Consider the following 115,343-nt stretch of genomic DNA (forward strand, 5'->3'; position numbering starts at 1 on the left):
TTTAAATTGTTCTATTAAAGTGTTTTTTTCTTCTTTATTTTTTTGTATATATTGTTCTTTTGAAATTTTATTTTTTGCTAAAAAATCCTTAAACTCTTTTTTAACATAATTAAGTATTTCGGTCGCATTTTCTTCTTCAGTTTTATACGCACTAAGTTTAACACCAAATTGTTTAAAAGCATATTCTGAAGCTTGCTTCTCTCTTTCTGTACTCGACAATGCATTTTTTTCAATTTTACTTTTATAAATATTAACAGCTTTTTCTACATTTTGAATTTGTTGTTCAAAAATTGCTGCATTAACTTCATTTTCTACTAGATTTCTTTGAACAGAATTTAAAGCTTTAACTTCTATATTTAATTCTTCTATAATGTTTTCTAAGGAAAATTCCTTTTTAATTTTTTCAGCTCTTTCCTTTAAAAGTTTTTTGATTACAACTTCAGCTCCTAAATCTTCAACATCTTTTTGAATTTGAGGGTTTTTAAGAGCATTTTCATGTAATTTATAATTTTTTATTTCTTTACCATCACCCTTATGTTCAGTATTATCAAGAGTGATTATTCTTTCTTTAATAAGTAATCTACGGGCTCCTTCCGCAAAATCTAAAAATTTATTATTTTCATCTAATAAACAAAATTCTCCGTTAACTTTATTACTATTCTTAATTACATTATCAACAATGTCATTTAGTAATTTTGACCTATTATCTTTTAAAACCCCGTCATATAAATATTTTAACGAAGAATTTTGGATTTTATTTTCAATATGTATCTTTAATGCTTCTCTAGCTGAAGAAGCTTGTATAGTTTCCGGAAATAGTAAAAAATCCAAGGAAAAGGTTATTTTACCTTCCTTAACTAATTTTTTTGCGGCTTTTTGCCTTTCTTGATCAGTGTTACTATTTTTAGCCATGGTAATAATACTATATAAATTTATATCTATATAATAATATTACAACACAAAAGTTAAAAAATAAACTATTTTTAAAACTTATTATTAATTGTTGATAAATAAGCTTATAATATTCGCTAAAAGTTATAAAAAAGTTAATTATTAATTAAAGCACTTCTATTGTTTTTTTATAATATTAACATCTTTGATATACAATTCATTATCAACAATTGATCTGTAACCTTCACTCTTTTCTGCCTCAAATATATTAGGTTCAGAATTACGCATGTATTTCTCCATAATATCAATTACATCGTAGAGTTCCATTTGTTTAGCCAGTCCATAAGGAGATGCTCCATATACATTTTCTAATTCGCAATTTGCCCCTAATTCCATTAAACATTCTATTAGCTTTAAATCATACGAACAATAACCTACTGCAAAATGTAACGGTGTATTACCTTCATAATCTAATCCATTAATATTTAATCCTGATTTAAATAAGGTTTTTATATTATTGATATGAGCATTTTCTACCATTGATAAAAATAAAAACGTCCCTTCCTTAAACACTTCTTTAATATTAAGTCCTTTTTCAAGAAATTTATTAAACATATTCTCACTACTTAATGAAAGACTAAGAGGATTTTTTAAATCTTTAGTCACGTATTGAGTTTCAGCATCAAGGTTAAGCATCAATTCTACCATTTCTTCATGATTAACATAGATTGCTCGATAAAAGGCAGTCATTCCATAAATATCTTTTAAATTAGGATCAGCGCCATAATTCAACAACGTTTTTATAGTTTCTTCCCTTGCCGGAAATCTTTTTTCTCGACTAGACATAGGATTAGAAGTTGTACCAGGAAGCACGATCATATACTCATCAGACCAATTACCAAATGCTTTATGAAAAAAATTATAAAGGTTATGATAATAGGCATTTGGATTAGCGCCTTTTATAAGCAAGTTTTCAATTATTGTAGGTTCATTAATTTCCGTTTGCAAAAGTTTGTAATTTAACCAATCCTGGACACTTGATAAGATAAGAAATTTTTTAATAAGATCAATTTCAATTCCCTGCTTGTTTAAATTTTCCACATATTCAATGACAGGAATGACTAAATTTAACCTAGTAATAATTATCGATAAGTTTTCATAATCATAATTTGGTTCCAATTGATAATTATAGTCAATAAATTTAAATTTTCCTTCACGTTTTAAACCATATAAAGGTACTGTATAATATCGTAATGAAATAAAAATTATTAAGTGTATTAATTCTTTATCTTCATTTTCAAAAAAAGTTGATAATTTCTCACGCTCAGTTTCAGATAAATTTTTTACAAATCTGCTATTTGCTAAATTGCGAATTTCTAAAAGTAATTTTGGATATTTATAAAATAACTCATTATATGAAAAATCAGATTTATTTAAATTATAAAAATATTTTTCTGATGATAAAAATAATTCAGCGGTATTAATAATGCTTTTATCCATGTCATAATGCACTTTACCATCATAAGTTGTTACCATTTCATTCATTTTATCACTCTCAAGCATTAAACTTGAGACAAAATGAAAAGCTGAAAGTCTTGCGGGATAATTTGATTTAATTGAAAAATCACCCTCAACTTCACCTAAATGTATTGAATCATCTTTTAACCACTTAAAGACCAGAAAGCTTGCAGCTTGAGGTTCATTCTTAAAGTATTTCCTTAACACTACTCTTTCTTTTAAATTTAAATTTTCATTATCGAATAAATTTAAAATCTCATTAGGAATATAGTAATCCTTTTTAAAATTCTGATTTGTAACGCTTAACATATTTCTCTCCTAAATTCTCATTATAAATAAATTTGATCATAAATTACTTTATAAACTACTGAAAATTATTTATTTCTTAATAATTTTTATCTTTACTTATTTGTAAAATGGCATGAAAATTGCTTATTATTTAAAATACCTTTAAATGGTAACAATTATGAAAAAGCCGGTACTGACATTAATAATAAGAATAATTTTAATAACTTGCATAAATGCAAAAATTTCCTATGCATCGGAAGCAAGAATTAAAGATATTGTTAATGTTGAAGGGATTAGAGAAAACCTGCTTATTGGTTATGGATTAGTAGTAGGACTTAATGGCACAGGTGATAATTTAAACAATTCAGCATTTACGCAAAAAGGGCTTGTGGATTTCCTTGAAAGATTAGGCATCAATACGCGTGGTGCTAATTTAAAAACTAAAAACATAGCTGCTGTTACAGTAACCGCGGTACTACCACCTTTTGCAAGGCAAGGGAGTAGAATTGATGTTCAAGTAAGTACTCTTGGCGATGCTAAAAGTTTACAAGATGGTACATTACTTGCAACTCCTCTCTTAGGAGCTGATGGTCAAGTATATGCGGTATCACAAGGACAAGTCTCTATTGGTGGTTTCGATGGAAAAGATAAAGAGGGAGCTAAAATTACAAGAAGCGTTACAACGAACGCAACGATTATTAATGGCGCAATTATTGAAAGAGAAATACCTTTTAGATTAGAGAGCTTAGATTCAATTAAGCTTGCTTTACATAATCCAGATCTTACAACCGCTTTACAAATTGCTGAAGCTGTAAACATTGCAAATAGAGAAGATATCGCAAAAGCAATTGATCCAGGTACTGTAGAAGTATTTATACCTGTAAATCACAAAAAAGAGATCGTTAGATTTTTAGCTGACATTGAACAACTCGTAGTTTATCCAGACCAAGCTGCAAAAATTGTGATTGATGAAGCTTCTGGAACCGTAGTTATGGGGCAAACTGTAAGAATTAGCCCAATTGCGATTTCACAAGGTAATTTAACAGTAATTATTAAATCGCAAAAAAACATTGAAAACCCGGAAGTTGATCTTAGAGGCGAGAACATTGCGGAAGACAAGCCAGTTGCTGATAATGCAAAAAAAGGTAATCAAATGGTTGTTTTACCTGAAGGTACAACATTAGGTGAGCTTGTTGACGCTCTAAATTCATTAGGTGTTGGACCACGTGACTTAATAACAATTCTTCAAACAATTAAATCTGCAGGAGCTTTGCAGTCTAATATTGAGTTAAGATAGGGGAAAGATATGATACCAAATAGCGAAATCGTAACAATAGACGCAGTTACAAAATATCATAATTCAGTGAAAGAAATAAACCTTGCTCAAAAAGAAAATTCAACTTTAGAAGCAGCAGAAAATTTCTCACAATTACTCATTAAACAATATTTAGAGCTTGCATTAAAAAATAATATTGATGAAGAAAATATTTTTAATCCAGGTGGAGCTGCAAATCATTACCAAGGATTTCTAATTGATGAATATGCCAAAGTTTTAAGTGCTCCAGGTAATGCTGGAATAACTGAAATGGTTTACGCCGAACTTATAAAATTACAGGAGGTTGGCAATGGAAACCAATTTAAATGAAAATTCTATCGAAAATGAAGGTATTGAAAATATAACTAATATTGATCGTGTTATAGTAATATTTGAAAAATTCATAACACTTTTAAATAAAGAAAGCGAATTATTAAAACAAATGAAAATTGCCGAAATTGACGCATTATTGCCAGATAAGGTTAAAATGATGCAATGGCATAATATTTTTGAGCAATTCCTTTCACGCGAACCTAATTGGCTTAAGTCTCAAGAAGAAACTAAAAAACAGAATTTAGTACAAATTTACGAAAAGTTTAAGCAGACAATGGAAGATCTCCATGGAAACTTAGAAAAAGCTGTAGTTGTAAACCAATATATTATGAAAATGATTTATGAAGAAGTAGCCTCACAACATCAAAATGAAACATATAATTCAACAGGTCAAAAGAAAATTGGCACATTTGTTGCTTGTAATCAGAAACAGGGAATACCTATTAAAATTGATGAAAAAATTTAAAGGAGGCAAACATGGGCCTTGGGATTGCAGAAAACGCCGCACTAAGTAGCATTAAAGCTCATAAAAAGGCTTTTGACACTGTTTCAGTTAATATTGCAAACGCTAATAATGATGAATATACAGCTAAAGTTACAAATTTTAGCTCTGATATAGCACTAGGACAAGGTGTAGGTGTTAGAGTTGATGGAATATCTCGTAAAGTTGATGAAATTCTTCTTTCGGAATATAGAAATCAAGCCTCGTCTTTAGTAAGAGTTGATACACTTAAAAATTATAATGAACAAATTCAAATATTATTTGGTGAACCTGGTAATACAGGTACCTTAAACTATGTTATCGATGATTTTTTTGCAACCTTAAAACTAACAAATAGTACCCCTGAACTTAAAATGCAAGCAGTACAGAAAGCTCAAATTCTTTCTCAGAAAATTGCAGACATCTCAAGAGGTTTACAAGATTTAAGGTATAAAGCTGACCTAGAAATCGCTAACACATTTGAACAAATGAATTCTGATCTTAATAGATTATTTGACCTTCAAAAAAGTATTTCTTCAGTTTCTAGCTCACGTGGTAACACAGCCGATTTATTAGATCAAAGAGATACAATTATAAATCAATTATCAAAAAATATTAATTTAAAAGCGTATTTCAATGAATTTAATCAACCTTTTTTAAGTACTACTCGTGGTATTGCTGTTTATTCTGATCAACCTTACCAATTTAATTATGTTCCAACTCAAGGACCACAAGATTTTATAAATAATGCAGTATTAAATCATGCAACTATTACACCTCTTTATAATCCAAATGCACGTTCAGTGGCAGAAACAGTTATTACAGGCGGTAAAGAAGGAAATATCACTACACAATTTACTAATGGTAAAATTTTAGCTCTTCACGAAATAAGAGATACGGATATACCAAATATTATAAATGAGCTTGATAATTTAGCTTCAGTTTTAAGAGATAGCATCAACAATCTACATAATTCAGCGAGTGGTATGCCTGCTGCTCATACTCTACAAGGTACTACAATTATAAATGATTCTGATTATCATCAATGGTACGGTGAAATTCGTATGGGTATTATTGATGAACAAGGTAAACCTGTTTTAAGAAATGATGGAAAAGCTCTAAACCCACTTGTTCTTGATTTAAGTAGATTAAATAGTGGGAACGGCGCAGGAAGCCCTACTAACCAAACAGTTATTGATGAAATAAACCAATATTTTTATTACGATCAACTTCTATATAAAACTAAATTAGGAAATTTAGAAGATATTAGAATAGCTTCAACTACTTCAAATATGCTTGCAAATGGTGTTTTTAAATTCCAAATGGAAGTTGTAAATAATGATATTTATGACTCAAAATTTGATGTACTTGATGTTCAAGTGTATGATAATACATCCACATTAGTTCCTGGTTCTCTAATTACCCCGCTTGCAAATAGTCTTTTAACTAATCCAGGGGATAGAGTTAGAGGAGAGGAAATGCAAGTAGATTTTGGTGCAGGTGCAGGTGGTCCATATACAATTCAAGTAACAGTAAAAGTTACTGAACCAGATGGTAACATTTCAACTTCAGTTTTAGAATTCACTATTGACGATACTCCAACTAGTACTGATATTATGAATGACAGATATGTAGCAACATCAGTTATTGCAGGATCTGCAGAACTTGTTGCACCAACTGCTAATAGAACTTTTGCTTTAGCAGAAATAGTAGATGAAGATGGAGATGTTCTTCCTAATGGAAAATTAGGATATTTACGTCTTAAAACTTTAAGAGATACATATGGAATTTCAATTGATCAATTAACTAGTAAAGAATTTGGTTATACCTATCCTAATGGTTTTACAGTAGATGCAACTCAACGTGGTTTCTCTCATTATTTTGGATTAAACAATTTATTTTATGATAATGGTAGTGTTAGAAATTCAGCTTATACTATGGCTGTAAATGAAAGCATTTCTGATAATCCAAGTTTATTAAGTATAGGTCAATTAAAACCTTCTGCAAGTTACATCTCACAAGAAACAATAGGTGATACAAGAGCGCACGGCGAAATAGTATTTTCCGCAAATCCTGGAATTGGTTCTACTATTACATTAGGTGGAAGAACGTTTACATTCGTTGCTGCTGCAGGCGCACCAGATGAAATAACTATAGGTGCAACACTTGCCCAAACTTTAACTAATACTCTAACTGTAATTAATGCTATTAATGCCACAACTAGTGGTACCGCTGACAAAGCAACTTATACCGATAACGGTTTAGACACTTTATATATTGATTATGGAGCTGCAGGTACAGTGGGTAATACCTTTACAGTTAGTTACAATTTGCTTGGTGGTGCTTCTGCAAGTTTTAATGGTGGCACTTCTATAATTAGTAATACTCAAAACATCTCAGGTGGTACTAACAAAAATATTAATATTACGGTTAATCCAAATACATACGAAGTAAGTGCTGCTTCAAATGAAATAGGCTTACAAATAGTAGATTTAGCTTTACAAAGTTTTACCTTCCCTGCCGCAGGTATTCTTTCTAGTTTAACTACCACCCTTGGCAGTTATACTGCAACTTTAATTTCCCATGCGGCAAATAATGCGAAAGACGCAAAAGATGGTTTTAAAAAACAAGAAGTGTTAACCAACGCTTTTTATGAGCGCTTAAAAGATGGTAGCGGAGTTAATATTGATGAAGAAATGGCTAACACTGTTATTTATCAAAATACTTATGTTGCTTCAGCTACAATTTTTGCAACTACTAAAAAATTGTACGACGTACTTTTAGATACAATGAGAGGATAAGTTTAATATAGAAATATGTTAAAATAGAGAGGAAAATATGACTGCAACTGCGATTAGTAATTTAGTTATGCATAAATCTCTTATGGATCACATGAGAGAAACACGCAAAAATGTAGCACGAACTCAAGAACAAATATCAAGTGGTCGAGCTGTAGAGACATATGAGGAACTTGCAAGTACAGGTCGTACAGAAGGTATTATTAATATGGAGTCAAAACTTTCTCAAATTAATAGTTATCTTGATAATAACCAAATCATTACAGGTAGGTTACAAGCAACAGATACTTCTTTAGAAAATATTATAAATAGCCTTTTTGAATTTAGATCTGTGCTTGTAAAAAGAAGAAGTGCTTTAGGTAGTTCACCTGAAATTGTAACCACAATTAATCAAGTTGGTAAAACTACATTATCAATAATGCGTGATAATTTAAATTTAAGATATGACGGCCAATATATGTTTGCTGGTGCTAAGGTTGATGTTCAGCCAGTTAATAATATTGTTGATCAAACAAATATCTTAAACGGTGAAGTTACCTCAAATTATTATAATGGTGATGGCGTAACTAGGAGCACTAAAGTTAGTGATTCGCTTACAGTTAATTACGGAGTTAGAGCTAACGAAGCAGGATTTCAAAAAGCTATTGGTGCCATAAATTTAACATTAAAGGCCGTTGACGACAATAATTTATCAGATGCTTATGAATTATTAGATGATGCAATAAAAGACATTGTGAACGTTAGAAATAACGTTAGAAATTCAATGAGTCAAATAGAAAATGTAAGCGAAATTTTTGAATCAACAAGAGTATATTTTACACAATCAATTGGTGAAGTAATTAATACTAATATTCCAGAAGCTTCAGTGACCCTTGCAAATGATATGGCAAGGCTAATGGGTACGTATCAAACATTTTCGCAAGTTTCAAGGTTAAATTTAATGGATTATTTAAAATAATTAAGGGAGTCTGACATGGGTAACAATGTAAGTTTAGAAGCTACAAATAAAAGTATAGCTATAGAAGAAGTAAAATTTGAATCGATAACTACTAGATTTGGCGCTATTCAAATTAATAAAGAAAAGAATATTACTTTTCCATTAGGGATTTTAGGAATTGAAGGAGTACGTAGCTATTGTTTAGCTGATTACCCTGAAAATAAATTTCCTAATTTTAAAGTACTGCAATCATTAGATGATTTAAATATATCATTTCTTGTAAATCCAGTTACTGATTTCAAAATTTTTGATAAAAAAGATTTAGAAGAATGTTTGAATGATCTAAATATTGCTCAGGAAGAATTAGCGATCGTTTTAATCACTTCTATACATAAAAATGTTGGTGAAGAAAAAGCTCGTATTACAGTTAATATGCGCGCACCAATCATGATAGATACAAAAAATTATGTAGCTTATCAATACGTATTTAAAAACGATAATTATAGCTTACAACATGAAATTAACTAGTAATCCAGATTTAAATTGTATGGTAAAAGATTCAGAAGATTATGAAGTATATCAAGATGGTTTTTTAAGTGATTTTAAATGTATTGGGGACAAATGCCCTGATACATGTTGCAAAGGCTGGGATATGCAGTTAGATCGCACAACCAAATCTATGTACGAATTCATGATGCCTGAACTTAAAGATATAATTGATAACAATGGTGATCATTTCATTATAAAGCGTGATTCCAAAACAGATACTTGTATAAAATTAGAAAAAGGTTTTTGCTCAATACAAAAGAAACATGGCGAAAACACGCTTTCAGATGCATGTTTTTTCTATCCTCGCACAATGCATAAGGTCGGACAAAGATATCATGCTTCTGCCGGGTTTTCTTGTCCTGAAACCACAAGGTTAACATTATTTGGAGAAAATCCTTTTTTAATGGTTTCAACTCATTATCCACGAATTCCGTATATTTTAAAGGACTATTCAAATTTAGTTATTCCTGTTGAAAAGATTGATGAAATTCACCAATTTTTTAAAAATTTAAATGATAGTGAAGTAACTAATAAAACATTAGCTAAAATGTTAATGTTAACTAGATCACTTTCAAACCTTCCGCAAGAAAAATGGTTTGATGCTATTAATCATTTAGATAAGGTTGCGCTAAATCTTTCTCCAGAGATAGCTTCTCAAAAACTTAATCCTCTTTATTTACTTCAAAGTTTTATAATTATAATAAAATCTTGCCGTAAGAAAATTACAAACAGATTGCAAGAAGTTCTTAATAAAGCGCAACAAGAACTCGAGGTAAAAATTGATTTTGAAACTACAGATTTAATTTATGACGTAGATAAATTTGATTTTAATAATGTTACTAAAAAATGTTTAGATAATAAGCTATTTGTTCAACATATTATGAAAAGATGGCTTAAAGGTGAAATTTCTTGTTTCTTTTATCCATTTTCTGGTATTGGCCGTAATACAGTACAACGTACGCAGATTTTAATAGTTAAATATGCACTTAATTATATGTTATTAAGTCTTAATTTAATTAATTGTGAAGATGTTCAAAATACTACTATCCAAACTATTCAATCCGTTTCAAGATTTATTGATCATTTATCTGACGAAAAATTATTTTTAAAAATTATTGAAAGTTATGGTTGGCTTGAAGATAGCAAACTTTTAGGGTTACTGGAGGATATTGATGTTAAATAATTCAATCGATCAAGTAGTAATTACTACTAAAATTGAGGCCTTTGGACTTTTAGCTAAACAAAAATTTATTGAAGCTGAAAAATTACTTATGGATTTACTTAGCTATAACCCATTAGATGATGAAGCAATTTATTTACTTTCAATGGTGAAACATGCTAAAGGTGAAACTGAAGTTTCTAAATTTCTTTTAAATAAAGCTATTGAGAAAAATCCTCATGATGCTAGATACTGGACAGAGCTTGGAGCTATTGCTATTGAGCAAAATTACTTACAAGAAGCTTTAAACCTTTTTGCTCAAGCTTTAAAAATAAAAAGCGATTACCCTCATGCCTTAAGAGGGATTGCAACTGCATATTATTTACTTAGAGATTTTGAATTATCTAAGGAATATTACGAACAACTTGTTAAAATAGTACCTAATGATCAGACCTCTATCCATATGTTGAAATCGCTTAAAGGTGAAACAACAGAAGCTGCGCCAGAAGCATATGTGAAAAACTTATTTAATAAATACGCAGATAAGTTTGAAAACCATTTAAAAGAAAAACTTGATTATAAAACTCCTGAAGAAATCGCGAGGCTGGTATCAACACTTAAATTTAATGATAACAAACTTGAACTTAAAGCATTAGATTTAGGTTGCGGTACAGGACTTGCTGCCGAAGAAATTTTAAAATTTAATGATAAGTTTGCTTTTACAGGGCTTGATTTATCAGAGAAAATGGTTGAAATTTCTAAAGCTAAAAATATATATAAAAAATTACATGTCGGTGAAATATTAGAATATCTTAAATCGAATAAGAAAAATTTTGATTTAATAGTCGCCGCTGACGTGTTTGTTTATATTGGGGAATTATCAGAAATAATGCAGGAAGTTAACCGTTCACTTATATCGCCTGGTTATATGGTGTTTTCAGTAGAAAAAAATGATGACGTTGACACTTTCAGTTTAATTCCAACAAGTGCAAGATACGCTCATTCGAAAAAATATATTGAAAAATTAGCTAAAGATAATGGTTTTAATATAGAAATAATGGAAGAAATTGACCTAAGAAAAGAAGGCTTAGATATCATTAAAGGTTACTTAGTTATTTTTTGTAAAGCGTAAGCCATTCATAATTAAGTACAAACTACTATAAGCTTTTAACAAGTCTATAGTAATTCAAGTATAAATTGACAAATGGTTAATTAAATTATATCTTGTTAATCAAATTTAACAAGGTAACTAACCATGAGTCTTTCTAGTCAATCTACTCCTAATAAAGAGCCTTTTAAAGAGTTCTTTGAAAAATTAGAAAAGGGTGAACTGAAAATTGCCCAACAAATTATTTTTGATACTGACAGTAAAATTGCTATGCCTGATGAAGTTAGTAAAGATTGGTCATTATTCTTTTTAATTAAGTGGTTAATGGACAGAAAGGTTCTAGAAAATAAAGATGAAACTGAAATATATACTACTGAGACAACTTATGAAGAAAACGTTGCTTTTATTAATAGGGTAATTGAAAATAGTAATATTAATAAAAAATTCCCTTTTGCCTATTCTAACATTAATGTTTCAAACTTTTCAGCAGACGTTTCAAATGATAGTAATCTCAATTATTTAGAAATTGCAATCAAAGAAAATTTAAGTGTAAAGCTTATCGCAAGAATTTTAAAGCATAATGGTTTGGACAATTCTATATTTGATGAAAAACACCTAACTTTAGATTCTAATGAAAAAAAGAAATATTCTTTACTTGAATATGCTCTTAAACAAGAAAACTATGAATTAGCTAAACTAATACTTGCATATCAAGTTCACTTCCTCGGAAAAGATATTGATGGAATTCAAAAAAACTTAAAAGGTTCGAAATTTAAAGCGGCTATAAATACAGCTATAAAAAAATCAAAATCTAAATCTCTCGCAAGACTTTATGAAGGCAATAATAAATTTGAAGATATAAAAGAACAATTAATAGAAGAATTAAAAACAATTTATGAAAAAAAATTGTTTGATCCTAATATTAAAAAATTTGCTGAAAGAGAAAAAGAAGTTAAAAAAGCAAATAGTCCGGTAATGATTTCATCTACGAAGAACACTAATTCAAAAGTTTCTAAGGAAGAAAGGGAAAGAGTTGGTGGAGAATTATATTCAGCATTTTATGAAGCTTTAAATTCATTAGCTCCTAACGAAATTAAAGAAAAGGCTCACCTTAATAAAGATGGTAACGGCTTATATATTGAAAATGATACCAGAGTAAAAGATACAAACAATAATCCAATTTGTTCTAATCTTCCTGATCTTGGTTTAAGAAGTTCTGATAATTCTGTAACAGTAAAAAAAGTATTTTTAAAGGAAGAATATTTCAATTCATTTAATGAAATAAATAAAAATGAAACTAAGAAATCTATTTTTGCTAATGTATTTGCAGGTATTTTAAGTAAAAGAATAAATAGTGAAACAAATGTAGGTAAAATTGTTCAGTTAGATTACGAGCTTGAAGCAATAATGCAAACCGCTTTAAAAATTGTAGATGAGCACTTTGATCCATTAGTTCCTCTTTTTCCTGATCAATTATTTACATTAGGACAAGAAGTAGGGAATCCTGAGTTAGTAGGTTATTGTGAAAAAGCGATACCTTCTGTACCTAATACAAACATTACTTTAACAGCAGACCAAATAAAAGAATTAACTCTTCAAGCAGTTGATAAGGTTGTAAAAGATAAAGTAAACCTTATGATTGCACTAATCTCTCAAGATATAGAGATAATTAATCAACTGGAAAATTCTTCAAACGATATAAGTAATGAAGATATAAAAACTATGGTTGAAAAAGAAAGCACTGAAGAACAAAAGGGTGATAACCATGAATCTGCTGAAAAGTTGGAAGAACCTTATACCTCACCTACAATATTTGAAGACGATAAAATAACAAGTAAAAAAGTAGGTTTTCGTGGCACTGTAAAAGTAAAAAGTGTTGGTGGTACTGAAAGAGATTCTAAATTAAATGACAATAAAACCGAAGTGAAAAAAGTAAGTGAACCACAGCTTTCTGTAAGTGACACTCCATCTTTACAAAGTAATAATAATAATAATCAAGCATACTCGCCAGCTTCTAGTCAAAGGCAACCAGCAACACAACCTTCTACTGCTAGTGGTAAAATGCCAGCTTCTCATAAAAGGCAAGCAACAGGAATACCTTCGCCTGCGAGTATAAAAGAACCTAATGCATCTATTCCTAAACAACCTCATAAAATTCCCTCACTTGCTCCGAAAAAGGGTACTAAGAAAGGAGCAGGAAGAGATGATGATAGAAGAAGACAGGTTCAAAATCCTGATGCTGATTTAAATGAAAGAAATAAACAAAAATCTTCTTCATCTTTTCGTAAATATATTTTTGGTGCTTTAGGTTTAATTGCAATCACTGCCCTTCTATTCCCTGGTGCTTATAAAAAATTATTCCAGGAAGTAACAAAAGGTGTAAATAGAATGAATTATAACCCTTGGGTTGCGTACGGTAATAGCTTAGTTATTAGAGCTCGTGCTAAAGTTAATGAGCTTGCATCGAAAGTAACTGGAAGAAACGTATAATATTGTTATAAATATACTTTTTTTGATCCCTAAGTCATTTAGGGATCAAATTCTGTTTTAACCTTGTCTTACCGCTTATTTTGTGTTATAAGCTTAAGCAAATTAACCAGTTTTTAAACCAAATGATTAAAATCGATAATATTACTATTGATGATCCGGTAATTCTTGCTCCTATGTCGGGGGTAACTGATCTTCCATTTCGCAATTTAGTTAAAAGATTCGGTGCAGGCCTTGTGGTTTCAGAAATGATTGCAAGCCGCGCTATGATTCTTGAAACTAAACAAAGTTTACAAAAATCAAGCGGATCTGATGAAAAAACCTCAATTCAACTTGCAGGTTGTGAGCCTGAAGTTATGGCCGAAGCTGCAAAGCTTAATGAAGATAGAGGTGCTAGAATTATTGATATTAACTTTGGTTGTCCAGTTAAAAAAGTAGTTAATGGTTTTGCAGGTTCTGCATTAATGAAAGATGAACCATTAGCAACTAAAATTTTAGAAGCAACTGTAAAAGCTGTTAAAGTACCTGTTACTTTAAAAATGCGCATGGGTTGGGATAGTAATAATTTAAATGCCCCTCGCCTTGCAAAAATTGCTGAAGACGTTGGCATTAAAATGATAACAATTCATGGCAGAACACGCGCACAAATGTATGATGGTAAGGCTAACTGGGAATTTATTCAATCTGTAAAAGACGCTGTAAAAATCCCTGTTATTGCAAATGGTGACATTAAAACTATTGATGATGCTGTAATCGCTTTAGAAAAATCAAAAGCTGATGGTATTATGATAGGTCGAGGCGCTTATGGTAAACCTTGGTTTGTTAATCAAGTAGCTCATTACCTTAGAACAAAAGAAATTTTATCTGAACCCACTTTAGAAGAACAACTTAAAATTATTCTTGAACATTATGACGCTATGCTTGAACTTTATGGGAGTGAGGGTGGCGTTAGAATGGCTAGAAAACACATTGGGTGGTATAGTTCTGGGCTTTACAATTCTGCAATTTTCCGTGGTCAAATTAACCGCATGAATAATCCAAATGATGTTAAAGAATTAACTATAGAATTCTATTCCAAATGTTTAGAAGATGCTTTGGTTAATTAATAGTTTCAAAATTAACATATATGTTATTGACAATTTATTAGCGCTTCATATATTACATAATAACTTTTTCTTAAAAAATAGTCAGTTAGGTAAAATATGCGTTGTAAAAATAAAGTTTATAACAAAACTAATGAAAATAATGTTAAGAAAAGTATAGTTAAACTTAGTTTTTTAAAGCTAAATGCCATTAAATTAGATACTATTCAACAACGTTTCACAAGGCTTACTTCTCCTGATAACCAGCATTTAACTCAAAATGAAAGCCTTATTGATATTACAGAAAACGATAGTTTTATTTTTCCATTCACTTTAAAAATATTTTATCTACAATCAGAAAAAAATAAATATATTCATTTAAAAGGGATTACAGAAATTGTAGAAATATTTAATAGAAATGATATTAGAAATATAAGCACTGAGCAGTATTATTACACAATCCAACTAACTTTATTAAAAAATATTATATATTATAGACCTGATTTAAAAATAGAAATTTCAAAAGAACTTTTAAAAGCTACTTTTCCTACCATTTATCAAAAAATCAAAATTGATAATGAAATAAATGAAATAAAAAATAATCTGTTAAATCTAACCAGAATAGTACAAGCGCGAAATGCTATTACAAATGCTCAATTCTCTTTTTATTCACCTCCAATAATTATTTATTCTAATGAAGAGGAACCTATGGAAATTGAGCTTGAAAACACTTCTTTTTCTCATAACATTCCTTATAGTATCGACGAAAAATTTAATATGATTGATTCTCCTGATTTATCAAATGATAGTGAATTAATAGAGGATTTAGTTTATGAAACATCTTCAAACTATTCTTTCAATTCTTCAAATGAAGAAAGCTTTGATTCCACATCAAGTGATAATATAATATCTTCAAGTAACATAAATTATATTCCTGTAACTATAACATTGGCTTAGTAATAGTAAAGTTCAACAGAATAACCCTAATGATTTTTCAAATGATCACTTTCAAGTGCACCATCAGGAAATAATAAAGCCAGGTAATCAAAATTTTTGTGAAATTGCTGAAAGTAGTAAAAGAGGAAGTTTTTATAATATTCAACCAAGTGAATCGCATAGATCAATTGCTGAAGGCTATAGTTTTTTAGATAATTTATCAAACAGACAATCTGATAATTCTTGTACACAAGTAGATAATTTAACAAGCAATAATAAAAACTTTTCTTTTTTAAAATATAAATAATAAACTTTTTTATAATATTATTTCATAAATCAAATAAATATTTTATTCTTTAAATATAATTCCTTGAGAGAATGAAATATGATTTTTCTAAATATTCTAATTAATTATGCGGCTAATAAAATCATTAAAGGTTTGGAAAAAATTTTTAAAATTGATTTAGATGAATCTAACGAAGTTAATTATAATAGTGATAATGATGATTTTACACCGTTTTTATTTGACCGAAAATTTAGAGATGAAAAACCATGTAATAAGGCTGAAATATTAAGATAAAATTAGTTACACAAAAGGATTTATTGCAAAAATACAATTATAGCACAACACCGCTTGATAACGCTAAAGTATTTATTTACTTAAAGCAATGGGTGGTTTATTTTTAACAATACGAACCCACCCACACATTCAATAAAACTTACGTTTATCAAAATATTATTTAGTCAAATAAGTTGCTTGTTGCTTTTTCTCTTCTGCTAATCTTTGCTGATAAGTTTGTATAGCATTATATCCTGAAGAAAAATAGGAAATGACTTCTGTAATTTCATTAAGTATTTTCACTTTACCAAAAGACGCGCCTTTTAAACCATTTTTTGATATTAAATTACATTCACGATAAGCTCTTTTTATGGTATCAAAATCTTTAACTTGATGGAGTCTAGAGAAAAAATCTAAATCTTTTTCAATATGTTTAATTATAGATTCTAAAACCAATGCGTTAAAACCCTCAATCATTCTATTGTCACATTTTCTCAAATAAAAACTTTCAAACCCACGTGCAAAAATACTAAAAATAATTGGATCAATTTTAGAAATACTATCTTTATGTTGTTCAATAACTTCTATTGCCTTAATACTTGCATCATATACAGAAATAATATTTCTACCCATTTGTTCTCTACTATACTTTAAACATACCTTATAAATTAAAAGATCAATGTTGGTTATATGTGAATGTATGAAAATTGCAGTAAAACCTTTATAATTTTCTCCCAAAGAATTTAAAAATTTAACTTTTGCATCAAAATCATTTTCAAAATAAAATTTTAAAATATCAGTTACACCTAGGAAATCTTGTTCATTGTCTATAATACTCATTACTACTTTTTTTGCTTTTGTATCAAAAAATTCTTTTCTTTTTTCAGGTGAAGAATGCATTAATAAGATCGAAATAATTTTTCCGGTATTTTCACTAGTGGATATATATCTAGACATGTCATCTAAAGCATTATGTATGGTCTTTTGATTAATACCTAACTTAATAAAAATATTAAATATTTTTATATATCTATTTCTAGCAACTAATATAAAATCTTCATCATTATATTTGGCGCCATGTTCAAGTAGAATTTTAAATACTTTAGTTCTTCCAAATTTACACGCAGTGCTAATAGCATCACTCGTATCTACATTTTTTTCTTTTATTAAAAAACTAACTATATTCGGTGTCCCTTTGATAATAGAACTGTACAATAAAGAATTGTCATTTTCATCTTTTAAATTACAGTCAATATCTTGTGTATTGATAAAGTTAATAAAATTTTCTTCAGTAAACTCCATTTTTTCGAATATTTCGAGTTGTTGCGTCAACCCATTATGTTTCAATAAACGTTGAATATCATTTTTAAATTCTTTTATTCGCCACGAATTTTTCATAATTAAATCCCTCTACCATAAAATTTTTATTTAAAATACATAAAGTACATACACCTGTATTAATGTAATATTAATACACTAAATAAAACAATTAGTTTTTTGATTATTTTGATAAAATTTATAAAACATTATGATTTTTATTATTAAAATCCTATAATAACTCTTTAAACATTTGCCTTGCTAAATTTGCCATATTTTTTTGAGCTACGACATAATTCTTGGACAAACCTATTTCTTTTTATAATGTTTTTTCTTTTAATAATATCAGTGCTTTTTTTATTACCTCAAGCGGTGTAGCGATGTTTAATCTTATAAACCCTTTTCCGTTTTCACCAAATTTTGAACCTGGGGAAAATATAACATCTTTTTCAAGCTTACTAATTAATTGATCTTCAGAAATTTTTAAATTCTCATAATTCATCCACACTAAATATGTGGCTTCTAATGGCGTGAGCTTTATTTGTGGTAAGTTTTTATTTATAAAATCTTGAATATATAAATAATTATTTTTTAGGTAATTATTTAGGGAAGTAAGCCAAGGAGCTGCTTGAGAATAAGCAATCTCAGTTGCTTTAATATAAAAAGTATTAAGTTTATTTGCACCATGTAAATTTAAGCGTTTTTTAAAACGAGCCCTTATTTCTTCATTAAATATAAAAGCATTTCCACCTCTTAAGCCTGCTAAATTAAAAGTTTTTGTAGGTGAATTTAGAATAATAATATTATTCAACATTTCTTTAGAGAAAGAACCTAATGAATGAAACTTAAAACCTGGCGCTATTAAATCACAATGAATTTCATCTGCTATTAGTAAAATACCATTTTTATTACAATAATTAATTATTTTCACTAATTCTTCCTTTTGCCAAATTCTCCCAACTGGATTATGAGGCGAACATAGAATAAAAATTTTAGGTTTATATTTTAAAAGCTCATTTAGATGATGAAAATTTATATTATAGCTACCATCTTCATTATAGATTAAAGGGTTATATAATACCTTCCTATCACTATCTTTAATTATTTCTTCAAACATATAATAAACTGGCGTTTGAATAATTATATTATCGTCTTTAAAAGTAAATTCTTCGACTATAGTTCTTAAGGAAGGTAATACACCTGTAGTAGGAATTATATTATTAATTTCAAGCTGCATATTATGATTATTACTAAACCAGTTGCGTACAGATTTATAATAATTATCGCTTATAAGAGGATATCCTAAGATCCCATGCGAGATAACTTTAGTTAATTCATCGAAAATTACTTGCGGACACTTAAAATCCATATCAGCGACCCACATAGGAATAGCATTATTTTGATGTAAATCCCATTTCATTGAATCAGTATTTTTTCTATTATTTATTATATCAAATTCATTCATTACTAATTAACTGCCTTTTTACTAAAAAATATAAAAAATAACTTATAAAGAAAAGCTGTAATTAATAATAAAACAGCATCTAATATTATAGGTAAATTATTCGAGATGTTACCTAAAATAGGAGCTAGAGCAAATCCTATGGCTTGCCCTGCAAATATAAAACTTCCCATAAAACCATAAAATATTGCAATTTCTTTTTGTGGTACAATTGTAGAAACAAGTGAGTGAAAACTTGAAAAATACATAGTTGCTCCAATTCCACCAGCTATGAAACTTAGCCATAATATAATTTCATAATTTTTAAAAATAACTACATTTAATGACTGTAAAGCTAAGAGAATTAAACCAAAAATCATCTTTTTTCTATATTCATTTTTTAAAATATAAGATAGAAAAGGTGTAACTAAAACCCCTGAAATAGCTATTATTGAAAATGAGAGCCCTATTTTATTAAAAGCCCAATTTAAACTTTCTTTAGCATATACAGACCATCCACCTAGCCATAAACCGAGTCCGATAAATTCAAGTGAATGAATAATTATTATAGATAAATATGGATATATACTTTTATAAAAGCTCCCTGAAAATTCTTTAGCATTCTTATTATTTTCAGAAACTTTTGGTAATTTAAATGTAATGAAATTTGCAAGTGTATAAATGATTGTTGAAATCCAAAATATAGATTTTATCCCTATTTTTTCAACATAAAACCCTGCAAGACTTGGTGCTATAAAACTTCCAAAATTTTGAGCTCCTGAATAATAATTATTAATTAAAGCAGTCTTTTTAATATCAAACCTATTAATGAGAACTCTAATAGAAATTATAAAAGAAGCTATAGCTGCACCTTCAATGATTCTTATAAAAGTTAGTAGATAAAAATTGTCAAAAAATAGATAAGCAGCACTACTTAAAAGCAAGCAAGTAAAAGATAAATTAATTATTAACCTTTCATTTTTTTTAGAAATAAATATCCCTAAAATTGGTTGAAATACAACTCTTGATAAGCTTGCAACACTTAAAAATAATGAAATCTCATAAGGTGAAAAGCTTATTTTTTGTGAATAAAGTGGAAGAAAAGGCGTAATGGTACTAAAGCCTAGCCAAAACAAAAATATTAAAATTATTATACAAAATATCTCAGAATGAAAAATTGATTTAAGTGGATATTTCATAATTACACTCTTTTATATTTTTATATATTTTATCCAAAAACTTTATAGTGTCTTCATGTGATTCTAAGCGTGAATTACCATCCCCACCATTTAAAAAATCAATTAATTGCCATTGCCTTGATTTTTTATTCATCTTTTCTTTTAATGAAAGTTCAGGAAATATATTTGAAAAATCAGATCTTTTAAGTTGAATTAAAGCATCTTTATTAAGTAAATCCTGATTATTCATAATATCGATTGTAAAATCCTCATCTAAATCTTTAGTATTTGTAAGCTTTGAATAAGGGTGGCTTTTAACATGGATCGAAGATAAAGGGCCTAAATGAATAATTACATTTTCTTGACGAATTCTACCATTCTTTAAGTAAGTATTTTCTGGTAATATATGCCAACTCCTTTTTGTAACCGAACGCTCAACGAGTTTTAAGGAATAATTAGTAATTACTTCCTTACCAATCTTAAATTGCCCCATTATCATTGCGTCATTTTCTCCATAAAACTTCATTTTATTAATATTTTCCTTTTCAAAACATTGGTTAAATCTATTAGTTTTAAGAAGTTTAGAATATACATTATTATTTATTACATTCATTGAAGTATAGGGATTAGTTATAAAGGTTTTTAAATTTGATTCCTCTACTGAAAGTGGGAATATAGATTTATTTAAAGAAATTAGGTTTATTAGTAAATCAACATAATGGTATCCTGAATGTAATAAAATTCCATAACCATATTTGTGAGGATGATTTTCTCTAAAAAAATATTCATCCGGCATGTTCCATAACCCTCCACCAAAGTGAATATCGAGGAAGGTTATTGGTACGTTTGTTTCTTTAATAATTTCACTAATATAATTTTTAAGATATTTATAACCTAAATGGCCCCTTCTTTCACATGATACAACGAAGTTAACTTTTGTTTTTTTTAAATAAGAATTAAGCTCCTGAAAATCATCATAGAGTGAATCCATATTTTCATATGAATTGAAAGCGGTTATAGGTTTATCAGTAAAGACATTTAAATTATATTCCATTGCCCAAATAGCAAAAGCTTTATGGGCCTTTGGTTCTGTACAAATTATTATATTATCAATTTCTTTTAGATTAACGTTTTTAGGAATAAACTGGTTTATAATTTCTGGAGTTATATTATTACGATATTGTTCAGGTAGAAAAACATATGAAGAAGGTTGAAAGCTTTTATCAAAGAAAAATTTTTCTATTTTTTCTTTCTCACTAACTAAATCAATAATTAAAGAAATATTAATCTTATCTTTTAATTTTTCTAATACTTCATAATAACGTTCCTTAAAATGAAGCCCGCATCCTGCAACTATCACATTTTTTAACTGATGCATAAATATACCTCATTTTGAAATTTGACGAGGTCTGATTATTGGTTGGTTATCATTTATATGCTCATAATAATGGGCAATCCATCCAGCAATTCTACTTAGAGAAAGAATCACCGTATTCATAGTAGATGGAAAACCTAATAGTTTGAAAAAAATACAATTAAGTAAGTCAGGATTTGGGTAAATACTTCTAGACTTAAAATACTCATCATTATCCACCCTTTTAACTAATGAAAGCATGATCTCTTTATAATTATTTACAGACACGAAACTTTCATTATCTGATTTTAAAAGGTTAAACATGATTTTCGCTCTAGGGTCCCAACAATTATAAACTCTGTGACCAAATCCCATCAATCTAGCTTTGTTTTGAATTTTCTGGTTTACATAATCTTCTGCTTTAATGTTACTAACTATTATTTCTTCATACATTTCTGCAACGTACTGACTAGCGCCTCCATGAAGTTTTCCTTTAAAAGCTGAAATACCGCACGCTATAGCATTATAGATATCACCACCACTACTTGCGATATTTCTAACTGTGGTAGTAGAACAATTAAGCTCATGTTCTGCATGTAATATAAGTAAGGTACTTAAAATCTCGCTAAATTCGTTTAAAGGATATTCTTTGTTATTATGAAACATATGAGAAAGTATTTGATATGAAAGAGGCTCATCTGAACCAATATCTACCCAATTTTCATTATTTGATTTTAAGAAATAATAAGTGGCTATGACGGAAGTTTGAGCTATTAGATAAGCTACTTTATCAATTGTATTATTGTTTTCTTTAATCTCATTCGGTTCCAATGCTGATAAAGATATAACCCCCATCGATAAAAAATCCATAGGATGCAGTGAAATTGGGAAATTATCTAAAACTTGTTTTAAATCCTTGCTTAAGTAAAAATAACGTGCCGCCTTATTTTTAAAATTAGTTTTATCCTGTAGACTTATTTCTTTATCAAAAATTAATTCAAAGGCTATATCTTCAAAACTATTATTCTCAATAACTTTTTCTATTTCTATTCCTCTATAAAATAACTTACCATTTTCACCATCTATTTTACTTATATTACTTTTACAAAGAGCGGTATGTTGAAGTCCTTGATCAAGTACAAGAACATTATTAATTTCCTTCTTAAAAGAAAGAATTTTATAGTTATCCTCATTTGATATCTCAAAAACATCTGAAACTGCTTGAAGTGATTTAATAGGTTGCATATTCCCTCCTAAATTAAGTAATCTTAATTCATTGGTTTATAATATTGTTGCTTCAAAATATATTTCTGTATTTTGCCAGTACTTGTTTTAGGTATAGTTGTAAAAGTTACAATTTTAGGACACTTAAAATGAGACAGATTATCTCTACAATGTTTTATTATTTCTTCTTCAGTTAAAATATGACCATTTTTAAGTTCAATTATTGCATGAGGAACTTCACCCCAAACTTCATCATATTTAGGTATTACGGCAACTATAGAAACTGATGGATGTTGATAAATTATATTTTCAATTTCAATAGAAGAGATATTTTCACCACCACTTATAATAATGTCTTTAATTCTATCTCTAATTTCAATATAACCATTAGGTTTAATAACTGCTGCATCTCCTGAATGAAACCAACCATCCTGAAAAGCTTTTTCGGTATTTTCTTTATCTTTATAATAACCAAGCATTACATTATTTCCTCGCATTATTACTTCACCTACTGTCTTTCCATCATGCGGAACGTCTTGCATATTTTTATCAACCACTCTAATAAATAGCGAATGGATTCCAGGTAAACCTTGCGAACATTTAAGGTATGAAACTTCATCTTTAGATGCAGTACTCCAAGATTCTTGCTCAAGACATATTGCATGCGGGCCATAGGTTTCAGTCAACCCATAAACATGAAGTATATTAATATTACTTTCCTCATATTTTTTGATTAATGTAGGAGAAGGAGAAGAACCAGCAGTAATTATTTTTAAATTACTTACATCTTTTAATGAATTAAAATTAGGCGATTCGAGTAATTTAATCAAAATTGTAGGCACTGCACAAAAATGCGTAACATTATTTTTAATGATTAGGTTTATTAAATGCTCAATATCACAAGTTTTATCTAAACATACATGCGTTCCACCTGCTGCTGTTACTGCCCAAGTGAAACACCAACCATTACAGTGAAACATTGGAAGAACCCAGAGGTAAGTTGATTTACTATTTAGTCCTACTTCTAAGCACTCACCTAATGAATTAAGATATGTACCTCTATGTGTGTACATTACTCCTTTAGGAAGACCAGTAGTACCGCTTGTATAATTAATAGTGATCAAATCATTTTCATTAATTAAATCACATTCAAAACTTTCTAAAGATTCACCTAATTTAATAAATTCAGAGTATTTTAAGCAATTTTGGTAATTATTATTAGATATAACAATTACTTTTTCTACAATTTTCAAATAATCTTCTTTAAATAAATCTTCTTCAACAATTAGAATTTTTGCTTCAGAATGTTTTAAAATATAAATTATATCTGAGTCATTTAATCTAATATTTATAGGTATTACTACCCCTCCGATCATAGGAATAGAATAATAAGCTTCTAACATATAATGGTTGTTACGACATAAATATGCAACTTTATTATTCTTCGTAACACCTATTTGCTTAAAGCTTTTAGCTGATAAAACACAATCATTATAGAATTCTTCATAGGTTTTTCTAACATTTTTATCAATAATAGCTATTTTATCTTTATAAACTCTTTTCGCTCTTTCTAAAAATAACAAAGGTGATAGAGGCTCATAATTTACTTGTTTCATAATTATTACCTTCCATTTTCAATTTTTTTACTTTTGAATAAAAATCTTTGGCGAATGAAATTAACAATTGATAGTTTTCTGTAATAAGCGAATTATTTCCATTTAATAAAGAAGCTTTAATTTTATCTGCTTCATCATTAATATTAATAACAAAGTCTATGACCTTATTTGCAAGTAATTCTTCTTTAAAAAACGCTTTTACTTCTTCTTTATTTTGTGGAAATTCTTTTTTATAATAATTAATAAGAAGTCTCATACACCCATGATCAGCAAGTTTCATCATAAGCTTAAGCAAATGAATAGCTCTTGGCCCAAAATTTTCCCCGATTAAATAGGCTCTAGAAATTTGGATAATAATAAAGAGGTTATTAATCATACCATTTATAATATCATCTAAAGAATTGGCAGGTTTAAATGATATATTACCGTATATCTTTTTTGACCCTAGATTTTGAGTATAATATTTAAAAGATGGATAAATGATTAAATCGTTTATACTGAGTGAATATATAGAGAGGTTTGGATGATTAACTTTTATTTCTCTTAAGACTGCTAATGTATCATCATCTAATTTATCAAATACAACTATGCTATCCACATCTGAAGTTTTATGCTGCTCCCCTCTAGCTGCACTTCCATATAAATAAAATGTTCTTAGATTATCATTAAATTTTTGTTTTAAATCATTTGTTATTAAAGAGATAAAATGAAATTTACTTTCATCATATTCATTAGAAGAATCTTCAATAAAATTTGAGTTGGTTATATTTGTCGCTAATTTTTCGGAATAATATTGTACTATCCTATTTAAAATCAAAGAAGCTTTTTTATATTCTTCTATATTTTGCAATAACTCATATTCAAACTTTTCCCAAAAGTTATTGATAGTAATTAACCATTCTATTTCTCCAGTAATATTTAAATCTGTATTACTATTAGAATACTCTCCTATCTGAATATAATTCCATAAATTAACTATGCCCTTTTCAGCATAACGCAATGCCCAACCTAATTGTCTAACTGCCCAAGTATGGGATTTATCATCTAAATCACTTAAATAATAAAGACGAGCAATGTGACCAACATTGATAATAGCATTAGCAATAGAATCAACATAATCTTGAGTATTTAAATGCTCTATTAAAACATTATATTTATTATAAATTATTGGTGAGAAAATAAATTGCCATTTACTGTGCGAAGGATAATTTTCTAATTCTTCATATGACAAACAATTTAATATAAATTCAGGAAATTCACCTTGCAAATATTTTAGAGCGTTGAGTTGTTGATTATCTAATTTTTCTAGAATTAAATAATAATAGTTTCTTGCTTTTGATGAATAACAAGGTTGTCTTAAATATGAATCAGTATTTATTATATAAATTAAATTATCATCAAATGTGTCTTTACAAAGTTTTATAAAATATTTCTCGCTAATATTTCCCATATTTGAAATCTCCTAAATTATTGAAGTTTATATTCATAATTAATTGGAATTTCTATTAATAGAGGCCTTTTAGCTTCAAATGCATCATTCATAATAGTTTCTAGATAATCAACATTATCTAAATGCAAGGCTTTCATACCATTAGCCTCAGCTAATTTTACAAAATCAACATTTCCAAATTCGACTGAAGGATTATAAATTTCTTCTCTACTTAAATGTTGATAATACTTAATAAGACCAAAAGCATTGTCTTTTAATAATACAATAACTATAGGAAGATTATATCTTACAGCAGTTTCCAAATCTTGACTTGTTGAATGAAATCCCCCATCACCGCAAATAAGCGCTACTCTTTCATTAGGTTTAGCAAGCTTTGCTCCTAAAGCTGCTGGTAATCCGAATCCAAATGATCCGCATACGTTAGAACATAAAAATGTGTTTGGTGTATAAGTTTTACTTAGAAGTCCTGCATATTGTTTATGTAAACCTATATCGCTACATAATATTCCTGTTTTACCTATGGAATTTCTAATTGAACTTATAATAGAGGTTATTTTTTTAAATGATTCATTATCGTTACATACTTCTCTTTTATCAAAAATTTCTTTAACTTGTTTTAATTCGGTAGGGAAAGTTTTGACATTAATATTAGAATTTATAATCTTGTTTAAAGATTTTTTCATGTCTCCTATATATAATAAACCTGGTTGGAATACTTTTCCCATATCTTCGTAGAAAGAGTTTATAACAATAGTTTTTTTATCATTTTTCCATAAAGATGGTTTTAAATCTTCACCAAAATCATAACCTATAAGTAGCATTAAATCTGTTGATTTAAAAATATCTGCAATTAATGGCTTTTGGTATATTTCATCGATATATTTATTACCTGGAGTAATAAAAAGATGATGATCTTCAGGAATAACTCCTTTAGAAGCAAGGGTTGAAATAACAGGAATATTAAATTTATTAGCGAGTTCAATTATTTCATTACAACAATCTTCTCTAATAACCTGATTTCCTACAACTATAATAGGATTATTTGAGTTTTTAATTTCCTCAATAATTCCATTAAGCTTCTCATCATTAACTTGGTTCGGAAGTTTTTTATTAATTGGAGTTAGTTCATTAAGTAATTTTTCTGCTAAATTTTCATCAATTTTTTCTTTCATTAAATCTAATGGAAAACTTAAATATACAGGACCTGGAATTCCATTAATTGCAATCTCCAAAGCTTCTTTTACGATTTTTGGTATATCAATTAAATTTTCTAATTGAGCAGAATATTTTGTTAAAGGTTTCATAAACTCAACATTATCTATACATTGATGAGTTTGATTATAACAAATTTCTTCTCGTGGTATTTGAGCTGAAACTACTAAAATAGGTGATCTATCTAACATGGCTGAACAAACACCTGTGGATAAATTTGTTAATCCTGGACCAAATGTTGAATAGCACATTTGCGGAGTTCCGCTAATTCTTGAATATACATCCGCCATTATCCCTGCAGTAAATTCATGACGGGTTAAATAAAAATTTATATCTTTCTCTTCATCAAACTGAATTGCTTGCGCTTCTCCACCGACAATACCGAATATATTATTTACGCCTAATTTTGCTAATGTTTTTAGAAAAAATGCTGAGCCTTTCATAAATCCCTCTATTCTTAAGTTAAACAAATTAATTTTAAAATATGATTTATAAATGATTTATAAGATATATAATCTTAATCTTATTTATACATAATTTACAATAACTTATTTAAAATAAATTGATAAAAATATTTTAATCATAATATATGGGCTAAAAGTTGTTTATGAAGGTATTTATAATTATTACCTAACATCATGTTTATTAATTAACTATTTTTTTACTTGCGTAAATTTCTTATAGTCATTAATTTTATTATTATAAGTTTTGTTTAACTTTAATGAGAGGAATTCAAATGAATACAGAAACAATATATAGTTCGCAAGTAATTGACTGCTTAAAGGAGTATAAAATTGATGAAGCGAAAGCTAATCATGATTACAACAAGCAAATATCAAATGGTAAGTTAGATTTAAATTATTACACTGATTTAATGCGTGCAATTGCAGAAACTCAAGCAGATGCATTTTTTGAATACATAAAAAACGAATTGTCTACTCAAGATCTTTTTAAAATAGTTTATACTATAATCGAAACAGAAGATAAGTTTAAAGAAAACGAAATTGATGATAAAATATTTTACTATTTAGCTAACAAACTCCCTAGTAGATTGAAAGATTCGGATGAACATGATTTTTATTCTCAGCATAGAATAAATTATTGTTTAGCAGTGGGAAACATTACTCGAGCAATAGAATTGCATGATAAGAATAAAGAGAAAAATAATGGGCAACCTAGATTAAAAGGTTATAATTTAAATTATTATCTAGAAACTATTTCTAATGCAGTAACCCTTCAAGCTTATGAATTTCTCTCTCATGTTTTAAAGCCCCTTAATTCAGAAAGCATTGGAAAATTAATTTTTTTTAATTACAGTGATAACCTTGACGACCATAACCTTAAAATAATCCAAATACTATCAACAGCTCATCTTCATAAGATTACAACTGAAAGAAGAGAATTAAATAATATAAATGTTAAATCTAACGATTCGTGGCGCGAAAACTCGGATGAGAAAGCTTTAAACAAAAAGGTTGCAGATTTAGCTATTTAATCTGATTAATGGAGTATATGTATAAAATATATACATATACTCCATTAATTCATTAATAATACAAATTATTCTTATACCTTAAAAATAATAAAATTTTCATAGTTTTCCTAAAAAAATTTGACTTATCCATAAAAGTTTATATCATTCTCGTGTTTCCAAAATTAGAAAAGGTTTTTAAATGACACAAGCTGTTATCGATCTTCTTGAAAAAAAACGCCAAGGCGCTCTAATAGGTGGAGGCGATAAAAGAATTAAGGCTCAGCATGAAAAAGGTAAACTTACAGCTCGTGAAAGAATTGAAGTATTAGTTGATCCTGGTTCGTTTGAAGAAACAGGCATGCTTGTTGAACACCGCTGTACCAATTTTGGTATGGAAAATAATAAAACTCCCGGTGACGGATGTGTTACAGGACATGGTACAATTAATGGTAGATTAGTATTCATATATAGCCAAGATTTTACAGTACTCGGCGGCTCTTTAAGTGAAACTAACGCTAAGAAAATTTGCCAAATTATGGATATGGCTCTAAAACTTGGCGCTCCAGTAATTGGAATATGTGACTCAGGCGGAGCACGTATTCAAGAAGGAGTTAACTCGCTTGCAGGATATGGTGAAATATTTCAACGTAACGTTATAGCTTCTGGTGTTATACCTCAAATTTCTGTGATTATGGGCCCATGTGCAGGTGGTGCTGTTTATTCCCCTGCTCTTACTGACTTTACATTTATGGTTAGAGGTTCTTCATATATGTTTGTAACCGGACCTGATGTAGTTAAAACCGTTACAAATGAAGTTGTAAGCCAAGAAAAGCTTGGTGGTGCCGATATCCACACTTTAAAAACCGGTGTTGCTGATCGTGCATTTGATAATGATATCGAAGCTCTTTTACAAGTAAGACGTTTATTTAACTTCTTACCCCTTTCAAACACTACTCCTGCTCCAGCTCGCGTTACACAAGACCCAGCTGATAGACTTGAAATGTCATTAAAAACATTAATACCCGGTAATAATAATAGAGCTTATGACATGAAAGAGCTCATTTTTAGGGTAGTTGATGAAAGTGACTTTTATGAAATAAAACCTGATTACGCTAAAAACGTTATTGTAGGGTTTGCGAGACTTGAAGGAAGAACAGTTGGTATTGTTGCAAATCAACCTATGTATTTAGCAGGATGCTTGGATATTGACGCTTCTACAAAAGCTGCTAGATTCATCAGATTCTGCGATGCATTTAATATTCCGCTAATTTCATTTATTGATGTTCCAGGCTTCTTACCAGGTGTTTCACAGGAACATAATGGTATTATTAAACATGGTGCAAAATTACTTTACGCTTATGCCGAAGCAACCGTTCCAAAAATTAGCATTATTACACGTAAAGCCTATGGTGGAGCTTATATTGTAATGAGTTCTAAACATTTAAGAGGCGATTTCAATTACTCATGGGCAAATGCAGAAATTGCTGTTATGGGTGCACAAGGTGCTGTAGAAATTTTATATAAAGATCTTAAAACAGATGAAGAAAAACAAGCTAAAATAAAAGAATATCAAGAAACAATTACTAACCCGTTTGTAGCTGCATCTAGCGGTTACATTGATAATGTAATTGATCCAGAAAATACTCGATGGATAATTTGTAGAGCATTAAATCTACTAGCTTCAAAAACTGAAGATCGTCCATGGAAAAAACATGATAATTTACCACTTTAATAAAAATAGGTACGTATAAAAATGCCTTACACTCAACACCAAGGTTTGTTTGATAAAGTTTTAATTGCTAACCGCGGTGAAATCGCTGTTAGAATTATAAAAACCCTTCGTAAAATGGGTATTAAATCTGTTGCTGTATATTCAGAAGCTGATACAAATTCACTTCATGCAAGAATGGCTGATGAAGCTTACTACATTGGACATTCTTCTGCTGTAGATAGTTATCTTTCAATAAATAATTTAATGAATGCGGTAAGAATTTCAGGTGCACAAGCTGTACACCCTGGTTATGGTTTTTTATCAGAAAACCCATTATTTGCAAAAGCTTTGAAAAAAGAAGGTATTAAATTAATTGGCCCAAGCGTTAAAGCTATCGAACAAATGGGTGATAAAATTGAGGCTAAAAAAATTGCAGAAGCTGCAGGCGTAAATACCGTTCCAGGTTATATGGGTGTTATCAAAGATGCGACCGAAGCAGTAGAAATCGCTACAAAAATTGGTTTCCCTGTAATGATTAAAGCAGCTGCTGGCGGCGGCGGACGTGGAATGAGAGTAATTTATTCAGCTGAAGAAGTAGCTGAAGCTTTTCGATCTGCTACTAATGAAGCAAAAAATAGTTTTAGCGATGACAGAGTGTTTATTGAAAAATTTATTGAGAATCCTCGTCATATTGAAATTCAAGTTATAGCGGATCAACATGGTAATATAGTTTGTTTAGGTGAGAGAGAATGTTCAATTCAGCGCCATCATCAAAAAGTAATTGAAGAGGCTCCAAGCCCATTTATTGATGAAGAAACTAGACAAGAAATGTATAGGCAAGTTGAATCTCTTGCAAAAAAAGTAGGATATTATTCAGCAGGAACAGTAGAATTCATTGTTGATCAAGAGAAAAATTTCTATTTCCTTGAGATGAACACAAGACTACAAGTTGAACATTGCGTAACTGAACTTATTACTGGTATTGACCTTGTCGAACAAATGATAAGAGTAGCTAGTAATGAAAAACTAAGTTTTACTCAACAAGATGTGAAACTTAATGGTTGGGCAATAGAATCACGTATATATGCAGAAGATCCAACTCGTGGTTTCTTACCTTCAAGTGGTCGTATTACGAAATATAGTATGCCTGACTTAAAACCAGGAATCAGAATTGATTCAGGAGTATATGAAGGTGGTGAAGTAAGTATGTTTTACGATCCTATGATTGCAAAGCTTTGTACATACGCACCTACTCGTGAAGAAACAATACATTTAATGCAGCAAGCTCTTGGTGATTGCTTAATTGAAGGCATTTCTCATAATATTAGCTTCCTTGAAGCTATATTTAGCCACGATAGATTCAAATCCGGGGATTTAACTACTAAATTCATTGAACAAGAATATCCTGATGGTTTTTCAGGGGCAACTTTAACTTCTGAACATACTCAAGTATTTTTAGCAGTAGTTCTTCATATTTACTTAACCGATGCTAAAAGAGCTGCAGTTATCACTGGGCAACTTAAAGGACGTGAAAGACAAATAGGAAACCGTTGGGTAGTAAGAATTGATGACCAGGAATACCCTGTTATTACTAAACATATTCCGGATGGTTATCATATAAGATATACTAGGACTCGTATAGATGTTGAAAGTAATTGGATACTTGGCACTAAACTTTTCAGAGGATTAGTTAACGGTAAACCTGTTAGTGTTAAAATTGATATATATGATGGTGGTTATTATTTAACTTATTCAGGAAGAACTGTAAGAACTGCTGTTAGAAGCCCAAGGGTAGCAGAGCTTGGAAGATATATGCCAGTTAAAAAACAAAAAGACTTTATAACTGAACTTACATCTCCTATTGCAGGGTCAATTGTTGCAATCAAAGTTAAACCTGGTGATGAAATTACACCGGGCAAAGAGATAATGGTTGTTGAAGCAATGAAAATGGAAAACTCTATTGTTTCCGAATATACATGTAAGGTAAAAAACATATTAATTAAAGAAAAAGATAGCGTAGTAAGCGGACAAGTTTTAATTGAATTTGAATAAAGGTTTTAGAGAGAGGATACTCTCTCTTCTCTTTCTTTAATCCCTTTCTCTAAAATGTTTAAAAGAATATATTTTTTATGCTAGTTTAAATTTTTGTTATTTTTAAATTATCAAATTATTTACTAAATTCTTTATCACTATCAGTTACCTATCTTACGTCTATAAGGTCAAAATAGCTTAGAATCTAAATTATAATATGTAACTTTCCTTGGGGATGAAAATAAATATTTTAAGGCATTAAGCGATAATTTAAATCCCTTTACCCATTTAAATATAATGTTACTTAAAATATTTTCCAATAATCCTTTAAAACAACTGCTATTATATAACAATATAAAATATATTTTAATATTAACGTAATAACAGGATAAATTTCTATATTTTTCAACAAAATAAATTTTTTACATATCTTTTAACATTAATTTCATGCGATTATCTATTATAAAACCTCAAATTTTAAATTATCAATGTATCAATAACTTAGCTTTACGTAACCTAAATATTAATTGACATTTTCTTATTTAATATTATATTAACTAATTGTTAATATTTTAGAGGAAATAATGAAATACATTAATGTTGTTATAGCGTACTTCAATGACACTTCGGGTGATGATTTATCAGCAGCAATAAAAAATGATGATTTTAATAAGGTTAAAGATCTTTTAAATAAGGGAGTAAGCCCTGATGCTACTGATTCATTGGGTAGACCTGCACTATTTACAGCTGTATTACATGAGAATATTGATATTGCAGAATATTTATTACAAAAAGGTGCGAATGCTAATTGTGTAAATTACCTTTATAAAAGCGTTCTTAGCCAAGCAGTACAAATGGATAGTTTAGAAATTTCTTACGATCTAGCAGAGCTATTACTTTCATATGGCGCTGATCCAAACGATACAGATTCAGGTAAACCCTTACATATACATGCTTATATTAATCAAAAAGATGAAGTAGCAAAACTCTTAATTAAACATGGCGCTTATATTAATGCTGAGGATAACTCAGGTAATACTTTATTATCTTATGCAATTGCAGAAAATGATGTTGAAATGGTAGACTTCGCTCTTAAAAACGGCGCATGTACCGATAATATTTATGTAAATGGAAGTAAAATTAAAGACCTTCAAACCATAGAAAAAGATATTGCTGAATTAATCGAATACTACAGCAAAAACAAATATAAAAACCATTCATCCGTTGTTAATGCGGAGAATAATTTAGACAGCCACGATAACTCTTTTAATAATGACAAATATTTTGAAAATACAAAGGAGCACATAGAATGGTACGCAACTACATAAAAGACGCATATAATTTTTTAATAAGTTCTTACAATAAATTGTTTGGTTATGAACATAATAAAAGCAATCCGGAACAAAAAGAAATTTTTAAAGAAGCTAGTGAAAAATTTAAAAGTGAAGATATAGAATCAGCACTTAAGAATGCTAAAGTTATTTTACCATATAGAAATTTAACAGAACCTACACCTGAGACAAATATTAGGTTATTTAAAGCTGTTGAAAGTAATGACTTTGAAGAAGTTAAAAATATTATTGAAAATTCTTCTAAAAAAAATGAATTAGTAAATGCTAAAAATTTTATAAAAATACCCCTTATTCATGTAGCTGCTGAAAAAAGCAATTCAGAAATTATTGATTATTTATGCAAAAATGGCGCTGATGTTAATGCAACTAACTTAACTTATTTAACAGCACTTGCAATAGTTGTTCAAAAAAATGATATCCCATCAATTGAATCTTTATTAAAACATGGAGCAGAAGTAAATACATATATTTACGGTGATTTAATTAAAAATAAACTTACCGAGTTAAATATAAACCCAGAAGACTACAAAAAAACTACTCCTCAAGAAATTATACAGATTTCAAACTTAGAAACACCTTCCCCTACCCACAATGAAGAAGTGGATTATCATAACGAAAATTATAATGAAATTCTATTTGAACATGTTTTAACAGACATTGTTGTATCAGAGATAATGAAAGATTATTAGAAAATAGGACTCAAATGAAAACAAGACTTAGTAAAATAAAATTACCAGAAGATTTAGAGCAAAAAAAAGAAATTCAAGCAATTTTAAATATTCTAGATGCGCTTGAATATATAAACCCTACTATTGAGGCTGGTAAAGAAAAATTTAGTAGTGATATTAACTCAAAAGCAACTACCGTACTTGCCTTGCAAATTATTGGGGAAAATATTAAAATATTACCTCATAATTGGGTCAAATATACTGACAAATCTTGGTATAAAGACTTTAGAAACCGTTCTGCCCATACAATTAATATGTCTGAATTATTAAGTAATTCTGATAATTTATGGAATACAATAACTTCTGCTCATGCTGACCTTTCAATACTCATTAAAAGCCTTTGTAAAGAATTAAAAACTACAGGAATTTTACCGGAAGATACGTATAAATCTATTTATCCTGTTCAAACTGTACCTGAACCAGAAGTTTCTAAGAGTTCTACCCTGCAACCGGAAGAAAATACTGAATGTAAAACAGAAGGTGTAATTGTAAAAACGAATCTTAAGAATAGTAAACAATCTTCCCAAAATTCTAATCGTGATAAAAAAACTTTAAAAGCTAAAAGGAAGAGTGAAAATCAATCTATAAATCTAAAAGAACTTACAGAAGATGAATTATTAAAGGTATGCCAAGAAGAAGTTAAACAACAAACTATATCACTGAATATAAATAAAAACTTTTATAATTTACTATTTAACGCAATTATTGAAGGAAAATTAAAAAATCTTGAATTTCTTGTGAAAAAAAATCCAGATCTTTTTAACACTATTTATACATTTAATGGAAAAATTGTAAAAGATGATAATTCTTTAAAACTTGTTGTTAAACATTCTCAACACCAATCATCAATTTTATATTTTCCAAGTGAAAGATTTACTTATGAAAAGGAATTCATAATAAACTTTAGTATACTTGAATTAGCCATAAGTGTAAGTAACCCTTCATTAGAAATAATCAATTTTTTATTAGATAAAAAAGTTAGTTTATCTATTCAAAATAGTTATTTATACACACTTTTACACCTTGTAAACAATGTGGATGTTTTAAATCTGCTACTGACTCATCCTTATTCTAAAGATGTTTTACTTCCTAAAATTAGTGATGAAAACAATATAATGTATTCATCACCATTAAGGCTTGCAGTAGAAAAAAACAATATTGTTTTATTTAATGCTTTTTTAAACCATGGTGCAAAATTATCGTTTCAATCTAAAATAATAGATGAAGTAATTTTTTACTCTGACGTTCTAAAAGTAATGACAAAAAACGTTAAATTAACTATTGAGATGCTTAAACACATTGTTAGCTATAACAATATAGATAACTTACTAAAAATGCAGTTTGTAGTACCAAAAAAAGCTTTAACTTATTCTAACAATACAGGAATTACACATACTAAAAATTCTATTATTACATTAGAAGATCTAATGAATGAACCTGAAAAAGTACCTACCTATATTTCTGGTGAATTGAATGAAAAAATGGTTTTTACTCAAGGTTTATTAATATGTAAAAGTTTCTATATATTATATAAAGCTAACTTCTTTTCATATTTTGAACAAAGTAATTTTGAAGGTTTAAAACTTAACTTAATTAATCCAAATGCTAATTTAACTGAAAAACAAACTCATGATTTTCTTAGCAGGATGAAAAGTTTTACTATTAGAAAACCATGGGAAAAACTAACAAAAGAAATTTATTCAGATGCAAATTATGAAGCACTTTTAAGTATATTTAGCCTTAAATCACAAATAAAATATTCAATATTTAATGCACTTTTACTTATGAATCCTGATAAAAAATTTATACAACGATTTTTAGGAAGGCTTATTAGCGATTTATTGAATATAAAACGTGATGATAACACCGCAAAAGAAATAGCAGATTTACTTATATTAGGAGGTAAATATAAATGTTTACCCCTTATAAACTTTAACTCTGAGGAACTCGATGTAATACCTTATTTAAAAAAAACTAATGAAAATAAATTAATCGATGAAATCTCAATAATTTTTGAGCAAAAAGGCCTTGGTGAAAGATTCAAATTTGTTAAGCCTAGTTCTTCTGATGCAACCTTTCACAATTTAGAATGGAGAATGTATCATAAGGAAAAACATGATACTTATAAAGAAAGATAAATTAATTTAAAGTAAGCCTATTGCTTATAGTAGACTTACTTTAAAACTTATTTTTTAACAACAATCGCTCCTGTAACTTGACCTGATATTTGAGCGTCGCCATAAACTTCAATTACACCAGTACCTGATTCAAAAATAATATTATTTATTTTAGTTTTGCCTTTTATAATAACTTTTTGATCTTTCTTATTATTATTTTTAAGTACTTTAAGATTTTCAATTTTAGAATCATTGATGGTAGTTTCTTCAGATACAACTTCTAAGTCTTTTCCCTCAGAAGAATTCATAACTAGTAAACCAATTATTTTAGTTTTACCCTTTGAAGTAACGTTGTTGAATTTTGCGGTCCCAATAATTGAGGTATCTGTATATTTAACATCTTTAAAAATAGATGGACCTACAATTTCAATAATTTCAAAATTGCTACTATAAATTTCACTATTACCAGTAATGTTTGTAAAACCAATAGCGGTAACGTTTTTAATTGTAGAAGGACCCATAATTGAAATATTATTATATTTCCCACTTTTAACAGTTGCAGGTCCCATTATATTTAAATCTTCTTCTGCAAAAGCTAAAGAACTAATAAATATTGATAATAATAAATAAATAAACTTCATAATTTCCTCTTTAGATTATAAATGATTATTATGAATATCTTCAGTTCACAATATATTTGTTAATGACAATTTAAGCATAATATATAATATTACCATTTTATTTACTAGAGATTTTTAAAATTCTTTTGTGATAATTAAATATATTTCAAATGCAATAAGTTATTTTTAAACAACTAAATTAGCTCATAATTACATTGCATATTTTTTATATATTGATTTAATACTAAATATAGCAACCAATATTTAAATACACCTTTATGAATAAAATAATCTTAAAATTACCTTTATTTTTTTCTTTCTCATGGCTTATTTTATTCTTTATATTTCCATTTATAATAATATTTGCAGTTGCATTGAGTTTACCTATTGAAGCAATTCCTCCCTTTGAACCTTTCATAAGATACGCAAAGGAAATTGGGATTATTATTAATCCTACACTTGAAAATTTTAGCCTTTTATTTACGGATAAAGCATATCTAAACGCATATTTACTCTCGTTAAGGCTTGCCGTTGAGACAACTATAATTACTCTTATCCTAGGCTATCCTATTGCATTATACATTGCTTCAAAGAAAGAAAAGACTAGAAAAACTTTACTTATGCTTATTTTAATTCCCTTTTTTACCTCGTTATTAATTCGTATTTACGCATGGATGATTTTGTTAAAAAAAACTGGCCTTATTAATAAAACCCTCCTTAAAATCGGTTTAATTTCTAAACCAATAATTTTCCTTAATAACGAATATGCAGTTTTAATAGGTATGGTTTATAGTTACTTACCTTTTATGATTTTGCCAATTTATTCTGTCATTGAAAAAATTAGTCCTGAAATAGTTGAAGCAAGCCATGATTTAGGGGCAAGAAATTTTACTACCCTCTTCAAAATAGTGATACCTATGTCGGTGAAAGGTATCATTTCTGGCTCATTACTAGTATTTATTCCTGCTGTTGGTGAATTCGTTATTCCCGAACTGCTCGGTGGTTCAGAAGTTATGACAATAGGTAAACTCATATGGACCGAATTCTTTATTATAAGAAATTGGCCAGTAGCAGCTTCTATGGCTGTAAGTTTATCGATATTACTTATATTACCAATATTTATATTAAGAAAATTAGATAAGGAAGAAAGGTAGTCAGTCTGGCTAGCTAGTAAGTATATAATACTTTATAAACATCCCTAGTTCACCAAACCCCAGGTATTTTACAGCTACATTTACTAATGCAGCGTAATTTCATCACTTAAGTATCCGTATAATTTATCATTATTAATTTCAGATGCAGAAATAGTAACAGAATTGATTTGGGCTTCAATATTTTGACTCCAAAAATCTAAAAATTTATTTAATTCAGGATAATTGGGGTGTAAATCAAGCTTTTGTAGGACGAAAGTTTGTAAAATACTTGGGTAATCTGGTAAATAATATAATATTTCAATTGTTAGTAATTTATATGTATCGTTTGCGATTGTTTTCGATGTTAAATCAAAATTATAAACAATATTATCTTTTATTGAGTTATACATATACACCTCCTACTTGGCGGTTTATCTTGAAGGGAATACCTTTCCCTATAATTTAATTATCTCATAAATATATTAAGAAGTCATTAATTTTTTTACCTATAATATTAAAACTTTATTTTTATAAGTTTAATTAAAACTATTAAAATAAATATTAAATTAGATGTCTAATTATTGATTTAAATGAAAAAAACCTTAAAAATAACGTCGCAAATATATTATTTTAGTATATAATTGAGCGTAATAAAGATTAACAAATATTCTTTATAAATTTATAATTCTATATATTAGTTTTATAAAAAAAGATTGTTAATTTTAAGTCTATTTTGCTTGTAAATCATTAACCTATTAAAAAAAGGAGAAATTTATGAAAAATGAATTAGAAGCTCAATGCATACCTTGTAATATAGCAATTCCACCTTTAAACGAGGAGCAAATCATTGAATTATTAAAAACCATCGATTCTAATTGGAAATTAAATGAGAAAGGATATTTAGAAAAAGAATTCTCTTTCAAAAATTTTAAAGAAACTATGGATTTTGCTAATAAAGTTACAGTAATTGCCGAGCAAGAAGGACATCATCCCGATTTTTATATAACTTGGGGCAAATGTATAACTACTATTTGGACGCATAAAATTAATAGCTTAACAAAAAACGACTTTATTTTAGCCGCAAAAATTGATAGTTTAACGTGGAGTTAAAAATTAATTAATTATACTTGTATGAATACCTTTAATATAAAAGAAAAAATTTACGTTATACTTTGCGTATTATTTTGCCTTTCAATTGTAGTTGGAAATTTACTTTTCCAAAAATATATTATTATTGATTTTCCTTTACTTATAAAAATGGAAATTTCAGTTGGAACAATAATTTACCCTTTAACTTTTCTTCTTACAGATTTAATTGCAGAATTTTTTGGTAAAGAAAGATCAGAATTTACTATTAAAATTGGTGTTTTAGCATGTTTATTCACAGGTTTACTCGTTCTAATTGGAAATAAACTACCAGCAACTTATTGGTCGGTTTTATCAGATTCTGAATTTAATAAAATTTTTGGATTATACAATTTTGCTTTTATCTCATCAATTATCGCTAATTTTTTAGCTCAAATGATTGATATTAGAATTTATTTGTTTATAAAAAAAATTACAAAAGACAAATTTTTATGGCTTAGAAATAATTTAAGTACTATTTTTTCTCAAATCGTTGATACAATAACTGTATATGGAGTTATGTATTATTTAAAAATTATACCTTCCGATAGATTAATAGAGGTATTTATAAGCGCTTTAAGCTTTAAATGCTTATTTACTATAAGCTTTACTCCAATATTTTATATGTGTGTGAATATAATTAATAAAATTATAAATTCAAAAAAATTATCAAACATTCAAACAAATAAAAATATTAATCCATAACATTCAAACCTTTACAGTTTTACCATTAATGTAACACTTGTTTTCACTTGTAACGTATTAACAAATTGTTTATATGTTTGCAATATGTAAACAGGAGGCTATTATGGCAAGAAATCCGGCAAATCTTCAAACTCTCTATTATAACAGCATTAATTCCTTATTTAATAAGGTAACAAATTATAATTTAATTAAAAGTACTATTAAATTTGTCTTTTATAAACCTATGGAATTTTACAATAAACTTTCTAAAACTAGATCTTCCAACCAGATAGAAGATACTTTGGGTTTTGCAAAAAACTTTCTATTTTCCGGTTTAGAACTTGGTTTAAATTTAATTTTGCCAGGACATATTGAATTTATTTTTGCTAAAAAAAGTTATGCAAACGCATTTACTGGAATGGTTGCTCATAGTTTTAATAGGGAATCTATTACTGTAAGTAAATCTATAATTCAAGGAAGTATAAGCGGTTTATTACTTCCAAAATTATTCAGTTTCGTTAAAAATGCTCTTCCTAGAGTTTTTGGGAATACTGGCGCAAGTGTACTTGCCTTTATTATATGTAATGTAACCAATATGATAATGAATAAATATGAAGATACTGCTTACGATGTGGTAAGTGAAAAAGTCTCAAATGTTTGTGGTAAACTTACTAAGCGTTTGGATTATGATAAAACAATAAGTCCTGTATCAACATCAGAATCAACCATACGTGTAGGTAGAATATAAAATTATTAGTTACTTATAAGATACAAAAATCTATTTTATAAGTAACTAAAACTTTTTTTATAACAACTCTATTCAATTTAAAGTTACTGCCGAATTTAGTTAAAAAATGTTTTTTTGAGTTAGATTAATAAAAATGGTTAATTTTTAATAGTTAAATTAACCATTTTTACTCTAAATTAGTTAATTTAATATTCAATTACTTAAACATATTAACTATACTTTAAGAATAATCCTTAAAATATTGATTTTTTCGCTCCTTATCGTAATTTTTACTTGTCAAACAATTCAATCTTGTATTAACCTAATATTTATATCGTTTGTTGTTTTTTAGTCACAAGGGTTAATAATGATAAGATTTAATGTAGCAACATTAAGAACAAAATTTTGGCTCGTATACTTTGCAGTATCTGTAACGGTGACTTTAACCCTGCTTTCTATTTCTGAAACTTCAAACTTTCGTACAGATATATTAGTAAAAGATTTCTCATTTGCCGACACTTTCTCATTACCTAAAATTCTTGATTCAGCTGAAAACCCTGTTAGTTTTACTATACAGAATGGTGATACATTATCTTCAATACTTAAAAATGCTCAATTAAATGATGTGGAAGTTAGTGAAATTATTAGAGAAATGCGTAAGACTTATGACCCTTCAAAAATAAGTATTGGTCAAAATATTTCAGTATTTTATGACGATTATAACCCTTCTAAAGTTTCTGCTATTAAGCTTTCTGTAAGCCCTGAAAAAACTATTGAAATTAGTAGACAGGCAGATGCATCTTTTAATGTAAAAGAAATAACAATACCTTTAGTTAAACATTACGTTCATATTAAAGGAAAAATTGACGGCAGTCTTTTTGGTACCGCTGCTAATAATGCTATCCCACAAGTTGTTATTAGCGATATTGTAAAAGTGTTTAGTTATGACATCGATTTCCAGCGTGATATTCATGAAGGTGATTCTTTTGAATTAGTATTTGAAAGATTCTATGACACATTCGGTAATTTCGCTCGTGATGGCAAACCTGTTTATATGGGACTAACTCTTGCAGGTGAAGATTATAAGCTTTATTACTATGAAGGTAAAAATTCATCAGATTATTATAATGAAGATGGTTCTAGCGTTAGAAAAGAACTTTTAAAAACTCCAGTGAATGCTGCTCGTATTTCTTCTGGCTTTGGTGTACGTAAACATCCAATTCATGGTTATTCAAAAATGCATAAGGGTGTAGACTTCGCAGCTCCAATTGGCACTCCTATTTATGCTGCAGGTGATGGTGTTATTGAAGAAATTGGCCGTAAAGGGACTTATGGTAACTATATTAGAGTTAGACATAATGGTGGCTTTTCAACAGCCTATGCTCATTGCAGTAGATTTAATAAAGGTTTAAGAAATGGTGCTCGTGTAAAGCAAGGTGATGTAATCGCTTTTGTTGGTACAACCGGACATTCAACAGGACCGCACTTACATTTTGAAGTATTAAAAAACAATCATCACATTAACCCGCTTAAGGTTAAATTTAATTCTAATTATAAAATGTCAGGTAATGACTTAAAAGATTATAAGAAATATATAAATAAAATTTCTCGTAAACTTCTTTCTATGCCAAGCCATTCAGAAATCGCTGCAGATAGTATCAAAGATTTATAAACTATCATATTTTTTCAATTAAAATTTCAGTCTCATAATATTTTTTTTATAGTTAATAATGTCCATTTTAATCTAACTAATAAAAAATTTAGTAAATAAATTTATAATTTTCAGTAACTTAAAGCATTATTTTTTGGGTTTAGAAAGTCCTTCCCAATTAAACGAGTGATTAATATAAGATTTGACATTTTCAAGATATTAACCCATAATTAACACAATTTTTAATACGTAACTAGGTTAGTAATATGTCTAAAAGACAAAATGATACACCTGAAAAAAAACAAGCGCCTTCTCAAGATAGTATCCCTATAGGTTTTGGTCAGGTTCTTATGCAAGGCTTTTATTCTGTAGTTAAAAGAGCATCAGTATTTTTTAGTAATCCAACTGAAGAACCAGAAGATGTTGAAAAAGATTCGGATTGGAACAAACCAGTTAGGAAAAGTGTATATTACAGTACTCCTATAGATTTACCTTCTGCTCCGGTAACTTATGCGCCACCTACGGAATTAACGGAAGAACAAAAAAAAGCTAAGAGAGAAAAATTCGCTACAGTTAATAGGCGAGTTTTATTAAGGCGTAAATATATTGAATCTTCTGATAGAGAATCTTATGATAGTTGGAGCAACAGTCAAGATTTTGATAACTTAGCTTCCAAAAGAACTAGTTTAAAGCATTTTAGCTCTAAATTTACAAGCGAAGACTTACAAGCAGCGTTAGAAGATTTAGAGAAATTTGGCGAGCCAGAACCAAGTATAGTTCGTACTTTTTTTAACAAAACAGTTAAAGGTGCTTTTAACACTATTAAATGGTTAGGTGGTAAAAAAGTAGCTGTTAAAACTAATATTGACTTAACTGAAGAAAAGAACACTTCTAAAGATTACTTACATCAAACTATAGAAAGTAAAAATAATAATTTGCGGATAGAGGAAGGAAATGAAGAATTTGATCTTAACTCTATTAACGGCCCAGGATCACATGGGAAAGAAAAAAAACGTGGAGCACTTACTAAAAGTATATTTATAAATCCTAAAGATGAAAATGTAGAAAATACCGATAAAGCAAGCGCACCAACTTCGCCAAGAGAAAATTTAACGAACAAATCTATTAGATCTCTACCAGCAATTCCAAAAAATAAAAAACCTTTTGATGTTAGTGCAGCTGCAAGTGTAAAAAAAGACTCTTCTAATCCTACCGCTACGAAAGGTGTACAATCTAAAAATGTTAGAGTAACTAAAACTTCTACTCGAGGTCAAGAAGTTAGAAAGACCTTAGTGGAAGCTAGCAAGGTGAGAAAAAGTCAATATTTGAATAGTAACAAAAAGGCTTTAGCCGTTGTTTCTTCAATTTTAAGTTTTACTTTGTTAACAGTAGCTTATGTATATTTTGGTAATAAGTATAAGAAAGATCCGCTTAAAGTTATTTCTTTATTTAATAAGACTAAAGAATATTTATTTAAAAATGCTAACATTCAAGGAAAAACTCAAGTAACTGTAACTAAAGGCAATTTACCACAAGTTGTTCATAGGGCTAACCCTAACCTTCCAACAAATAAACCTATAGTAGTTAACGCACAAATTAAAAAAGCTTAAAGGGTTACCCTTTAAGCTTTTTTAAGCTTTTACTCTTTAAATTACATTAGTTGTTACTCATATGTAATTCTTAATCCACTGAAATTCTTTCACTTTTAATTACAAATTCCACTTTATTAATTTATTAATTTTACTCTTGATAATTATATTAAATTAACTTATAATTAACCAAATTTTAAAATAGTAGGAGAAATTGTATGACTGGTATAAATGGAAGTACTGAGAAAAAAGAAGATAAGGGTAGCAATGATTTAGGGAATGCATTCAGCCCTTTAGAAGTGGTTAGACATAATCACATTTATCAAAATCCACTTGATGCAGGATTAACTAGAGGATTTAATAACGTTACCGCTCATTTAGAAACACCAACTGATTCAAGTCAAGAAAGCGAAGAAGAATTTCCTGCTGCCCCACCAATGACAGTAAGTGAATTTAATAAACATGAAGGTAAGGCAACTCTTTCTAATACAAATAAAGTAGAAGAAAAGAAAGAAGTAAAAGAAGAGGAGCTAAAAGAAAAACCCGCTGCTTTAGTAAAACCAGAAACTACGAAAGAAAAAATACCATTAGCTGATCTTTTTAAAGCTCATTTAGTTAATAGAAAGCAACAATTAGACGGATCAACACTTAGTAATGGAAGCAGCCTTTTTAATTCAGTTATTGCATCACTTCAAATCAAAGAAGATAAAAATATTTCCAAAATACAAGAATTATTGGATGTTAATAAAGATTTTAAAGAAGAAGATATTTCAGCCTTAATAACCTCTATTAAAGAAATTGAAAAATTTGATTTAGAACGCTCTGCTTCTTCATTAAATCCTGAACAATTCACTTATTCTGAAGGAAATCAATTGTTAGCTTCTAGTGAAGGATTAAATAAAAGTAAAAATTCTAGATCAAAACGCGGTCGCCCCGAATCATTTTTTGATAGCGTAATAGGTAAATCTTTAGAAGAGATTCAAACACTACCGATAACTGATATTACTTATATTAACCAAAGTGCAACTTCAACGGATGTAATTATTGAGATATCTGAGAAAGATCCAGCTTCAATTATAGTAACCAATCCATTATTTTTAAATGATAAACCGGACACAATTATAAATATACCAACTGAAACTGTGAAGCCATCTTTATCAATTCCATCTCCAATTTCACCATCACCACAAAAATACAAACCAGATGTTATCATTAATATACCTTCTGATGATACACCTGAATCATCTCCACGTAATACAGATGCCCAACAACCTGCAAATGGAGATAGAAATAGTATAAAAGAAAGGGCTAGAACATTAGAAGCTCTTTTGTATAAACCAACGGAAAACTCGCAACCTTCAGCACCAATGCAACCAATTAAAAAAGATGCCTATAACCCTACCCCAGGTAATCCTGATGAATCTAAGAATTGGTCATTAGCTTCAAAATTATTTTTTGGTTTAGCTTTAACAACTTTTGCAATAGCCGCTTACTATTTTGGCGCTAAAAGATTTAGTAAAGACCCACTTAAACTTTTACCTTCATTTGATAAAGCGAAAGATTATACTTATGAAACTTGTAATTCATTAAGCAGAATTGAATATCGTAAAAATGCAGTTGAACTTGCTAACCGCGTTAAAAACAAAGTTGTTCAAGTTTTAGGAAACTAATCTAATAAGATGATAAAAATCATTTAAGCGATTTTTATCATCTTTTCTATATTCTTCTAAATTTTTTTACTGGAATAAATTGCAACATAAATATAGTTGATGAAATTGCAATTATGGTTGGGCTAAGTGGCTGGTTATAAATAAAAGCTATTCTAATCCCTAAACAAATAAAAATAGCTCCAAAAATAGAAGCTATAATTGCCATCGATTCAGGGTTATTGGAAAACCTTCTTGCAAGAGAAGCTGGAATTATAAGAATACTTGTAATAAGCATTACTCCAACCATTTTAATCGCAATAGATATAAAAAGCGCTAAAATTATAATAAATTCAAGTCTTATTAAGTTAATTCTTTCGTTCATGCTTATAGCAATTTCATCACTTAACATAATTCTAATAAGCTTTTTCCAACGAAAAATAAGCCAGAGAAAAGTGATTACACTAATGATGCTTATAAAAATAAGATCATGTTTACTAACTAGTAAAATATCACCAAATAGGTAATTCATAAGATCGACTGAAGTTTTCTTGTTGTAAATAATAAGCGTAGAAAGGGCTAAACAAAAAGGTGACAATATACTTATAGCAACATCGAAATTAAGCTTTGAATTATGCCTAATAATTACAATTAAAATTGAAAATAAAACGGCATTTGCAACAATTCCTATTTCAGGCAAAATGTTGAATATTAAACTAAAAGCTACTCCTAAAAGGGAGGCATGAGCAAGAGAATCACCAAAATATGCTATTCTCTTCCAAAGTATAATGCAGCCTAAAGGACCTGACGTAAGAGCAATTATAAGCCCAATAAAATAAATTTGAATTATAAGATCATTCATAAAAAACTTTAAAAGTTTGGTGCCCTCGGCCGGACTCGAACCGGCACACTTTGTGGGTGGTTGATTTTGAGTCAACTGCGTCTACCAATTCCGCCACGAAGGCTTACCAGAGTTTTTTATAGCCTAAAGGTAAGATTTGCAAGAGATTTATAATATTCTAGAAATCCTATAAATCTCTATAAATTATTTAGCTCTAAAAAACATATCTTTAACATGAGAACGGTTAAATTCAAATTTTTGAATTCCCCTACCTTCTAAATTTGGCATATCGCGTGCGCAACTATCTGTGACTATATCCAAATTATTATCATCTCTTTTAGAGGTACCTAAAACAATGGCGGTATGTCCTCCTGCCCCATCGGAAAGTTTGGTTGGGTCATTTCTGAAGTTCCTAAACACATATAACATACCAGGTCTTATATCTTTTTGAGGATCTTTAACTGATATTGCTTCAAAATTATTTGTAGATTCTAAAACGTAAGGATCAGTTTCTAAACCTTTATTACCTTCTTCGTTCAATTGATTTCTAAAAGAATATAAATAATGAAATGTTGAAGGTAATTTATCTGGTTTACATCCTGTTAATTTACCGACCATACTAGAACAATCTTCAGGACCATGTTTTTTACCATTTATCCCATAACGTGGCTCGCCTCTTTGCCCACCAAAGGAATAAAAACTGTGATGAATTACTAAACCATCTGGTGTTTTATCATCACTGTAAGAAAATGTACATTCGTCAAATCCTTCTACTCTATATTTTTCAGGAATTGGTATAATATGGGCAATAGCAGAACTATCAATTGCACTCCATAATTTTACAACATTAGTAACTGTAGCTTTTTTTAAATAAGTCAAAGCAGCTTTTAGAAAGGTATTTTTAGAATTACCATAGACAGTAACACCATCATCTTTTCCAATTTCAGGCATGGAATCAATATTATATTCATATCCTTCAGGTAATTTTTGCTCTGCTATTAATTCACTTAAATATTCAGGGGATTTTTGTGTATGAAGTTTATTAACTAATTCTTTCACACCATTTAATATTATTTCCATTTTATTGGTTGAAAGAGAATAGGTCATTTCTCCTTTTGAAAAATCAGGATAGTCTTTAACTATTACTTGTTTTTTAGCTTCAGCTTCTTCTTCTGCCTTTTTAATTGTACTATTAAGACGCTTAATAAGTTCTTGATCTTTTTCAATAGCTTCTAATATTAATTGATCAATTTCACTATAATTATAACCTTCAGTGTTTTGACTAAAATCGCTTATATTTTCACTAATTTCTTGAATAGATGCATTTCTAAGGTCAGCCTCCCAAGCTAATGAAGCTTTTAAAACTTTATCAGGGGAATTATAAGCGTTTTCAAGAATTGACTTTAATTCATTATCATATTTAATTAATGCTTTCTTCATGACACCTTACATTTTTAAGTTATTATTAACTAGTTTAAATAGGTAATCAATTAAATCAATAGTTTATTACTTAAACCAGTTCTTGATTACATTAATCTGCTCACTATTCATAAGCGCAGGTGCATGTCCTACATTTGAAAATTCATAACCTTCAACGTTTGGTTTTTCTAACATTTTCTCGAAACATGTTTTAGGCAAAATGTCTGAATTCTCTCCTCTTAAAACTAAAGTTTCCATATTAACGGGTTCCCATAAAGGCCAGAGTTCTATGTCATTTGTAATTTCATCAAAATTTACAAATGACATTGATATATTAGGGTCATACGCAAGAGTTAAGTTTCCATCAGATAATTTTCTATAACTATGTTTTGCTAGATACTGCCAATGTTCGTCTTGTGTTATTCCAAAAGGCGCTAATGTTTTTCTTAAATGTTTTTCCAACTCTTCAACAGTTTTAAAAAGTGGAACATTATTTATATATTTTGATATGCGTTTAAGTGAATCAATCGGTAAAATAGGTCCTACATCATTTATAACAAGCTTTTGAATTATATTAGGATTAGCATAATTCAAATGAAGAGCAATAAGGCCTCCCATTGATGTACCAATCCAATAAACCTTTGTAATTCCTAATTTATCTAGAAAATTTTTAACAACTTTTACATAAGTATCATAATTATAATGCATCGGATTATTTAAAAAGGCACTTTCTCCTCTACCAGGTATATCAATAGAAATAACTCTATATTTTTCCTTTAATTCAGTAGCTAAATAATCAAAATCATGGCTATTTCTTGTTAAACCATGCGTACAAATTATAACTTCTTTATTAATATAACCTAAATCAAGATAAGCTACCTCAGTAACACATTGATTTTCATCTTTATCTTTATATTCTATTGCAATTTTCTTCGAGTTATAAAGGTATTCCATAAATTTGCCTTAAAAAAATTCAGTTGTTTGCGCATATAATACTTTTTATTCTGTTTATTGTCAAAATTAAGAAGTAAATCATTCCTTAATTGTTTATAAATTTAATTTTAATCAAAATAACAGTTATTTAAGTCTAAATCATTTTATTGACATTTCATTTACTAGTTAGTAATATCAAAACATAAACCGTTTGATGTTAACTTTAAAAAAGGAGTAGAGAAATGGATTTATATAAAGCTACTATAAGTTTTGGTAATGCACTTACTATTAATTTAAGTGAAGTAAATAACCCAAGTGCTACTGCGACAATTACAATTGCACCAGTTAACGATCTTACTGTGCCATACGTAGGCGATGAAAGAGCAGGTTTCAGAGAGTTTGAATATGTAAAAAATAATGGCTTTGCACCTCATCGTTATATTGACGGTAACAATAACGTTGCTACTGTAAGATACGATTTTAACAATAATTTCAATGCTCAACAATTTAAAGATCATGTTGATTCTTTCAGTTCAGAATTTGGTAAAGCTATCAGCAGCCATTCAAAAACATTCACAGTTAGTGATGTTAATGTTGCTCATGCTATTAAAGAAGCTGCAACAGATGTTAAAGATGCAGTAGCTGAAAAAGCTCATGAATTTGCTGATAACGTTAAACAAAAAGCACATGATGCTAAAGAATCTGTTAAAGAAACAGCTCACGATGTGAAAGAAGCAGTAAAAGATGCTGCACACAATGTGAAAGATGCTTTAACTCCTGATCATACAGTTGAAGTTCAACCTGCTACAATTTCTGTTGATACAGATGGTAATAAATTAATTGTTACACATACTCCAGGTCAATACATTGATCCTAATACAGGTGAAATTGTTGTAGATGCAGACACTACACATGCTGATTACGTTCATATTGGTTAATTTAAATTAACTAACATGATTTTAAAAGTGGTTAAGGTTATCCTTAACCACTTTTTTACTAATAATACCTATCTCTAATAAATAATTATTAGAGTATAATTTTTATTATTAATAAAAGTTAAAATGACGAAAGAAACATATTCAGTAGAAATTAATTTAAAAGAATTTTGGAATAGTAAAGTTTTTGACGCAACTATTAAAGATTCAAATGAAAATGTATTTGAATTTCGCATTGAAAATAAAACTGGAAATGCAATTAATTTACTTAGTTATTGGTTCTCTTCACCAGCACCACTAACAATTACAGATGAAAATAAAGTAGTTACTAATATAAAACCTTTTTATGATCCTGTATGGGAAAGATTAGGAACAGTAAAACTAACTTGTAATTTTGATGATTTTAATGATAAACCTAAATTACAAAATGTAATTAAAGTTTGCAATAAAAGTATGATCGATCTAGATATAGACCCAAATACTACAAAAGAATGGGGCTTTTTTGAATCAGATTATTATTTGCAAAAAACCTATGAATTTGATAATGCAGATACGAGATATGATTTGTATCATCCGATGGTTGGTTATAATTGTCATATTATAGATCCAAATGAATATATAAACTCTTAATTTAATAAAGGCTAAAAACAAATGACAAAAGAATTATGTGAAATTGACACTACAGTTAAAAAATCTATTTTTGGAAGCTTAAATATTAAGCATCTTATAAAAGATCAACATAACCATTCTTATAAGATTAGCATTAATGTAAAAGATGCTACTTCAGGTAGTAATAATGCAAAAATGCATATAAAAAATCAAGATAATCAGTTTTATAAATTTGAAACCTCAACAAATGAGAATTTTTTTACAAAATATTTTTATAATAGTTCTCCAACTGTTAAAGTTGAATTTAGTAAAGATTATAGCTTTTCAGATAATAATTTAGCTAACATTTTAAATGTAATTAAAAAAAGTGAGCATGATATAAGTAATAATGCAGAAGGTGTTGAGCACAGCAACGGTATTTTTACAACTTGTGAACATTTACACAAAACTTATGAAATTGAATGTAATGAAAATTTTGCAGACTCTAATATGATTACTGAAGTTCAAATTCCTTTATTACATTCACATTATATTCACGCATAATATAATATTATAAATAAGTTACTTTCGTTTAGGAAGTAACTTATTTAATCCCATTTCTCTTATATTTATATATAAACCTTTGAAATATAAACAATCATAAAGATTGTTAATTTATTAATATTATGTTAATATTATATTGTAAGTTAAAAAATATATTAATTTAATTTTTTTGGGATAAAATTATTATGGCTCAAGTTAAATGTAATGTTAAACTTCAAAGAGTTGAAAATGTTAAAACAGACGATGTAGTTGGTGGAAAAATTACTATAACATATGATCAATCTCAGGAGTTTACTATAATAATGAGAGAAGGTAGAGATCCTAATTTACCTTTTGCTGGTGATGAAAGAGCAGATTTTGACGATACAATTTATATTGTTCAAGGTAATTTTAAAGATCATAGTTATATTAATGAAGATGGAAAAGAAGTTAGTGAATATTTTACGTTACCAATTGATTTTAAAAAAGATTTAGTAGCAAAGGCTTTAACCCAGTTAGATGCGGATTTAAAGAGTGATGACCCTATATTCACAACTTATATTGTTTCGGCTCACCCCGCTTCACCTGATTTAGCAGAAGTTATAGTATCTAAAGATTATATATTTGAGGTTTAAATAATATAAGCTATTTTTAGTATGATTTTAAAAATAGTTTTACAAATTTATTAAATATTTAAATTTAAAAAATATTATAGCTTGACTGATAGTTAATAAAATATTAATATTAAAATATAAATTAACTATTAATCGAGCTATAAAATATCATGATGCGAATTCAAGATAAGGTTAAAATAGAGGCTAAATCACAATTATTGTCAAAAAACTTAGCTGAAGATTCAAACTTCTCACTTACCTATAATCAATCAAAGGATTTAATTACAATATTAAGAGATGGAAAAGATTTTTATTTACCTTATTCTGGTAAGGAAAGAACAAGTTTTAATGATATTGAGAATATAAAAAGTAGCTTTAAAAACTACTATTATATTAATAAAAACAGAGAAGAGGTTAGTGAATATTACCCACTTTCAAATGATATGAGTAAAGATTCAGTAGAAATAATGAAACATTTAACTAAATCATGGATAAAATTAGATGATAATTTTTTTACTAGCGAAAATTTTATAAACTACTTGGATTACTTAAATTCTCAAAATGACACATATAACATTTTAGATGAAGGTTTCTTAATTTAAGAATAAGATAGCTTTATTGTAATATTCTTATTCTATCTTATTTTAAGAGTACTCATTCCAATTATTGCAAAAATAATACTTATAATCCAAAATCTAATAACAACAGTTGATTCGCTCCAACCTTTTTTCTCAAAATGATGATGAAGTGGTGCCATTAAGAAAATTCTTTTACCTTTAGTCAGTTTATAATAATAAACTTGCATTATTACTGAAGCTGCTTCAATTACAAATAACCCGCCTATTATTGAAAGAACGATTTCGTGTTTAGTTATTACACTTATTATTCCTAAGCTTCCACCACAAGCAAGGCTTCCTGTATCACCCATAAATATTTTAGCAGGTGGCGCGTTATACCATAAGAACCCTAAACCTGCTCCTACTAAACTTGCACAAAAAACTGCAATTTCTCCACAATTTGGCACATGATGAAGTTTTAAATAATCCGAAAATACTGAATGGCCTACTACATAGGCTATTATACCAAAACATAAAGCAGCTATCATAACCGGAACAATGGCAAGACCATCTAACCCATCAGTAAGATTTACTGCGTTCGAAGCCCCTACTGTTACTACAATAATAAATGGAATATAAAAATATCCTATATCAATCACAAATTGTTTAAGCATTGGAAAAGCAAGTTTAGTAGCAAGGTTATCAGGCATTAATTTTTGTAACCAAACATATGCTATTAAACTAACAACTGATTGAATAATTAGCTTATGTTTTCCTCTAACACCTTTAGTATTTTTTTTGGTCACTTTAAGAAAATCATCAATAAATCCTAATGCACCAAAACTAAATGTAACAAATAAAACAAGCCACAGGTATTGATTAGTTAAATCTCCCCAAAGAAAAACTGAAGCAAATACACTAAGAAGCATAACAAGACCGCCCATTGTAGGCGTACCTTTTTTTGTAACTAAATGAGAAGCAGGTCCATCTTCACGAATTGGTTGCCCCCCATTTTGAATTTCTTTAAAAAGATTTATAAAATAATTCATTGTTGAAAACATAATAATTAAAGAGGTCAATGCTGCACATAAACCTCTAAAAGTAATATATGTAAATACATTTAAAATCGTGAAGTGATCAATATATTTAATGGCTAGATAATACAACATTTTCTTTCCCGTTCTTTGCTAAAAAATATGCTACAATTTTTGACATTTTCATTGAATTAGAACCTTTAATTAATAAAACATCATTATTTTCTAACATTTCAAATAACGTACTTTCTAATAAATTTTCTACTGTCTTATAGTGAGAGAGCTTTAAATTTTCTGGTAATACATTAAATAAATGTTCAATTACTTCGCCAACAAGTCCAACTTTATCTACACAACTTTCTAAATTTGGAAGCAGGTCTTTATGAAGTTCAATAGTGGTTGACCCTAATTCTTTCATATCAGCAAGTAAAGCTATTTTTCTACGATGTGGATATTTCATTTTCATTACCTTTAATGCAGCTTTAACCGCAGCAGGATTTGAATTATATGATTCATCAATAATAGTTATTTTTTTACCACTGTAATTTAATTCATGAAGCTGCCCTCTTCCTACTACGGCTTCAATATTTGTAAGTTTATTAGCTGCTTTTTCAATATCAAGATTCAAAGCATGTACAGCAAGTAATACAGGTAAAGTATTCATAGCGTGATGTTCGCCTGGAATATTAATACTGTAGCTAATTTCTTTATTATCAATATTAGCTTTTATATAAGTTGTATTATCTTTTACTTGCGCTTCTAAAAGTTTAGCATTACCACTATTATCTCGTGCAAACGTAAGAAGATTTTCTACTTCATATTTTTTTGCATTACTTTTCATCCGCTCGAATTCTGCATTATCAGCATTTATTATACCAACACGATGAGATTTAGTACCGTGAAATATTTCAGATTTCGCATCAGTAATTCCACTTATAGATTCAAAATGCTCGAGGTGAACTGGTTCAATAGTGGTTATAATTGCAACATCTGGTTCAACAATTTTCGTTAAATATAAAATTTCATTTTTAGCGCTCATTCCCATTTCAATAATGGCATATTCAGCATCATCTGGCATTTGAGAAAGAGTTATTGGAACACCGATATCATTATTAAAATTAACTCTATTTTTATGAACTTTTCCAAAAGCTTCAAAAGCAAGCGCTGCCATTTCTTTAGTTGTGGTTTTACCAACACTTCCAGTAATTCCTATAAATTTAGCTCTTGAATTATTTCTTTTAAAATTTGCTAATGTAAGTAAGGCCTCTTTCGTATCTTTTACAAGAATACATTTTTCCCTATTTCTTTCAGGAAGTTTATGAACTATAGCTGCAACCGCCCCATTTTCAAATGCGCTATTAATATAATCATGACCGTCACCATTTTCGCCTTTTAAAGCTATAAAAATAAAACCTGGCTTAATATCCTTACTATTAAATTCAAAACCTGTAGCATTAAAATTAAATGGTACTTCAATATTTAAAGCTTTCTTAATCGAGCTTTCATCCCAAATCTTCATTTTCTATACCTCTTCTGCTATTCTTACATCATCGAAATCAAGAATTTGATCACCAATAATTTGATATTTTTCATGCCCTTTACCAGCAATTAATACTATATCTTCTTTTTTACTTATTTGTATAGCTTTTGCAATTGCATCTTTTCTGTCAGCAATTTCTATAGCATTTTCCTTACAAGCAGATAAAATTTCCTTTCTAATTTCACTTGGAATTTCATTTCTAGGGTTATCATCAGTAATAATAACTGTATTAGCAAATTCACAGGCAATTTTACCCATTTCTGACCTTTTACCTTTATCTCTATTTCCTCCACACCCAAAAACAACTATAATTTCACCTTTACAATGTTTTCTGGTCATTTTAATTGTTTTTTCTAAAGCATCTGGTGTATGAGCATAATCTACATATACGTTTTCTTTATTTTTTACTTTTTCCATCCTGCCTGGAACAGAAAGTACATTTTCTACTATATTAAAATTATTTTCATCCAGTTCTTCGGCCAATAACCCTATACTTGTCATTAAATTAAAGGCTTGAAATTCACCAATTAAATTAACATGAGTTTTAAATTCTTTTCCAAATAAAGAACATTCAAGTTCAAGACCTGTAGGTAAAGCTTTTAAATTTTTTAATTTAATATCTTTTCCTGAATAACCAAAACTTATTATTCTATTTTCATTTTTTGTACATATGTTATTTAACTGTTCATATTCATCAATATCTGCATTTAAAACAGCCAGCTTACCTTTAGGGAGCAATTCCCTAAAAAGCCTTGCTTTTGCATCAAAATAACTTTCCATTGTGGTATGATAATCAAGATGATCACGTGTAAAATTTGTAAAAGCTGCAGCTTTTAATTTTACCCCATCTAGCCTAAATTGATCTAATCCATGACTTGAAGCTTCCATCGCCATATAATCAATATTGTCATTATATAATTTATTCAATAACTTATGTAATTCAATGGCACCTGGAGTAGTAAGGCTTACATTATCCTTCGATAAATTATATTCATTAAAACCATAAGCGAGTCCTAAGGTACCAATACTTGCAGCTTTCTTATTTAATAATGATAAAATTTGTCTTGTAAAATGTACTGTAGAAGTTTTACCATTTGTACCAGTTACCGCATAAATATTATTAGGTTGACCTTGATAAAATAAACTTGCAAGTTTTGATTTTACCACCCTCTCGTTATCAACTTTTAAGAATATAACATCCTTATTTAACTCAATGTTTTGACTTGTTATAATGACCTTACAGCCTTTACTTACAGCATCTTGAATGTATTTAGTGAGTTCTTCAATTTTATTACTAGTTCCTATATATATAGTATTAGACCTAGCTTTCCTTGAGTCCTCTATTAAATCATTTATCTCTAAATCAAATGGTAAATTAACGCTTAAATTTAATAATTGTACAATTTTAGAAAGGAGCATTTAATTTCTCATCATCATAATATTGCACCCATAATTTTTTCGCGATTTTTGGGTCATTTTCGTCAATTGGAGATATACCTAAAACTGAGCCGATACGACTAATTACCCTACCGGCTACCGGAGTTGCTGTCCAGCCTCCCGTCGAATAACCAAATGTCGATTTGTTACCTTTAGGTTCATCAAGTAAAATAAAAACTGAATACTTTGGTTCATTAATTGGAAAAGCTGCTATAAATGAGGAAAGATTTGCGGTTTTACTATATCCTCCTCTAATACTTTTTTCCGCGCTACCAGTTTTTCCACCTACCAAATAACCATCTGCATTTGCTTTTTTACCACTTCCATCTGTTACAGATAGCCTAAGTAATCTTTTTAAATTATCAGCTGTTTCTTTTGAGACTATCGTTTTTGGTTTAACGTCTTTATTCCCATCTTTAACAATTGTAAGAGGGTACATTTGTCCATCATTAACAAGCCCTGTAAAAGTTCTTAAAAAGTGAATTGGTGTAGTCATTATACCATGTCCATATGAAATGGTCATAGTGCTTAAAATACTCCATTTACTATCCGAAGGGTAGATCGCCTGTCCTTTTTCTGGCAATTCTAAATTAATATTATCAATTAACCCAAATTTTTTAATATATTCCTTCTGTGTCTCAATTCCTAAATCTACGGCAATTTTTGCTGTACCAATATTAGAGGAATTCATGAAAATTTCTGTTACAGTTTGAATCCCACCTTTTCCGTGATAATCTTTTAATTTATATCTAGCAAATTTTATAGGCTCATTTACATCGTAGCTACTAGCAAGAGTTATTTTTTTGCTATCAAGCGCCATCGCCATTGTTATTGTTTTAAACACAGACCCAAGTTCTTGCGATGCAAGAGTTGCTCTATTAAATAACTGATCATTATTTGCTTTCCCAGGATTATGCGGATCAAAATCAGGTAAACTTACTAATGCTAATATTTCACCGGTTTTAATATCAGTTACAATTCCCGCAGCTCCTAGCGGTTTAAATTCTTGAACAGCTTTATTTAACTCTTCATGTAAAATATATTGTATTCTCAAATCTACAGAAAGGCTCAAACCATTTTGATCCTGCTCTTTATTTTTAGGATTAATTATGAGCTTATTATCAAAATATTTTTCTACACCTGAAAGGCCCATACCATCAATTCCTGTATACCCAACAATATGGCTTAAAAGATTACCATAAGGATAAAATCTTCTATGACCACTTTCATATTGAATACCCGGTAAACCTAACCTATTAACTGCATACAATTCTTTTGGGGTAGCATTTCTTTTTATCCAAACAAAACTTTTATGAGAATTAAATTCTTTTAATAAATTTTTGGTATTTAAATCAGGAAAAATATGTTTAAGCTTTTGGACCGTTTCTTTCACATCAAATATCTTTTTAGGATTTGCATATACCGAAGCTACAGATAGATCAACTGCTAAGAGCTTTCCATTTCTATCGTAAATATTTGCTCTATGGAAAGATGAAGAATCTTGAGCAAGTTTATCAAAATTAATATCCTCATCTAGTGAATTATAAACAACATTATAAGCACGCGTTATAATAGTTAAAAAACCTATTATAAAGAACAGTATTAAGATGCCTATTCTAAGATTAGTAGTTTTATAATTTGGTAGGAGAAGTGGTTTTAAATAAAGAATATATAACTCAAATATATGTCTCTTATACCACATTATTACTCAGCCTTTACATTTAGCGTACGTTTAAAAGAAACTTTAGACACTTTAGGTACTGTTAAATTTCCCTCATTCGAATTTTCTTTTTGCACTAATGATAAAAGATTACTTTCTTCTTTTTTCTCTTTTTTAAACCCTAATTGAGTTATATCTAGAGGAACCATATTAGTTAAATGCATTGATACAATTGATTTTAAGCGCTGAGGTTTATTTAAATAAGCCCATTCTGCCTCTAAAACTTTTATAGCTTCATTTTCCTCTATTAGTTGTTTTTTTAAACTCAAAAGATCTTTGTTCATATTTTGAACTTGATATTTAACGTGAAACATACCAAAGCTTGAAACAAAAAGTAGTATTAAAGTAATGAAAATAGGTAAAGGTATTCTCATTCCTCTACTCCTATTTTTTCAATAACTCTTAATTTTGCTGAGCGTGATCTAACGTTAGATTTTATTTCTTCATCGCTAGGAATAAGTGGCTTTCTAGTTAAAATTTTAAAATTAGTTTTCATCTCAGGACGCCCATAACCTGAAATATCACGAAAATATGTTTTAACAATTTTATCTTCCAGTGAATGAAAAGAAACAATTACTATCCTTCCATTTTCAGATATAACTTCTGCAGCTTGTTCTAAAGCTTCTTTTAAAGAATTTAATTCATCATTCACAGCAATTCTTAAAGCTTGAAAAGTGCGGGTGGCAGGATCAATAGGATTTTTATGAGATCTTTTTACTACCGATCTAACGATATTTGCAAGTTTGCTAGTAGTATTAATTCTTTCTAATTTTCTTGTTCTTATTATTGCAGATGCTACCTGACGCGAGCGTCTTTCATCACCATAATTATAAATTAAATTTGCTAAATCTTTTTCATCCCATGAATTTACAATTTCTTCTGCCGAAGTCCCTTTACAACTCATTCTCATATCGAGCGGACCATCATTCATAAATGAAAACCCTCTTTCAGGATTATCAATTTGCATAGATGAAATTCCTAAATCCATAACAATTCCACTAACGTTCGTTATATTTTCATTTTTACAAATATAACTTAACTCAGTAAAATTCCCAAGCACAAAGTTAAAATTTTTACTTTTTTGTTGTAATTCTTTTGCAAATTTTTCTACATTTGGGTCTTGATCTATTGCAAGAACATTTGCTCCTGTCTCTAATATTGCACGGCTATATCCGCCTGCTCCAAATGTACAATCAATAATAGTTTTACCAGGTTTTGGCGCAAGATATTCAATTACTTCATTTAGCATTACTGGCTTATGTGGAGCATTAGAACTCATCTATTTATTATCTCCACTTATTTTAAGAGTTCCGCGTCTTTCTTTTGCAAGTAATTTAGATTTTTCCGAGTATATTTTGAAGTCATCTGGATTCCAAATTTCAAAAGTTTCACCTTTTCCTACAAATGTAACATATTCTGAAAGGGCAAGTTGAGAAATATAATCTTCAGGTAAATTAACTCTCCCTTCGCTGTCAAATTGAAGTTGCTGACTCCCACCTAAAATAGCTGTAGCAAAAGCATCTCTTTCTTCCGAGAAAGGATCTAAATTTTCTATAAAATTATTCAATTTAGTTAATCTATCAACGCCACTAGCTTCAATACAATTGTTAACAAATGAAATATATGTAATTATTCCGTTGAATTCTTGGTTTACAAGCACAGCTCTAAACTGGGCAGGGATTGAAACCCTTCCTTTCTTATCGAGTTTATTTGTATAATTCGACAAAAACAACTTCATAAATGGTATTACATGGGATTTTATGGTCTTATATGGATTGTAACCTTTCTTCCATGGTTCGTCAATTACATTTAATGGTATAAATGTATAAATAATTTCATTTTTTTATTTAAGAGGTAAATTTAAGCTTAATATTATAACGCTTATTAACTATTTTTTATTTACATGAACTTTAATTAAGTCTCAGTTTATATAACTGTTTTAACGAATCTTTAATTAAAAAATTGATGCGATTAAATTGATGTTCTAATTCATTTTTATTATAATTTTTGATTTTAAATCCTTTTTTACTTATCCATTTTAAATATTTATAATAAAATAAGCTTTTAGGACATTTAAGCCCTAATTTTAAATAATAAACTATGCTAATATGTAGATAGTTTGGTTATGCCAATAATATATTGACAAACATTCTAGTTAAATGTCTAATTTTAAATAAAAACTAAACAAATTTTACATATGAAATTAGAAACTCCTCTTGCTTTATCTACGCTATTGATTTTTATTATTGGCGTAATGCTTTTTAAGGATCAAATTATGACACACTATCCATCAATAAAAAATGAACCTCCTTTAGCTTTAAAAAAAGAATATGTTCATGAAAATTTTGGTGAAAAAAGAATTGATTATTATCATTGGTTAAAAGATACAAAACTTGATGCAAATAAACCATCAATTATAATTGACCACCTTAAAACAGAAAATGAATACGCTGACAAACATTTGTATATTCAAAAAGACTTAGAAACAAAAATTTTTGATGAATTAAAAGGAAGAGTAAAACTTGCTGATAAAACAGTACCGGTAAAACATGATAATTATTTATACTATTCTAGAATTGAAGATGATCAAAACTATTATATTCATGCCAGAACAAAAACTTACTCCCCTGACCTTGAGGAAATTATTCTTGATGAAAACGAAATTGCTACCGAAGACTTTTTTAGCCTAGGCACTTTTGCAGTAAGCCATGACCATAAACTTTTAGCTTATTCAACCGATAATGTAGGAAATGAAAGGTATACTCTTTTTATTAAAAATTTAGACTCTCACAACCTTCTTGAAGATAAAATTGAAAATGTAGTTGGAGATGTAATATGGCTTAAAGATAATTCTGGTTTTTTATATTTAACTGTAGATGAAACTTGGCGTCCTTATAAAGTTTTTTATCATCAAATTGGTAATCCTGATGACAAATTAATTTATCATGAACAAGATGAAAAATTTAGGGTTTCAATTAGAGAAGCAAGTAATAATGAATATTTATTTGTTTCCAGTGAAAGTAGTGCTATTACAGAAAGCTACATTATGAAATCTAATCGTGCTTTTGAATTTAGTAAATTTATTGGGCGTGAAGAAGGATTATTATATAGTTTAGACGCAGGGATCGGTTGGTTCTACGCTCTTATTAATGATAAAGGAAAAAATTTCCGTTTAATTAAATTTAGCTCAGCAGATGCAAAAAAAGACCAGTATATTGAGGTAGTACCTCACAATAAGGATATTTATCTTAGAAATTTAGCTGTATATGAGAAAAATTTAGTTTTAGAAACTGTCGTGAATGGCTTAACATTCATTGAAGTACAAGATATGTTCACCGAGGAATGGAAAACCATTCCTCTAAAACAAGACAGTTATGCGGCTAATATTGATTATACTACTATTGACGATGTTGGGGTAAGATTTAATTATTCTTCATTAAATACTCCTAACTCCGTTATGCTGTATAAATTCGAGACAGAGGAGATTCAAACACTTAAGACTCAAGAAATTCCGAGCGGACATGTACCAGATGATTACGTTGTAGAAAGACATTTTGCAGAATCAACTGGAGGAGTTAAAGTTCCTATATCACTTGTTTATAAAAAAAGTTTATTTAAAAGAGATGGCTCAAACCCACTTTATTTATATGCTTATGGATCTTATGGGTATGGCATTGAACCTGCATTTAATCGTAATGCCCTTTCTTTAGTTGATAGAGGTTTTGTATATGCAATTGCGCATATTCGCGGTGGTGATGATTTAGGCTTTGAATGGTATGAACAAGCAAAATTTTTAAATAAGCATTTAACTTTTGATGATTTTATTAACTCTGCTCTTTATTTAATAAAATTTAAATATGCAAAGGAACAAAATATTGTTGCTATGGGGGGAAGCGCTGGAGGAATGCTTATGGGGGTGGTTATAAATAGACGCCCAGACTTATTTAAAACCGTAGTAGCCCATGTACCTTTCGTTGATGTATTAAATACAATGTTAGATGATACTTTACCTCTTACTACTAATGAATATTTAGAATGGGGTAACCCAAATGAAAAACCATTTTATGATTATTTGAAATCATATTCGCCTTATGAAAATGTTAAAAAACAAGATTATCCTAATTTATACGTTACCACAAGCTTAGGTGATACACGTGTAGCTTATTGGGAACCAGCTAAATGGGTTGCAAAGCTTAGAGAATATAATAACAGTAATAATTTAATATTATTTGAAACTAACCTTCATGCGGGGCATGGAGGAGCTTCTGGTAGATTTGGTTATTTAAAAGATAAGGCTCGCGAATATACTTTTATTTTAACAACTTTGAAGATTAATAATTAATATTCATCATAATTTTTTAAGGAGAGTAGAGTAAATTTACTCTCTTTTTTATTACCTCAGTAAAGTTAATAAAAGATTACAAACTTGACATATTGTTAATTATTTATTAACTTTTTATTAATATATAATTAGGCGGTGGTAATGAAAAGAAAAGCAGAACTAGAAGAATTGACTCCAAATAAAATGGTTAAAATATTAACCACTGCAGAGCAAATTGAATCGATACTTAGTAAGATTTTAAATGAAAAAGATTTTGATCTTATTGAATTATCAAATTTATTTGAAGAATATATTACTAAACATAGTATAAAAAATGATATTGTAAATTTTGTTGAAGGTAAGTTTTCTACTGAAGCTCTTTATTCATTTATTGAACAATTTAATAAATTTATAGAGGAATATGATAATAATTTAGAAATTTTATCCCATTTATATTTCCTTAAAGGTTTATTTGCTGAAGCCGCAGCATTAATTACTAAAAATCAAGATTACTATTCAATAGCTTTAGTTTCTTTTGAAAACGCTTCTTCATTATCTCACGTTGGAGGTAAATATAAAGCTGCTATATATTATTTATATAGAAGAAAAAATATGCAAGATGAAGGATTTTCATTAATTAAAGAATGCACACTCAATAATGAATTATTTCTTGCTAATATTCATTTAATTCATTGCTACATTAAAAACATTGGTACAAAAAGAGATTTAGATAAATCTCTTTTAATTATCACTTATTTTCTCAAAGATTTCGTATCAAAAAATGAAAACACATTTTTACATGAAGAATTAACAAAAGAATTTTTACTATATTTAGATTATACTGAGAACTTATTACTAGAATGTAAAAACGATATTAATGAAATTACTACCTTTTCAAGAAATTTATTAGAAATTTTCAAGGAATACGGAGATGAAAAAGCTATATTTAGTACAGGCTTATATTTTATCAACAATCAAAAATATAAAGAAGGTTTAAATTTAATTTTAATAGCTTTAGATAAAACGCATAAAATAAATTCGGAGTTATTTAATGTTTTTTTTTAATAAGACATTAGAATTAGAAAAAGATTTTTATGAAAAACTAAATAGTGATTCATCATCTGAAGAATATAGAACAGCTAATAAAATTTCAGAGTTATTATCCAATTATGGTAGCTTAGAATCAAAATTTCAAGTTGGAAAAAATTACATAACAGGTAAAGGTGTAAAACAAAATTTCGAAGAAGGCTTCAAGCTTTTAAAAGATTGTCTAAATTGTAGTGAAACATTACTAGATTTTATATTAGAAAATATCTTGCTTGAAAAAGCTTATAGCTTAATTATAGATTTAATAAACCTACCGAATCGCATTCATGAATCTTATGTAGTTGTAAAGAAATTAGCTGGATTACTTGGTAAAAAAGGTCATGCTCTCGGAGAGTTTGAAAGAGGATATATTAAATTTACATATTTTGGATTAATTAATGACAATAAACAGGATGTTTTTGCTGAAGGGCTAAAACATATTAAGCACTCGATTAAACTCGCTTTTGATAGTAAAAATTCACTTCAACAAAAAATCTTACTAGATAAAATTTACTCTTTAGGCATTAACTTAATATATTTCGTTAACAACAATAACAATAACTATTCTGGTGATATATTATCATTATACGGAACTTATGGTGCAAATTTATTAGAACTAAGTGCTCAAAAAGGCCATTTACTTGCACAACTAAATTTATCGTACTATAAAATATTTGGATTTAATTTTACTATTTCCACCTCAAGTAAAATAATTATAAAAACTAATCATGTTGAAGGGATGCAGCTTTTAAAATCAGTATTTGCTTCACCTGAATGGGAAGATAATAATAATCCTATTTTAAATGTGACTAATCAAATTTTGACGCATTTTTTCGATCTAAAAAATAATAATGCAACAGAAGTTTATCAAAAAACTAATTATGAAAACTATTGTTTTATCATTTATGGGTTGCTTGCAGAAAAAAATGATATAAATGCTCTATATTATCTTGGCGAAAGCTATTTATTAGGTATCGGTACACCTATAGATTTTGAAAAAGGATATAAAAATTTAAAATTATTTTATAATAAAATTAATTGCTATGGTAGCGAAGAAGAAAAAAATCAATTAAGTGAAGTAATTTATAATTTAGCTATAAAAGTTAAAACCTTATATTCTTTAAATGCAAATATAAACCTTGCACAAATTGCTAGTAATAATTTACTTGATTTATCTAGTAAACTTGGTCATCTTCAGGCAAAAGCTGATCTTGCAATCTCTCAAATGAATTCACCTTTTGTACAAAATATTGAGGATGGATTTAAAAATTTAACTCAAATTGATATTGCAAAACTTTATAGAGAAGGAAAAAGGGTAGAACTTCCCAAACTTACCCCAACTTTGCTTAGAAACGATATTTTTCAATTACCTTCTAAATGCTTAGTAAGAAATACTGAGTATGTAAAAGACTTTTATAAAAAATGTATTTTGCTTGATCTTTCCCAAGAAGGGGTAAATTATGATTTTATTTTTTCACTATTCTTAGAATTTGCTAAATATTTAGAAGCCAACAATTTTCTTAAAGAAGCTGAATATTATTCATGTTTACACAATTTTTATACTAATCTAACAAACCAAAATCAATATAACATAGTTAAAAATATAAATTGGGTTAAGATAGTACATTATTATCAAAGCATGCTTACTGAAGATGATATCTTAGGATTAGAAATATTAGCTCAATGTACAGAATTATTTAAAAACCTTAAAAATGCATATTGTTTAAATGCATTAAATGATCAAATTACCCAGGCTGTTAAATGTAGAAAAGGAATAAACGGACTCAAAGAGCTTGTTGCTAATAAAGTTTTAAGAGCAGTTGAGGTGGGTGAGTTAAGTAATATTGCCTTTTCAGCTCGAGATGAGGTTCATAAACTTAGAAAAGAAAACGATGAACTAAAACAAAGATTGAAAACAATTGAAAATATTTTAAATTTAAGCTCTACAAACCCTAATATAAATAATGACCAAAGAAATTTCAGGGCGCAGAATGAACCCACATCATTTAATAATTTTTTTAGTGAAAAGATTAATAGTGGGGAAGAATTTACAATATATTCTACAAAAGACTAACTTATTGTTAGTTAGTCTTCGTTAGAAGTAAATTTTTAATTTTAGTAATAAAATTATTGCTACCCGTAACTAATATATTTTCTTTAACCATCATTTGCTTTTTAACAGAGTAATTAATTAAACCTGAAACTGTACTAAAACTTGGATTGTTTTCGAAATAATTAAAATTCTTTACATTAGGCATAATAGAAATAGGTAGACCTACCCTTACTTTTCTGTGCAGTTTCTCAGCTATATATTTATCAATTCCATATAATTGTGCACCACCACCTGTAATAACAATATTTTGGGAATTATAGCTAAAATTAATTTTCTTTATCTTCTCTATCATAAATTCAATTATTTCATCTACTCTAGGGATAATAATATCTGAAACCATTTTTCTAGTAATATGCAAATCAAGGTGAGTGCCATCTTCATTTTCAATATCTACAAACGTTCTATGATCATCATCATTAACTTCGACACTACCAAAAAGAGCTTTTATTCTTTCTGCTTGTAAATAACTTATTCCAAAGGCATGAGAAATATCATTAGTAATATGTTGACTTCCAACTGGTATAGTATCAATAAATTTAATTATTGATTTATCATACACAGCAATTGAAGTCACATTAGAACCCATTTCAATTAGAGTAACACCTAATTCTTTTTCATCATGAGTCAAAACTCCTAAACCTGAAGCATACGCGCCAATAACAATATCACTAATATTAACTTGTGCGCGCGCAAAACAATTATCTAAATTATTTATTATAGTTACAGGAGCAAGAATTATATTAATTTTCGCAGTTAAATTACTACCGACCATCCCTACTGGGTTACTAACACCATGTATATCATTTACTACAAATTCGGTAGGAATATAGTGAATTATCTCATATTGCTCTTGATTAATACTATCTAACGCTTGTCTAATTACTCTATTAACATCTTTATCTTTTATAAAATTATCGTTCAAAGTAATTTTAGAAGAAATGATTTGAGATATAATCTTACCGCCAGATATTGCGACTACAACGTCTTCGACTTTTATTCCTGCATCATCTTCTGCAGCTGCAATAACTTGCGCTAGAACATTTGCTGCTTGATTCATATCTATTATTTTACCCGAACGCACACCCTTAGACATTTGATATGATAAAGCAAGTATTTCTAAAGATTCATTATTTAAATTATATTTAGATATAGCGCATGTAGTTTTATAACTTCCTATATCGATTACTGTAACGATATCACTTCTCTTCTTCATTTTTCTTTCTTCTTATAATAAATTTTACCAGTAATTCTCATATCGATAACATCAATTTCAGGGCCTAACAATCCTTTCTTTTTATCATATTCTGTTAGTAATTTTAACGCTTCTTCTATATTATTTTCTGGTAATTTTATTTCAGGCCCTCTTTTAAGTCTTATATTCCATCTTCTATCACCTATACGAATGGCAGCAGAAACTTTGTTATAAATTTTAGGATATTCCCTAAGCTTTTCAATTAACATCCCTGATGTAAGCCTTGAACCCTCTCCTACAATAACAGGTAAATGAAAAAATTTATCAATATCACTTTCATTGATAATATGCCCTTCATCATCGATTAAAGATTGCTTTTTATTATTTTGCCAAATTGCGATAGGAGTACGCTCTACAATTTTTATATGTATAGTATTTGGCAGTTCTCTAGCAACAGAAGCGTTAAGAACCCAATCTAATTTTTCTAAATTTCTCTTTATTTCCCAAACATCAAGTTTTAAAATTGGAGTACCGACTTCACTTTCAATTGATTTAACAATCTCTTGATTTTTTAAGTTTACTTGCCCTTCTAAATAAACGTTCTCTAACTTTAAACCAAAGTCAGCAGTAAATTTATAAAAATCCTTAATTGATTGAATAATATAATTATCCAAAATATGAAATTGAATAATAATATATAAAGCTAAAGTTATAGTAAAAGTAACAATAAATTTAGCAGATTTAATTTGTTTTAGAATTTTTAATTTTAATTTACGCCAAAAACTAATTTTATAAGTTAAATATTCATTAGTGCTTAAAAGCATCGTGCATTACCAACTAACGTTTCAATAATTTGATCATAACTTATTCCATGAAAGCTTGCAATCTCAGGAACTATTGAGGTTGGGGTAAATCCTGGATGCGTATTAATTTCTAAAAAGAAAAACTTGTCAACTTTTGGATCGTCATTATATCTAAATTCCACTCTAGAAATATCCTTCGCACCAATAAGTTTATGAATTTTCTCTGATATTTCTAATACTTCTTTCCTTTTTTCCGGCTTCATATCAACTGGCATAATATGCTCTGAACCACCAGGCGCATATTTAGCTTCATAATCATAGAACTTTCGATGAGTTTTTATTTCAAGAACATCAATGGCTTTGTTATTAACTATTCCTACCTGAATCTCACGACCTGGAATATATTCTTCAACAATTAATCTATCACCATAATGGTCGCCTACTGCATGTATATAACCAATTATATCAAAATTATCTTCTTTGAATACAACTTCAACACCAACACTTGAACCTTCAGCAATCGGCTTAACCACATAAGGTCTTGGTAAAGGCTCTGAAGTAATTTTATCTTTTATATTAATGATTTTTCTATTGGGAATTAAAATGCCATTATTTGCAAGATACGAATTACAAAACTCTTTATTAAAAGCTATTGCAGAAGCAAGCGTTCCTGAATGAGTATATGGTATACGCATAATATCAAGAAGCGCAGGTATTCTACCATCTTCTCCATAAGTCCCGTGTAAAGCATTAAATACTAAATCTGGCTTTACTCTTGTAAGCATATCACTAATATCAAATCCAGGATCTATTGAAGTATATTTGTAACCTAGCTTTTTTAAAGAGTTACAGACACCTCTTCCGCTAACAAGAGAAACTTCTCTTTCCTTAGATTCGCCACCAGTAAATACCGCTATGTGTTTTTTACTTCCAACAACATGATGTTCTTCTAAAATTTCAGATTTTCTAATTTCCATATAAAATTACAACCCTTAACTACTTATTTATCACCTATTATTTTTATTTCCCATTCAAGTTTTATGCCACTATTTTCAAATACTTTTTGTCGCACAACTTCACCTAAATTTTCTATATCTTCTGCTGTGGCTTTGCCATGATTAATCAAAAAATTACAATGCAGCTCTGAAACTTGCGCGTCACCAATTCTTAAACCACGGCAACCTGCTTTATCAATTAATTCCCAAGCTTTATATTTCTCTGTATTTTTAAATGTACTTCCACCTGTTCGCGAGCGAATTGGTTGTGTAGCATTACGTTTATCAGCTATATTTTTAATTTTTAAGGATATGTTTTCTTTTGTATCCCTATAATAAGAAAACCAAGCTTTGGTAAAGATATAGTTTTCTGATATTTGTGATCCACGATAATAAAACCCAAAATCTTTATTTTCTATAATTCTAATATCACCTTTTTCATCAACATACTCAGCCTTTATGAGCCTTTCAGAAATATCGGAACCATAAGCACCAGCATTCATTTTAATACCACCACCTATCGTTCCAGGAATACCAGATAAAAATTCAAACCCACCTAATTCATTATTTAATGCATACATTGAAACATTATAATCTAGTGTTCCTGCTCCTGTAATAAGTGAATTTTCATCGTGCTCAATTGTACAAAATTCCTTACCTAACTTAATTACAACTCCATCTATTCCCTTATCTCTTATAATAATATTTGAACCAACACCTAATATATATATATTTAAATCTGCAGGTTTATTTTTAATAAAATTAGCTAGATCTTTTACATCATATGGTCGAAATAAAATTTTAGCTTTACCACCTACTCTAAACCAATTAGTTGGAGATAAATCAGCATTAAAGCGATAAGTGCCTTTAACTTCGGGTAGATTTAATTCTTCGCTATTTGTAAACGTCATGAGCATTTTTAAGATAAAACTATATTATTAGATTTAAAATAATTAATCAATTGTGCAGGTAGTGCATTTGCCCATGCAGTAATATTACCGGCACCTAAACAAAGTACTAAATCTCCTTTTTTAGCTATACTTCCAACTAATTCAGCTAATTGCTCAGGATTCTCAAAAGATTTAATCGATAAATTTGAATTATGCTGCCTTATAGCTTCTATTAAAACTTCTTTACTTACCCCTTCAATTGGCTTTTCACCAGCTGAATATATATCTGCAACTATTAAATTATCTATATCATCAAATGCCTTAGTAAAATCAGCAAATAAATTATGTAAACGTGTGTATCTATGAGGCTGGAATACAACTATAATTTTTCCGCCTGCTTTTTTCACAACTTGGACAGCAGTTTGAATTGTAGCTTTAATTTCGGTTGGATGATGCGCGTAGTCATCAATTACTTTAATACCTTCTACTTCACCGGTAAGAGTAAATCTTCTTTTTACACCTTTAAATGATTTAAACCCATTTTTAAGTCCTTCTTGGGTAAAACCAAGTTCAATACCTATTGTTAAAGCTGCTAATGAATTTAAAATATTATGCCTTCCAGGAACTGGGATGAAGCAATCTTTTATTATTTTTATTTTTGATTTAACTTTATCAGAAATAACTATATCGTAATAAGAGCCATTTACTTCTGAACGAATATTTGTTGCCATAACATCCGCCTTTTTATCAATACCATAAGTTATAATTTTACGATCGATAACTTCTTGAGCTAACTTAGCTACTTCTTCATGATCATTACATAGCACTGCAAATCCATAAAAAGGAATATTTTCTACAAATTGTTTATAGGCTGCTTTAAGATTGTCGAAAGTACCATAATGTTCCATATGATCTTCATTCATATTAGTAATAATCACAATACTTACCGGTAATTTAGTAAAAGAACCATCTGATTCATCAGCTTCTGCTATTAAATATTCACTTTCACCTAAGTAAGCGTTAGTAAGTTTAGAATTTATTACACCACCATTAATTACTGTTGGCTCTAAACCTTCCGCTTCAAAAACTGAAGCAACAAGAGAGGTAGTTGTAGTTTTACCATGTGTTCCTGCAACTCCAATTGAAAATTTAAACCTCATTAATTCAGCAAGCATTTCGGCTCTTTGAATAATTGGAATCCTTTTCTTTCTCCCTGCTATAATTTCTGGGTTATCCATTTTTACAGCTGAAGATCTAACAATAACAGAAGCATCTTCTATGTTTTCTTCTTCATGACCTATTACAACCTTAATACCCATATCTTGTAAATGTTTTACCTGGCTAGTTAAAGCAACATCCGAACCTTGAACTTTGCAACCTAGATTATGCAATATTTCTGCAATACCGCTCATTCCTATTCCGCCAATACCTACAAAATGAATAACACCAAAGCGGCTTGTTATAATATTTCTAGACATTAAAAACATCTACTTCTCCGTACTAATTTTTTTATCTATTGATTAATTTTAAAATACTTTTATTATAGTAATTAATTCAATAACTTATTTGGACCTTTATATGAAACATATTACTTATTCCAGTTTTATGCAATTCTATTCTTTTACAAGTAAACATATTTTTAAAATTTGTTTAGTTTTAAGTATAACTAGTTTAAATGGATGCGTTATCGCTGATAAAGCTATGGGTCATTTAGGTTTCAAAGTACGAAATCCTTTTTTTAACGACAGCAATGAAGCTAATAAAAAATACAATCAAGAATTTACTCTTACAGAAAGAAAAATGCCTGAAGGTAACAAACAATTTTTAGGTGTAGGCACACAAGTAAAATCTAAAAATTTAGTTAAAACTATTGAAGACGATCCAGAGCAATTTGACAGTAAAAAAGCGAATGATTTTTGGAAAAAAGTATACAATGATAAGCATCCAAAATTAAAAAATATTCCTAAAACAGATAAATCTTTTGATAAAATAAAAGAGGAAAATAAAGTAGAAATACATAAAGTTAAAACTAAAGAATTAAAAGATACTAATATGTACTCTGAATCTCCTCCAACTCAACCATTCGATGAAATTGGTGATGTAACTGAGACAAAAAAAATTGAAGTAAAAACAAAAGAATTAAAACCAACTATTCCTGCTAAACCTGTGGTAAAAGAAACAACCACTGTTAAAGAAACCACAACTACAACCGTAACTCATGAGCCAGAAATTGAAGTATTAGACGTTGGCGAAGAAATGGCTGATGAAACAGTTGTAAATCAAATTGAATTCGTTGATCCAAATAAATATAAAAAATAACTAAATAGGTGAGTATATACTCATCTATTTCTATTTTCTTTCCTGATGATTTTCACCAACCTGATGTTTATTTCGATACTCTATAGCCTTTCTATTTTGTAGCGAAGATTGCGAAGTCACTTCATAATAAGCTTGATAACTTAAACAAGCAGTAAATACACCTGATAATGTTTTTTCCATTCTATCAACTGATTTTATTAAATCTTTAGACCCTAAAAATTTAGAAACTATCCCAGCAAATAACAATCCTCCAAATATTTTTAAACCTTGATAGACAATAAAACTAAAAACAGAAGAATAATTTTGTTTAATTTTATATTTAAATCTCTGATAAACACCTTTAAAAGTTGAACTTAAACCTTCAATCATTTCATTTATTTGATCAATTTGACGTTCGTCAGATGAAGGGCCATAAAGCTTCGGCTTGTTAGCAATTTCTTTTTTATTTACAACTAATTTATTATCAATAAAATTTACTTTATCTCTTTCTGTAGGAAAAACTCTTTCTAATAATTTAAATTCGCTAAAATATCTCTCTGCTAATTGCTTATCAACTGAATTTTGTTTTAAATAATCAGGGATTGGATAAGAGTTTTGGTCATGAAATGGATAATTTTGTAAACTACACGAAGCGTCAGGTTTTTTTGATCTCTAGATTTTCTAAATTTTGTAACATCGCTATCATCTAAGTAAAACAATGCCTCTGAGAAATTATTGTTTGAAATCACTGCGGTAATATTATCTCTTATTTGCATTTTTGAAAAACCAAACTTTTTCTTTGGCTCATTTTGCAAATTATTATTTGTATACTGAAAAAGACGAATCATAGCCATTTGAGTCAAATCATCCGCATTCTCATAATATTCCTTAATTTTCGCTTTATTTTCTCCTAATATTTTATCAAAAACCCATCCATTATTATTGTAATAAAATGCCCTTGAACTTCTTGAATCATCTAAAAGAAAACCCTTGTTTTTGAAAAAAAGAGGTAAGTAATGATGTATTGAATCAATATTAAATATTTCGATTATTGTATTTGCTTTATATGCAGAAGATTCATCGGAATGTAAGGTTTTTAATATTACATCACTAAAGATCTTTACGTATAAGCCCCTTAACTTTTTTGCTTGTTCATTTGGTAAGTTATTTGATGTAATTAAAACATTAATTTCTTCTTTTAAAACTTTCAACTCATTTAAAAAGCCTTGTGGGTGATTTTGAATGTTTTCAGAAACATTGTTCCAAGCTTTATCTAAAAACTCTGAATAATCTTTAAATTTATCATTAAGCAATCTAATTTTAAAATCATCAATAAATTGTTTCATTTACACTCCTTTTGTTACTCTCATACTGTTGTATAAAAACAGAAGAGTTAAATTTATATTAATAACTTAATTAAGTACAACTAATTATTAATTTTTGTCAATGAAAATGGTAATTAATAATTCCTTATTCTTCAAAAACTTAATATATTCCATTGCCAAGCTCCTATTTTTTAATTATTTTATAGAAAACAATTTTAAAACTAATAATATTCTATGATTTTATCTAATATTCTATACGCCCTAAACCCTGACCATAATAAAAAACTCGAAAAATTAATTTATGATGCTGTATTTATTACAGAAAGCGCTGCTATGGCTTGCATGCCTTTAATCGGCCTTGGTAATGAAAAACTTGCTGATCAAGCTGCTGTAAATGCAATGCGTGATGCTATGAATAAAACTCCTTTCTCTGGTAAAATTGTTATTGGTGAAGGTGAAAGAGATGAAGCCCCAATGCTCTTTATAGGTGAAGAAGTAGGTTGTGGCGATGGCCCTTCGGTTGATATTGCCGTAGACCCGCTTGAAGGCACAACTTTATGCGCACATGCGGCTCCAAATTCATTAGCAGTGCTGGCAATTGGTGAAGAAGGTACACTTCTTAATGCTCCAGATGTTTATATGGATAAAATCGCAGTTGGTGGTTGTAATTTACCAAATGATTTAATAAGCCTCGATAATACCCCTGAACAAAACTTAAAAGAAGTTGCAAAAGCAAAAAAATGTAGCGTGTCTGATTTAGGTGTAATGATACTTAACCGCCCTCGTCATCAAGAATTAATTACGAAAGTAAGAAGTACAGGCGCTAGAGTTCATTTAATTAGTGATGGTGACATTGCAGCCAGTATTTTTACCACTGATCCTTCTACAAATATTGATGTTTATATGGGGATTGGAGGAGCTCCTGAAGGTGTACTTGCAGCAAGCGCTCTTAAAGTATGTGGGGGTCAGTTTGTAGGTAGACTTATAGCAATGAGCGACGAAGAAAAATCAAGAGTTGCTAAAATGGGTATTACAGACATTAATAAACAATATAATATAAATGAACTAGTAAAATCCGATTGTTTATTTGTTGCAACAGGTGTTACTGATGGCATACTACTTAAAGGCGTAAAAAAATATAATACGCATTATTTAACAAACACCTTAGTCATGCATTATGCAACTAAAACTGTAAGAAATATAACGAATAAAATTTTAGTTAATTCAAATAATGAAAGCTAAGATTAAACCATTAAGAGAATTATTTAATGGCTATTGAAAAACAGAGAAATACTTTTTTAGCACAGTGGTGGTGGGCAATTGACAGAGTAATACTTGCCTGCATCTTAGTCCTTATGGCTTTTAGCGCTTTCATGGTAGCGACAGCTAGCCCTGCAGTTGCCGAACGTATTGGAATTGAGTCATTATTTTTTATTCGCAAACAAATAATATATTTACTTCTTTCTCTTATAATTATATTTGGCATTTCGCTTCTATCTGCAGATTTGATTAAAAAATTTTCTTTAATAGGATTTATCACTGGCGTAATTATGCTGGTACTAGTTTTATTTATGGGAGCAGAGTTTAAAGGAGCAAAAAGGTGGCTAAGTTTATTCGGCTTTTCATTGCAACCATCAGAATTCATAAAACCATTCTTCTCAGTAATTACTGCGTGGTTACTTTCTCAAAAATATAAGGATCAAGAATTCCCCGCTTTTTCATTATCTCTTTTCATTTATGCCGTTGTAGCCTGTTTGATTATTTTACAACCAGATTTGGGAATGACTATTACCTTAACAATAATTTGGGCTGGTCAATTATTTTTAGCAGGTATCTCTTTCTTTTGGGTATTTTTATCTGGAGTTGGAGGAGCCTTAATCATTACTCTTGCATACTTTTTTCTTCCTCACGTTTCCAAAAGAATTGATAACTTTTTGAATCCAGAACAAAGTGAAAACTATCAAGTCATGCGTTCACTTGAAGCTTTTGTTAATGGTGGGTTTTATGGAACAGGTCCAGGAGAAGGCGTTGTAAAACAATTTATACCTGATTCACATACCGATTTTATATTTGCAGTAATTGGCGAAGAACTAGGATTTGTCACTTGCGTGTTAGTTATATTTATTTATTGTTTAGTGGTAATTAGAAGCCTATTTAGAATGTGCAATGAAAGTGATACATTCTTAGTATTTGCCGTATCAGGTATTATAATACAATTTGGCATTCAATCCATGATAAACATGGGTGTTACTTTAAATCTTCTTCCTACCAAAGGAATGACGTTACCTTTTATTAGTTACGGGGGGTCGTCAATGTTCGCTATTGCAATTGCGGTTGGAATTATTTTAGCTTTAACTAAAAGAAAATTTGGTTCCCATAAATACCATAAAGCAAGGAATTTATCTTATAAACTTAAGGAACTTACATGAAAAGTAACTCTATTAAAATCGCATTAACAGCTGGGGGTACAGGGGGCCATATTTTTCCTGCACTTGCAATTAAAGATAATCTTTTAAAATTAGGTCATGAAGTAATTTTCATTACTGATCAAAGATATAAAAATTATTCTTTACCAATTGATGATCATACTACCATTCTTAAATTATATCCTATTTCCAGAAATTTTTTTAAATTAATAAAAGGAGTATTTTCTAATTTTATAGGTCTTTTAAAAGCTTTAAAAACCTTAAAAAAATTTAACCCTGATATTGTTATGGGCTTTGGTGGTTATCCAACTATGCCTGTTATTTTGGCTGCAAAATTGCTTAAAATTAAAATTATATTACATGAGCAAAATAGCGTTCTCGGTAGAATTAATAGACTTTTTATAAACTATGCAAATATTGTTGCTACAAGCTTTCATGACACTCAAAAAATTGAAACTAAATTTTTACGTAAGGCCTTTTTTACTGGAACACCTGTAAGAAAAGAAATTTCTGCACTATATAATTTAAGTTATCCTGAAATTACTGAAAATTCCAAAATAAATATTATTGTAATAGGTGGAAGTCAGGGCGCTAGTATATTTGCAAAAATTATTCCTGATGCGATTAAATTATTACCAAAAGAAATTCAGTTACGAATTAGGCTTGATCAACAATGTCGTAATCTAGAAGAAGAAAATATTTTAAAACAAGAATATGCTGAAATGGGTATTAGCGCGGATGTAGCTCCTTTTTTCAAGGATATCGCTCATCGTCTTGCAGGTGCACACATTGTAATAGCAAGAGCAGGGTCATCTACAATTAACGAAGTTCTTATAAGTGGAAAACCAGTAATTTTAGTACCTTTGCCAACCTCAATGGATGACCATCAATTATATAACGCTGAATATGTGGTTAATAATGATGCAGGATGGTTAATTAAACAACCTCAGTTTTCACCAGAAGCATTAGCGGAAATTCTTGAGCAGGTTATCGTAAATCCACAAATTTTATATCAAAAAGCTGGGAATGCTAAGCGCATTTCTATGCCTGGAGCTTTAACTTCAATTATTAATATGTTGCTTGTAGAAACTAAATATCAAGGGTAATTCGGTTATATACATAAATTTCAATATATTATTTACTTTGACAGGTTATTAACATTTAGTTAAAAATATAAAACACTTCTAACTTAATATTTAATTTATTACCATGACTTCTTTACCTTTACTTATTTTACCTGAAAGACATGATGAAATCACTACACGTCTTTTTCTTTTAAATGAATTGGATTTTTTATATGAAAAAGGATATAGATGCCTTGCAATTGAAAACCACTATAGAAATATGGAATATTTTGATGAAAATTATTCTGATGCAAAAGAAGATGTGCAGGAAAGTTTAAATTTTCTTGAAAAATCCTTAAAAAACGCAGTTCAAGATAGTAATTTTGATTTAAAAAAACTATATACGAAAATTAGGTTAAGTGATGAAGAATTAGAGATAATTGATATAGAACGTCTTAATGATTTTTGGCAAAAAATTGATTCAGAGGACATAAAAGCAGAACTTCATTCACGAGCAGGTTTATATATCGATGAATTAGGTCGGTTTTTACGTGAAGAAGTTATTAAAGTCGCCCAAAATAAAGGATTTGAAATAGTTCCTTTAGAAAAAGAATCTCATGACATTTTTAAAAAATATTCTAGCTTTAAATCGGCGGAAGAACTAACTGTTGATTTAAATGAGGCAATTAATAAATATAAAGAGGCAAGTTTTAATTTTTTTAGAGAAAGAAATTTAGAATACCATGAAGTAGTGAGAGATTTGTTTAATGAGCAAACAAGAAGTGCTGCATCAGATGTTCTTTATAAATATTATATTTATTTACGTGATACAGATATGTTAGAGGGCTTGGAATCACTTTATAATAAAAACATTAACACAATAGTTTTTGGTTTAGGAGTTCATCATTTTCCTAATATAACAAGTAATTTAGAAGAAAAAAATATTGAATATTTAGGAATCTGTTTACAAGATAAAAGCGCTAAAATTAATTTTGCTGAGGAAGATAGAGGAGCTACAAATTGGATTTCTAATATAACTTCAGGTTATGTATCAGTTAAAGCTCCAGACCCTACTACTTACGTTATAAAAAATATAAAGTTAATTACCATTGATGTTAATCAAAATAATATTTACGAATCATTATATATTTTTGAAAACAATATAAATAATATAGATAGCGCAAAATTAAAACTTGAAGATGTTAGTAATTCTTACCAAAATAATAGCTATATTCAAGTTATACCATTTAATGAAACCTTTGATTTAGAAGTTACTAAAGATTACTATTAATATAATTTAATACTTTATTTCAATAAACGTTTATGGTTTATATGAAAAATAAAGTTATAAGCTATATGAAATAATTATTTACTTTAGTAAAAATCATGGCACGGCGTAAACTAAAAACTAATATTTTCTTTGATAAGACTAACAACAAGTTTTTCGCTTTAATTTTAGCTATTGCAATTGCTATAGCAGTGTATTTAAAAGAGGAAAAAGCATGGATTTCAACTCAAGAAAGTCTAGGAAAAGTAAATGTATGCTTTACTCCTCCAAGCGGCTGTGGCAAACTAATTGTTGATATAATTAACCACGCTCATAATACAATATATATACAAGCATATTCTTTTACTTCAAAAGAAATATTTACAGCACTGGATAGAGCAACAAAACGTGGGGTTAAAGTACAATTATTACTTGATAAGTCACAAATTCTTGCTCCTTACTCAATATATAAGTACGCTCTTCAAACATCAATTGATGTATCTATTGATGAAAGAATTAGAGGTATTGCACATAATAAAATTATTATAGTTGATGATCTATATGTTATTACTGGCTCTTATAATTTTACTAGTGGCGCTGAGAAACGTAATGCTGAAAATGTAATTTTAATAAAAGACGAGAAGATAGCAAATTCATATAAAGAAAATTGGTTTTTACGAAAAGTTCATTCACTAAATTCTAATTAAATAAATTAGTGAATGAACTTTAATTACTAACTTTATAATTAATTTTTATTAACTAATTTAATGTTAACTGCAGAAATTCTGCCTTTATTTGAATCTAAATCGTAACTAATATTTTGACCTTCATTAAGATTATTTACCCCTATTCTTTCTAGTGAAGAAATGTGAATAAAAACATCATTTGATCCATCGGTTGGCGCTATAAATCCAAAACCTTTACTAGGATTAAACCATTTTACAATACCTAAAGCCATTTTTATCTCCTAAAATATATTAAATTGTTTATGAAAAATTGTATTGAAAGAACTATGTATATGAGGTAATAAAAACGTTTGTTAGATAATTGTAATAAAATTATATAGACATTAACTTAATAAACCACAAGTATTGTAATTATAATACTTTTTTCAATTAATACTTTATCAGTCAATATTAACAAATGCAAGCAAAAACTTTATTAAAAAAACATAGAAGATTTAATGTTTTATAAGGTAGTTCGTAATGTTTTATGAATTAAAAGAAAACAATCATAACCTTAAATACAATCCTTTTAAATCATGTATTATTCCTCGTCCTATTGGTTGGGTAAGCACATTGAGCCCAAATAAAATAGTAAATATTGCACCTTTCAGTTATTTTAACGCAATATCAGATCATCCTGCTATGGTTATGCTTTCAATTACAAGTCATCCGAATAATGGGGGATATAAAGATACATTTAGAAATATAAAAGCCTTAAAAGAATTTGTAATTAATGTAGCAACTTATGAATTAAAAGATTATATGAATTTAACTTCTCTTACGCTTCCTTATGAACAAAGTGAAGCAGAGTTTGCAAATATCGAACTAGAACCCTCAAATTTAATTAAGCCCTTAAGAATAAAAAATTCACCTATAGCTCTTGAATGTAAGCTTCATGAGATTATAAATCTTCCAGCCGAAAACCCTGTAAAATCTAATAGTTTAATTTTAGGACAAGTTATTGGTATTTATATAAAAGACGAGTTTATAAAAGATGATAAAGTTGATGTAGAAAAAATAAAACCTCTAGCACGATTAGGTTATCACGATTATGCAGTAATAGATAAAATATTTGAAATGAAACGACCTAATAGTACCTTAACCCTCAAAAAGCTTTAATTTTTTAAATAAAATTCTGGTTTCATGAGTATCAAAAATAACGTTAAGATAAATAATTTTTCCTTCTTTATTTAATTTAATGATATCAACACAATCTATAGATATAGTTTCTTTGGCATCACTGATAGCTTTATACTCAAAATTAATTGCAAGACTATAAGAAGAAAATTTACTTATAAATATTTCTTTTAATGAAACAATTGCATTATATTCATCATCAAAATATGCCTTAAAAAAATCTTCCGCCTTAACTTCCCCAGTCATTGGCGAATTTACCAGACCCTTTTCATCAAACAAGCTCATAACCTTGTTATAGTCATGCTCCTGTATAGCTTCTAAATATTTTTTTGCAACATTTTCATATATCATTTTTATCTCCCTTGATATCTTAGCGGCAATAGATAGATTAATAAATAATTGTATTTTTTACCCAATTTTTATTAACCGGACATATAACACGCAATTAATAAATTGTAACTAACAATTTATATAGTGATTCCAAATTAATTTTTTGACAGAAATATTTTTAAATTTTCTAAGTTAATTTACTCTAGAAAATAATTTTTTTATAACATGAGGTTTAGCTATTATTATCTGATACTTAATAAAGAAAATCTAGGCAAAAGTTTCTAAAATTAATCTAAATTAAATTATTTTTACTAATATTATTTTTAAGGTGAATTCTAGATATTTATAGAATTTGTACCTTAATCAATAATATAAGTTACTGAATTATAAAAAAATAAATAACTTATTGACAAAATTTGATTAATATATATACTTCTAATTAACATTCTTTAAATAACTTACACATATTTTTAATGGTTAACAAAATGCAAGCTAGAAATATTTTATCAAAGTTTATAGCCTTTTTTTATGGTAACACCTCTCAATTATGGAAGAAAAATAATGTGTGTAAAACTAACGAAGATGTAAACTTAAGTAAAAATGCTAATCTTACATTTTATCAAAACTCAAATAGCTTTGCAATTTTCGATCCATCACAGAGTTTTATTAATGAACATGACAATCCAACCTGGTGGAAAGATTTTGAAAAGAGAAATATTAAAGAGATAGAAGAAGGTAAAATTACACTTTTCAATGCAGGAAACGAAGGTTTATATAAAGTAAAAGTTACTACTGGTGATTTAACTAATTACGAAAAAGAATACTGCACTCATAAAGTTGAAGGGTTAGGTCTCGAAGTTGTTTCAGGAAAATTTATTATTAGTAAGACAACAGCATTATCATCAAAATCCACTCAGTTCTCTTCTATAACAGACCATGAAGGAATAACTTTCCTTGCAGAGAATGGAAATTATTCCATAACAATTTATTGCATAAACCCCCTTGCAATCATTGACCATCATGATATAGAAATTAGGAAGATAGCAGCAGAATTACCTGATGTAGTTATAAAAATATCTAAAAACTCCATCATTCACACATTTGCCGATTTTAATAAACTTAGTCATTTTGAAAAACCTTAAATTACTTACTACAAGTCATAAATTTCTTTTTATAATTTAAGTTATTTAAGCTATAGGTAAAGATTAAACCCTTACTAAGTGCAAGAGGAAATACTGAAGCATGATTATCACCCTCAAAAATATCAAGGTGAGAAGATGAGACATAATTTTTTATAGTATGAGAAAATGTCTTAATATCCTCAACCATTTTATAATCTCCACAATTTTCTAAAGCGCCAATTGCAAAATACATATTTATTCTACTTCTTTTAGTGTTTTTATTAAGTATTTTAAAAATATGTTTATTAGCATACCAAAGCGAGGGACTTATTGAAATATAGCTATCAAATAAGCTAGGTGAAGTTAAAGCTATCCAAGAAGTAAATAAACCTCCATAAGAATGACCAACTAAAGTGCGTTTATTTGTAACTCTATAAGTTTTTTTAATAAAAGGTATTAATTCTAACTCAATAAACTTTTTAAATTTTGCTGCTCCACCAGAATGTTTTGTATATTCAACCCCATAACCCCCATCGTGCGATAAAACAGGGGTATAATCTCGTGTTCTATTAAGCATATAATTATCATCAACATATGATATGCCCACTATAATTAATGGTGTCATATTATTTCTTTTGCTTAAATGTTCTACCATATTATGAGCAAGGGCAAATGAGTAATTAGCATCAAGAAGATATAAGATGTCATATTTTTTATTATCATTTTTATAGCCTGAAGGTAAGCCTATAAGAAGCCTATATTTGATACCTACTTGTTTTGACTCTAAATATCTTACTTCTGTGTTTGGAAGCTTAACTTGCTCAATGTCTAGCGCAAAAGTGCTTTTATTAAGGATTAAAATGAGAAGTATAACTCTGACAAACATGTTATAAACCTAAAAATAAATTTTTATAATTTTCAAAAACTTAAATAATTAATCTCAATTGGACAATTATATTCATAATATACAACTTGCACAATGATTAATCAAAGGTTAAAATATGGTTAATATTATTTCAATAATTAAATTTTAAAATGGTTTTAGTATGTTAAATAAACAACAAGAATTTGAAAATGCTTTCTATAATAACGATTTTATAACTATGGAAGAATTAACAGCACAAGGTGGTTAAACGTTAATATTAAAAATAAAGATGGTGAAAGCCCATTGCATTTAGCTGCTATTAGAGATGAATCCTATCTTGTTAGGAATTTAGTAGAAAAATGTGGAGCAGATTTAGAAATTAAAAATAATGAAGGAATGACCCCATTATTAAAAGTATGTGCCGCGAAAGGAGATCTTTTTTTCATTTTTAAATACCTTATAAGAAAAGGAGCAAATGTTAACACAATGGATAACCAAAATTTAACTCCTCTTTTTTATGCATATGTTAACAATAAAGCTGAAACTATCACAATTTTAGAACAACAAAATGCTAAATTTAATACTTTTAATCAATCAGCTATTGAAAAAGCACTAATAAAAGCTATTGAGGAAGAAAACATAGAAGCCACACATTTTCTTTTAAATCGCTTAGAAAATTCAAACTATATAGTAAATGATCATAACGATACGCTTTTACATTTTATAATAAAAAGTAAAACTTTAAATAAGCACAAAATTCAAAAAATATATGCTAGTTATGATTACGCTGAAGTAGGAGCAATTGATTATACGGAAACAAGTGTTTTTGAAGAACCTTTAGCCTTAATAATTATCATTATTAATAAGGGTGCTTGGATTACAATTAAAAATAAATTTGGCCAGAATGCTTTAGATTTAGCAAAAGAATTAAATAGAGAGCGTACTTTAAAATATTTAACCGAACTAGAAAATTTTTTAAATGGTAAAACTAATCAAAGTCCATCTGAATTTAATAATTTTATTAAGTACTATAATTTATTTAAAGACTGGCCGGAAGAATTAAAAGTTAAAGCTTATAACTATTTACCTGGGATTATAAAATTAGGCTTTGAAAAAGCAAAAGAATTTAAAGCCTTAGTTGAGGCTATTTATAAAACAAACCCAAATATTGCGTTTGAATATAGCTACCATTATGCAAAAGGCAAAGTTAGTATATTTAGGTCTATATGTAAAAATTGGAGAGAATGGGAGATATATACTAGTAGCGAAGCAAGAAGTCTTGTAAATGAAGATATCATAAGAAATATTATTTCGCAGACTGATCCGATGTCAGATATTACTATAACTTCAATCCTTGATGGAACGTTTAGAAGTGAAGTAGAAAATTGTTTGAATTCAAATACAAATCAGCAAACAAAAAAGTAGGGTAACACCCTACTTTTTTAAGTTTACAAAATTACTCTAAGCCTGTTCTTGCTTTTGTTTTTCAGCTAGCTTTTTAGCAACTGACGGAGAAAGCTGAATGTTAAGCTCTCTTAATTGTTTCTCAGTGACATTTGAAGGAGCTTGCATTAATAAATCTTGCGCTTGCTGGTTCATTGGGAATGCAATAACCTCACGAATATTTGGTTCATCAGCAAGTAACATAACTATACGATCAACACCAGGCGCAATACCGCCATGTGGAGGCGCACCATAAGTAAACGCCTTTATCATACCACCAAACTTTTCATCAACTTCTTTTTGTGAGTAACCTACTATTTCAAAAGCTTTATACATAATTTCAGGTTTATGATTTCTTATTGCACCACTTGAAAGTTCAATACCGTTACAAACAATATCATATTGGAAAGCTTTAATTTTAAGTAATTCTTCGTCATATTTAGCATTTTCTAAAATTTCTAAACCACCTTGTGGCATTGAGAATGGGTTATGACTGAAATCAATTCCTTTCTTTTCATCGTTCCATTCAAAGAATGGGAAATCTATAATCCAGCAGAATTTATAAACATCTTTTTCCAATAAATCTAACTGAACACCAATTTCAGTTCTAGCACGTCCGGCAAGTTTTGCTGCATCACTTTCTTTACCGCAACTGAAGAATACTGCATCACCATTGTTAATTCCTGCAATCTGCTTAAGTTTATTGATTCTTGTTTCATCTAAAAACTTTGCGATTGGACCTTTAGCCTCACCGTTTGTATCAAATATTATATAACCAAGTCCCGGATATCCTAAAGAACGAGCAAATTCATTCATATTATCAAAAAAACTTCTTGGCTTATCAGAGGTTTTTGGAGCAGGAATTGCTCTTACAACAGCGCCATTTGCAATTGATTTAGCGAAAATACTAAAGTCAGAACCTGCAAATACTTCTGTTACATCCGACATAACTATAGGGTTTCTTAAATCTGGCTTATCCGAACCATATTTAAGCATTGCATCATCATAAGTAATCCTTGGGAAAGGATAGTTAGTGACTTGTTTTTTAGTAAATTTTGTGAATAAGTTATATAGAACTGGCTCAATTGTTGAAAACACATCTTCTTGCTCAACATATGACATTTCAATATCAAGCTGATAAAATTCACCAGGAGCTCTATCTGCACGAGCATCTTCATCCCTAAAACATGGAGCTATTTGAAAATAACGATCAAATCCAGATACCATTAAAAGCTGTTTAAATTGCTGAGGAGATTGAGGTAAAGCATAAAATTCTCCAGGGTGTAATCTTGAAGGAACTAAAAAGTCACGTGCTCCTTCAGGTGAACTTGCAGTTAAGATTGGAGTTTGGAATTCTCTAAAGCCTAAAATATGCATTTCTTCACGAATTGTTCTTATAATATCAGTACGAAGTATTATATTTGAATGTAATTTTTCCCGTCTTAAATCAAGGAATCTATATTTAAGCCTTAAATCTTCTGGCGCTTCTTGATCCATATTAACTTGAAATGGAAGGTCTTTTGCTTCTGAATCAACTTCAAATGTTTCAACTAAAAGTTCAATTTCGCCTGTTGGGATATTTTTATTAATGGTTTCATTACTTCTAGCTACAACTTTACCAGTAATTGTTACTACTGATTCATTTTTAATATGAGTTGCTAGATCAAGGAAATTTCTTTCATTAGTTATAACCAATTGTGTTAGGCCATAGTGGTCTCTTATATCAATGAATAATAAATTACCATGGTCACGCTTTCTATGAACCCATCCTGAAAGTTTAACAATCTGATTTACATGGCTTTTATTTAATTCGCCACAGGTATGCGTACGATATTTGTGCATTAAAAAATCCCATATTTTGTTTAAAATATGGGATGTATATTAGCAGATAGTTTCAAAAAATATAGTAAAATTTATGTCAATTATTTACAAGCTGAAATCTTCAATTGAGTTACTTTTATTCTTATATCTTGCTGCCCTCTATTTCCAATAAATTGGCTTGTTAGATTAGTTGCGTATAAACTTTTAAAATTATCTTTTCGACTATTATAACTCGCTTGTATCTCCTGATTATCCCTAAAATTTTCAACGCTTTTATTCACATCTTCAAAATTGTTTAATAAGACACGTTTTAATTCATCGTCATTAATCATATAATCATATAAAGTTTCATTACTATCTGCTGAAACTTTAACAAATGGACAAGCTCCTAATTTTATAAAATTTTCAATAGTATTTTTTAAATAATGCTTTTTAGCATCATTTGTAGTTTTTACGTAAGCTAAAATTAAGTAATATAACGAAGTTTTACCGTTTGAAAAAACAGTATTTACATTATTTTTTTCATTAATTAAACGTACATGATCCTCATTCGAGAAAAATTTGCAAAGTCTAAGATTTACGTCAACATTTTTAACTAAACCACTTAATAAATTTATATTAAGGATTTTGTATCCGCATTTAATTGCACCAATTAAATGATTAATATAATTGTCGCTACTGGCTATTTTAATTATATCTTCTTCCTTAAATTTTTCTAATTTTATCAATTTTTCAAATACTGCATACAGTATTTCATCACTAATAGCCTCACCTTTATGCAAATCAAGTACATAATCAACTAAAGTGATTGCAGTTTGGCTTCTTATCGAGTTTTCTTTATCAAACGTATTTCTTATAATTCTTTGATCTAAACTATCTTTCACCGCGTCCATAAATGCTGTAATAACATTTTTTTCAAGTTGTTGAATAAAAAATAATAGTGAAACTAAATCTTTATTTATACATTCATAATCTTTGATTATTTTTGTAGATTGATTAAACGTTATCTCATTAGATCCTTTATCCTTTTTATTTATACGTGATTTTGTTGGTGAAGTATTTGAAGCAAGTGTAACATCTCTTTCCTTTTCAGGATAAGTTATTACTTGTAGTTTCATTGCTCCATTCGTAAAAGACACCTTAGCTTTAAAATGAAAACTGTCTTTTGTTCTTACAAACCTTGCAGGTTTAGGACTTACTGAACGAGGCTCGTTGTTTTTCTCGGCTACATCATCTCTGCTTTGGCGTTCTAACATAATTTCTCCGTAAAATTAAAAATTAAACGCCTTTTCGTTTTATCAACTTTCAGTTAATTTGTCACTATAGTTTTTAAATAAAATAAATTTTTTTAAACAAATTTTATATTGATAAGCAAATAAATTATTTAATAACAATGGTTTACATGGAAAATTATATGTTAAATTTTCTGAACATCTCCACACTGACCTTGTTCGCATCCACCTCTTAAATCTGTTTTTTTAGATGTTGAAATTGGCCAATACTTATCTCCTAAATCATCAACTTTCCCTTCAATTGGACACATTATAGCGGACATGCTAGGAGCAACAGTCATAAATGTTAAAATATTTGCTACTACTGAATTAGATATAAACTTTGTGAAAAAACTATTAACAAAATTTTGCATTAAACCCATTAAAGGGCCATTTACAAACATTGCAACTCCATATGAAAGATTTCGGTGATTTTTAAAAATATTTATTTGCTTACCGCAATCATCGTAACCTTGTAAAAATGCATTAACTGCACTACCCGAGATTACATCAATTAAATAAGGGTTAATTTGAAAATATGACGAAAGTACATTGGAAATTAGCTTACAAAAAAACATGCTAGTAATATAATGAGAATACCATTTAGCATCGTGTTCTTTAACGTCTTCGTTATAAAAACCAAGAGCAATGTTTTTAATAAACTCCGGTAATATTTTTAATCTTGAATTGTTAATCTCTATAAAATGTGGGCGTTTATAAGACCAGGTTTTAAAAATATTAAATGCAAGAGGCTTATATAGTAAATTCATAGGTAATACAAAAAAACCCCATATAAATTTATTAGCACTTAAAGCTTTTCCTAAAATTTTTTGCGAAAATATATTTACTAAATGTTTAAGTCTTATAGTTACATGCTCAAAGTGATAATGGATATCTTTTGTTTGCATTCCAGTACCAATTGCCAATTCTTTAAATTCATAATAGTTATCGCTATTTTTTTCACCTAAAGTCCAAAAATTATCCCAATATTCTTTTATTTTTGTCATATATTACCTATTACAAAAAATTATGATAGCGAGTGAAAATAAACTGATTTGGATTTCAAATAAAGATTTTTATTATTTATTTTTCGAGAATTAACTGAACAACTTCTCCAAAGACCTTATATCTCCAACCCTTCCCTATTTTCGTTTCATTTATGCCCTTAAGTAGAGTAATAAATATGTCATCTTTAGAGGCTATAAAATATCCTGGAAGGTTAAGTTTATCTGCAATATAAAGAAGAATTTGACGTAATAAGCTTTTCAAATTTTGATTAGAATTTAAAGCGCTTATTTTTTTAAATTCCTCAATATCGTTAAGTGTTGGTTCAAGTGTAAACAAATCAATTAATTCTTTTTTAAATCCTTCATTTAGCTTTAAGAAAGCTTCGGAGTTAATTAGATTATTATTTTCTATTAACTCTACTATAATATCATTATTTACTAATAAGTTTGGGGCTATATCATTTTTCTTAGCAATTTCCATACGCCAAAAAAGTAAATCTTTAAGTAAAGCGTAATCCTTACCGGATTTAGGAGCCTGATTATATTTAACCCATAAATATTTATTATCCTCGGTTTTTTCAAGATTTTTCATCTCTTCTTCAAACCATTCTAATCTATTTTGTTTCGTAAGTTTTTTATATAGGATTTCATATACTGAGGTTAAATGTCTAACATCAATTAAAGCATAAACAATTTGTTGTTCAGTTAAAGGACGTTGTTCCCAATTAGAAAACTGAGTTTTTTTGCATATTTTTACATCAAGCAACTTTTCACATAAAGTCCCATAGCTTGGATGGTCACCAAGTCCTGTAAAAGTTGCTGCAATTTGCGTATCAAATACATTTTTTAAATCAATGTTAAAAAATTTCTTTATTCCTTGCAAATCTTGTTTTGCTGCATGAATGATTTTAATAATTTTTGGATTAGCCAAGATTTTCTCTAAACCTTTGAAATTTAAAGGTTGTTTAAGATCAACGGCATATTCATAATCTTTCCCACCAAATTGTATTAAGGAAAGTTGAGGATAATAAGTAGATTTTTTAGTGAATTCAGTATCTATGCCAAAGGCCTCTTGGTGAGATAAGATATCACATAATAAATTTAACTCATCCTGTGTTTCTATTAGAGACATTTAAATTAAATTATGGTACAAAATATTTCCTTATTCGTTTTTACTTTAATATTAAGAGTTTAGCAAGTTATATTAAAGTTTTAAATAAAAATTAGATTGCATAATCTCCTAAATTTGTTAATTATTGGCACATTTAAATTAATAAACGGTTAATTATCGTTATGTCTAAAAGTCAGAAAAATAAAAATACAATTTTATCACAAAATAATGAAGCTGCTTCTTCTCAATTTCCTGTGGTTACAATCTCTTCTGTAAGTGATTTTGCTAAAAAGTTTAATTCTTCTCAACCAGCTTATGAAGATAGCTCAGAACCTAGCAAACCTTTAAATAGGAATGCACGAAGAGGACAAGAAAGAAAAGTTTTGAAAGAAATGAAATCACAATTTAAAAAACTTAAAGGTACAGTCTCTAAGAGCGATTCTCAGGTAAAAGAAATATTTATAGACGTTACAAAATCAGGTGAGCCAACAGTATCTTCTATTGTTGAACAGCAGTCACATAAATTATCTATTCCAGTTATTAAATCTAATGAGATAGAACCTAAATTTTTTACAGGCCTACAAACAGCTTTACATTACTTCAATGGCTCTACTGAACCATCTAACCAAACAACTTCTGAAAAAGATTATGAAGTTTGTTCGGAATCTATAAATATCATACATAACGAAAACAAAGATGAACCTGAAAATCAGCAAAGTCTTAGCAATGTTACAACAACTTCTAATAAACCAACTAAAATAAAATTTGACCCAAATAAAGGTTTTTTTGAAAATATAGAAAGCTCAGGATTAATTGAAAAGACCAAGGAAATCACCTCACTGACTAGTAAATTAAATATTGAAAAAGCGCAAGAAATTGCTTCCCTAGCTAATAAATTAAATACAGATTTTAATGCAGCAATTAAAAAGTATGTTGGAAATGAAAACCCTTCCCCAATTAATATTTCAGACCAAGAATTAATATGTATAAAATATTATTGTGATCCGCTTATTAAAGTTCCATATAAGCTATTAAATAATACTGAAAATGAGCTTAAAGTATATCCTAATATTCGAGAAATACTCTCTAATTTTATAGCAAAAATTAATTATCGATTATTAAATCCGCAACTTTTTAAAGGTATGGAAGTTATTGATGAGTGCTACGATATTAATACTTCTGCAAATCTTGAAGAAAAGGAGCTACTTAATAATAATAAAGACCATCTAATTGTAACACCTTATAATATAGTAACGTTCAATGAAGATTCAGAAATAAGTAATAATTCCACACTTCGCGAAAACTTAATTAATTGCTTTATAAAAATTAATTTTCATTTACTAACCCTTCGTTTTAATTTTAAAAATAAAAAAAAGTTAGAAGAAGAAAATATTGAGTTATATAAAAAAATTGAACAGTTAGAAGCATTACTTAATTCACAAGAAATAACAGAAGTAAAAAAGAAATATGAAGGGGAAATTTCAGATTTAAAAAATAAACTCGAGAAAGTTAAAACGCAGCAAGCATATACTACTCAAACCATTACTACTCTTCAAGCTAGAAACAGTGAATTAGAAGAAAATTATAATGTAAATAAACAGGCACGCTTGAGTAAACAATATACTGAGCTTCAATCTGAATATAAAAAACTTGAAGAAAGGGTAAAAGAGTTAGAACAACGTAATAAGGTTTTAGAACCTTTAAGTAAGAAATATTCACATGAATTAGATAAAATTAAAGCACTTCTTAAAGAAACTGAAGAGAAACATAATAAAAACGTTGATGACAATTTTAAATTACAAAATGAAATTGAAGAATTAAGAAAACAATTAAAAGTTTCTGAAAAAACTGCAAAAAATAATAATGGAACTGATAAACTTAATAATCAACTTAAAACATTAAAAGAAAATTTTAGTAACTTAAAAACTGAATTTGAGTCTTTAAAGAATGAAAATGAAAAGTTAATTAAAGATAAAGAGGCAGAAAGTAATCAAGTAAGTATTGAAAAAGCTAAATCTGAAAAACTAAAAAAAGAAGCTGAGCTTGAAATCAGTAAACTTAGAGTTCAAGTTCAAAACTTTAAAAATCAAACTCACAATTTAGGAAATTCAATTCAATCATTACAAGATAAATCAAATCTTACTACTACAAAATTAAGTGAAAAAGAAAATAAAATTCAAAAATTAGAAGCAAGTTTAAAATCCTCTACTCAAGAAGAAATTAAGCTTAAAGATCAAGCAAATTCTTTAAGAACTCATAATGCTTCATTAAAACAACGATTGGCAGAAGCAGAAGGACTTGCCAAAGCAGAAGCAGAAAGATTTGCCAAAATACATAAAGAAACAGAAGAGCAGAATAAAAATTTAAATGATCAAATTCAACAATTAACTACAAAATTAAATGAAGCTGAAAAGCAAAAATTTGATTATGGGCATTTTAATAGAGAAATAATGGAACTTGCAGGAAAAACTGAAGCAGAAAATCAAGTTTTAAAAATAGAAAATGAAGAATTAAGGATGAGATTAATTAAAAATGAAGAAGAGTTACATCATCATCAAAGTACATTATCTGACTTAAAAGCTCATTTTGAAATTGTTAAAACAGACCCTTCTTTTAAAGGTATGTCACAAATACTATTTCAAAATAAATATACAGAAAATTTATCTTATAATTCTTATAATCCTTCTTTACGAACTTCAAATCCTAGCCATAAGAGAGATAACAAACAAACTACTGAAGTACAAAAAATGAAAAATGACACTTATGAAGAAGATTTTGGATATGATGAAAAAGGAAATTTTTATAAAGTTATAAGACAATTAGGTACAAAAGAGTTTCTTGGATATAAGGATCAAAATGATAAAGTAAGTTTTACTGAACCAAAAATTATGTATTCTAATAAGGAAGAATATGCAATGACTTTACTACCTAATGATTTTGGGAAATTGAATATTACAGAAAATGAGCTTTACTTACCATATGGGTGGGATGAAAATGGAGTTTTTTACTACACAATAAGTAAACAATGCGATGGGAAAATAATGGGTTATATGGATCAGGATAATAAATTTTATGCTCAATTTCCTAGCCCAACATATTATCCTTACATTGAAAATCCCCAAGCCTCGAGGCAAAATCATACTAATATATCAAGTCCTAATGAACCGACAAATAATTATTTTTATTCAAGTGATTATTATAAAGGAGAAAATTCTTCACCTAGTAAGAAATATCAAAATGGGTTTAGGGACACCCATAATTCATATAAGAAAAATGGATATACACATAGAGATCAAAATGAAAGTGAGTATAATAACAATTTAAAAAGAGAGCAAACTTCATATGCTCCAACCTTTATTAAAAAAGAAAAAAAACCATTTGCTAGTCACAAATTTTCTTAATATCTCTTTTTAATAAATAGTTTTTTACTATCATTTCATGGTCAAATGCAAATTTACCCCAAGGTATTTGATCATGAGTTACTATAAAAGCTTTTGCAGCATCATCTCCTGCCGTAGGATTATTAAATGCAGTAGCTTGATACGTAACTTCAACTGAATGATGGCGAGGATCTCTTGAGGGTTCAGAATGTACTCCAATTAACTTTAAATTATAAAGCTCCAAATTAACCTCTTCTTTCATTTCCCTTCTTATAGCGTGCTCGACAGTTTCACCATATTCCACTTTTCCTCCAGGCAAAGCATATCCCCAAGGCTCCTTTCCTCTTTCGATTAAAACTATACCTTTGGGTTGCTTGTTTTTACACACTTCTATAATGGCAGCAGTCGTGAGGACAATTTTTTTATTACTTACTCCAGGTTTATTATTAATAGAACATGCTGATATAAGAATATTTAAGATTAAAAATAATAAAGGCTTGTATTTCATAGTATATTAATCCTTTATTATTGACAAAATTTACATATAATATAATTTTATAGTTAATTAAATATATAGCAATTTAAAAATGATTAATACATTCTTCTATCTTAAATGTTTAGAAATTAATTGGTGGCGATGGCAGTAATAGCTACGCTTTAACTAATTTGCTTTTAAATATTATTTATAGGAGAAACTCATGAAGTTCTTTAAAACTATTTTTTTCATTACGTACATCATTTTATTAAATCTTACAGTTGCAGAAAGCTCCCAACTAAAAAAAGTAGCTATTGCTAATTATGGAATCCATTCTTCGCTTGAAGACACTATCTTTGGAATTAAAAACCAACTTACAAAAGAAGGTTTTATTGAAGGTAAAAATATAGAATATAAAATTTTGCATGTAAATTTTGAGCAAACATTAATTCCTCAAATGTTAAACAAATTACTTGCATATAATCCAGATGTTATCGTAAGCATTACAACACCTGTTACTCAATCTGCCAAACGAATTGTAAAAAACAAACCTCTTGTTTTTGCCTCAATTACAGACCCTGTAAGCGCTGGAATTCTTGATAATAAAAATACAGCAAAAGATAATATTACAGGAGCAGCTGAAAAACAAAATTTAAGTACTATGCTTGAATTTATAAAAACCGTTCTTCCATCAGCACATCGTATAGGGGTTTTATATGCATTAAACGAAGATAATGATAAAGCTATGATAGAAGATTTAGAATTAGCAGCAAAAAAATTAAATATGGAAGTAGTTAAGGTAGGAATAGACCAACAAAGCGATATCCCTAAGCGAATTAATATTCTTAAAAATAAAGTAGATCTTATTTATGTAAGTACAAGTGGTCCTATTCAACCAGCTTTAAGTGTAATAACGAGTTTTGCTGATAAAAATAATATTCCTGTCTTCAATGCCGATGCTGAAGCGATTAAGAAACATAAAGTATTAGGCAGTTACTCTGTTTCATTTACTACAATAGGCCAAAATGCTGGTAAAATTATCTCTAAAATATTAAACGGTCAAAATATAAACTCTATCTCTCCTATTTACCCTTCTAAAGCCGATCATATTGCTATTCTTAGCAAAAAGAAAATGGATTTATTAAAAATCACTCCTGATCTTGAAGCTTTAAAAGAATTTAATACAGAAATAATCGAGTAAACTAATATGTTAAATATAGTTAATATAAGCAAAGGATTTGGCTCTAACAAAGTATTATCTGGTATTAGCACTTGTTTTAAACCTGGAGAGGTTAGTTTTATTATTGGTCATAATGGGTCAGGTAAATCAACTTTTTTGCAGTTGATTAGCGGAGATTTAAATCCTGATTCAGGTTCCATCAATTTTAACAACGAAACTATTTCAAAAAATATTATTTCCAAAGTTACCCAAAATATAAACCTTTGCTCTGAGAGAGAGCTAACAGTTTATGAAAATTTATGTATAGCAAGGCTCAAAAATCAGAAAGGTAAACTTAAAACTTTTAATTTTTATAATGAAATTATTGATTTTACGAATAGTGTGGAAATTGATACATTTAACTTTTTAGACAAACCTTTAAAACTCTTATCAGGTGGAGAACAACAAAAAATTGCTCTGCTAATGGGTATTATATCAAATCCTAAAATTCTTCTTTTGGATGAATTTACTTCAGCCCTTGACCCTAAAACTTCTGAAGAAATTTTAAAGCTTGTTAGGAACCTTACACAAGCTTTAGACCTCATTACAATTATTATTAGCCATAGTTTAAGAGAGGTTGCACATTTTGCTGATAGAATAATTATGATTAAGGATAATGGTATTCATTTAGATAAATACTATAATCAACCGCCTAGCCTAGAAGATTTATTGGTACTATTTGAAGGAGACATCTAGTGGATTTTAATTTTATTTTTTCTGATATCCTTCCTACATCGATCATTCATGGTTTACTTTTATCACTAGTAGGACTTGGAATATATATTACTTATAAACTTCTTAATTTTATTGATTTATCTGCTGAAAGTATTTTTATTCTAGGTGCAAGTATTTTTGGCACCATGATTAATAACGATATAAATTACATAATAAGCTTTTTAAGCGCGATTTTGGCCTGCTCTTTTATAGGTTTATCTGTAACATATATTTCCTTAAAATATAAAATTAATTCCATGCTTATTACTATTATAATTGCTATGATAATTTACTCTTTAAATCTAAAAATACTTGGGGTACCTAATATACCTTTAAATGAAATTTATTTTCCTTTTAATAACGAATCTTTAATTCTCAAAGGACTATTTATTACAAGCCTTATAACCCTAACCTTTTATACTTTAATAAATTTTCTTAAAACAGAAGTAGGGCTAAGATTTCGATTAGTAGGTCTTAACCCTAAAATGGCACGTGCATACAGTATTAATCAATTATTTTATGTAACTATAGGAACAATAATTGCTAATAGTTTAATAGCAATTGCAGGCATCATGCATTCACAAAATGTAGGGTATGTAGACATTAATATGGCTAATGGTTTACTAATTCAAGGTCTTGCATCAGTTATGATAGGCGAAATGATAATGGTTAAATATCGCAAATCATTAATTTTTTCTCCTTTAATTGGAGCTATTATTTATAGTTCAATTGAAAATTTGATTATGTTATTTGATTTTATTAAGCCAACCGATTTTAGAATGGTTACAGGTATATTAGTACTTATAAGTATAATTCTAAATTCAAAAAGGAAAGTAAAGTCACTTGCTAGTTAAAACTTCTATCCAAAGCCTACTACGCATTCGTTCAATTTCATTGCTTAATGGCTTTAATATATACATTTGATTGATTTGCCCTTTCGTTAAATATATATTCTTATTATTTAAAATGGACTTATGAATATATTTATCTGCGGCACTATTTGCATTAGCATAACCTAACCTATTTGTATTAAAGCTAGCGACATCTGGACGAAGTAAATAATCAATGAATTTATATGCTTCATCAACATTTTTTGCATCTTTAAGAATAGAAATTGTATCAACCGAAATTTGAGTTCCTTCTTTTGGAATTATATATTTAATCTTTCCTTTTCCATTCTCCTCTGCTCTATCCTTTGCTTGTATTAAATCTCCTGAAAATCCTACTGCTAAGCAAATATCTTCATTTGCTAGATCATCAATATATTTTGAAGAATCAAAGGTATGTATATAAGGCCTAATTTCAAGTAAAAGCTTTCTAGCTGCTAATAAATCTTCTTTTTTTTGTGAATTGGGGTTTAAACCTAAATATAATAAAGCTGCAGGAATAATCTCATTAGGGGCATCAATAAAAACCACACCACATGCGGAAATTTTTTTTATATATTCTTTATTAAAAACATATTTCCAACTATCAATTTTTTGGTTAGGGAAAATTTTATTAATTACTTTAGTATTATAGCCAATACCTAAAGTCCCCACCATCCATGGCACTCCATATTTATCTAGACCGCCATTTTTTTTAAGTATTTCAAGAATCGCTGGATTTAAATTTTTATAATTTTTAAGTTTGGAAGTATCTAATTCTTTGTACATACCAATTTTAGATTGACGAGCTAAAAATGGAAAAGCTGTAGGAACCACTATATCATACCCAGTTTTACCTACGTATAATTTTGCATCTAAAGTGTAATCACTATCATAAAGATCATAATTAACATCAATTTTATATATTTTTTCAAAATCCTGTACGGTTTTTTGATCAATATAATTTGACCAATTATATACATTTAGTTTGCTATTAGCGCTAGCAACAACTGGAAGAAAAATTATAAATAAAACGGCAAGCGCTTTCATTTCTTACCTAAATAAACTTAAATTAACTTGCTATTAATATAATAATTTTACTGAGATGTCCAGCCACCATCTAAGGTAATACTTGTTCCGGTAATATTAAAAGCATGCTCACTAATTAAATGTAATACTAAGTGAGCTATATCTTCTGGATTGGTAAATTGTTTAGATGGTTGTTTTTCACTTAACAATTTAATGCGAGCATCATCTCCACTTAAATTTTCTCTAGCTGCAAGATCATCTATTTGTTTTTGAACAAGCGGAGTTAACACCCATCCAGGACAAATTGCATTACAAGTAACACCACTTCCTGCTGTTTCGAGTCCTACAACTTTAGTTAAGCCAATGATACCATGTTTAGCTGACACATATGCAGATTTATTTGCAGAAGCTACTAAACCATGGACCGAAGCCACATTAATTATTCTTCCCCATTTTTTTTGCTTCATTGCTTTAATAGTGTTTTTAATTAAATAAAAGCTTGAAGAAAGATTAATAGAAATTATTTGTTCCCATTTCTCATCTGGAAAATCTTCTATAGGAGTAACAAATTGAATGCCTGCATTATTAATTAATATATCAATATCACCTACTTCATTTTTCGCAAAACTCAATAAATCCATAATTTGAGCCTTAGAAGCAAGATCGGCTGCATGATAATAAACTTTTCCTTTATAATTTTGTTCAAATTCTTTCTTAAGTGATTCAATTTCCTCTTTTGGACTTAAACCATTTAAAATAACTGTATGACCTTCTTTTGCAAGCTCACGGGCAATTGCAAGGCCTATTCCACTTGTTGATCCAGTAACTAAGGCAATTTTTGCACTCACAATAATTCTCCAATAATATCCCTATTATTACAATTATATTAAATTATTAATATATTAGCAATTAAATTACTGCTTCTTTTGAACTTAAAATATATTTTAAAAGTATAAGTTATTGATATGTAATACAAAACCTGAACTTAATTAATAAAATAATATTGCTACATAAAGTTTAATTTTTATATTTATCATGTTGACTTTCATACCTTTTTATTGTTTCATTAAATAATAGTTATGTAATATCAAAAGTTTTTTTAGGTTAATATTTAATATGAAAAACCTTTTCTATGTTTTTCTAACCGCTTCTGCAGTTTCAATAATTAATATTTCAAACGCAGAACAATTCGCTCAAAATACTAATTTTATTGATGATGTTAAAAAAATAGTTCATACGAAGTTACCTGATCGCTCGGAAATTGAAAAATTTATTCTACATAACAAAACCTATGGTTTACCTGTAAATCTCACAAAAAAATTTGGAAAAAACTTTAAAAACATTAATTTTTCAAAAATTTATGCTCGCGAAGTATCTATAACTGATGCAAACATGCAAGATGCAATGTTTGAGTTCGCAAATTTTGAAAAAGCTTATATTATAAATAGTGATTTAAGTAATTCAAAAATGATGGCAGTTGATTTCAGTAATTCAACAATTATTGATAGCAAACTTGTTGGGGTTAACTTAAATTTAGCAACACTAGACAATGCAATTCTTCATGGTAATAACTTTGAGAATGCTAATTTTGAAGGTGCAAACTTAAGTTACGCTAATCTATCTAATACAAACCTTAGAAATGCTAATTTAAATAATGTTGACCTTTCTTGGGCAAATTTACAAGGCGCCGATCTTACAGGTGCAAAATTAAATAATGTTAAACTTAGCTACGCTAATTTAATGAATACTACTCTTGATAAAGCTACTTTCAAGAATTCTAGCCTTCAAGAAGCTGTGTTAATTAATGCTTCTCTTAAAGACACTTCTTTTGAAAATAGTGACTTAAGAAGAGCAGATTTAAGATGGACAAAACTTTCTAAAGCAAAACTAATTAATGTAGATTTAGCAAGAGCCAGAACAAATCCACTAAAATATGAGACAGAAGAATTTCAAAGTAGCGTTGATTCCATGACTCAGAAATAAATTATCTTCCATTTTGTTTATTATTGTTACGAAGCTTTTCCATTTTCTTCTTAAGCACTTCTTTATAATTAGAAGTTTTCTTAAAATCTCCACCCTCTTTAATATCTTTTTCCATTTCTTTTACTGCCTTTTCAAACATTACTTTATCTTTCCCTTTAAAAATCGATTTAATGTTATCTATTAAACCAAGTTTTACCTTCTTAGGATCTTGAGCTAAATATGCTTTTTCTTTATTATAAATTGGCTCTATTTTAGCCTTATAATCTTTGCCAATATATTTCTCTAAATAATGTTCAAAATTTTTATGCTCTTTATTATCTTTACCTTTATCAACAAAGTTCTCATTTAAGATTTCGTCAAATGTTTTATTATTTGTATTTTTTAATATTTCCTTAACTATTTTTTTTACCTTAATATCAATTTTATTTTCTACAATTTTTTTATTTTTCCCTTCTTTTTCTATTAAGGTTATCATATCTTTACTAGCAAACTTGTTATAATTAGCTTTAGCGCCCGCTTCGACTAGTTCTTTTATTATCTCTGAATGTCCTCTTGCAGCAGCTATTTTTAAAGCTGTATCGCCACTTCGAGCTTTTAAATTAACGTCAGCATTAGCTTTAATTAATTCCTTCACTATCTCTAAATTACCTTTAAAAGCAGCAACCATTAAAGGACTATATCCCTCATAATTTTGTAAGTCTACATTAGCACCGGCTTTAATTAATTCATTTATTACTTCTACATTTTGCCCTCTATCAACAGCTATTAGTAAAGCTGTATTATTATTTCTATCTTGTGCATTTACATTAGCGCCGGCTTCCCTTAATAATTTTATTTTATCCAAATTCCCATATTTTGCTGCAAACATAAAAATTGTATAACCGTCAAAATCTTGAAGATTAAGCCAAAATCCAGATTCTATATATTTCTGTAAATAAGTAGTATCCTGTAGTCTTGTTTCCTTAAATAAACCCATATCGTTAGACTGATGAAATTTAATAAACTCATTAATTTTTTCTAACACAGAATTATCTATTTTATTCTCTTTAGTTTCAAACTCTCTTAATATTCTCCCTAATTCTCTTGAACTGCATTTTTTAAAAAATTTATCAGGGTCTGGGTTTAAAATATCTAAATTGTTTTGTTGAGCCACAAGATTTAATATTTGAGGATATATATTTTGATCCGGTTTTAAACCAGCTTTTAATATTAAATTATTTAAAATTGGAGTTTTTGCATCTCCATTAAGTTTGATATAATTTACTATATTACCTACAGTAGTAATTGTTTTATTATTATTTAAAATTACATTTACTAAAGTTGTACGCTCCCCAATAATTGCTTCATCTAGTAAATTATGTTGTGTCTCCCCCCATAACAAACTATTAGGATCTGAACCATGTTTTAATAAGATTTCAACTGCATGTAGGTTACCAAATTCTACTGCCTTAGCAATAGGGTTCATTTTAGTATTATCTATTCCTTCTTGAAGTTTTGGTTTAACCTTTAAGATTTCTTCTATCATACTATATAAATAACCTGGGTCTTCGTTATTTATTCTTTTATTTTCAATTTCATAAAGTATATGATGAAGTACTGTAGCGTTATTTTTATCTTTTATGTCTAAGTCTGCGCCTTTTGCAATAATTTTTGGTAATATTTCTGCCTTTTTTTCATCGCTTAATGTTTTACTTTGTAATAAATTAAAAGTTACACTAGTTTCATCAAAAGTTTTTTCTAAATTTTTAATTGAAATACTATCTTCTAACAAACTATTAATTTTATCAAAATTTCCTTGAGCTATCGCTTGATTTAATTGAAAAATGTAATCTTTATTACCGCTTGCCATATAACTAACCTATATATAATATATAAATAATTATATAACAAAATATTTAATATGTTAATTTATTTAATTGCTTTAAATGTTTCTATAGCTCTTTTTCGAGTTATATCTAAATCAACTATTGGCTCATAATATTTATTAAACAACCCATCTTTCTGAGGTTCATGAATATTCGTACCTTTATAATCTTTTAATTCTTGTACGTAAGTTTTTACATAAATTCCATCAGCATCAAATTTTTGTCCTTGTAAAATAGGGTTAAACACTCTGAAGTATGGCTGAGCATCAGTGCCAGTGGAAGCAGACCATTGCCATCCGCCTACATTTGATGCAAGATCATAATCCATTAAATTTTGCGCAAAATATTCTTCTCCTAAACGCCAATCAAGAAGTAAGTTTTTACACATGAAAGATGCTGTTATCATACGAGCCCTATTATGCACCCAACCCATAACTTTAAGTTGACGCATAGCGGCATCAACTACAGGGAAACCAGTTTTACCTTCGCACCATAATTTAAAATGTTCTTCGTTTCTTTGCCAATTAATTTTACCTTGGAGTGGTTTTAAAAATTCTAAGTTTTGGGTATATGGAAAATGATACAAAACATTCGCGTAAAACTCTCTCCAAATAAGCTCATTTATCCACATATCTGAGCCTGCACCTGGATATTCCAAAGCATATCTAAAACACTCACGAATGGAAATTAACCCAAATCTTAAGTAAGGAGAAAGTCTACTTGTACCATCTAAATAGAGATAATTCCTTGTTTCTTTATATTTAGGTATATTAAAGGACCATTCTGCTAATTTGTTTTTAGCATCATGAGTTGTCCAAATTTTGTCTTCAATAAAATTATACCCCACTTCTTTTAGCATTTTTTCTGCTGAAGTAGTATTTACTAAATTTAATCCTGCATTTTGAATTGTATTTTTTAGTTTTGAATCAACTGGTAAAGTTCGTTTTAAATTTGGCCTATAGTTTGCATAATCCTCTTTAATTAAACTCATCCTCCAAGCTTTACTAAAGGGTGTAAAAACCTTAAAAGGAGTTCCGTCTTTTTTTAAAATATCTTTTGGGTTTTGAAGCAGATGATCTACTGATAATTTCAGTTCAATATTATTTTTTAGCAATAAATGTTCAACTGTACTATCTCTTTCTATAGTTTGCGGCTCAAAATCTTTACCAGCAAAAACTTTATTTGCATTTAAAACTTTACATAAATTGGGAATGATTTCTATTGGTCTACCATAAAACACTAATATTTCTGAATTATATGATTTTAATTCTTTATTCAAATCTATTATAGTATTTGCAATAAAGCTTAATCTACGATCGTTTTTATTGGTAAATCTTGATAATATCTCTTTATCAAATATAAAAATTGGCAGAAAACTTTTTCCTTCTTGCGAGGCATAATGTAATGGTTTATGGTCATGCAAACGCAGATCTCTTCTTAACCAGCAAATCGTTAAGCTTTCATTTATCATTTTCTTTTGCTCGAGTTAAAATTTCTTTTAAAGAATTTTCTATTCTTTCTGCAATAATGTTATAAGAAAAATTTTCCTTTAAATTAATCTTAGCGTTGTTTACTAATTTTTGTCGTAATTCAAAATTATTATAAAGGTCAAGTATTGCCTTTGCTAAACTTTTCTCATCCTCTATTGGAACTAACAAACCATTTTCCTTATCTTTTATAATTTCAATTGGCCCCACATCATTAGTTGAAATAACAGGAATATTATAATTCATGGCTTCTAAAATAACTATTCCAAAAGGCTCATGGTGAGAAGGTAGAACAAACAAATCAAGATTAGAGTAAAATTCTGATTTATCTTTAACCCAACCAGGAAATTCTATTATTTTTTCTATTTTAAAATTTTTAGCTAAAGCTATTAAATTAGCGTGTAACTCCCCTTCACCCCCTATCACAACTTTTAGCTCTGGAATTTTGTCTTTAATCAAGGAAATTGCTTTAATTAATACTTCAAAACCCTTTTTAGGTACAAATCTTCCTATAGCTCCTACAATAAATTGTGAATTGGCTTTTTTAATAGATAAATTTTCTAGAACTTCTATCATATTATGAATAACAAAAATATTATTTGTTTGAAATCCAAGATTTGAGTAATAGTCTTTTAAATGATGCGTTATAGTAAATAAATAATTACAACTAATAAGCTCCTTACTCCAATAATTATGAGCTACTGCAACTAATGGTATATTCAGTTTTTTTGCTACAAATTTATTTAATACAGTTGGTCTACTACCATGAGTAATAATAAGATCTGGTTTAAACCCTCTAATAATTTTTAAAAGCTTAAATTTTGCAAAAATATCCCATTTACTAAAATTGTTAATGGCTAGAAAATCTTTATTAGTTTTACGTAGCGGAGATTTTGTATGACATATAGATAATACTTCATGCCCTCTTTTTTGAAGGGAATAATGATAATCTAAAAAAACTTGTTCAATACCGCCAAGCTTTTTACTAAACATACAATTAACTATTCGCATTAAATTCCTTTTTCATCTATTTTTTGCTTTATAATGCTTATTAAACTGTCACCATTAGTAATTGCAAGCTCTGTGTCAATATACTCAATTTTTTGCTTAAATTCATTATTTAGCCTTACCCAATCTTTTTTAGTGGTAATTAATTTAGCATTCAGACGCTTAGCTTCTAAGATTAAATTCTCTATTTCCTCTATTGTATATCTATGATGATCACTAAAAGAGATTTCTTTAATAATTCTAAAGCTTGACCTTTTTAATAAATTAAAAAACTTTTTTGGCCTAGCGATTCCTGAAAATGCTATTGCCTTTTCATAGATAAAAGTTTTTGGTTGTATATATGCATTACACTGAGGTTTACCGAATCTTTTTTCTTTCCCTCCAATATTAATAATCATATTAGCTTTTTTTAATGCGCTACTTACAGGTTCACGAAGAGGACCAGCAGGGAGTAAAAAACCATTACCAAATAAAAACTCTCCATCAATTACAAGAATATTAAAATCGGCTTGGAGTTTTAAGGTTTGAAATGCATCATCAACTATAATGATATTAAATCCTTGCTCCTCTGCAAATTTAATACCTTCAATTTTATCTTTTGAAATAATTGTTGGAAGCTTTTCATTTAAAAGTAGAGCTTCATCCCCTACCTCTTCTTCACTATGCATTTTTGTAACAAGCAAAGGCCCTTTTAAAGAGCCATGATACCCCTTACTTACACAACAAATTTTATATTTCCTATTCAATTCCTTATTTAATTCCTCAGAAAACCATAAAGCTGTTGGAGTTTTGCCACCACCACCAACCGTAACGTTCCCTATAGCTACAACGAAACTTTTTTTAAAAGAAGTTTTAGAAACAAATAGTCGCTTAAGAGAAAACCCTAAATAATAAAGGAAAGAAAAAGGTAAAAGGCTTATAGATTTTATGTTAATTTTATTCCATAAATCCGGCTGTTTTAGTTTTAATATTTTGCCAAACATTTTCTGTTATTTGATTATATTGTTTTATTAAATTGCTAGCATTTGCCTTATAAAGATCATACTTTGCAGGGTGATTAAGATAATCTTCCCATATATTATATAATTCTTCTTCGTCATGTGCAATCAAACTTGCTTGTTTTTGAATAAATTCATTATAAATATTTATGAAATTATGAAACTTTGGACCGGTAATTATAAGTGTATTAAAATGAGAGGGCTCAATAGGATTATGACCACCTATATCAATAAAAGACCCACCTATAAAAGTTATCTCAGCTAAATTAAAGAAATTTCCTAACTCACCTAATGTATCAATCAAATAAACATCAATATTTTTAAAGTTACCTCTAACTTTAGAGTGAATAGCATAGTTTAGAGCCTCTTTTTGTAATAAAGATTCAACTTTGCTCGTTCTATTAGGATGCCTTGGCGCAAGAATTAAAATAAGTTTTTTATTTTTCTCTTTTACTCTTTTAAATACTTTGATGAGAATTGCTTCGTCTCCTTCATGGGTTGAAGCTGCACATATAACCGTTTTATCATTAATAGATTTATATAACGTATTTACTAGCTCTGAATTTACAGACAATTTTTCATTATCAAATTTTAAATTACCAGCAAATTTTACCTTATTTGTAAAAACTTTATATTTCTCATAATCTAAAAGGCTTTGAGTATAAATGTATTTATATTTATTAATAATAAAGCGGGCAAAAGGTTGAAGAATGAGCCAATTCTTAAAAGATTTATCGGAAATACGAGCACCAATTAAAAATAATTTATCACTCTCAGTTAAATTTATAAATCCTGGCCAAAGTTCTGATTCTACAAATAAAGTTAAATCTGGCTGCCAATATTTTTTAAATCTTTTAATAAAAGGGTAAATATCAAATGGAAAAAAACTATGAATCACCTCTTTAGGCAATTTTTTACTTAAAATTTCTGCTGAAGTTTTAGTTTGAGAAGTTACAAGAACATTATAATTTCCCTCTTTTAAAATTATATTTATCAATCTTACAATCGATAATGATTCACCTACACTAGCCGCATGTATATGAAGAAGTTTACCTTCAGGCCGTTTAATTTTATAAAAGCCAAATTTTTCAAAAACTCTACCACCTAATTCTTTGCCTTTCATTATTCTTAAAAAAATATAAAATGGTAAAATGGTTAGGTAGATAAAACCTAAAATATAATATAGGTACATCCAAGCTTTTTCTAAAACTAAATTACTTTTCAATGTTTATTCCTGCAATTTTATCAACTTCGAAAGTCATATTATTAATCTTTTCTTCAATTTCCAACTCTAATTTTTTAGTTTCTTCTTCAGAAATCCTTTTATTTACATAAATCGGTTGACTTGCTAATGCATATCCCTTGCTAAAAAACTTTGGTAATATCATTTTATCCCATGTTTTTAATACCTTAGCTTTTTCAGTTGAATAAGTAACAAGTATAATAGGTTTCCCACTTATTTTGGCTATTGTAGTTAAGGCTCCTGAAATTTTCATTCTAGGACCTCTAGGACCATCAGGCGTCATGGCTACACTATTATTTTTTAGAGTTGTAAGAATAGATCTTAAAGCTTGAGTTCCTCCTTTTGAAGATGAACCTCTTATAAGTTTATATCCCAAAAACTCTATAGTTTTAGCTATAATTTCACCATCAGAATGATGAGAAATTAAAACATTCATTTTTCTCGGTTTTGGCCATAAGAATGGCATCATTAACATCCTTCCATGCCAAAACACTAAAATTACATTTTCTTTCTTATAATTTTTAAGAGCATCTTTAGATTCACCTTGCCATCTAATAGTTAAATGTAAAAATTTCAAATAAATAGAAATTAAAAGAGCAAGAATTTTAATGAACGCATGACTTTTTAATATTCTTTTCAATATTCTTTTCATAAGAAAACGCACTATTTTATCTTTATATTTAGCTTATTATATTCGCTAGATATAAAAAAACACTTAATGTAATTATAATAAAAGCTAATTTAGAACTTAATTTATTTTGGAAACTTTAAATAGTTTTTTTATAGCCTGTGTGTTTATAACAAAAATCTTTAATTACTGGAACAATTTTTTCTCTAAACTTGCGCCCATTAAATACCCCATAATGCCCTACACCTTCTTGAAAATGATAATGTGTTTTTTCTTTAGGGACATTTTTACAAATTTTTAAAGCGGCTTTAGTTTGTCCTATGCCTGATATATCATCAAGTTCGCCTTCAATAGCAAGTATTGCTGAATGATAAATTAATTCAGGTTTAACAAGTTTACCATCTACTTTCATTTTACCACGTGGTAAGGCAAAATCTTTAAAAACAGATTTTATAGTTTGCAAATAGAACTCAGCGGGCATATCTAATACTGCTAAATATTCATCATAGAAATCTTTTTGTTTTTCTGCACTTTCACCATCACCAATTATAAGATGTTGATAAAGCTTCATATGTTCACCAATGTGGCGTTGCATATTCATTGCCATAAATCCAAATAATTGAATAAATCCAGGATATACTGGCCTTAAAAAACCTGGATAATTAAAAGGAACCCTAGTAATAACTTGCGTTTCAAACCAGTTCATAGGACGATTTTCAGCAAATTGATTAACTTCTGTGCTTGATTCTCTAGCATCAACTGGGCCACCTATTAAAACCATATTGTCTACACCCGTATATTTTTCTTCTTCAAGAAGAGAAATAGCTGCTACTACTGGAACAGTAGGCTGACAAACGGCCATTACACTTAAATTTGGACCTAAAAATTTTATAAATTCTATCACATATTTAGTATAATCTTCCAAATCGAATTTACCTTCTGCCACAGGAATTTGAGAAGCATCTTTCCAATCAGTAATGTAAACATCAAAAAATGGTAAAGTATCTTCGACAGTGCCTCGAAGTAAAGTCGCATGATGCCCAGACAGAGGGGCAACAATTAACATTTTAGGCAAATCAATTTTATTATCTAATTTTTTAAAATGTATAAGATTACAAAAGCTTTTATAAAGCAATGTTTCCTGTTGAATTTTTATATCTTTTCCATCAACTTTAACTTTTTGAATACCAAATTCAGGTTTTTTATATACTTTAAACATACGATCATACATTTCAAGCGTAGCTTTTAAAGCACGGTCAGTGTCAGTATTTTTAATTAAATTAAAAGGACTGGCTAGATATGATTGACAAAGATTAACACCGTTTCTTAATGGAACAATATTTTTTCTTGCAAATTCAATATACGTATAAAGTAAACTATTTTCAAAAAGTGGGTACATTTTAATTTAATCCTATTTAACAGGAATTTTTATATTTAATCCCTGATTATCGTTTTGAACTAAAGTTAACATGTGGCTTTCACCTGCTATTAATGATTTTTTTAAATCTAAAAACATTATATGCTTACCACCTGGCTTTAATTCTACTGTCCCTTTAGAAGGAATATTAAGGCTTCTTATTTTGAACATTTTCATAATGTTATTTTCATGCTTCATATCGTGTATTTCTATGACAGCAGGAATATCTGAAGTAATTAAGTTAATTGAGATATCATTTTCACAAGGGTTAAGAATTTTCATGTAAGCTGCTGTTGACTTAGACCCTTCTAAGGTTGCTTTTACATATTGATCAGTAACTTGAACAGTACATAATTTTGGTTTTTCTATAGGAGCTGGAGCTTGTGAAGGTACGCTTGCATTTGCAATTGCAGAATATAATAAAATAGGTAATAAGGATTTCTTCATTATTTTATCCGGTATTAAAAGGTTTACAATTTATCTAACCTTTTAATAATACACTTTTTTAGCTTTCAACTCTAGATTTTTTTTTAAAAACCTATAATTATTGTTTAATTACAATATCTTAGGTTAGCTTAAAATGAATAAAATAGACTATATACTGATAACTCGTCCTTATGAGGACTTTATTAGAACAAAAGAAGAAATAGGGAGTATGAACTTACCCATTTACCATTTGCCATTAACTGAAATTATTATTAACCCTATTAGGGAATCTAATATTTTAAACTATGATACAATTATAATTACAAGTCATAAAAGTCTTGATTATTTAAAACATCATAATTTACTTTTAAATCAAAATATTATTCTTATAGGCGAATATAGTTATCAAAAAGCCATAGAACTATATTCATCTAATAAAGTAAAAAAAGTTGGAGATACCTCAAAAGATTTAATAAAATTTTTAAAAGAATCAAACCGACAAAAATTTGGAAGAACCATATATATCAGAGGAAAGAATATTACTAACGACTTAGTAACAGATTTTTATTCTGATGATTTCCTTGCTTACGAGGCAAAAGAAAAAAAAGATTTTCCAGCAGAAATTAAAGACCTTATTTATAGCGAAAAATCCGGTATTATAACTTTTTTCTCAAAAAGAAATGTAAAAATCTTTGAAAAAATTATTATAGACAATTCACTTGAGAGATTTTTACCGAATTTATTTGCAGTTGCATTTAGTAAAGAAATAGGTCAAGAATTAATAAAACACCCTCTACAAAAACTTGTTTGGTGTAATACTCCTAATTTAAATGAAGTAAAAAAAATAATTAATGAAATAGTAGCGAGCAAATGAACAAACTTAAATTAATATTTATTCTCATTCTTTTATTAACTGGAGTTTTAATAACTTATACTTTTAATCATCTTATAAAAGAAAATAAAGATTTAAAAACTTCACTTTTAAGTATTGAAGATAGTCGTAATATTGATACAAATATAAATTGCCCTGCTTGTGAAAGACAAATTTCTTGTGATGAAAAAATTTTTGAAAATTTATCAACCACTTCTAATCAAACTATTGCAAAACTAATTGCTATAAGGTTTCTAGAAAAGAAGATTTTATCTAATAAAGCTTTTGAACAAGAATTAGACTTATTAAAAAAATTGACAGAAGGTGATGATTTTATTCAAAATAAATTATCATTATTTGAAAAATATAAAAATTCAGGTATTACCTCTTTAGATGAAATTATTAGAAAAGTGGATTACCTTGATAAGGATCTACCTTTAGAATCAAAAGTAGAAGCATCTACTAATAATAAGCTTATAGGTCAAGTGGTAAATAAAATTATTCGTATTGAATCAACTAATAATTTAGAAAAAGTTGATAATAAAAAATTAGAGAATTTAAATATTATAAAAACATTTATTGTTGATAATGAATTAGATAAAGCAATCTTAAAACTAAACGATTTAGCTTTGGAAAATATAGACCACCGACCAGAAATTCAATCTCTTATTAATTTAATTGATGATAGAAATAAATTAATAAACTACATTAATCAAATCTGGGAGTTTTATAGCTTATCATCGATAAAATAATTATTTTAGGGGTAGTTAACATGAATAAAAAATTTGCTGTCCTATTATCAGGATGTGGGCATCTTGACGGCGCAGAGATCAGAGAAGCAGTTTTATCTTTACTTGCTATTGAATCCCAAGGACATTCATATAATATTTATGCACCAGATTATAATCAGCAACATGTAATTAATCATATTACAGGTGAAGAATTAACTGAAACTAGAAATATTTTAGTAGAATCCGCACGAATTGCTCGTGGAAATATTCAAAATGTAAATAAATTAGTGATCAGTAAATATGATGGACTTGTAATGCCAGGTGGGTTCGGCGCTGCTAAAAATTATTGTAGCATCGCTTCTAATGGGCCAAATGCCAGTATTACTCCTAAAATTAAAGAAATCGTGTTAGGTTTTAATTCTCAAAAGAAACCTATTGGAGCCATTTGCATTTCTCCTGCAGTTGTTGCGCTTGCCTTTAAAGGGGTTAAAACAATTGAAGTTACACTTGGAGATGATAATGATTCAAACGCCTCATTAATTAAAGGCTTGGGTAGTAAGCATATACATACAAATATTGGAGAAGCGTATTATTTTACTGATGAAAAAATAGCAAGTTGCGCTGCTTACATGCGCGATTCTAAATTACCAGAAATTTATAAAGAAATTAGCTCAGTTATAGAATTAATTTCTAAATAAATTATTTAAATAATTTTTCACAGTAAATAATTCTTGCAATTAAAGAAAATACTCATATAATAACCCTTACAATGTCGCGGGGTGGAGCAGCCCGGTAGCTCGTCAGGCTCATAACCTGAAGGTCGTCAGTTCAAATCTGGCCCCCGCAACCAAGTATTCCTGAGGCTACTCGCCATTTTTTCATTTTATACAAATTGACTTGGTGCCGCACTGGTGCCGCAATCAAACGAAAGTCTTTCCCTTACACTACTATAAGTATTTTGTTATCATTTATATTAACTGCGCGTCAGTTTTCCATAGGAAATTTTCTGTAATTTCTATATAAATCAGCTATTTAACTCTAGTAAACTTGATCAAATTAGGTATATTTTGAATCCAATTTAAACATATAAATTGGAAAATCAGATATATGACAAATTTTATCCCTTCAGATTATATAACCACCCAAGAAGCATATAACATTATTGGCAAAAAATTATTTAAGAAAGATTTTGAAGCTGAGAGCCATAACTTTCAGAATATGCTACAAGGCAAAAACCAATATTCTCTTAGTATACAAGATTTATATAGTTTTATCGAAAGTCCTTTTAAGCGTTCATACAACAAAAAAGAGTTTAAACAAAAAAAATTAGAAATATTAGAAGAATATAATAAAAAACTTGATCTTCAAAAAAGTAAAGCTGAAAATTTTGACTATAGCAAACCAAGAACTATACCTCCTATAAAATATAATGAGATGAGCGAAAATGAAAAAAATCATTATATAGAGTGTGGCATGCAGTATACTGTAATAACACAATTGATGCTCGAATGGATTCACTGTAGTACTCTTAGAATATTTTTGCTAAACAATTTATATGGGCAAATTCTAGAATTACCTCAAAAATACTGGCTTTCTAACCGCTCTAGATTTGATGTTGGTATTTCAAAGGCCTCAATACCTGACACAAATTTAAAAAGCAAAGTTATAGACTATGGAACTTTAATTATAAAAAGAATAGAGCTAGAAAATATATTGGAATTTATAGATATGTCAGAAAAAAATGACCTTCAAATTAATAAAAAAGTAAATGAAAGAGATGAGATTTTCGAGTATGCTAAAAAAGTCTACATTAGCCCCTATATATATGCACAATTAAAAGCTGCAAGAGACATGCAAATTACTGATAATAACCAACCCGTTAAAGAAATGATAATTAGTCAATTACGACAAGAACATCCAGATGAATCTCTATATTCAAATAATTTAATAGGTAATATGGCTACCTTGCTAAGAACACCTGAAGCAAAAAAAGGAGGAAATATAAATTCTACTAATAATGGTACTAGGGGTAATAAGAGAAAATAAGCATATCAACCCCTAAATCTAACATTTGCTAATTTTTATATAGGGTATCAACCCCTTGTAGCCTTATAAATCAAGGGCTTTGCAGAGGGGTTCAACCCCTCTGCGTACTTAGGCATGAACCCTTGCTACGTATCGTAAACATTTCTTTTTGTGCATTAATAACCATGAATGTTGGTGATACAACATCATGTGTAATTAATTAAAAAGGAGTAAGTTGCTTATGATAAGTAAAACACAAGAAGAAAATTTTAAGGTAATAAACGAACGATTACTTAGTAGAAAAGAGGCTGCTGAATTTCTAGGAGTTACTGTAGGTACGTTAGCTGTATGGACTAGTACCAATAGATATCCGTCTTTACCACTCACAAAGGTGGGAAGGCTTGCAAAATACAAGCTTTCTGACCTGATGAATTTTATTGATAATCAAGAACAATATAATTCCAAGAGGTAATAATATGCGTAATAATTTCGATAAAGACTTTTATAAAAATATAGCTAGACATTCTATGTTTTTATTGCCAAGCATACTATTTCGTTGGTTACCAGATGGAAAGATTCAGGGAAATGAGTATGTGGCCAGAAATCCAAAAAGATATGATCAGCATTACGGCAGTTTTAAAATTAATATACGTACTGGTAAGTGGTGTGATTTTGCCACTGGAGATAAAGGAGGAGATCTTATTTCACTTGCTGCATACCTATTCAATCTCTCTCAATATGAAGCTGCAAAAGAAATAGCAAAGTTAGCAGGAGGACGTTATGCATAACTATCCTTTTGCTCCTTTAAAGGATGAAGAGTTAAATATCAACTATTCAAAAACAAATGATAAAAGCAAGCCAAAACCAATCATCCCAGTGCCAGATGATGCAGAGGAATTTAATTTTGTAATTCCAAAGTTTGGTGGTGAACCAGATAACAAATGGCCATATCATAACTCAGAGGGCAAGATTGTTACATACAAATGCCGTTGGGATTTTATTGATGCAGAAAAAGGTATACCTTCAAAAGAATATAGACCTGTAAGTTATTGTCTATTACCTAATGGAAAAAGAAGATGGCAAGCAATAGCAATCCCAACTCCTTGGGTTTTATATAATGTACATAAAATCATTCAATGTTACTTAGATATATTGCTGTGTGAAGGTGAAAAATCAGCAGAGAAAGGACAAATTTTATTTCCTAATCTTATCGCTACTACAACTATGTTTGGTGCGCAATCACCTGATAAAACGGATTTTTCTCCATTAAAAGGTAGGAATGTCATTATTTGCACTGATAATGATGAGCCAGGTAGAGCCTATGGCGACAAAGTTTATGATCAATGTATTGAAGTAGGCGTTGCAAGTGTTTATCACCTAGCCGCAGAAGAGCTAGGAAAGTTTATTATAGAAGATAGTAAAATTGTAGAAAGGCAAGGACTAGTCCCACAAGGATATGATTTAGCTGATGCTTACGATGAAGGCTGGAGAAGCCCTTTGATTAATCAAATTATTGGAAAAATTATTACTCCCTATATCAAAAAGTCTGAAATTGACAAACTAAATAGCTATGTTAACCAAAAATTTAAGGTTGAGCCTAATGGCGTTTATTATTTGAAGAGGGTTAAAACATCTGATGGCCAAGAAAGTACCGAATGGACTTGGTTTTGCTCTTATTTAGTTGTTACCCACCTAGCACGAGATATGAATGGTAAAAATTGGTCTAGGATAATACAGCTTTATGATAGTGATCGTAAACTCAAGGAATACATACTACCTATGTCAGATTTAGCTGGTGATGGTAATAGTTATCGCGAAGATTTATTATCATATGGATTAGTGTTGTCACCATACAATGGTAAGAATTTATTAAATGAGTACATAATTACGTCTAATCCAAAAGAACGAGCTATTTGCGTTAGTAAAACAGGATGGTTTGAGGGATGTTACATATTACCATCTAAAGTTATAGGACAAACTCTAAAAGAACGTATTGTCCTACAATCTACAATATCAATTAAGCCATTAGTACAAAAGGGTACTTTAGAAAGCTGGCAGCAAACCATTGGTATGCTTTCAATTGGGAATAGTAGGCTTATAATTACTATTGCCCTTGCGCTTTCAGGCCCGTTATTGAGGCTCCTTAATGAAGAAAACTTTGGTATCCATTTTTATGGTAATTCATCAATAGGTAAAACCACAGCTCTAGTTTCTGGGCAATCTATATGGGGGAATCCTATTAATTCATGGCGTCTTACCGATAATGCCGCAGAAGGGCTCGCGAGAAATGCTAATGACTCAATACTATTATTAGATGAACTTTCGCAAGCGGATGGTAAAACAGCAGATGCACTAGCTTACATGCTTGGTAACGGCTCTGGTAAGGCTAGATCAAAACGTAATGGTGAGGCGCGTGATATTGAAAGTTTTAAATTAACATTTTTAAGTTCAGGTGAAACTCAATTATCTAGTAAGATTCAAGAAGAACGAAAGCAGGCAAAAGCAGGTCAAACTGTAAGATTTATTGAAATACCTGCTGATGCTGGTCAAGGTCATGGATTATTTGAGAATATTCACCACTTTAAAAACGCGAATGAACTCTCATTAGAACTAAAGCGGTTATCAGCAGATAACTGTGGAATGGTAATTGAGAAATTCCTTGAGATATTAACTGCAAATCAGACTGATATAGTCGAGAGAATTAATAAGGCCAGAGATTCGTGGTTAGAATGTAATACAAATATCTCTGATGATGGGCAAGTTAAAAGAGTGGCTCGAAAACTCAGTTTATTGGCCGCGGTAGGAGAGTTATGCATAGCTTTAGGCATATTACCTTGGGAGCCTGATTCTGCCTGCATGGCATGCTCAATAATACTCAAGGATTGGATTAAACAACGTGGTGGTAATGAATCTTATGAATATACAGAAGCAGCAAACCGACTAAGACTATTTATTGCACAGCATGGAAGTTCAAGGTTTGAAGTTATAGGCAGTAATAAAGCTGAAGACGACAATCAAAACAATCTCCGCATTATTGACCGTGCTGGCTATAAAAAGCTTAACGCAATGAACGAATGGGAGTTTTATATATTTAACGAAATATTTGCAAAGGAAATACTAAACAATAATAAAAGTAAGGGGATTTTAAAATATCTTGCTACTGAGAAACTCATTAAGCAAGATGCTTATGGCAAAAACACTATTAGCATAAAGGCCCCTAATTCAGGGCAAATACGTATGTACTGTGTTCCCGCATCAAATGTTATGATGAGTGATAAGCAAAATGAAAACGAGTGATTTTTTTAAAGAATTACCATACTCATTAGGTGTTTCAGGTGTAACAAGTGTTACGCCTGCAACCTGCATGAGCAAGAAACGCAATAAAACAGTATATTTTGGAAATTCTGATATCCATAATATTACTAAACACCTTCAAAATAATCAAGTTTGTGGTGTTACCAACACTGATTTAGCTAAAACCCACGTAAATAAAGGAGATGGTAATACAAAAACACCTGATACACTGAAAACACTTAGGGAAATAATATGTAGTAATGAAATTTATAGTGAAATTTTTGAAGAGAGAGCAGCTATTATTGAATATGACGGATGCATTAAAAACTTCGAAGCAGAAATTTTAGCATTATGCGATACATTAAGTTATATTGCTAGCAATTATAATCTTTAAGATATATGGAAATATTATATATTTTCTGATATAGTACAAGAAAACATTAAGACAAAAACTATGCAAAATCTTCCTGATAAAACAGAGCAAAAACAGGCGTTATGGCAAAAGGGTGGGCCGAGTCCTAACCCTTTTGGTAGGCCTAAGGGATCGCAGAATAAAGCCACCATGGCTGTGCAGCAATTGCTTGATGATGAAGGTGAAGGTATCGCTCGCAAAGCTATTGAGCTTGCTCTTGGTGGTGATATTACTGCTATCAAGTGTGTGTTAGAGAGGATCGTACCACCTGCTAAGTCAAAGCCTATTACAATTGATCTGCCTGAAGTTTCATCGGTGCAAGACACACTAATCGCCACCTCTAAAGTAATCAGTGAAGTATCGAGTGGCAATATTACCCCTCAAGATGGCTTACTTATGGTGGGGTTGTTAGAGAAGTTTGCCAAAACCTTAGAAGTGTCAGATTTGGAAAAACGTATATCTAGCCTTGAAGAAGTTTATGAGCGCAATTAAAAGCAGGATCAAAAAAGTTGAGAAAACTATCAAGTCTAACAAAAGTAACAAATTTGTAGTTATAAAATATCCATACGGTTCAGATTCTGAAAAAGCTAAAAGCGAATACCTAAAGCTCAACCCCCACGACAAAGGTGCTAAATACTTCGTCATGGTGGCTGATTTTGCTGATAGTTATAACTCCAAT

At 28.9% G+C, this 115,343-nt stretch carries 105 protein-coding genes and 2 tRNA genes (2 of these 107 running past the window's edge); 59 read left to right on the top strand and 48 right to left on the bottom strand.

Features of this window, described 5'->3' with window-relative positions:
- Positions 1 to 912, bottom strand: partial view of a hypothetical protein gene (locus J0H68_04045; GenBank protein MBN8827857.1) — the 5' end (the start) only. Its footprint begins 4,680 nt before the window's first position; 912 of the gene's 5,592 nt are visible here — the first part of the coding sequence; its start codon is at positions 910 to 912; the stop codon falls past the left edge of the window.
- A 156-nt stretch (positions 913 to 1,068) separates the two neighbouring features.
- Positions 1,069 to 2,718 carry an ankyrin repeat domain-containing protein gene (locus J0H68_04050; GenBank protein MBN8827858.1) on the bottom strand — a complete coding sequence of 550 codons (1,650 nt, stop codon included), beginning with the start codon at positions 2,716 to 2,718 and terminating at the stop codon, positions 1,069 to 1,071.
- A 157-nt stretch (positions 2,719 to 2,875) separates the two neighbouring features.
- Between J0H68_04050 and J0H68_04055 the strand changes: the two genes are divergently transcribed.
- The 13 genes from J0H68_04055 to J0H68_04115 all read left to right on the top strand — a co-directional run bounded on the left by J0H68_04055 (position 2,876) and on the right by J0H68_04115 (position 16,462).
- Positions 2,876 to 3,994: a flagellar basal body P-ring protein FlgI gene (locus J0H68_04055; GenBank protein MBN8827859.1), complete on the top strand. Its 1,119-nt coding sequence runs from the start codon at positions 2,876 to 2,878 to the stop codon at positions 3,992 to 3,994.
- 9 nt (positions 3,995 to 4,003) lie between these two features.
- On the top strand, positions 4,004 to 4,342 hold the full coding sequence (locus J0H68_04060) for a rod-binding protein (protein ID MBN8827860.1): 339 nt from the start codon (positions 4,004 to 4,006) through the stop codon (positions 4,340 to 4,342).
- The gene (locus J0H68_04065) at positions 4,323 to 4,811 is read left to right on the top strand and encodes a hypothetical protein (GenBank protein ID MBN8827861.1); all 489 of its coding nucleotides are present in this window, start codon (positions 4,323 to 4,325) and stop codon (positions 4,809 to 4,811) included. Before J0H68_04060 ends, J0H68_04065 begins: the two co-directional genes overlap by 20 nt.
- A gap of 11 nt (positions 4,812 to 4,822) precedes the next feature.
- Positions 4,823 to 7,627: a hypothetical protein gene (locus J0H68_04070; protein MBN8827862.1), complete on the top strand. Its 2,805-nt coding sequence runs from the start codon at positions 4,823 to 4,825 to the stop codon at positions 7,625 to 7,627.
- 37 nt (positions 7,628 to 7,664) lie between these two features.
- Positions 7,665 to 8,582, top strand: coding sequence for a hypothetical protein (locus J0H68_04075; GenBank protein ID MBN8827863.1), 918 nt, complete (start codon positions 7,665 to 7,667; stop codon positions 8,580 to 8,582).
- A 15-nt stretch (positions 8,583 to 8,597) separates the two neighbouring features.
- Entirely contained in the window at positions 8,598 to 9,089 is a 492-nt protein-coding gene (gene fliW / locus J0H68_04080) for a flagellar assembly protein FliW (protein ID MBN8827864.1), read from the top strand.
- Positions 9,076 to 10,293, top strand: a complete 1,218-nt coding sequence (fliB, locus tag J0H68_04085; protein MBN8827865.1) for a flagellin lysine-N-methylase — start codon at positions 9,076 to 9,078, stop codon at positions 10,291 to 10,293. The genes fliW and fliB overlap by 14 nt, the downstream gene beginning before the upstream one ends.
- Entirely contained in the window at positions 10,283 to 11,401 is a 1,119-nt protein-coding gene (locus J0H68_04090) for a methyltransferase domain-containing protein (protein MBN8827866.1), read from the top strand. Before fliB ends, J0H68_04090 begins: the two co-directional genes overlap by 11 nt.
- 123 nt (positions 11,402 to 11,524) lie before the next feature.
- Positions 11,525 to 13,867, top strand: a complete 2,343-nt coding sequence (locus J0H68_04095) for a hypothetical protein (protein MBN8827867.1) — start codon at positions 11,525 to 11,527, stop codon at positions 13,865 to 13,867.
- A gap of 122 nt (positions 13,868 to 13,989) precedes the next feature.
- Positions 13,990 to 14,970 carry a tRNA dihydrouridine synthase DusB gene (gene dusB / locus J0H68_04100; GenBank protein ID MBN8827868.1) on the top strand — a complete coding sequence of 327 codons (981 nt, stop codon included), beginning with the start codon at positions 13,990 to 13,992 and terminating at the stop codon, positions 14,968 to 14,970.
- Positions 14,971 to 15,066: 96 nt separating this feature from the next.
- A complete protein-coding gene (locus J0H68_04105) occupies positions 15,067 to 15,903 on the top strand; it encodes a hypothetical protein (protein MBN8827869.1) in 837 nt (278 codons plus the stop codon).
- 55 nt (positions 15,904 to 15,958) lie between these two features.
- Positions 15,959 to 16,189: a hypothetical protein gene (locus J0H68_04110; GenBank protein MBN8827870.1), complete on the top strand. Its 231-nt coding sequence runs from the start codon at positions 15,959 to 15,961 to the stop codon at positions 16,187 to 16,189.
- Positions 16,190 to 16,267: 78 nt separating this feature from the next.
- Positions 16,268 to 16,462 carry a hypothetical protein gene (locus J0H68_04115; protein ID MBN8827871.1) on the top strand — a complete coding sequence of 65 codons (195 nt, stop codon included), beginning with the start codon at positions 16,268 to 16,270 and terminating at the stop codon, positions 16,460 to 16,462.
- Between the two features lie 156 nt (positions 16,463 to 16,618).
- On the opposite strand, the gene J0H68_04120 is transcribed toward J0H68_04115, so the two are convergent.
- From J0H68_04120 to J0H68_04155, 8 genes are all read right to left on the bottom strand, one after another.
- On the bottom strand, positions 16,619 to 17,839 hold the full coding sequence (locus J0H68_04120; GenBank protein MBN8827872.1) for an ankyrin repeat domain-containing protein: 1,221 nt from the start codon (positions 17,837 to 17,839) through the stop codon (positions 16,619 to 16,621).
- Between the two features lie 238 nt (positions 17,840 to 18,077).
- The gene (locus J0H68_04125) at positions 18,078 to 19,223 is read right to left on the bottom strand and encodes a pyridoxal phosphate-dependent aminotransferase (protein ID MBN8827873.1); all 1,146 of its coding nucleotides are present in this window, start codon (positions 19,221 to 19,223) and stop codon (positions 18,078 to 18,080) included.
- Positions 19,224 to 19,225: 2 nt separating this feature from the next.
- Complete coding sequence (locus J0H68_04130) at positions 19,226 to 20,398, bottom strand: MFS transporter (GenBank protein MBN8827874.1); 1,173 nt, start codon at positions 20,396 to 20,398, stop codon at positions 19,226 to 19,228.
- Positions 20,382 to 21,755 carry a Gfo/Idh/MocA family oxidoreductase gene (locus J0H68_04135; protein MBN8827875.1) on the bottom strand — a complete coding sequence of 458 codons (1,374 nt, stop codon included), beginning with the start codon at positions 21,753 to 21,755 and terminating at the stop codon, positions 20,382 to 20,384. The genes J0H68_04130 and J0H68_04135 overlap by 17 nt, the downstream gene beginning before the upstream one ends.
- Positions 21,756 to 21,764: 9 nt before the next feature.
- Positions 21,765 to 22,976, bottom strand: coding sequence for a citrate/2-methylcitrate synthase (locus J0H68_04140; protein MBN8827876.1), 1,212 nt, complete (start codon positions 22,974 to 22,976; stop codon positions 21,765 to 21,767).
- Between the two features lie 23 nt (positions 22,977 to 22,999).
- Entirely contained in the window at positions 23,000 to 24,577 is a 1,578-nt protein-coding gene (locus tag J0H68_04145) for a long-chain-fatty-acid--CoA ligase (protein MBN8827877.1), read from the bottom strand.
- Entirely contained in the window at positions 24,552 to 26,021 is a 1,470-nt protein-coding gene (locus tag J0H68_04150) for a nucleotidyltransferase domain-containing protein (protein MBN8827878.1), read from the bottom strand. Before J0H68_04150 ends, J0H68_04145 begins: the two co-directional genes overlap by 26 nt.
- A 17-nt stretch (positions 26,022 to 26,038) precedes the next feature.
- On the bottom strand, positions 26,039 to 27,676 hold the full coding sequence (locus J0H68_04155) for a thiamine pyrophosphate-binding protein (GenBank protein ID MBN8827879.1): 1,638 nt from the start codon (positions 27,674 to 27,676) through the stop codon (positions 26,039 to 26,041).
- Between the two features lie 293 nt (positions 27,677 to 27,969).
- Here J0H68_04155 and J0H68_04160 point away from each other — a divergent pair, with 293 nt between their 5' ends.
- From J0H68_04160 to J0H68_04185, 6 genes are all read left to right on the top strand, one after another.
- A complete protein-coding gene (locus J0H68_04160) occupies positions 27,970 to 28,728 on the top strand; it encodes a hypothetical protein (GenBank protein MBN8827880.1) in 759 nt (252 codons plus the stop codon).
- Positions 28,729 to 28,906: 178 nt separating this feature from the next.
- A complete protein-coding gene (locus J0H68_04165) occupies positions 28,907 to 30,439 on the top strand; it encodes an acyl-CoA carboxylase subunit beta (GenBank protein ID MBN8827881.1) in 1,533 nt (510 codons plus the stop codon).
- A 21-nt stretch (positions 30,440 to 30,460) separates the two neighbouring features.
- Positions 30,461 to 32,470: an acetyl/propionyl/methylcrotonyl-CoA carboxylase subunit alpha gene (locus J0H68_04170; GenBank protein MBN8827882.1), complete on the top strand. Its 2,010-nt coding sequence runs from the start codon at positions 30,461 to 30,463 to the stop codon at positions 32,468 to 32,470.
- 563 nt (positions 32,471 to 33,033) lie between these two features.
- Positions 33,034 to 33,777, top strand: a complete 744-nt coding sequence (locus J0H68_04175) for an ankyrin repeat domain-containing protein (GenBank protein MBN8827883.1) — start codon at positions 33,034 to 33,036, stop codon at positions 33,775 to 33,777.
- The gene (locus tag J0H68_04180; protein MBN8827884.1) at positions 33,759 to 34,490 is read left to right on the top strand and encodes an ankyrin repeat domain-containing protein; all 732 of its coding nucleotides are present in this window, start codon (positions 33,759 to 33,761) and stop codon (positions 34,488 to 34,490) included. The genes J0H68_04175 and J0H68_04180 overlap by 19 nt, the downstream gene beginning before the upstream one ends.
- Before the next feature lie 14 nt (positions 34,491 to 34,504).
- Positions 34,505 to 36,667, top strand: coding sequence for a hypothetical protein (locus tag J0H68_04185; GenBank protein ID MBN8827885.1), 2,163 nt, complete (start codon positions 34,505 to 34,507; stop codon positions 36,665 to 36,667).
- A gap of 47 nt (positions 36,668 to 36,714) precedes the next feature.
- Here the strand turns inward: J0H68_04185 and J0H68_04190 are convergent, their stop codons facing one another.
- Positions 36,715 to 37,287, bottom strand: coding sequence for a hypothetical protein (locus J0H68_04190; GenBank protein MBN8827886.1), 573 nt, complete (start codon positions 37,285 to 37,287; stop codon positions 36,715 to 36,717).
- A 257-nt stretch (positions 37,288 to 37,544) separates the two neighbouring features.
- On the opposite strand from J0H68_04190, the gene J0H68_04195 reads away from it, so the two are divergent.
- Positions 37,545 to 38,420: an ABC transporter permease gene (locus tag J0H68_04195; protein ID MBN8827887.1), complete on the top strand. Its 876-nt coding sequence runs from the start codon at positions 37,545 to 37,547 to the stop codon at positions 38,418 to 38,420.
- An 83-nt stretch (positions 38,421 to 38,503) separates the two neighbouring features.
- Here the strand turns inward: J0H68_04195 and J0H68_04200 are convergent, their stop codons facing one another.
- Positions 38,504 to 38,809 (bottom strand): hypothetical protein, encoded by a 306-nt coding sequence (locus J0H68_04200; GenBank protein MBN8827888.1) that lies wholly within the window; start codon positions 38,807 to 38,809, stop codon positions 38,504 to 38,506.
- Between the two features lie 364 nt (positions 38,810 to 39,173).
- Here J0H68_04200 and J0H68_04205 point away from each other — a divergent pair, with 364 nt between their 5' ends.
- The 6 genes from J0H68_04205 (at position 39,174) to J0H68_04230 (ending at position 45,845) form a co-directional block, all read left to right on the top strand.
- Positions 39,174 to 39,509 carry a 4a-hydroxytetrahydrobiopterin dehydratase gene (locus tag J0H68_04205; protein ID MBN8827889.1) on the top strand — a complete coding sequence of 112 codons (336 nt, stop codon included), beginning with the start codon at positions 39,174 to 39,176 and terminating at the stop codon, positions 39,507 to 39,509.
- 21 nt (positions 39,510 to 39,530) lie between these two features.
- Positions 39,531 to 40,229: a queuosine precursor transporter gene (locus J0H68_04210; GenBank protein MBN8827890.1), complete on the top strand. Its 699-nt coding sequence runs from the start codon at positions 39,531 to 39,533 to the stop codon at positions 40,227 to 40,229.
- Between the two features lie 103 nt (positions 40,230 to 40,332).
- Complete coding sequence (locus J0H68_04215; protein MBN8827891.1) at positions 40,333 to 40,956, top strand: hypothetical protein; 624 nt, start codon at positions 40,333 to 40,335, stop codon at positions 40,954 to 40,956.
- A 346-nt stretch (positions 40,957 to 41,302) separates the two neighbouring features.
- Positions 41,303 to 42,607 (top strand): peptidoglycan DD-metalloendopeptidase family protein, encoded by a 1,305-nt coding sequence (locus tag J0H68_04220; protein MBN8827892.1) that lies wholly within the window; start codon positions 41,303 to 41,305, stop codon positions 42,605 to 42,607.
- Positions 42,608 to 42,852: 245 nt separating this feature from the next.
- Positions 42,853 to 44,196, top strand: coding sequence for a hypothetical protein (locus J0H68_04225; protein ID MBN8827893.1), 1,344 nt, complete (start codon positions 42,853 to 42,855; stop codon positions 44,194 to 44,196).
- A 197-nt stretch (positions 44,197 to 44,393) separates the two neighbouring features.
- Complete coding sequence (locus J0H68_04230) at positions 44,394 to 45,845, top strand: hypothetical protein (protein MBN8827894.1); 1,452 nt, start codon at positions 44,394 to 44,396, stop codon at positions 45,843 to 45,845.
- 46 nt (positions 45,846 to 45,891) lie between these two features.
- On the opposite strand, the gene J0H68_04235 is transcribed toward J0H68_04230, so the two are convergent.
- The 4 genes from J0H68_04235 to J0H68_04250 all read right to left on the bottom strand — a co-directional run bounded on the left by J0H68_04235 (position 45,892) and on the right by J0H68_04250 (position 49,035).
- Positions 45,892 to 46,683, bottom strand: coding sequence for a metal ABC transporter permease (locus J0H68_04235; GenBank protein ID MBN8827895.1), 792 nt, complete (start codon positions 46,681 to 46,683; stop codon positions 45,892 to 45,894).
- Between the two features lie 17 nt (positions 46,684 to 46,700).
- Positions 46,701 to 46,786 (bottom strand) — tRNA-Leu (locus J0H68_04240).
- An 80-nt stretch (positions 46,787 to 46,866) separates the two neighbouring features.
- A complete protein-coding gene (locus tag J0H68_04245; protein MBN8827896.1) occupies positions 46,867 to 48,102 on the bottom strand; it encodes a hypothetical protein in 1,236 nt (411 codons plus the stop codon).
- A gap of 66 nt (positions 48,103 to 48,168) precedes the next feature.
- Positions 48,169 to 49,035 carry an alpha/beta hydrolase gene (locus J0H68_04250; GenBank protein ID MBN8827897.1) on the bottom strand — a complete coding sequence of 289 codons (867 nt, stop codon included), beginning with the start codon at positions 49,033 to 49,035 and terminating at the stop codon, positions 48,169 to 48,171.
- Positions 49,036 to 49,256: 221 nt separating this feature from the next.
- On the opposite strand from J0H68_04250, the gene J0H68_04255 reads away from it, so the two are divergent.
- The 5 genes from J0H68_04255 to J0H68_04275 all read left to right on the top strand — a co-directional run bounded on the left by J0H68_04255 (position 49,257) and on the right by J0H68_04275 (position 52,296).
- Positions 49,257 to 49,952, top strand: coding sequence for a hypothetical protein (locus tag J0H68_04255; GenBank protein ID MBN8827898.1), 696 nt, complete (start codon positions 49,257 to 49,259; stop codon positions 49,950 to 49,952).
- Between the two features lie 123 nt (positions 49,953 to 50,075).
- Positions 50,076 to 50,579 carry a hypothetical protein gene (locus J0H68_04260; protein ID MBN8827899.1) on the top strand — a complete coding sequence of 168 codons (504 nt, stop codon included), beginning with the start codon at positions 50,076 to 50,078 and terminating at the stop codon, positions 50,577 to 50,579.
- Between the two features lie 21 nt (positions 50,580 to 50,600).
- Positions 50,601 to 51,101 (top strand): hypothetical protein, encoded by a 501-nt coding sequence (locus J0H68_04265; protein ID MBN8827900.1) that lies wholly within the window; start codon positions 50,601 to 50,603, stop codon positions 51,099 to 51,101.
- A 185-nt stretch (positions 51,102 to 51,286) separates the two neighbouring features.
- Entirely contained in the window at positions 51,287 to 51,715 is a 429-nt protein-coding gene (locus tag J0H68_04270) for a hypothetical protein (GenBank protein ID MBN8827901.1), read from the top strand.
- Positions 51,716 to 51,864: 149 nt separating this feature from the next.
- Positions 51,865 to 52,296 (top strand): hypothetical protein, encoded by a 432-nt coding sequence (locus J0H68_04275; protein MBN8827902.1) that lies wholly within the window; start codon positions 51,865 to 51,867, stop codon positions 52,294 to 52,296.
- A gap of 32 nt (positions 52,297 to 52,328) precedes the next feature.
- Here the strand turns inward: J0H68_04275 and J0H68_04280 are convergent, their stop codons facing one another.
- Genes J0H68_04280 through J0H68_04310 form a run of 7 tightly spaced genes read right to left on the bottom strand, consistent with a single transcriptional unit; the run spans position 52,329 to position 59,720 of the window.
- Positions 52,329 to 53,420, bottom strand: coding sequence for a phospho-N-acetylmuramoyl-pentapeptide-transferase (locus tag J0H68_04280; protein MBN8827903.1), 1,092 nt, complete (start codon positions 53,418 to 53,420; stop codon positions 52,329 to 52,331).
- On the bottom strand, positions 53,398 to 54,804 hold the full coding sequence (locus J0H68_04285) for a UDP-N-acetylmuramoyl-tripeptide--D-alanyl-D-alanine ligase (GenBank protein MBN8827904.1): 1,407 nt from the start codon (positions 54,802 to 54,804) through the stop codon (positions 53,398 to 53,400). The genes J0H68_04280 and J0H68_04285 overlap by 23 nt, the downstream gene beginning before the upstream one ends.
- A 3-nt stretch (positions 54,805 to 54,807) precedes the next feature.
- Positions 54,808 to 56,244: a UDP-N-acetylmuramoyl-L-alanyl-D-glutamate--2,6-diaminopimelate ligase gene (locus J0H68_04290; GenBank protein ID MBN8827905.1), complete on the bottom strand. Its 1,437-nt coding sequence runs from the start codon at positions 56,242 to 56,244 to the stop codon at positions 54,808 to 54,810.
- Complete coding sequence (locus J0H68_04295) at positions 56,231 to 57,964, bottom strand: penicillin-binding protein 2 (GenBank protein ID MBN8827906.1); 1,734 nt, start codon at positions 57,962 to 57,964, stop codon at positions 56,231 to 56,233. The genes J0H68_04290 and J0H68_04295 overlap by 14 nt, the downstream gene beginning before the upstream one ends.
- A gap of 2 nt (positions 57,965 to 57,966) precedes the next feature.
- Positions 57,967 to 58,356: a hypothetical protein gene (locus J0H68_04300; protein MBN8827907.1), complete on the bottom strand. Its 390-nt coding sequence runs from the start codon at positions 58,354 to 58,356 to the stop codon at positions 57,967 to 57,969.
- Entirely contained in the window at positions 58,353 to 59,261 is a 909-nt protein-coding gene (gene rsmH / locus J0H68_04305; protein ID MBN8827908.1) for a 16S rRNA (cytosine(1402)-N(4))-methyltransferase RsmH, read from the bottom strand. Before rsmH ends, J0H68_04300 begins: the two co-directional genes overlap by 4 nt.
- Entirely contained in the window at positions 59,262 to 59,720 is a 459-nt protein-coding gene (locus J0H68_04310) for a cell division/cell wall cluster transcriptional repressor MraZ (protein ID MBN8827909.1), read from the bottom strand.
- A gap of 459 nt (positions 59,721 to 60,179) precedes the next feature.
- Here J0H68_04310 and J0H68_04315 point away from each other — a divergent pair, with 459 nt between their 5' ends.
- From J0H68_04315 to J0H68_04325, 3 genes are all read left to right on the top strand, one after another.
- Positions 60,180 to 62,324: a S9 family peptidase gene (locus J0H68_04315; GenBank protein MBN8827910.1), complete on the top strand. Its 2,145-nt coding sequence runs from the start codon at positions 60,180 to 60,182 to the stop codon at positions 62,322 to 62,324.
- Between the two features lie 141 nt (positions 62,325 to 62,465).
- Positions 62,466 to 63,368, top strand: coding sequence for a hypothetical protein (locus J0H68_04320; GenBank protein ID MBN8827911.1), 903 nt, complete (start codon positions 62,466 to 62,468; stop codon positions 63,366 to 63,368).
- Positions 63,355 to 65,463, top strand: a complete 2,109-nt coding sequence (locus J0H68_04325; protein MBN8827912.1) for a hypothetical protein — start codon at positions 63,355 to 63,357, stop codon at positions 65,461 to 65,463. The genes J0H68_04320 and J0H68_04325 overlap by 14 nt, the downstream gene beginning before the upstream one ends.
- A gap of 7 nt (positions 65,464 to 65,470) precedes the next feature.
- Here J0H68_04325 and ftsA read toward each other — a convergent pair whose 3' ends face one another.
- The 5 genes from ftsA to J0H68_04350 are packed head-to-tail and all read right to left on the bottom strand — an operon-like array spanning position 65,471 to position 70,860.
- Positions 65,471 to 66,715 (bottom strand): cell division protein FtsA, encoded by a 1,245-nt coding sequence (gene ftsA / locus J0H68_04330; GenBank protein MBN8827913.1) that lies wholly within the window; start codon positions 66,713 to 66,715, stop codon positions 65,471 to 65,473.
- Positions 66,712 to 67,518, bottom strand: a complete 807-nt coding sequence (locus J0H68_04335; protein ID MBN8827914.1) for a cell division protein FtsQ/DivIB — start codon at positions 67,516 to 67,518, stop codon at positions 66,712 to 66,714. Before J0H68_04335 ends, ftsA begins: the two co-directional genes overlap by 4 nt.
- Positions 67,509 to 68,474 (bottom strand): D-alanine--D-alanine ligase, encoded by a 966-nt coding sequence (locus tag J0H68_04340; GenBank protein ID MBN8827915.1) that lies wholly within the window; start codon positions 68,472 to 68,474, stop codon positions 67,509 to 67,511. The genes J0H68_04335 and J0H68_04340 overlap by 10 nt, the downstream gene beginning before the upstream one ends.
- 23 nt (positions 68,475 to 68,497) lie before the next feature.
- Positions 68,498 to 69,403 (bottom strand): UDP-N-acetylmuramate dehydrogenase, encoded by a 906-nt coding sequence (gene murB / locus J0H68_04345; protein ID MBN8827916.1) that lies wholly within the window; start codon positions 69,401 to 69,403, stop codon positions 68,498 to 68,500.
- 8 nt (positions 69,404 to 69,411) lie between these two features.
- The gene (locus J0H68_04350) at positions 69,412 to 70,860 is read right to left on the bottom strand and encodes a UDP-N-acetylmuramate--L-alanine ligase (GenBank protein ID MBN8827917.1); all 1,449 of its coding nucleotides are present in this window, start codon (positions 70,858 to 70,860) and stop codon (positions 69,412 to 69,414) included.
- A 100-nt stretch (positions 70,861 to 70,960) separates the two neighbouring features.
- On the opposite strand from J0H68_04350, the gene J0H68_04355 reads away from it, so the two are divergent.
- On the top strand, positions 70,961 to 71,701 hold the full coding sequence (locus J0H68_04355; GenBank protein MBN8827918.1) for a hypothetical protein: 741 nt from the start codon (positions 70,961 to 70,963) through the stop codon (positions 71,699 to 71,701).
- Positions 71,702 to 71,731: 30 nt separating this feature from the next.
- Here the strand turns inward: J0H68_04355 and J0H68_04360 are convergent, their stop codons facing one another.
- A complete protein-coding gene (locus tag J0H68_04360) occupies positions 71,732 to 72,070 on the bottom strand; it encodes a hypothetical protein (protein MBN8827919.1) in 339 nt (112 codons plus the stop codon).
- A gap of 197 nt (positions 72,071 to 72,267) precedes the next feature.
- Positions 72,268 to 73,026: a hypothetical protein gene (locus J0H68_04365; protein MBN8827920.1), complete on the bottom strand. Its 759-nt coding sequence runs from the start codon at positions 73,024 to 73,026 to the stop codon at positions 72,268 to 72,270.
- A gap of 213 nt (positions 73,027 to 73,239) precedes the next feature.
- On the opposite strand from J0H68_04365, the gene glpX reads away from it, so the two are divergent.
- From glpX to J0H68_04390, 5 genes are all read left to right on the top strand, one after another.
- Positions 73,240 to 74,247, top strand: coding sequence for a class II fructose-bisphosphatase (gene glpX / locus J0H68_04370; protein MBN8827921.1), 1,008 nt, complete (start codon positions 73,240 to 73,242; stop codon positions 74,245 to 74,247).
- Positions 74,248 to 74,273: 26 nt separating this feature from the next.
- Positions 74,274 to 75,434, top strand: coding sequence for a putative lipid II flippase FtsW (gene ftsW, locus J0H68_04375; protein ID MBN8827922.1), 1,161 nt, complete (start codon positions 74,274 to 74,276; stop codon positions 75,432 to 75,434).
- Complete coding sequence (gene murG, locus J0H68_04380) at positions 75,431 to 76,537, top strand: undecaprenyldiphospho-muramoylpentapeptide beta-N-acetylglucosaminyltransferase (protein ID MBN8827923.1); 1,107 nt, start codon at positions 75,431 to 75,433, stop codon at positions 76,535 to 76,537. Before ftsW ends, murG begins: the two co-directional genes overlap by 4 nt.
- Before the next feature lie 103 nt (positions 76,538 to 76,640).
- Positions 76,641 to 77,786: a hypothetical protein gene (locus J0H68_04385; protein ID MBN8827924.1), complete on the top strand. Its 1,146-nt coding sequence runs from the start codon at positions 76,641 to 76,643 to the stop codon at positions 77,784 to 77,786.
- Between the two features lie 95 nt (positions 77,787 to 77,881).
- On the top strand, positions 77,882 to 78,469 hold the full coding sequence (locus J0H68_04390) for a phospholipase D family protein (GenBank protein ID MBN8827925.1): 588 nt from the start codon (positions 77,882 to 77,884) through the stop codon (positions 78,467 to 78,469).
- A 38-nt stretch (positions 78,470 to 78,507) separates the two neighbouring features.
- Here the strand turns inward: J0H68_04390 and J0H68_04395 are convergent, their stop codons facing one another.
- The gene (locus tag J0H68_04395; protein MBN8827926.1) at positions 78,508 to 78,720 is read right to left on the bottom strand and encodes a cold-shock protein; all 213 of its coding nucleotides are present in this window, start codon (positions 78,718 to 78,720) and stop codon (positions 78,508 to 78,510) included.
- 247 nt (positions 78,721 to 78,967) lie between these two features.
- Between J0H68_04395 and J0H68_04400 the strand changes: the two genes are divergently transcribed.
- Positions 78,968 to 79,606, top strand: coding sequence for a flavin reductase family protein (locus J0H68_04400; protein MBN8827927.1), 639 nt, complete (start codon positions 78,968 to 78,970; stop codon positions 79,604 to 79,606).
- Here J0H68_04400 and J0H68_04405 read toward each other — a convergent pair.
- Positions 79,586 to 79,975, bottom strand: a complete 390-nt coding sequence (locus J0H68_04405) for a hypothetical protein (protein MBN8827928.1) — start codon at positions 79,973 to 79,975, stop codon at positions 79,586 to 79,588. The two genes, J0H68_04400 and J0H68_04405, sit on opposite strands and share 21 nt — an antisense overlap.
- A 464-nt stretch (positions 79,976 to 80,439) precedes the next feature.
- On the opposite strand from J0H68_04405, the gene J0H68_04410 reads away from it, so the two are divergent.
- The gene (locus tag J0H68_04410) at positions 80,440 to 81,096 is read left to right on the top strand and encodes a hypothetical protein (GenBank protein ID MBN8827929.1); all 657 of its coding nucleotides are present in this window, start codon (positions 80,440 to 80,442) and stop codon (positions 81,094 to 81,096) included.
- A gap of 1 nt (position 81,097) precedes the next feature.
- Here J0H68_04410 and J0H68_04415 read toward each other — a convergent pair whose 3' ends face one another.
- Positions 81,098 to 81,961, bottom strand: coding sequence for an alpha/beta hydrolase (locus J0H68_04415; protein ID MBN8827930.1), 864 nt, complete (start codon positions 81,959 to 81,961; stop codon positions 81,098 to 81,100).
- Positions 81,962 to 82,243: 282 nt separating this feature from the next.
- Here J0H68_04415 and J0H68_04420 point away from each other — a divergent pair, with 282 nt between their 5' ends.
- Positions 82,244 to 83,365 carry an ankyrin repeat domain-containing protein gene (locus J0H68_04420; GenBank protein MBN8827931.1) on the top strand — a complete coding sequence of 374 codons (1,122 nt, stop codon included), beginning with the start codon at positions 82,244 to 82,246 and terminating at the stop codon, positions 83,363 to 83,365.
- 36 nt (positions 83,366 to 83,401) lie between these two features.
- Here J0H68_04420 and aspS read toward each other — a convergent pair whose 3' ends face one another.
- The 4 genes from aspS to J0H68_04440 all read right to left on the bottom strand — a co-directional run bounded on the left by aspS (position 83,402) and on the right by J0H68_04440 (position 88,614).
- Entirely contained in the window at positions 83,402 to 85,225 is a 1,824-nt protein-coding gene (gene aspS, locus J0H68_04425) for an aspartate--tRNA ligase (GenBank protein ID MBN8827932.1), read from the bottom strand.
- A gap of 80 nt (positions 85,226 to 85,305) precedes the next feature.
- On the bottom strand, positions 85,306 to 86,460 hold the full coding sequence (locus J0H68_04430) for a hypothetical protein (protein MBN8827933.1): 1,155 nt from the start codon (positions 86,458 to 86,460) through the stop codon (positions 85,306 to 85,308).
- Between the two features lie 161 nt (positions 86,461 to 86,621).
- A complete protein-coding gene (locus tag J0H68_04435; protein MBN8827934.1) occupies positions 86,622 to 87,482 on the bottom strand; it encodes a hypothetical protein in 861 nt (286 codons plus the stop codon).
- 76 nt (positions 87,483 to 87,558) lie between these two features.
- Complete coding sequence (locus J0H68_04440; protein MBN8827935.1) at positions 87,559 to 88,614, bottom strand: ribonuclease D; 1,056 nt, start codon at positions 88,612 to 88,614, stop codon at positions 87,559 to 87,561.
- A gap of 161 nt (positions 88,615 to 88,775) precedes the next feature.
- Between J0H68_04440 and J0H68_04445 the strand changes: the two genes are divergently transcribed.
- On the top strand, positions 88,776 to 91,994 hold the full coding sequence (locus J0H68_04445) for a hypothetical protein (protein ID MBN8827936.1): 3,219 nt from the start codon (positions 88,776 to 88,778) through the stop codon (positions 91,992 to 91,994).
- Here J0H68_04445 and J0H68_04450 read toward each other — a convergent pair.
- Positions 91,975 to 92,481, bottom strand: coding sequence for an NUDIX hydrolase (locus J0H68_04450; GenBank protein ID MBN8827937.1), 507 nt, complete (start codon positions 92,479 to 92,481; stop codon positions 91,975 to 91,977). The genes J0H68_04445 and J0H68_04450 overlap by 20 nt on opposite strands.
- A 190-nt stretch (positions 92,482 to 92,671) precedes the next feature.
- Here J0H68_04450 and J0H68_04455 point away from each other — a divergent pair, with 190 nt between their 5' ends.
- The 3 genes from J0H68_04455 to J0H68_04465 are packed head-to-tail and all read left to right on the top strand — an operon-like array spanning position 92,672 to position 95,235.
- Positions 92,672 to 93,649, top strand: a complete 978-nt coding sequence (locus J0H68_04455; GenBank protein ID MBN8827938.1) for an ABC transporter substrate-binding protein — start codon at positions 92,672 to 92,674, stop codon at positions 93,647 to 93,649.
- Between the two features lie 6 nt (positions 93,650 to 93,655).
- Entirely contained in the window at positions 93,656 to 94,363 is a 708-nt protein-coding gene (locus J0H68_04460; protein ID MBN8827939.1) for an ATP-binding cassette domain-containing protein, read from the top strand.
- Positions 94,363 to 95,235, top strand: coding sequence for a hypothetical protein (locus tag J0H68_04465; GenBank protein MBN8827940.1), 873 nt, complete (start codon positions 94,363 to 94,365; stop codon positions 95,233 to 95,235). Before J0H68_04460 ends, J0H68_04465 begins: the two co-directional genes overlap by 1 nt.
- Here J0H68_04465 and J0H68_04470 read toward each other — a convergent pair.
- Complete coding sequence (locus J0H68_04470; protein ID MBN8827941.1) at positions 95,221 to 96,297, bottom strand: extracellular solute-binding protein; 1,077 nt, start codon at positions 96,295 to 96,297, stop codon at positions 95,221 to 95,223. The genes J0H68_04465 and J0H68_04470 overlap by 15 nt on opposite strands.
- A 47-nt stretch (positions 96,298 to 96,344) precedes the next feature.
- Positions 96,345 to 97,130 carry a 3-hydroxybutyrate dehydrogenase gene (locus J0H68_04475; GenBank protein ID MBN8827942.1) on the bottom strand — a complete coding sequence of 262 codons (786 nt, stop codon included), beginning with the start codon at positions 97,128 to 97,130 and terminating at the stop codon, positions 96,345 to 96,347.
- Between the two features lie 262 nt (positions 97,131 to 97,392).
- On the opposite strand from J0H68_04475, the gene J0H68_04480 reads away from it, so the two are divergent.
- Positions 97,393 to 98,259, top strand: coding sequence for a pentapeptide repeat-containing protein (locus J0H68_04480; GenBank protein MBN8827943.1), 867 nt, complete (start codon positions 97,393 to 97,395; stop codon positions 98,257 to 98,259).
- A 1-nt stretch (position 98,260) separates the two neighbouring features.
- Here the strand turns inward: J0H68_04480 and J0H68_04485 are convergent, their stop codons facing one another.
- From J0H68_04485 to J0H68_04520, 8 genes are all read right to left on the bottom strand, one after another.
- The gene (locus tag J0H68_04485; GenBank protein ID MBN8827944.1) at positions 98,261 to 100,108 is read right to left on the bottom strand and encodes an ankyrin repeat domain-containing protein; all 1,848 of its coding nucleotides are present in this window, start codon (positions 100,106 to 100,108) and stop codon (positions 98,261 to 98,263) included.
- A gap of 59 nt (positions 100,109 to 100,167) precedes the next feature.
- On the bottom strand, positions 100,168 to 101,592 hold the full coding sequence (locus J0H68_04490) for a deoxyribodipyrimidine photo-lyase (protein MBN8827945.1): 1,425 nt from the start codon (positions 101,590 to 101,592) through the stop codon (positions 100,168 to 100,170).
- On the bottom strand, positions 101,585 to 102,622 hold the full coding sequence (locus tag J0H68_04495) for a glycosyltransferase family 4 protein (protein ID MBN8827946.1): 1,038 nt from the start codon (positions 102,620 to 102,622) through the stop codon (positions 101,585 to 101,587). Before J0H68_04495 ends, J0H68_04490 begins: the two co-directional genes overlap by 8 nt.
- Complete coding sequence (gene lpxK / locus J0H68_04500) at positions 102,622 to 103,602, bottom strand: tetraacyldisaccharide 4'-kinase (protein MBN8827947.1); 981 nt, start codon at positions 103,600 to 103,602, stop codon at positions 102,622 to 102,624. Before lpxK ends, J0H68_04495 begins: the two co-directional genes overlap by 1 nt.
- Positions 103,556 to 104,842, bottom strand: a complete 1,287-nt coding sequence (locus tag J0H68_04505) for a 3-deoxy-D-manno-octulosonic acid transferase (GenBank protein MBN8827948.1) — start codon at positions 104,840 to 104,842, stop codon at positions 103,556 to 103,558. Before J0H68_04505 ends, lpxK begins: the two co-directional genes overlap by 47 nt.
- A complete protein-coding gene (locus tag J0H68_04510) occupies positions 104,832 to 105,512 on the bottom strand; it encodes a lysophospholipid acyltransferase family protein (protein ID MBN8827949.1) in 681 nt (226 codons plus the stop codon). Before J0H68_04510 ends, J0H68_04505 begins: the two co-directional genes overlap by 11 nt.
- Before the next feature lie 115 nt (positions 105,513 to 105,627).
- Positions 105,628 to 106,887 carry a polyhydroxyalkanoate depolymerase gene (gene phaZ / locus J0H68_04515; GenBank protein ID MBN8827950.1) on the bottom strand — a complete coding sequence of 420 codons (1,260 nt, stop codon included), beginning with the start codon at positions 106,885 to 106,887 and terminating at the stop codon, positions 105,628 to 105,630.
- Positions 106,888 to 106,899: 12 nt separating this feature from the next.
- On the bottom strand, positions 106,900 to 107,352 hold the full coding sequence (locus tag J0H68_04520; protein MBN8827951.1) for a copper chaperone PCu(A)C: 453 nt from the start codon (positions 107,350 to 107,352) through the stop codon (positions 106,900 to 106,902).
- Between the two features lie 133 nt (positions 107,353 to 107,485).
- On the opposite strand from J0H68_04520, the gene J0H68_04525 reads away from it, so the two are divergent.
- The 11 genes from J0H68_04525 to J0H68_04575 form a co-directional block, all read left to right on the top strand.
- Entirely contained in the window at positions 107,486 to 108,205 is a 720-nt protein-coding gene (locus J0H68_04525; protein MBN8827952.1) for a uroporphyrinogen-III synthase, read from the top strand.
- Positions 108,202 to 108,954 (top strand): hypothetical protein, encoded by a 753-nt coding sequence (locus J0H68_04530; GenBank protein MBN8827953.1) that lies wholly within the window; start codon positions 108,202 to 108,204, stop codon positions 108,952 to 108,954. The genes J0H68_04525 and J0H68_04530 overlap by 4 nt, the downstream gene beginning before the upstream one ends.
- Before the next feature lie 20 nt (positions 108,955 to 108,974).
- The gene (elbB, locus tag J0H68_04535) at positions 108,975 to 109,631 is read left to right on the top strand and encodes an isoprenoid biosynthesis glyoxalase ElbB (protein MBN8827954.1); all 657 of its coding nucleotides are present in this window, start codon (positions 108,975 to 108,977) and stop codon (positions 109,629 to 109,631) included.
- A 75-nt stretch (positions 109,632 to 109,706) separates the two neighbouring features.
- A tRNA-Met gene (locus tag J0H68_04540) sits at positions 109,707 to 109,783 on the top strand.
- A gap of 257 nt (positions 109,784 to 110,040) precedes the next feature.
- Entirely contained in the window at positions 110,041 to 110,979 is a 939-nt protein-coding gene (locus J0H68_04545) for a hypothetical protein (GenBank protein MBN8827955.1), read from the top strand.
- 256 nt (positions 110,980 to 111,235) lie between these two features.
- Complete coding sequence (locus tag J0H68_04550; protein MBN8827956.1) at positions 111,236 to 111,430, top strand: helix-turn-helix domain-containing protein; 195 nt, start codon at positions 111,236 to 111,238, stop codon at positions 111,428 to 111,430.
- Between the two features lie 4 nt (positions 111,431 to 111,434).
- A complete protein-coding gene (locus tag J0H68_04555; GenBank protein ID MBN8827957.1) occupies positions 111,435 to 111,746 on the top strand; it encodes a hypothetical protein in 312 nt (103 codons plus the stop codon).
- A complete protein-coding gene (locus tag J0H68_04560; GenBank protein ID MBN8827958.1) occupies positions 111,739 to 114,255 on the top strand; it encodes a DUF927 domain-containing protein in 2,517 nt (838 codons plus the stop codon). The genes J0H68_04555 and J0H68_04560 overlap by 8 nt, the downstream gene beginning before the upstream one ends.
- Positions 114,242 to 114,646, top strand: a complete 405-nt coding sequence (locus J0H68_04565; GenBank protein MBN8827959.1) for a hypothetical protein — start codon at positions 114,242 to 114,244, stop codon at positions 114,644 to 114,646. Before J0H68_04560 ends, J0H68_04565 begins: the two co-directional genes overlap by 14 nt.
- A gap of 60 nt (positions 114,647 to 114,706) precedes the next feature.
- The gene (locus tag J0H68_04570) at positions 114,707 to 115,156 is read left to right on the top strand and encodes a hypothetical protein (GenBank protein ID MBN8827960.1); all 450 of its coding nucleotides are present in this window, start codon (positions 114,707 to 114,709) and stop codon (positions 115,154 to 115,156) included.
- Positions 115,143 to 115,343: the 5' portion of a hypothetical protein gene (locus J0H68_04575; GenBank protein ID MBN8827961.1), read on the top strand. The gene runs 9 nt beyond the window's last position; 201 of the gene's 210 nt are visible here — the first part of the coding sequence; its start codon is at positions 115,143 to 115,145; the stop codon falls past the right edge of the window. The genes J0H68_04570 and J0H68_04575 overlap by 14 nt, the downstream gene beginning before the upstream one ends.

This window comes from Sphingobacteriia bacterium (genome assembly GCA_017304685.1).
In the GTDB taxonomy this organism is placed as follows: domain Bacteria; phylum Pseudomonadota; class Alphaproteobacteria; order Rickettsiales; family 33-17; genus JAFKLR01.

Coding starts and splice junctions, on each gene's coding strand:
- J0H68_04235 (MBN8827895.1), bottom strand. CDS start 46,683: ATGAATGATCTTATAATTCAAATTTATTTTATTGGGCTTATAATTGCT.
- J0H68_04200 (MBN8827888.1), bottom strand. CDS start 38,809: ATGTATAACTCAATAAAAGATAATATTGTTTATAATTTTGATTTAACA.
- J0H68_04175 (MBN8827883.1), top strand. CDS start 33,034: ATGAAATACATTAATGTTGTTATAGCGTACTTCAATGACACTTCGGGT.
- J0H68_04250 (MBN8827897.1), bottom strand. CDS start 49,035: ATGGAATACCTTTATAACTCGAAGAAAATTGCAATAGAATATAAAGAT.
- J0H68_04395 (MBN8827926.1), bottom strand. CDS start 78,720: ATGGCTTTAGGTATTGTAAAATGGTTTAATCCTAGTAAAGGTTTTGGA.
- J0H68_04270 (MBN8827901.1), top strand. CDS start 51,287: ATGGCTCAAGTTAAATGTAATGTTAAACTTCAAAGAGTTGAAAATGTT.
- J0H68_04115 (MBN8827871.1), top strand. CDS start 16,268: ATGATTTTTCTAAATATTCTAATTAATTATGCGGCTAATAAAATCATT.
- J0H68_04360 (MBN8827919.1), bottom strand. CDS start 72,070: ATGATTGAAGGTTTAAGTTCAACTTTTAAAGGTGTTTATCAGAGATTT.
- J0H68_04310 (MBN8827909.1), bottom strand. CDS start 59,720: ATGAAGTTGTTTTTGTCGAATTATACAAATAAACTCGATAAGAAAGGA.
- fliB (MBN8827865.1), top strand. CDS start 9,076: ATGAAATTAACTAGTAATCCAGATTTAAATTGTATGGTAAAAGATTCA.
- ftsW (MBN8827922.1), top strand. CDS start 74,274: ATGGCTATTGAAAAACAGAGAAATACTTTTTTAGCACAGTGGTGGTGG.
- J0H68_04450 (MBN8827937.1), bottom strand. CDS start 92,481: ATGAAATACAAGCCTTTATTATTTTTAATCTTAAATATTCTTATATCA.
- elbB (MBN8827954.1), top strand. CDS start 108,975: ATGAATAAAAAATTTGCTGTCCTATTATCAGGATGTGGGCATCTTGAC.
- J0H68_04335 (MBN8827914.1), bottom strand. CDS start 67,518: ATGCTTTTAAGCACTAATGAATATTTAACTTATAAAATTAGTTTTTGG.
- J0H68_04355 (MBN8827918.1), top strand. CDS start 70,961: ATGAAACATATTACTTATTCCAGTTTTATGCAATTCTATTCTTTTACA.
- J0H68_04315 (MBN8827910.1), top strand. CDS start 60,180: ATGAAATTAGAAACTCCTCTTGCTTTATCTACGCTATTGATTTTTATT.
- J0H68_04210 (MBN8827890.1), top strand. CDS start 39,531: ATGAATACCTTTAATATAAAAGAAAAAATTTACGTTATACTTTGCGTA.
- J0H68_04150 (MBN8827878.1), bottom strand. CDS start 26,021: ATGGGAAATATTAGCGAGAAATATTTTATAAAACTTTGTAAAGACACA.
- J0H68_04300 (MBN8827907.1), bottom strand. CDS start 58,356: ATGAGAATACCTTTACCTATTTTCATTACTTTAATACTACTTTTTGTT.
- J0H68_04555 (MBN8827957.1), top strand. CDS start 111,435: ATGCGTAATAATTTCGATAAAGACTTTTATAAAAATATAGCTAGACAT.
- J0H68_04460 (MBN8827939.1), top strand. CDS start 93,656: ATGTTAAATATAGTTAATATAAGCAAAGGATTTGGCTCTAACAAAGTA.
- J0H68_04325 (MBN8827912.1), top strand. CDS start 63,355: ATGTTTTTTTTTAATAAGACATTAGAATTAGAAAAAGATTTTTATGAA.
- J0H68_04090 (MBN8827866.1), top strand. CDS start 10,283: ATGTTAAATAATTCAATCGATCAAGTAGTAATTACTACTAAAATTGAG.
- J0H68_04170 (MBN8827882.1), top strand. CDS start 30,461: ATGCCTTACACTCAACACCAAGGTTTGTTTGATAAAGTTTTAATTGCT.
- J0H68_04530 (MBN8827953.1), top strand. CDS start 108,202: ATGAACAAACTTAAATTAATATTTATTCTCATTCTTTTATTAACTGGA.
- J0H68_04105 (MBN8827869.1), top strand. CDS start 15,067: ATGCGTTGTAAAAATAAAGTTTATAACAAAACTAATGAAAATAATGTT.
- J0H68_04185 (MBN8827885.1), top strand. CDS start 34,505: ATGAAAACAAGACTTAGTAAAATAAAATTACCAGAAGATTTAGAGCAA.
- J0H68_04245 (MBN8827896.1), bottom strand. CDS start 48,102: ATGAAGAAAGCATTAATTAAATATGATAATGAATTAAAGTCAATTCTT.
- J0H68_04075 (MBN8827863.1), top strand. CDS start 7,665: ATGACTGCAACTGCGATTAGTAATTTAGTTATGCATAAATCTCTTATG.
- J0H68_04225 (MBN8827893.1), top strand. CDS start 42,853: ATGTCTAAAAGACAAAATGATACACCTGAAAAAAAACAAGCGCCTTCT.
- J0H68_04195 (MBN8827887.1), top strand. CDS start 37,545: ATGAATAAAATAATCTTAAAATTACCTTTATTTTTTTCTTTCTCATGG.
- J0H68_04155 (MBN8827879.1), bottom strand. CDS start 27,676: ATGAAAGGCTCAGCATTTTTTCTAAAAACATTAGCAAAATTAGGCGTA.
- J0H68_04510 (MBN8827949.1), bottom strand. CDS start 105,512: ATGAAAAGAATATTGAAAAGAATATTAAAAAGTCATGCGTTCATTAAA.
- J0H68_04400 (MBN8827927.1), top strand. CDS start 78,968: ATGTTTTATGAATTAAAAGAAAACAATCATAACCTTAAATACAATCCT.
- J0H68_04055 (MBN8827859.1), top strand. CDS start 2,876: ATGAAAAAGCCGGTACTGACATTAATAATAAGAATAATTTTAATAACT.
- J0H68_04385 (MBN8827924.1), top strand. CDS start 76,641: ATGACTTCTTTACCTTTACTTATTTTACCTGAAAGACATGATGAAATC.
- J0H68_04120 (MBN8827872.1), bottom strand. CDS start 17,839: ATGAAAAATTCGTGGCGAATAAAAGAATTTAAAAATGATATTCAACGT.
- J0H68_04440 (MBN8827935.1), bottom strand. CDS start 88,614: ATGTCTCTAATAGAAACACAGGATGAGTTAAATTTATTATGTGATATC.
- J0H68_04160 (MBN8827880.1), top strand. CDS start 27,970: ATGAATACAGAAACAATATATAGTTCGCAAGTAATTGACTGCTTAAAG.
- J0H68_04220 (MBN8827892.1), top strand. CDS start 41,303: ATGATAAGATTTAATGTAGCAACATTAAGAACAAAATTTTGGCTCGTA.
- dusB (MBN8827868.1), top strand. CDS start 13,990: ATGATTAAAATCGATAATATTACTATTGATGATCCGGTAATTCTTGCT.
- J0H68_04205 (MBN8827889.1), top strand. CDS start 39,174: ATGAAAAATGAATTAGAAGCTCAATGCATACCTTGTAATATAGCAATT.
- J0H68_04190 (MBN8827886.1), bottom strand. CDS start 37,287: ATGAAGTTTATTTATTTATTATTATCAATATTTATTAGTTCTTTAGCT.
- J0H68_04230 (MBN8827894.1), top strand. CDS start 44,394: ATGACTGGTATAAATGGAAGTACTGAGAAAAAAGAAGATAAGGGTAGC.
- J0H68_04065 (MBN8827861.1), top strand. CDS start 4,323: ATGGAAACCAATTTAAATGAAAATTCTATCGAAAATGAAGGTATTGAA.
- J0H68_04130 (MBN8827874.1), bottom strand. CDS start 20,398: ATGAAATATCCACTTAAATCAATTTTTCATTCTGAGATATTTTGTATA.
- J0H68_04050 (MBN8827858.1), bottom strand. CDS start 2,718: ATGTTAAGCGTTACAAATCAGAATTTTAAAAAGGATTACTATATTCCT.
- aspS (MBN8827932.1), bottom strand. CDS start 85,225: ATGCACAAATATCGTACGCATACCTGTGGCGAATTAAATAAAAGCCAT.
- J0H68_04070 (MBN8827862.1), top strand. CDS start 4,823: ATGGGCCTTGGGATTGCAGAAAACGCCGCACTAAGTAGCATTAAAGCT.
- J0H68_04560 (MBN8827958.1), top strand. CDS start 111,739: ATGCATAACTATCCTTTTGCTCCTTTAAAGGATGAAGAGTTAAATATC.
- J0H68_04095 (MBN8827867.1), top strand. CDS start 11,525: ATGAGTCTTTCTAGTCAATCTACTCCTAATAAAGAGCCTTTTAAAGAG.
- J0H68_04470 (MBN8827941.1), bottom strand. CDS start 96,297: ATGAAAGCGCTTGCCGTTTTATTTATAATTTTTCTTCCAGTTGTTGCT.
- J0H68_04260 (MBN8827899.1), top strand. CDS start 50,076: ATGACGAAAGAAACATATTCAGTAGAAATTAATTTAAAAGAATTTTGG.
- ftsA (MBN8827913.1), bottom strand. CDS start 66,715: ATGAAGAAGAGAAGTGATATCGTTACAGTAATCGATATAGGAAGTTAT.
- J0H68_04340 (MBN8827915.1), bottom strand. CDS start 68,474: ATGGAAATTAGAAAATCTGAAATTTTAGAAGAACATCATGTTGTTGGA.
- glpX (MBN8827921.1), top strand. CDS start 73,240: ATGATTTTATCTAATATTCTATACGCCCTAAACCCTGACCATAATAAA.
- J0H68_04495 (MBN8827946.1), bottom strand. CDS start 102,622: ATGCGAATAGTTAATTGTATGTTTAGTAAAAAGCTTGGCGGTATTGAA.
- rsmH (MBN8827908.1), bottom strand. CDS start 59,261: ATGAGTTCTAATGCTCCACATAAGCCAGTAATGCTAAATGAAGTAATT.
- lpxK (MBN8827947.1), bottom strand. CDS start 103,602: ATGTTTGGCAAAATATTAAAACTAAAACAGCCGGATTTATGGAATAAA.
- J0H68_04545 (MBN8827955.1), top strand. CDS start 110,041: ATGACAAATTTTATCCCTTCAGATTATATAACCACCCAAGAAGCATAT.
- J0H68_04140 (MBN8827876.1), bottom strand. CDS start 22,976: ATGCAACCTATTAAATCACTTCAAGCAGTTTCAGATGTTTTTGAGATA.
- J0H68_04255 (MBN8827898.1), top strand. CDS start 49,257: ATGGATTTATATAAAGCTACTATAAGTTTTGGTAATGCACTTACTATT.
- J0H68_04570 (MBN8827960.1), top strand. CDS start 114,707: ATGCAAAATCTTCCTGATAAAACAGAGCAAAAACAGGCGTTATGGCAA.
- J0H68_04445 (MBN8827936.1), top strand. CDS start 88,776: ATGTCTAAAAGTCAGAAAAATAAAAATACAATTTTATCACAAAATAAT.
- J0H68_04285 (MBN8827904.1), bottom strand. CDS start 54,804: ATGAAGATTTGGGATGAAAGCTCGATTAAGAAAGCTTTAAATATTGAA.
- fliW (MBN8827864.1), top strand. CDS start 8,598: ATGGGTAACAATGTAAGTTTAGAAGCTACAAATAAAAGTATAGCTATA.
- J0H68_04430 (MBN8827933.1), bottom strand. CDS start 86,460: ATGTTAGAACGCCAAAGCAGAGATGATGTAGCCGAGAAAAACAACGAG.
- J0H68_04290 (MBN8827905.1), bottom strand. CDS start 56,244: ATGCTCCTTTCTAAAATTGTACAATTATTAAATTTAAGCGTTAATTTA.
- J0H68_04180 (MBN8827884.1), top strand. CDS start 33,759: ATGGTACGCAACTACATAAAAGACGCATATAATTTTTTAATAAGTTCT.
- J0H68_04350 (MBN8827917.1), bottom strand. CDS start 70,860: ATGTCTAGAAATATTATAACAAGCCGCTTTGGTGTTATTCATTTTGTA.
- J0H68_04390 (MBN8827925.1), top strand. CDS start 77,882: ATGGCACGGCGTAAACTAAAAACTAATATTTTCTTTGATAAGACTAAC.
- murB (MBN8827916.1), bottom strand. CDS start 69,403: ATGACGTTTACAAATAGCGAAGAATTAAATCTACCCGAAGTTAAAGGC.
- J0H68_04520 (MBN8827951.1), bottom strand. CDS start 107,352: ATGAAGAAATCCTTATTACCTATTTTATTATATTCTGCAATTGCAAAT.
- J0H68_04455 (MBN8827938.1), top strand. CDS start 92,672: ATGAAGTTCTTTAAAACTATTTTTTTCATTACGTACATCATTTTATTA.
- J0H68_04215 (MBN8827891.1), top strand. CDS start 40,333: ATGGCAAGAAATCCGGCAAATCTTCAAACTCTCTATTATAACAGCATT.
- J0H68_04165 (MBN8827881.1), top strand. CDS start 28,907: ATGACACAAGCTGTTATCGATCTTCTTGAAAAAAAACGCCAAGGCGCT.
- phaZ (MBN8827950.1), bottom strand. CDS start 106,887: ATGTACCCACTTTTTGAAAATAGTTTACTTTATACGTATATTGAATTT.
- murG (MBN8827923.1), top strand. CDS start 75,431: ATGAAAAGTAACTCTATTAAAATCGCATTAACAGCTGGGGGTACAGGG.
- J0H68_04565 (MBN8827959.1), top strand. CDS start 114,242: ATGAAAACGAGTGATTTTTTTAAAGAATTACCATACTCATTAGGTGTT.
- J0H68_04125 (MBN8827873.1), bottom strand. CDS start 19,223: ATGAATGAATTTGATATAATAAATAATAGAAAAAATACTGATTCAATG.
- J0H68_04435 (MBN8827934.1), bottom strand. CDS start 87,482: ATGACAAAAATAAAAGAATATTGGGATAATTTTTGGACTTTAGGTGAA.
- J0H68_04480 (MBN8827943.1), top strand. CDS start 97,393: ATGAAAAACCTTTTCTATGTTTTTCTAACCGCTTCTGCAGTTTCAATA.
- J0H68_04405 (MBN8827928.1), bottom strand. CDS start 79,975: ATGATATATGAAAATGTTGCAAAAAAATATTTAGAAGCTATACAGGAG.
- J0H68_04415 (MBN8827930.1), bottom strand. CDS start 81,961: ATGTTTGTCAGAGTTATACTTCTCATTTTAATCCTTAATAAAAGCACT.
- J0H68_04365 (MBN8827920.1), bottom strand. CDS start 73,026: ATGAAACAATTTATTGATGATTTTAAAATTAGATTGCTTAATGATAAA.
- J0H68_04485 (MBN8827944.1), bottom strand. CDS start 100,108: ATGGCAAGCGGTAATAAAGATTACATTTTTCAATTAAATCAAGCGATA.
- J0H68_04135 (MBN8827875.1), bottom strand. CDS start 21,755: ATGCATCAGTTAAAAAATGTGATAGTTGCAGGATGCGGGCTTCATTTT.
- J0H68_04295 (MBN8827906.1), bottom strand. CDS start 57,964: ATGTGGTATAAGAGACATATATTTGAGTTATATATTCTTTATTTAAAA.
- J0H68_04410 (MBN8827929.1), top strand. CDS start 80,440: ATGCAAGCTAGAAATATTTTATCAAAGTTTATAGCCTTTTTTTATGGT.
- J0H68_04265 (MBN8827900.1), top strand. CDS start 50,601: ATGACAAAAGAATTATGTGAAATTGACACTACAGTTAAAAAATCTATT.
- J0H68_04280 (MBN8827903.1), bottom strand. CDS start 53,420: ATGTTGTATTATCTAGCCATTAAATATATTGATCACTTCACGATTTTA.
- J0H68_04060 (MBN8827860.1), top strand. CDS start 4,004: ATGATACCAAATAGCGAAATCGTAACAATAGACGCAGTTACAAAATAT.
- J0H68_04320 (MBN8827911.1), top strand. CDS start 62,466: ATGAAAAGAAAAGCAGAACTAGAAGAATTGACTCCAAATAAAATGGTT.
- J0H68_04275 (MBN8827902.1), top strand. CDS start 51,865: ATGATGCGAATTCAAGATAAGGTTAAAATAGAGGCTAAATCACAATTA.
- J0H68_04525 (MBN8827952.1), top strand. CDS start 107,486: ATGAATAAAATAGACTATATACTGATAACTCGTCCTTATGAGGACTTT.